Below are 87198 nucleotides of genomic sequence, written 5' to 3'. Positions count from 1 at the left end.
TTCACCATCAGGGCCCGGGCGGGCAACAGACCGCCCATATCACAGAGGCCGAATATATGCAGGCAACCGACCCCACCTGTCTTCCGGCGTCTTGCAAAACGGGGGAGTCCATATATGGATTCCGTGGCTATCCTTCAGCCCGCAGGAAACGCTCGATGCGATCCACGCCCTCGCGCAGGCGGCTGATGTCGGTGGTGTAGGCGAAACGCACATGCCTTTCCGGCGCGGCGTCGCCGAAGTCGATGCCGGGCGTCAGCGCCACGCCGGCCGCCTCCAGCAGGCGCTCGCAGAAGGCATAGCTGTCATTGGTGAGCGCGCTGCAGTCGGCATAGAGATAGAAGGCCCCTTCCGGCGCGCGGGCGATGCGGAAACCGAGCGCGCGGACTGCCGGCAGCAGGAAATCCCGGCGCTCGGCAAAGGCCTGGCGACGAGCCTCGAGGATCTCCCGGGTCGCCGGCTCGAAGGCCGCCAGTGCCGCCCACTGTGCCGGCGTGGGCGCGGCCAGGAACAGGTTCTGCGCCAGCACGTCCAGCGGTTCCATCCAGTCTGCGGGCGCCACCAGCCAGCCCAGCCGCCAGCCGGTCATGCCGAAGTACTTGGAAAAGCTGTTGAGCACAAAGAGGTCGTCGCCGGCGGCCAGCGCCGTGGGCGCCTGCACGCCATAGGTGAGACCCTGGTAGATCTCGTCGACGATGAGTCGGGCGTCGCGGCTGCGCGTCAGTGCGGCCAGCCCGGCCAGATCGTCGGCCGACAGGATGGCCCCGGTCGGATTGGCCGGAGAGGCCGCGAGCACCGCCCGCGCGCCCTCGCCCCAGTGGGCCTCGGCAAGACCCGGGGTGAGCTGGTAGCCGGTCTCGGGCTCGCCCGGCACCGCCACCGGTTCGCCGCCGAACAGGCGCACGAAGGTGCGGTTGCAGGGATAGCCGGGGTCGCTCATCAGCACCCGGTCGCCGGGGTCGACCAGCGCCGCCATCATGAGCTGCAGGGCACCGGATGCACCCGGTGTGACCAGGATGCGCGCGGGATCGACCGCTACGCCGTATTCATCCTGATAGTGGCCGGCAATGGCCTCGCGCAGCGCAGGCAGGCCGGCCGCCGGGGTGTAGTGGGTGCGGCCCGCGGCCAGCGCCGCGCGCCCCGCCTCGACAATGGGCGCGGCGGTGTCGAAGTCGGGCTCGCCGATCTCCATGTGCACGATGTCGCGGCCGGCCGCCTCCAACGCGCGCGCCCGGGCCAGCAGCCGCATGACATGGAACGGCCGGATGGCCGACAGCCGCGCGGCCGGCCGCTCGCGGTTCATGCGCCTGTCACCCTTGCATGCAGCGCGCGCAGCCAGGGCACGGTCACCATCTCCCCCTCGGGCACCTCCCCGGCCAGCACCCGGAACGACTGTCCGGGCTCGCCCAGCTGATCGAGCAGCGCCGCGGCACCGGTGAAATCCTGGCCCTCGGTATAGAAGCTCTCGGTGACCAGGGTGGGAATGCCGGCCGCCAGCGCGGCCTGCAGGCCGTTCTCGGAGTCCTCCAGCGCCAGGCAGGCGGCCGGATCGAGCTGCATGTGCTCCAGGGTGTAGTGATAGATGTCGGGCGCGGGCTTCTTGGCCGGCACCACGCCGCCGGCCGCGATCAGCTCGAACCAGTCCCGCGCCTCCGGCCCGAGGGTGGCATCCAGCAGCGAGGTGACATTCTCCAGCGTGGTGGTGGTCGCGATGGCGAGCCTCAGCCCGGCATCGCGGGCCTCGCGCAGCAGCCGTTCCACGCCCGGGCGCAGCGGCATCCGGCCGCTGCCGGCGCGCTCGGTGTAGACCTCGGTCTTCGCCGCATGCAACCCGGCGATGAAGGCGTCCAGGTCCTCGACCTGCGGCATCGCCGGCGCACTTTCGGCGATGAAATGGCGAATGCGCTCCTTGCCGCCGGTCACGGCCAGCAGCTCGCGATAGCGATTCTGGTCCCAGTGCCAGTCCAGGCCGGCACGGCGGAAGGCCTCGTTGAAGGCCTCGCGGTGGACTTCCTCGGTTTCGGCCAGCGTGCCGTCGACGTCGAATAGCAGCGCCTTGAGCTCGGTCATGGGGGGCTCCCTGTGTGAAATCGGCCCGCCAGCTTACCGGAGGCCGCGAACCGGTGCACGAAGCCGCGAAGCCAGAGGCCGCGAGTTCGGGCCGGTTCCGGGCTTGACTCGGCCATCCGCTGCATCGAAACTTAGCCGCTTGAATCGCCGCGCCCTGCCGCGCGGGCCACCTTCCCGCCGCCCTGCGCGGCGAGACCGGATCTGCAGGAGAGCTGGATGGCTGCCAAGAAGAAGGCTGTAGCAAAGAAGAAGGCCGCGAAGAAGACGGCCGCCAAGAAGGCGCCCGCCAAGAAGGCCGCGGCGAAGAAGAAGGTCACGGCGAAAAAGGCCGCAGTGAAGAAGGCACCGGCGAAAAAGGCAGCAGCGAAGAAGAAGGCCGTGGCCAAGAAGAAGGTCGCAGCGAAGAAGGCACCGGCAAGGAAGGCAGCAGCGAAGAAGACCGTGGCAGGAAAGAGGCCACCGGCGAAGAAGAAGGCCGCCCGCAAGCAGGCCCCCTCCACCCGCACGCCGCATGGCACCATCGTCGACGACATCGCCCCCTACGAGGAGAGCGCCGGCGAGGAGTACATGAACGAGGCGCAGCGCGCCCACTTCCGCGACATCCTGCTTGCCTGGAAGCGCGAGCTGATGGAAGAGGTCGACCGCACCGTGCATCACATGCAGGACGAGGCCGCCAATTTCCCGGATCCCAACGATCGTGCGACCCAGGAATCCGAGTTCAGCATGGAGCTGCGCACCCGCGACCGCGAGCGCAAGCTGATCAAGAAGATCGACGAGGCACTGGACAAGCTGGAGCACAACGAATACGGCTGGTGCGATTCCTGCGGTGTCGAGATCGGCATCCGCCGCCTGGAGGCACGGCCGACGGCGACCCTGTGCATCGACTGCAAGACGCTGGATGAGATTCGCGAGAAGCATCTCGGCAAGTGACTCGGCCACGGGCCGCGGGCATGACCGACCGCGGCCCTGACGCCACCCCACCCTACCGCGGGCGTTTCGCGCCCTCCCCGACCGGGCCCCTGCACTTCGGCTCGCTGGTGGCCGCCCTGGCGAGCTGCCTGGATGCGCGCGCCGCCGGCGGCGAATGGCTGCTGCGCATGGAAGACGTCGACCGCACGCGCGAGGTTCCGGGCGCGGCGGACGCCATCCTCCGTGCGCTGGATGCCTTCGGCTTCGAGTGGGATGGCCCGGTGATGTACCAGCAGCACCGCGCCCCGGCCTATCGGACCGCACTCGAGCGCCTGCTGGCCGCCGGTCACGCCTTCCCCTGTGCCTGCACCCGGCGGGAACTCGAGGCCCATGCCCGGCCCGGGCCGGAGGGGCGCATCTATCCCGGCACCTGCCGCGAGGGCCTGCCATCGGGACGCGAGGCGCGCGCCGTGCGCGTGCGGGTCGAGGATGCAGCCGTCCGCTTCCAGGACCGGCTGCTGGGCCCCCAGGTCCAGGATCTCGCCGCCGAGGTCGGCGATTTCGTCATTCGTCGTGGCGATGGCCTGTTCGCCTACCAGCTCGCGGTGGTGGTGGACGATGCCGAACAGGGCATCACCCACGTGGTGCGCGGCAGTGACCTGCTCGGTTCCACACCGCGGCAGATCCACCTGCAGCGACTGCTCGGCCTGCCGACACCGCGTTACCTGCACCTGCCGGTCGCGGTCGATACCCGCGGCGTGAAGCTCAGCAAGCAGACCGGCGCCCCGCCCGTGGACCCTAAACGGCCGCTGGCCGCTCTGTGCGCCGCACTGCGCTTCCTCGGCCATGCGCCACCGGCGGAAATCTGCAGCGGCCCGCTGGACGACTTCTGGCGATGGGCCATCGACCACTGGTCCGTCGACCGCCTGCCGCGTCGGAAATCGATCGAGGTTTCGGAGTCCCCGGCAGCCCGCTAGAATGGCCTGAATCGTCGCCCAGGGAGAAGCCGCACCATGTCCGAATCCAAGGTCTACCCGGTCCCCGAGTCCTTCGCGCGCAAGGCGTGGATCGACGCGGAGTCCTACGAAACCCTGTACCGGCGTTCGGTCGAGGATCCCGAAGGCTTCTGGGCCGAACAGGCCGAACGGTTCCTGAGCTGGTCGAAGCGCTGGGACCGGGTACTCGACTGGAACTACGAGGAACCGAAGATACGCTGGTTCGAGGGCGGCAAGCTCAATGTCGCCTACAACTGCCTCGACCGTCATCTGGAGACGCGCGGCGACCAGACGGCGTTGATCTGGGAAGGCGACGACCCCGCCACCGACAGCCGCATCAGCTACCGGGAACTGCACGAGGCCGTGTGCCGCCTGGGCAACGCCCTCAAGGCGCGCGGCGTGAACAAGGGCGACCGGGTCTGCATCTACATGCCCATGATCCCCGAGGCCTGCGTGGCCATGCTGGCCTGCGCACGCATCGGCGCCGTGCATTCGGTGGTGTTCGGCGGCTTCTCGCCGGAATCGCTCAAGGACCGCATCCTCGACTCCGACTGCCGCGTGGTCATCACCGCCGACGAGGGCGTGCGCGGCGGCAGGCCGGTTCCGCTCAAGGCCAACACCGATGCCGCGCTGAGCGAGTGCCCGGACGTGCATACCGTATTCGTGGTCCGGCACACCGGTGGCGACATCGCCTGGCACGAGGGGCGCGACGTCTGGTACGGCGAAGCCGTCGCAGCGGCCTCGACCGACTGCCCCTGCGAGGAGATGGACGCCGAGGACCCGCTGTTCATCCTCTATACCTCGGGCTCCACCGGCAAGCCCAAGGGCGTGCTGCACACCACCGGCGGCTACCTGCTGTACGCGGCCATCACCCACAAGTACGTGTTCGACTATCACGAGGGTGACATTTACTGGTGCACCGCCGACGTCGGCTGGATCACCGGCCATACCTACATCGTCTATGGACCTCTGGCCAACGGTGCCATCAGCCTGCTGTTCGAGGGTGTGCCCACCTGGCCGGATGCCTCGCGCTTCTGGCAGGTGGTGGACAAGCACAAGGTCAACATCTTCTACACCGCGCCCACCGCCATTCGCGCGCTGATGCGCGAGGGCGATGGACCCGTCAAAAAGACCTCGCGCGAAAGCCTGCGCCTGCTGGGCACCGTCGGCGAACCCATCAACCCCGAGGCCTGGGAGTGGTACTACCATGTGGTCGGCAACGGCCGCTGCCCCATCGTCGATACCTGGTGGCAGACCGAGACCGGCGGCCACCTGATCACCCCCCTGCCCGGCGCCACCCCGCTCAAGCCCGGTTCCGCCACCCGCCCCTTCTTCGGCGTGGTGCCGGCCATCGTCGACAACGAGGGCAACATTCTGGAGGGACCCTGCGAGGGCAACCTGGTCATCACCCGGCCCTGGCCAGGCCAGATGCGCACCGTTTACGGCGATCACAAGCGCTTCCGGGATACCTACTTCAGCACCTATCCCGGCATGTACTTTACCGGTGACGGCGCGCGCCGCGACGAGGACGGCTACTACTGGATCACCGGACGCGTCGACGACGTGCTCAACGTTTCCGGCCATCGCCTGGGCACGGCGGAAATCGAGAGCGCGCTGGTCCTGCATGACGCCGTGGCCGAGGCCGCCGTGGTCGGCTATCCGCACGACATCAAGGGCCAGGGCATCTATGCCTACGTAACGCTGGTCAAGGGCGTCGAACCCAGCGACGCCCTGAGGACAGAACTGGTGGAACTGGTGCGCAAGGAGATCGGTCCCATCGCCAAGCCCGATATCATCCAGTGGGCACCCGCCCTGCCCAAGACCCGCTCCGGCAAGATCATGCGCCGCATCCTGCGCAAGATCGCCGCCAACGAGCTGGACAACCTCGGCGACATCTCCACCCTGGCCGATCCGGGTGTCGTCGAGGAACTCAAGGCCAACCGTGCCCACCGCTGAGAACCGATGCAGGTGACATCGCTGCACCTGTTGCTGGTCGAGCCTTCCTCGACCCAGGCGCGCATCGTGGAAGGCTGGCTCAGGGATTTTGGCATCCGCCACCTGCAACGGGTTCAGAGTGGCGAGGCCGCCCTGGAAACCATGGCCGGACAGCCGCCGGACCTGGTGATCAGCGCCATGCACCTGCCGGGCATGACCGGATCCGATCTGGCCGTGCAGATGCGCGAGGACGACCGCTTTCGCGACACCGCCTTCATCCTGATCAGCAGCGAGACCGGCTTCCGCTATCTGGAGCCGTTGCGCCAGGCCGGCATCACTGCCATCCTGCCCAAGCCCTTCGACGAACCGCAGTTGCATACCTCGCTCACAGCCGCGCTGCATTTCCTGGAACCGCAGCCGCTGGACGAGGGCCGTTTCGTACCGGAGGAACTACAGGTATTGCTGGTCGACGATCTGGCCACCGCGCGGCGCTTCATGCGCCAGATCCTTGAGCGCATGGGCATCGAGCGCATCGACGAGGCCGGCAACGGCGTCGAGGCGCGTGATCTCATCGACTGCAACTTCTACGACCTCATCATCACCGACTACCACATGCCGGAGATGGACGGCGAGGCCCTGCTCAACTACATCCGCAACGACAGCCAGCAGCCCAGCGTGCCGGTACTGATGGTCACCTCGCGCGCCGAGGGCTCGCGCATCGCGGCACTCCAGCAGGCGGGCGTCTCGGCTGTTTTCGACAAGCCCTTCGATGTGGACTCCTTGCGCAGCATGATCGAGTCCGTACTGGCCTGAACGTCCCCCTGACGGTTTTCCGATAGCAGGTGCCCGTGGCGAACCACGGGCATCGGTTGCTCCTCTTTCTACCGCACCGGCATCCAGTCTGCGGCCCTGCCACTCCCATCTCCTTGTTTTTCAATGGTCGTTACCGGCCGTCGACGGCAAGCCCCGGCCTCGACTCAAGTAAGCGGGGCGAGAGCCGATACCCCAGTTAGATCCAGATGTCAAGTAATTGACGCACAACGGCGCACCGCTGGGGTCGCCAGGGAGGCACCGCGGCCCGCGCACCGGCTGTTGCCGGACACGGCAAACCACGGATTCCGGACGCGTGGCCGGACCACGCAATCGACAAAGGAAATATCGACATGAAGCGACTGACCCGTCTCCTGACCGCCCTCATCTCGGCCGGCAGCCTGTGCCTGCCGCTCGCCGCCAGCGCGGAAGCCGAGGACATCTACGCCGTGCAGTTCTCGGCCGACGGCCGGCACCTGGTCACGGGCGGCTCCGGCGGCCACAGCATGGAGTATGACGAAAACTACTCCGGCGGCATCAAGCTGTGGGACGTGGATACCGGAGAGCTGATCACCTCCTTCGGCCAGCAGGTCCATCTGTACACCATATTCGGTCAGGAATACGGCCGCATCGGCAAGCGCCGCTGGAACATCCACAGCTTTAAGGACATCGTGGTCAACGGCAACTACCCGGATGGCAAGATCCTGCTGCTGCCCAGCTCGCTGGGCCATATCAAGAGCCGGCGGGATGTGACCCTGCCCGAATTCTTCGGTGCTTCGGTGGACTTCTCGGGCAGCCGTATCGACCGCATCGAACTGGCCGCGAAACCGGACGACGAACGGCGCTGCGGCGAACATGCCTATGAATACATCGGCCCCATCGTCGCCTCGGACAATGGCCGTTACGCAGCGGTCGCGGTCAACACCTGCAAGACCCGGACCGACCGCCCGGTACCCATCGCCCAGTATGACTCGACCGTGCACGTGGTCGATCTCGATACGCTGAAGGTGGTGCACAGTCTGGAGAAGGTCGACTCCGGCATCTACGCCCTGGGCATTGCCAACAACGGCGAGCGCCTGGCGTTCGTGGGCCGTGATCATTTTGCGGTGATCGATGTCGACAGCGGCAAGCGCAGGGTCGTGGAAAACTATCCTGACGCCGTGTTCCAGGTACCGCGCCAGTTCAGCACGCTCTACTTCAACGAGGACGCCACCAAGCTGGTTTCCCTGCACTATATCCTCGACATCGACAGCGGCAAGGAACAGGCGCTGGAATGGAGCAAGGACTCCGTGGTCAGCAAGGGGCGCACCGCCAGCGTCAAGGTGGCACCCAATCTCGACTACTTCGTGCTGGTCAAGCCCAAGCGCTCCTTCATCGTATTCGGTGACGATGGTCTGCCCCGGTCCTACGGCAAGGCCGATCGCGTGGTCAAGGTGGACATACGCACCGGTGAGGAGCAGGAACTCAAGATCACCGATTCCCGCACCGAGGGCAAGAAGTGCGTCACCGACATCTCGCCGGACAGCCGTCGCATTGCGGTGGCCTGCGCGGGCGGTCTGCTCAAGGTGTTCGATGCCGGCTCCGGCAAGCTGGTGTGGGAACAGCAGGCCATCGGCTACCGCAAGGACACCCTGGACGAAGCGCTGATCCAGGTCCGCGCCCGGCCGCTGCCCTTCCTCTACAGCATGGCCGACTGAGGTCCTTTCTTTCGACTTCACTGCCGGGACGGGGGGTCGCCATGCGGCCCCCTGTCTCTTTCAGCCCGAAAAGACCACCAGCAGCCCCAGACCGTAGAGACCCGCCGGCCACCACCAGGAACGGGCCTGCGCACGCAGGGCATCGAGCACGAAATAGCCAACCAGGATACTGAGCATGTAGATGGGCACGACCTGAAGCGAAGTCAGGTGCCCCAGATCGCCGGGCAGATAGTAGGCATAGAATTCGCCGGCCAGCGCAATGAACAGCAGATTGCCGCCGACCTCGAAGATCAGGGGCGCATCGATGCCATTGATGACGGCCATCAGCGGACGCCCCCGGCGACGCAGGCTCTGTTCGGTCATGTACAGGTGCAGACCATAGGCCGGCCAGATCAGCGGACCCAGCATGGACACATCGCCTTCATGTCGGGGCAGCACGCGATAGGACCAGAGCGGGTGGCCGATCAACGACTCGTAGGCCGAATTGACGAGGACTTCGGCGACCACGGCAAGCAGGAACACGCTGGCCGCGGTCACCGCCGCCGGCAGGAGCCGCCAGGCCAGCGGCGTCCGCAAAAGGCCACGGTTGACCACCCAGGACAGGCCCACCATCGCCAGCGCACAGAGCACGCCGGCCGCAACCGGGGAAAGCGGACTCACCCGACCGTACTCCCTGGGTTCATTGCCACTGCCATCTTGCCCCATGATACGCGAAAGCCAATGGCCCGCTTTCCCGGCAGAGCTGTCACCTCTCCGGCCACATGCTCAGTCCTGCGCGTGGTGCAGAAAATCGAGAAATGCGCGCGCCGCCGGCGACGGGCGCTTGCCTGCGGGATGCCCAAGATGCCACTGCCAGGGCAGGGGAAACCCCTGCACATCCAGCTCGACCGGCCCGCCCTCGACCAGGGGATCCAGGGCATCCCGACAGAGCAGCGCCAGACCCAGTCCGCCCGCCACCGCCTGCTTGATGGCCTCGTTGCTGCCGATCTCCATCCTCAGCGGCGGCGACAGTCCCGCACCTGAAAAGATCTCATCGAACAGCATCCGGGTACCCGAGCCGGGTTCGCGCACCACGAAAGGCTCGGTGGCCAGGCGCGACAGCGGGATGTCCCGGGCCCCGGCGAGCGGGTGGTCGGGCGGTGCAATCAGCACTCCCTCGCTCCCCGCACAGCGCCGGAAACGGAACTCCTCCGAAACGGGTGGGCGCGCCATGATGTAAAGGTCGTCCTCGTTGGCCTGCATGCGCTCGAGAATACGGGCCCGATTGGTCACCTTCAGAGCCACCTCGATATCGGGGTAACGACGGCAGAAATCACCCAGCAGGTGGGGCACGAAATACTTGGCCGTGGTCACTACCGCCACGCGCAGATGTCCGGTGGCCAGACCGCGCAGCTCGGACACCTCCATGTCGAGCGCTTCCAGCGCCTCCAGTACGGTCGCCGCCGCCCGCCGCAAGGCCTCGCCGGCCTCGGTCAGGTACAGCCTGCGACCGACGCGCTCGACCAGAGGCATCCCGACCGCGGCCTCCAGCTTGCGAACCTGCATGGACACGGTGGGCTGGGTGATCATCAGCGCCTCGGCGGTCCGGGTATAGCTGCCGGTCCGCGCCAGCGCGGCGAAGATCTGCAACTGGCGCAGGCTGGTCGCGGCAAGCAAGCGCGATGCGCCCTGAGTCATAAATACCCATCTATGATTGATATCGATGAAAGTGACTTTAACTTATGGAAAATCCCGGCACAATGCGGGCAGGATATCGGCAGGAATGCGCGGCGCACCGCCGGACCAATAACACAACCCATTGACTTTCATAATTTATTCGGGGAACTGCCATGCCTCTGGTGCACATGAAGGACATGCTCGAGCACGCCCGGCGCGAAGGTTATGCCGTCGGGGCCTTCGACGTCGTCGGCCTGGAATTCCTGGAGGCCGTCATGGCGGGGGTCGAACAGGCCGGCGCCCCGGTGATCATCAGCCTCGCCGAGTCGCACTTCGAACATTACGATTTCGAACTGCTGATGGCCGCGGTGGAGGCGGCGGCGAAACGCAGTCCGGTGCCCGCCGCCATCCACCTCGACCACGGTGCATCCCTGGCATCCGCCATCCGGGCCATCAATCTCGGCGCCAATGGCGTGATGGTGGATGCCTCGAACCTGCCACTGGACGGGAACATCGAACGCACCCGGGCCATCGTCGACATGGCGCACGGCTGCGACGTGCCGGTGGAAGGCGAACTGGGCTATGTCGCCGGCGTCGAGGGCGAAGACGCGGAGAAGCACCCTGGGGAGGTCATCTACACTTCGGTCGAGGACGCCAGCGCCTATGTGGCGGCGACCGGTGTCGACTTCCTGGCCGTATCCATCGGCACCGTGCACGGCCGCTTGCGCACGAAGCCCCGGCTGGACTTCGACCGCCTGGCCGCCATCAACGAGGCGCTCGGCATCCCGCTGGTGATCCACGGCGGCACCGGCCTGGCGGACGACCAGTTCCGCCGCCTGATTGCGAACGGCGTGACAAAGATCAACTACTACACCGCGCTGGCCGACCGCGCTGCGGACGCCATCCGCGAACAGGCAGGGGCCGACCCGGGCGCCGGCTACACCCGCCTGCTCTCCGGCACCCGCGCGGCCATCCGCGACGAGGTCGTGCGCTGCTGCGAACTCTGGGGCAGTGCCGGCCGGGCAGCCGCGCTGCTGGACCATTGCCGTCCCTGGACGCCGGTCGAACACACCATCCTCTACAACGTCGAAGGTCTCGACGAGAACGGCGTGGAGGCGATGATGCGGGAGGGCCGGGCGGTCCTGTCGGGGATTCCGGGCGTGCGGCGGGTCTTCACCGGCGACGCAGTCACCGAAGATGCGCCCTACCGTCACTGCTGGCTGGTACAGTTCGCCAGCGCAGCCGTGATCGACAGCTATCGCGAGCATCCCGCTCACCAGCGCTTCGCCAACGAACGCTTCCGCCCCCATGCCGGGGACCGGGTCAGCATCGACTTCGCCGAGCGGGCACGGGACGAGCGATGCGAGGATGCCCCGAACGAGGGCGGACAGAGCGCCTCGGGAGCCGCGCCCGGATAAGCGCTACAGCATTCGCCTGAGGACATCGACCTCCGGGTTGCGGTCGAGGAAGCGGTGCTTGAGCGCGCCGGCCACGTGCAGGCCGACCAGTGCCAGCAAGGTCCAGGCCAGCACTTCGTGCACTTCCTCCATGAGTTCGTGCAGGTCATGGTTCTCGGCCACCAGCGGCGGGATCTCGAACAGGCCGTAGAAGGGCACCGGGCGCCCGTCACTCGCCGCGATCAGGTAACCGGCAACCGGCACTGCAAACAGACCGAGATAAAGCAGCCATTTCACCAGGCGAGCCAGCGCGCGTTCCCAGCCAGCCAGCGCCGCGGGCAAGGCAGGGCCCGGAGACACCGCCAGCCAGCCCAGTCGCAGAAGCGTCAGCATGACGATCAGCACCCCGGTGCTCATGTGCAGCATGAACAACTGGCTGCGCAGGGGATCCCCCTTCTCCAGCTCTTCCATGGTCACGCCGAGACCGATCATCGCGAACACCAGTGCCGCGGTCAGCCAGTGAATCGCGCGGACAGGCGCGCTGTAGCGTTGCGAATCATTGCCGTGCATGGGGTGTCACCACTGAGTCCATCCGGGGACATGATACCATGCAGCCGAAACTGCTACGGATATCAGGAGACCCGCCGCATGCAGATCTGGGTCGATGCCGATGCCTGCCCCGGCGTCATCAAGGAAATCCTGTTCCGGGCCGCGAAGCGGACCGCCATCTCCCTGACCCTGGTCGCCAACCATGCCATGCGCATACCGCCCGGCTGTGGCGCCCGCCTGCTGCAGGTGCCGTCAGGATTCGACGTGGCGGACAAGGAGATCGTGCGCCGGGTAGCCGAGGGTGATCTCGTGGTCACTGCCGATGTGCCACTGGCCGCGGAGGTCATCGCCCGCGGTTGCCGGGTACTGACCCCACGTGGCGAGCGGCTGACACCCGAGAACATCGGCGCACGGCTGGGCATGCGCGACTTCATGGACAGCCTGCGGTCCAGCGGCATCGACACAGGCGGCCCTTCAGCAATGAACAGCGCCAACCGTCAGGCCTTTGCCAATGAACTCGACCGCTGGCTGGCCGCCAGGCCCGCCAGGGAAGAACCTGCTGCCGGAGACGAATAACATGGCCACACGCCGCTTTCGACAGTCACCCCGGTTTTCTGATCTCGCCGCGCTGCTCGCCCTGTGCCTGGCGCTCGCCGGCTGCAGCGCGCTGACGCCACAATCGCCGCGCGACGGGCGCATCCACCATGTGGTGCTGCTGTGGCTGAAGACACCTGGCGACGAGCGCGCGCGTCGCGAGATCCTCGCCGCCAGCGAACAGCTCCGCCGCATTCCCGGGGTAATGACCATGACCTCCGGGGTCGTGGTCGCAAGCGACCGGCCGATCGTCGACGACAGCTTCGATGTCGGGCTGACCCTGACCTTCCGGGATCAACAGGCGCTCGAGCGCTACCTGGAACACCCGCTGCACAGACAACTGGTCAGGGAAGTGATCAGGCCGCGGGTGGCGCGCATCCGCGTTCATGACTATCGGGAGATCCCGCGCTGAACCGGGATCAGGGAGAGCGCCGGCCGCGCAACCGGCGCGTCTTCTGGACCAGGCGATAGATCGAACGCAGGTTGTTGAAGCTGAGCACCCGATGCAGCGGCACCCAGAGAATTTCGTGGGACTCGTCATTGCCCGGAATCGGGATGCCATCGTCCACCTCGACCAGGAAGCGCACGTCGAAGTGCAGATGACGCGGATCGTGCACGCTCTCGTGGACCACGTGCACGTCGACATCGAAGATCCTGTCATCGACCAGCCGGATGTGTTCCGGCGGCAGACCCGTTTCCTCGGAGGTCTCCTTGAGCACCACGTTCAGCACGTCCGGATCACCATCGGCATGGCCACCCGGCTGCAGCCACATGTCCAGCTTCCTGTGGTGCAGCATCAGCACCCGGTCCCGCGCCGGGTTCACCACCCACGCGGATGCCGTCACGTGCCCCGGCCACAGCTTGCGATCGAAGCAGTCCTCGTGCTCCAGCACAAAGCGACGGGTCCGCTCCACCATCGCCTGCTCCTCCAGGAACGGCGTGTGATACGCATCCAGGGCCTTGAGCAACTGCTGTCTGTGCATGACCCGCAGACCCCCGCTCAAACGCCAGAGAGGTTGTGCAGCGCCGACAGGGCTGCCGCGGCGGCGGCATCGATATCGGCCTCCTTGCCAGCCAGGGTCAGGCGGCCGAAGGCGCCCACGGCGCGGGCGTCGACCAGGGTGATGTTCGCCGCCTTCTCCGCTTCGTTGGCAGCGTATACCACGTAACCCGCCGGCTCGGTTTCCAGAATGAACATGCTCTGCCCGGAGAGGATCATGGAACCGCGACGATCCTGGCGGTTGATGAGCACGGCATGGTCAGGGGTTACGGAACGGATAATCTCGCGCCAGGCCACGCGACACTTCTGTCGCGAGTCCTCCGGCGCACCCAGCAACTGGAGAACGGTTCGCCCCGCCTCCTGAACGTCACTCTGGTCGCCATGGTGCAACACCATGGAACCGAAGGCGCGCTCCACCACCTGCTGCCCCAGGTGTACGCGCGTGGCCTTGAGTGCCACATCGGACAAGCGATGCACCGCCATGCCGGGGGCCACCTCGATCCACAGGCAGGCATCTCCGGGGACCGGCAGAAAGCCCTGCGACACCGTACCCAGATAGGCCGCAAGCTGCGGCTGCAAGGAATCGATGTAGACATAAGTGCGCAGGGTGATGCTCATGTGATCACCCTGTCTTCAGGTCCGCTGACTTGTCGTCCCTGCCCGTCACTGCGCCCCCGCCTTCTCGCGTTCCGAGATTTCGCTCTCGCAGGCGGCGAACTGCTCGGAAAGCTTGCTGATGGCCGAACGCTTGTCCACGAAGAAGGCCGACTCCCCCAGCTCCTCGTCAACATGCGCCTTGCGGAAGGCCTCGCGGACCTGGTGTTTCAGGCCGCTGAACATCAGCCTTACCCCGTTGTCACGCAGCCGTCGCGCGACCTCGCGTACCTTTTCGATACCCGAGGCGTCTATGTCATTGATGCCGCTGCCGATGACCAGGATGGCACGCGCGTCGGGAAACTCCGCATGTGCCTCGAGAATGATATCCTCGAAATAGGCGACATTGACGAAAGTCAGCACGCCGTCGAAGCGCACGGGGACGAAGCAGCGCGACAGCGGCTGCAAGCCATGGGTGCGTGCGCCGCCGAGCGTTCCGTCCGGTTTCATGGCCACGACCTCGGCACGCGGCCGCATGGTACGAATCAGATAATGAAGCACCGTGAGCAGCACGCCGACCAGAATGCCGTTGGCGATCGACGGCGCCATCGCCAGGGTGGCGCCGAAGGTCACCAGGCCGATCACGGCGCCGACGCGATCGACGCGCCAGGCATCGATCAGGGGTTCTACCCGGATCAACCCGAACACGGCCATCATGACGATCACCGCCAGCACCGACTGGGGCAGATGGTAGAGATAGCGGGTAAAGAACAGCAGCACCAGCACCACGGCAATAGCGCTGATGATGGCAAACATACCCGTCTTCGCCCCTGCCTTGGCCGCCACGGCGGAACGTGAAAAGGAACCGCTGACGGTGTAGGCCCCGAAGAAACTGCCGGCGATATTGGCCAGTCCCTGACCCACCAGTTCCTTGCTGGTATCGACACGCTCGCCACTCTTGAGGGCAATGGCCTTGGAGATGGAAGTCGCTTCCATGAAGCCGATCAGGGCCATCACGATGGCCGAGGGCAACAAGGCAAACAGATAGGCCCAGTCGAAGTGTGGCGGGGAGAAAGTCGGCAGGCCCTCGGGAATATTGCCCACCACGGCGCCGCCGGCAGACAGCACGACCCGGCCCTCGCCGTCGATGCCGCTGAACCGCCACCGACGACCGTCACCAATGCCGCCGGAGTCGTCAGCGAAAGGCACAAAGCGGACCGTCTCTCCCTGGCCCACCCGGGCAAGAGGCTGGCCGTGCAGTTCGATGATGCGCCGGTTGTTTTCCGTCTTCAGGGCCTCCATGCGCATGCGCAGCACTTCGGCGGCCGCCCGGACCTCGGCGGCATGCGCCCGCGCCTCGAGGGTATTCTCGGCGACCAGCCTGTCGGCCTCCTGCCGCTTGGCGGAGATGCTGGCAGACAGCTCGCGAATGCGCGTCTGGGCCTCGGCATAATCCTGAACATGAGTCCGAATGCCGGGATCGGCAATGGCATCGGCGGACACCTTTGCCTTTTGCTCGTAACCGACCAACGCACTGATCAGGGTGGACACCACAACTGCAACCAGGATGCCCGGGATACTGGGTCGGATGCGCCGCAGTGCGGCGATCAACACCCAGGTACCGACGGCAAACAGCAGGGTCGGCCAGTGCAGATCGGGGATCTGCACGATCACCCCCCAAAGATCGGACAGGTAGGAATCCGAGCGGGGGAAGGGCACATTCAGCACCTTATTCAACTGCGACAGGCCGATGATCAGGGCCGCGGCATTGGTAAAACCGACAATGACCGGACTGGAAAGCAGGTTGACGATCGCGCCGAGCCGAAACAGACCCAGCCCGAAACGCAGCACACCGACAAGGAAGGCCAGCATGATGGACAGGGCAATGAATTCCTCGCTGCCCGGGGTGGCCAGCGGCAGCACCGCTGCCGCGGACATCAGCGACAGCATGGCGACCGGGCCGGTATGCAACTGGCTGCAGGAGCCCCACAGAGCGGCCACGATGACCGGCACGAAGGAGGCGTAGAGACCGTAGACCACGGGCAACGCTGCAAGCTGAGCGTAGGCCATGCTCTGCGGAACCAGAATCAGGGCGACGGTCACGCCCGCGACCAGGTCCGCGCGCAGGGTTTCCATTCTCAGGGGAAACCAGCGCAGAAAGGGGAAAATGGTATGAAGAAACTGATTCATCGATCTAGACCGAACTCCGAATGGCGGCAGACAACGCAGCCGGCCCGCCTGCCCCTGGCGGCCCGGGTCTCGACGCGAGGATTCGGAAGGAGCGCCGATTCAGGACCACGCCCCGGCACAGCACACGTCCGCGCCGGGGGCGGGCAGCGCATTCAGTCGGGCCAGACCCGGCGGCCGGCCTGATAACCCTGGCTGGCCGGCGCAGACTTGCCGCCGCCGCTCTTTGCCGGGGCCTTGCGGGTACGCCGCTTGCTGGTGGAACCGGAAGCGGCGGACCTGGATGCCGACGACCCGGCCGCCTTGGCAGCCGCGGGCTTCGCGGCAGCCGTCTGTCTGGTCTTGCGAATCGAATCGATCAGCTTCTTCTGGGTATCGTCGGATGCGCTCATGATCCAATAACCTCTTCAATCAATGCGTTCATTTCGAGAACCGCCGGCTCGCCCCGCTTGCCCATCGCGTATACGGTCCTGCCTTCCAGCACACTGTTGCGGTAGATGGCGCGACGACGTATCGCCGTCTCCGTCACGTCCAGCTCCAGCTCTTCCACCGCCATGCGCGCAAACCGCGAGAGCACGGTCCGGCTCTCGAGCTGATTGATGACCAACGAGGCTCCGAGCCGGGGATTGACCGCCCTGGCGCCGGCGATGGTCTCGACGATGTGCACCGTGGCCCACAGATCCATCGGTGAAGGCTGAACCGGAACCAGGGCCAGATCCGCCACCTGGAGCGCCTCCAGCGTCTGCATCGCATTGACCGCCGGCGGACAATCGATCACCAGGAAGTCCTGGTCCGATGCCAGCTCCGGAACTGCGTCTCCCACGCGTGCCGATTCGGCCAGCACCGCCGGCGTGTTCTCGCGCTCGTCGATCAGGCTCCACTGAAAGGCCGACTGCTGGGGATCGGCGTCCAGCAACAGCACCGACCCGCGCTGTGCGAGACCGGCCGCGAGGTTGATCGCCAGGGTGGTCTTGCCGACGCCGCCCTTGCTCCCAACCACCGCGATCGTCGGCATGCCGGCCCTACTCCTTCGCCAGGCTCTGGCGCAAGGCGTCGAGTTTGTCCGCCAGCTCGCGACAGGCCTCGGTCAACCCTTCTTCGTAACCGTGGATGGTCACGTTGACATACTCGCGGCCGAAGCTCAGATCCGGATAGAGATCCATTGCCTCCGAGATCTCCGCAGCGCGATCGAGAAACTCCCGAAGTTCGGGATAACCTGCGAAGGTATAGCGCCGCTCCAGCCTCGGCGGACGTTCGTGTTCACGCCAGTCATCAAGCACGCCTTGCCCTCACCGATTCCTCTTCCGCGGATCTCAAACCGCTGCCCCGACCTCAAGCTCGGCCAGCCAGGTCTGGAGTTCGCGCGCATGCGCCTTCTCTTCGGCCAGCAGCCCCTCGAAGAACACCCGGCTGTCGGCGTCTCCGATCCTCGACGAATAGGCGACCGCATCCGAGTACAGATCGACCAGATCGTTCTCGAAGGCATGATCGAACTCGAGCAGTTCGCGGAGATTGCGTCCGACGCCGGCCGGACGCAGCATGGAAGCATTGGGGGCGGCACCCAGGGCGAGCATCCTGCCGATGACCCGCTCGACATGCCCCAGCTCCTCTGCCGCTTCGGTCTTGAATCGCCGCGCGGCATCGGCCAGCCCCCAGGTCTCGGCCAGGCGGGCCTGGGTACTGTAGTTCTGGACCGCCGACAGCTCGAGGCTGAGCGCGCGGCCAAGATAGCCGAGTATACGCGGATCCATACCGAATGCTGGCATGCCCTGCTCTCCGTTACTGCTCAATCGGCTGTTCGCTCAGACCGCTCAGGAGCGGGACTTGCCCGTCTGCTCCAGTACCGGCTCCACCTCGCGATGGGGACGCGCGATGATGTGGGCAGCCACCAGGCCGTCACCCACACGCTCGCAGGCATCGGCACCGGCGCGAACCGCAGCATTGACGGCACCCGTCTCGCCACGAACCATCACGGTGACATAGCCGCCACCAACGAACTCGCGACCGATCAGACGCACCTCGGCAGCCTTGGTCATGGCGTCTGCCGCCTCGATTGCCGGCACCAGACCACGGGTCTCGATCATGCCAAGCGCGATGCCATAGGTATCATTGGCCATCGTGTTTCTCCTGAATGTATGATGATTGAGTTTAACCGTACCGGATCAGGCTTCCGCCGAACCCGTGGGCAGGACCGGCTCCACCTCGCGGTGCGGACGCGCGATGATGTGGGCAGCCACCAGGCCGTCACCCACGCGCTCGCAGGCGTCGGCACCGGCGCGAACCGCAGCATTGACGGCACCCGTCTCGCCACGAACCATCACGGTGACATAGCCACCACCGACGAATTCGCGACCGATCAGGCGCACTTCCGCTGCCTTGGTCATGGCATCGGCCGCCTCGATTGCCGGCACCAACCCGCGGGTCTCGATCATGCCGAGTGCAATGCCGTAGGTATCGTTGGCCATCGTTCCTTACTCCTGTACTTGAGTTGAGTTGAAAAACCTTCGTTCAGTCAGTGTTCAGCCAGCGCTGCCGGTGGGCAGAACGGGCTCCACCTCACGGTGGGGACGTGCAATGATGTGGGCAGCCACCAGGCCGTCACCCACGCGTTCGCAGGCATCGGCGCCAGCGCGAACAGCAGCGTTGACCGCGCCCGTCTCGCCACGAACCATCACGGTGACATAGCCACCACCGACGAATTCGCGGCCGATCAGGCGTACTTCCGCTGCCTTGGTCATGGCGTCTGCCGCCTCGATCGCGGGCACCAGACCGCGCGTCTCGATCATTCCCAGTGCAATGCCGTAGTTTTCGTTGGCCATCTTTTCAGTCTCCTGCTAAGTCAAAAACGATTGAACTTTCGAAATCGTGATCCGGATCCGCTTCCCGAACCGTCTGCTGCTATGCCATACCCTCTTCCCAGTGATCGATGATTCCGCCGATGGTGAGATCGGTGAGAATCTCGAAATCTCCCGCCGCATACCGTGCGGCCGAGCCGCTGACCGTGAACACCCAGTTGCCTTCCCTCGCGCCCACCGTGTCCACGGCCACCACGCGCTTGCCGCGCCGGTCCTTCAGGATGCGCAGGCTGATCTGCTTCAGGCCGTCGATGCGACGGGTGCAGACCAGCGGCCCTTCGACCTGAAGTATGTCCATCAGGCCCCGCCTTCTTCCTCGGGCGGCCAGTGATCGATGATGCCGACGATGGTCAGATCGCTGGGGTACTCCTTGCTGCCGGCCGCCTCGCGCGCCGCCGAGCTGCCGACGCAGATCACCCAGTCACCCGGAATGCAGCCCACCGCGTCCACGGCGACGAGCTGCGAGCTTCCGTCCTGCACCACCTGCAAATGCTTGTGCTCCAGGCCGGGTATGCGGTTCGTCGCCACCAGCGGCCTGACAACCTGACAAATCTTCACTCACTACCCCCGCAAGCCCCAGTGGGCTCGTCGATGGAACGTTTCAGCACCTCGATCAGGCCACACCCACCACAATCACGCACCACCTGCATGGTGTGCAGCAGACCCTGGCGGGACAGATCTTCAAACCTGCGGTGCAACGCACCGGCAACCCGCCCGCAGTGCTCGATCGCGCGTTCCCGTGCGCCTGGCACCTGCCCGTGATAATCGAATCGCACCACGACAGGCACCGGCAGACCGCGCGAGACATTCAGCTTCCTGAAGATCTTGATGCCGACATCGACATCGGTTGCCGCTTCCTCCACCGTGCGCAGGTACGCAAAATAGGTCAGGTTGCGGAGCTGGATCTCCTCGAAACCGATGCCGGCGCCGATGAAGCGCTCGGCATGATCCACATCCGGATAGCTGCCACCCTCGTACCGACGCACATAGTCGATCTGCGACAGGTTGCCGATCAGCAGGCGCTCGATCAGCCGCGCCATGCCCTCGGCGACATCCGGACTCGTCTCGCGGATGGCCGCCGTGACCCGATCGCGGGCCGACTGCTGCGCAACACCTTGCGTTGCCTCGTACAGGGCCTCGACATCCACAAACCGGGCCACATCCATCCGTCCCGACCCGTCCGGCACGTGCACGCGAATGGCATCGTTGTCCGTGTTCACGCCAATCAGCAGCAGATCGATCGAGGCACCACAGCAGAAACTGTTCTCGATGGCCTGCTGGAAGGCATACAGCCGGTCGAGGCCCGCCGTCGCCGCCTTCAGGGCATCCGATCCATGCGCGGCGCAACCACCATGGTCGGGGTCGATCTCGCTGAAGTGGTAGGCCACCACCTTCAGGTAGCGGGTGGGCGCATCCGCGGTATTCGGTCGCCCCTCCCGGTAACGGAGCATCTCCGTTTCGACCCATTTCTGGATGCTGTCATCCACATCGAACATCGCGCCCGCGTAGGACTTGCGGCGCACGGCGCGATGCGGCAGCCGAAGCACGTAACGCACCAGGTGCGCAAGCCGGCCGTCGGCACAGGGCGAAATGTCCAGGATATGGAATCCGCACTCCTGCAGGAACTGCTCGAAGGCCGCTTCCTCGCGCGAATCGAAACCCAGCGGATCCGCGCGGAAGAAATCGTCGCAGAACCGGTGATAGGTCTCGAACACACAGGCCGCAAACAACCGCCGCATGTCCAGCGGTTCCACCCAGGTGTTCTCGAGCACGGCTTCCGGCAGCTCGAAACCCAACGCCTCGCGGGCCATGGCCTGCGCGCGAGGGACAAAGTCTTCCTCGTGCTGCAGCGCCGAGATGCGCTTGAGCACCGGCACGATGTTGTCGAATGACGCCTTCACCCGCTGCTCGTAGTCGCGCAGCCGCGCATTCTCCGTCTCGGCCACCAGCGGATGTCCGCTGCCATGGCGCACCGGTGCCGCCGGTGCGGCTGTACCGGGCGTGCCGGGCTGCTGCCCCGGCATCGCCCAGGACAGGGAGCGAGGTCGGTTGCGACGTGCGTGATGCATAAGCCGGACTCAGCGGGGGACAGGCCCTCAGCCGCGCGCGCCTCCCGAATAGGTAATGAGCGCACCCTTTTCGGTGTTGCCGCTGCCGCCGGTCACCTTGCTCACCGGCTCGGCGACCTCTTCGTTGCGCTTGGGTGGCAGCATGGCGCTGGTCGCACCCCGCTCGGGACGCCGGGTTGGATTGCGCCGCACCGCAGACATGCCTTCGGTGCCGGTCACACGGTCGCCACGGTCCCAGTCATCTCCGGTGATGCGCGGACCCGCATCCATCCCTTCGCCACTGACACGCGGCTTGACGCGACCGTCCACCATCGGTGCCGGCTCGGGCGTGGATGCCTGCGCGGGCGCGCCACGACCGAAACGGAATTCCTCGGTGCCGGTGACCTTGCCGGAGGCCTTGTCGAACGGGCCGGTGATCTGGCCCCGTTCGTACTGGGTCCCGGTCACGCCGTGTGGCTCGCGCGCGACGGCCGCGGCATGGCTCGGCGGTTCGACGCTGAACTGGCCCCAGGGTGCTTCGCCGAAGGTCTGGGGGAAGTCCGGGCTGCCCGGCTCGGCGGGCGCGGTCGGACAGGCCTGGGCAAACTGGTCGGCCCCCACATAGGGTGTTCCGGTCAGCGGCTCGCAGGCACCCTTTTCGGCACCGGTCATCTTGCCATTGATGCCGGGCTGGATACCGGTCATCACCGGGCCCGGCGTGGCACGGCGTGCGGGCGCGCGGGCCTCGGCAAGCTGCGCCTGCTCGGGCTCGCAGTAGTCACGGTACTGCTCGGCACCGGCATAGGGCGTACCCGTGATGGCCTTGCACAGGCCAGGCTCGTCACCGGTGATCTTCGGCGAGTGACTGGTCATGGTGCCGCTCACCGTCTTGCCCTTCAGCGTGCGCGACAGACCCACCTTGGCATCCTGCGGTTCCGGCTTGGTGCCACAGAACTGCTGGAACTGCTCGGCACCGATGTAGTCGTCGCCGGTAACATTGCGGCAGGCACCCGGCTCGTCGCCGGTGACGCGCTCGCTGCGACCTACCAGGGTTCCGGTGACCTGGCCGCCGCGGACCGTCTCGGTCACGCCCACCTTGGACGGGTAGGCGCCGTTGCCGGGCTCCATCACCTGGGTTCCGGTGAGTTCGCGGGCGGCACCGGGCTCGTCACCCGTCACCTTCGGAGAACGACCGACATTGTTGCCGGTGACCGGCTTGCCCTTGGCCGTGTGGGATACGGTGATCCGGGTCGGAGTCGGTTCCGCGCCGGTACCGCAGAAGCTCTGCAGTTGGTCGGCACTGAGGTAGTCGGTCCCGGTGACCTGCTTGCAGGTACCCGGCTCGTCGCCGGTGACCTTGGGACTGCGGCCGACCTCGGTACCGGTCACGAAACGCCCGTGACTGGTCGAGGTCACGCGCACCTTCGAGGGCGCGGCGGGCGGCTCGGCCTGGCAGAACTCGCGGAATATGTCGGCCCCCATGTATTCGGTACCGGTAATGGTCCGGCAGGTGCTGGGCTCGTCCCCGGTGGTCTTGACACTGCGACCGACGATCGTGCCGGTTACCTGCTGGCCATGCGAGGTCTCGGTGACACCCACCTTCCAGTAGGCATCGGCGGCACCCTTTTCGGCGCTGTCCGCCTTGCGTGGACGACGGCGGCCGGCGGGCTCTGAACGCTTCTTCTCGCCGGCGCTGCCACGCTGGCTGCGCTGCGCCCGCAGCGCCTGGGCCAGCTCGCGACCCGACATCTTGGGATTGGCCGCCCGCGCGGTCTGCGCCGGGGTCAGGCCGTTGGCGCTGACACCGGCCTTGCCACGCGCCGACAGCGCGCGGCGACGCGCCACGGAGGCTGCCCGACCCGGGCTGGCAGTCACCCGTACCTGCATCCGCGGCAACATGCCGCCTCCGGCAGGTGCCGCGGGTGCAACCACTTCAGTCTTCGGGGTCTGCGTATCGCTCACCGCGGGTGCCTCGCCCTTCTTGCAGCCGCAGCCACAGCCGCCCTCGCGGCGACCGCCGGCCTTGGCGGCGCCAGCGCCCTTGCGCAGGATCTCGCTGCGCTGGCGGTCGCTGCTCGGAACCCCGGCCTTGCCCCGTTCGGACATGGCGCGGCGACGCGCCCTGGAGGCGGCGCGCGCACCGGTACCGGTTGCGGTGGCGGGCCGTGCCGCCACGGTCGGTGCGGCCACCGGCTGGCTGCCGGTGGCGGAGGCGCGCGGCGCGGCGGTACGGCCGGCGGAAGCCGACTGGATGCCCGCCTTGCCCTGAGTCGACATGGCGCGACGCCGGGCGAGGGCTGCCTGCCGGGCGCTGCCCGCAGAGGTGTTTGCAGTCTGTGCCATCACAAACCCTTCATGTTTGAAGTGGGTTCAAATTCGGGTGGCCGCCCCCTTGCACGGGGGCGGCGATCAGTGCCTGCGGCTCAGCCGCGACCTTCGTAGACCACGAAGGCCAGGCCCTGACTCTGGGTGTAGTTGTCATAACCCAGCAGACGGATGTGGTGATCCGGATAGGCGCGGTGGCAGGCCTCGAGTTCGGCCACCACGTGAGCCAGATCCTGCTCGCCGAAGAACGGCAGCTTCCACATGGTCCAGTAGTGATTGAAGGCCTGGCTGGGATGCTCGTGCTCGATGGCCGGCGTCCAGCCCTGGGCCAGGATGTAGGCGATCTGCTTGTAGACCTCTTCCTGGGAGAACTTCGGCAGGAAGCCGAAGGTTTCCAGGGTGCGCTTGGTGACGTAATCGCCCATTTCCGAAACGTTCTGCATGATAGTGTCCTCTTGGATTCGATTCGATACGGTCTAGTTCGTGGCAGTCGGGCGATCAGCCGACGTCCAGCTTGTCCACGGTCTCGAATTCGAACTTGATCTCCTTCCAGGTCTCCATGGCCATGGCCAGCTCGGGGCTGTGCTGCGCCGCCTCGCGCAGGATGTCGCCACCCTCGCGCTCCAGCTCGCGGCCCTCGTTGCGGGCCTTGACGCAGGCTTCCAGCGCAACGCGGTTGGCCGCGGCACCGGCAGCGTTGCCCCAGGGATGACCCTGCGTGCCGCCACCGAACTGCAGCACGGAGTCGTCGCCGAAGATGGTGACCAGCGCCGGCATGTGCCAGACGTGGATGCCACCGGAGGCCACGGCGAACACGCCCGGCATGGAGCCCCAGTCCTGATCGAAGAACACACCACGGGAACGATCTTCCGGCACGAAGGACTCACGCAGCTGATCGACGAAGCCCAGGGTGGCGGCGCGGTCGCCCTCGAGCTTGCCGACGACGGTACCGGTGTGCAGGTGATCGCCACCGGACAGGCGCAGACACTTGGCCAGCACGCGGAAGTGGATGCCGTGCTTGGGATGACGGTCGATGACCGCGTGCATGGCGCGATGGATGTGCAGCATCATGCCGTTGTCGCGGCACCAGTTGGCCAGACCCGTGTTGGCGGTGAAACCGCCGGTCAGGAAGTCGTGCATGATGATGGGCATGCCCAGTTCCTTGGCGAACTCGGCGCGCTTGTACATCTCTTCCGGCGTGGACGCGGTGACGTTCAGGTAGTGACCCTTGCGCTCGCCGGTCTCGGCCTGGGCCTTCATCACGGCCTCGGCGACGAACTCGAAACGGTCACGCCAGCGCATGAAGGGCTGGGAGTTGACGTTCTCGTCGTCCTTGGTCAGGTCCAGGCCGCCGCGCAGACACTCATACACCGCACGGCCGTAGTTCTTGGCCGACAGGCCCAGCTTGGGCTTGATGGTGCAGCCCAGCATCGGACGACCGTACTTGTTGAAGCGGTCGCGCTCGACCTGGATGCCGGCCGGCGGGCCACCGCAGGTCTTGATGTAGGCGATCGGGAAGCGGATGTCTTCCAGACGCAGATGCTTGAGGGCCTTGAAGCCGAACACGTTGCCGACCAGCGAGGTCAGCACGTTCACCACCGAGCCTTCCTCGAACAGGTCGATGGGATAGGCAATGAAGGCATAGAAGGACTCGGAGTCACCCGGAACGTCCTCGATGCGGTAGGCACGGCCCTTGTAGTACTCCAGGTCGGTCAGCAGCTCGGACCACACGGTACTCCAGGTACCGGTCGAGGACTCGGCAGCCACGGCCGCGGCAACCTCTTCCCGGGGCACGCCGGGCTGACCGGTGCACTTGAAGCAGGCCAGCAGGTCCGTATCGAGCGGAACATAGTCCGGCGTCCAATACATTTCGCGGTACTCTTTAACGCCCGCCTGGTAGTTTTTTGCCATCGGCTCGCTCTCCTAAGTAGAAGGTTGTGACTTGGAATATCCGGGATGACCACGAATGCGCGTTCGCCGCATCTCTGGAAACTTTGCTGGCGGGGGATTGTGCGCCTGGACAGGATTTAATAAAAGTTAATGTTTTTTATTTTTATGATTAACGATAGTTAATTGTTTGCCCAAGGCTGTGGATAACTCCCTGCCTTTGCCTTGCGATTCAATCAGCTATCCCCACCCTCAGTCGCGGAACTTGACCAGCCGGGTGACCTGGATATCCGACACGAACACCACCCCGGAATGGCTGTTGAAGAAGGGCGAGAAGCCCTCGAGGATGGGTTCGACCAGTTCCTCGGGGACGGCAGCGATGATCATGATCAGCACATCGTCCTCGTTGAACATCAGGTGCCCGGCATGGAAGCCGTGACTGCCCTTCCCCGACAGATTGTTGATGATGGTGTAGCCCTTGACCCCGGCCCGATCGAGCAGGTCGGTCGCGAAGGCCCGATGTTCACCATCGATGATGATTTCCAGTTTCTTGATGGGGGTCAGATTCAGCTCTTTCATGATGATGCCGCCTCCACGGATTCGCCCGGCCGTCCGCTCTCGGGGCCGGGGCGTTGCAGCCAGTCGCCGCGGTCGAATTCCCATACCTTCCCGGCCTCCCGGTCGACCACCAGGAAGCGGATCCATTCGTTGTGTACCAGACGCTTGACCGAGGCCACCTCCTCCAGCGCAAGCCGGGCATGCGCCAGCGGGGCCTCGACCAGGGTGATCAGCCGCATGGGTTCATGGTAGGGCATGCCATCCCTGAGCACCGTCTGCGCCGGCAACCCGGTGCGCAGGTCGCTGAGATTGCCGGTCATGACCCCGAAGCAACCCGCGACATTGTGATAGACCTTGCTGCCGCTGCCGAAGCGCTCGTTGTCCACGGTCGAGAAATAGTGCTCCATGTTGATCCACTGCCCCACCACCAGCGGCCCGGTGAGAATGTTCTCCAGCAGCCGACGCCGGGGATCCAGTCGATAGTCGTAGGAATGCAGAAAGGCCCGGCCATGGAGCGGCAGCTCGCGAGTGATGGCCCGCCGACCGATGATGAAATAGGCATTCCCCGACAGCCCCCACTCCGGCCGCACCTGCGACCAGTCCAGGGCATTGCGCCGGGCGATGCGCCAGGCGCGGGCAGGATCATCGGCCCCGGACTCCCTGGCCAGCGTGGGCACGCGCTCGGCCGCACACAGGCGGGCGGCGGAGATGAGCCCGTTGCGCAGGCGCTCGATATAGATGAGATGCGCCGGCGGAATCAACTCCACGTCCTCCAGGCGGATCTCGTCGGTGGTGGTATCGTGCAGCGCCGGCATGAACCAGGTGTCGTCCGGTATGTCGATACCCTGCCGCCGCAGGCGCCGGCGCACCTGGGGGCTGTTGGCCATCTGCGCAAGCACGCGGGCGTTCACCAGTCCATGGTTACCGCCGCAGGCGCCACAATCGAGGGCCGATTCATAGGGGTTGTTCTCGGAGGTGCTGCCATGACCGACCAGCAGCACGAAACGGGAAAAGCCGCTGGTCAGGCCGATGGAACGCAACGCCGTCGCCACATAGCCGGCCTGCTCGTCGACGGTGAAACCGATCCGGCCCAGACGCTCCATCTGCACCCGCACGAAGGCCGGATTGATCAGATAAACCTCGCGCAGGCGTTCTACCAGATCGGCAACGCCATCGTCATCAAGCCCGAGAGTCGCCAGCGCCGCGCGGTCCACCTCGGCCTTGCCCATGGCCGCCTCGCGCAGGGTCCGCACCGTGTCATCGGTGATGTGCTCGGGCCGGAGTCCGAAATCCTGCTCGACGGCCTTCTCGATCACCGCCCGCTGCACGGCGCGCACGATGGAGTCCGCCCGTTCACGGCTCAGCTTGTCCACCAGCAGCCGCGTAATGCCCCGTTTCGGCGCCAGACGCTTGCGCCAGGGGCCATAGAGCGCCGGGAACAGGGTCTTGCCGATCATGTCGAAACCGAACAGCAGGCCGATCGCTTCCACGGTCACGAAGGGCGTGAGGATGGATTCCTTCAGTTCATGGACCACCTTGCCCAGGGCCGTGACGGCAGCCTCGTCGCGATACTCGAAACCGGGAATCTCCACGACCAGATTGCGCGGCGTGAGCAGAACCGGGCACAGGTGCGTCTCGCTGCCCTTGCCGATCTCGATGAAACTGAGCGGCACGCCGAAGAAACCGGCAATGCCGAAGGTCTGGTAGTCGCCCGCGGCTTCCAGTTGACGGCGAATGCGCTCGGAACGGGTGTCGATGCAGAACAGGGCCTGGGCGAAGGGCCGTTTCTCCCGACGTTCCCGGGCATCCGGGGTCACGCCAGCGACCAGCCGGTCGATGGCATGCGCCTCCATGGCGCGCAGCCAGCACTGACCTTCGTTGCGCTCCACCCGGTCCAGGGCCCGCAACAGACGGTCGAGTTCCGCTGCGGGCAAACGGGACAGCACCGCGGCGACACCCAGGCGCTCGCCCAGCGACGTCAGCCGGGTCCCCACGGTCCGTGCCTCCAGCTCGCGCTTGTGACCCATGTACTCGGCGAACAGGGCCTCGATCCCGGGACGCCGGCCAAGTAACAGGGTACGCTCGACCCGCCCCGCCAGGGCAGGCACCGCATGCCTCCCGTAAAGCTCTTCGCGCAGAAACAGGGCTTCGGGCTCCGCGCGCATCCAGGCCCGCAAGGCGGGGTAGTCGGCGGGCAGGCCGTGGCGCGACGCCTCGCGCAGAAGCGCCGCCGAGAACAGCAGGCGGACGGCGACATAGTCGACCAGATCGGCGGGATAACGCTGGGCCCAATGGTAATGCGCGGCGGACGAACGCCAGCGGATGAAACCCGCCCAGCCATGCAGGCGTGCGATCTCGCGACGCAGGTAATCCTGCCACAGCAGTTCGGGGATACCGAGCCGCGACATCACCTGGGCAATCACCTGCTCCGGGGCATCCGCTTCACCCATGACTTCCCGCAGGTGCAGGCCCTTGAGGAACAGGCGCCCGTTGCGCAGCGCCACCGCCCGCCAGGCACGAAAGAATCCCTGTTCCCGTTCGGGCATGCCCCAGACCGACTGACCCTCGTCGAAGAAATCGAGGCAGCTCTTGATCACCAACTCGTCCAGTTCGGCACCCAGTTCCGTGCCGAACAGGGCGTCGAGCACCTCGTACAGCGGCATCCCGCTCAGAAAGCGTGCCTCCAGTTCCTGCCGCAAGGCCTCGCGCCGCAGCGGCCGCGCGGGCAATGGCCTGCCCTGCAACAGGGCGGCCAGGTCCTCCGCGCCGATTACCCGGGTATCCCCCCAGCCGACCGGTTCCGGCTCATCGGTCAGATCCACCAGCGCCCAGTCGAGCACCGGCCTGCCGAGAATCTCGCCATCGTCCTCGACAAAGGCGGCAATCTCGCGACGCAGGTGGTCCCGGTCTATCCTGCCCTGTGCCAGGTAGCGCTGGTATTGCTCGCGAGCCAGATAACCCCGGGCATGGAACAGTGCGGTACCCTCGCGTACCGCCTCGGCAAAGTTGCGGTCTTCGAAGCCATGCAGGGGGTTGTGATGAATGAAGGCGCGCATGGGCCAGAAATAGGGAATCTGTTCCCCGGCGACATACACCAGGCTGCGAATCCTCAGCCGCTGTCCGAGTTCACTCGTCATCAGCCTGCCCCCGCGAGCTGCATGGCCTCACGCAATCCGATGACCGCCAGGCCGACAAAGACCGACGCCAGGGTCCACATCCCCGCACGTGACAGATCGGGTGTCCCCCTGCCGATGCCGTATTGCGGCCACTGTTCCGGCCCCAGAACCAGCCGTTGCAGCAGGCGCACCCCCGCCCAGCCCCAGAAATACCAGACCGTCACCAGAGCAACCGCCATCGAAAAGGGCAACAGCCCAAGCAGCTCGACCAAATGGAAGAACAGCGGGAAAGGCGGCGTCGCAATGGCTGCCAGAATGCCGAGCGCGACCAGACCGGACAGGCGTGGGTAACCGTGCACCAGCCCCCCCACCAGGCCCAGGTAGGCAGAACCGAACCGGGCCGCCATCAGACCGGAAAGCGTGCGCAGAACGACCAGGGGCGCCACCGCAACCAGGGCAAGCATATGGGCCTCCGGTGCCGGGATGCGCTCGACGGGCAAGAACCAGAACAGGGCCAGCAGGGACACGAACATGAAGCCGGTCCATTCCGAAACCTCATTGAGTACCAGGGCGCGAAAACCATATAGAAAGGCAGTCGCAAACGCCCACCACTGCAGCCACTGGGGCACGTCCGGTTGCAGCCAAAGCAGCAGGCCCACACCCGCCTGCGACCAGATCAACAGAAACAAGCCTGCGACCCAGGCGTTGCGGACATGCTGCATGAGCAGACTCGGCAGCATGCTGGCCGGAAACAAAGGGAGCAGAACGGCCAGTGGCACCAGTTCCCGCCAGCTCATGTCACAGCCACCTCAGGCGGCGATTGATGCGCTCCGCCACCTTGAGCATCCAGTGCGATACGAGACCGTAGATGTCCGGCACATAGAATTCCCTCGACACCAGGGCATAGAAACGTAGCCAGAGTGACGACAGCCGGGCCGACCGCACCCCGCCTCTCTGGTCCGCGTAGTAGGCCAGCAGCCAGCCCAGCACCACGATGACGGCGATCATGGCCAGTACCAGCTCGAACAGGAACAGGTCGATGTTTGCTGCGGCATAGAGCGCGGCGCGCATCTCCGGATCGGGATAAAGAAAGAGGTCGAACACATGGGCAACCAGCGTGTAGCCGATCACCACGATGGTGAACGAGAATATGATCAGGGCCAGCAGCCTGGGCAGGTTCGCGGTCTTCATCTTGTAGGTGGAAAACAGCAACTGGGCGCCGGTGACCCAGCCGAAGAACAGCAGCACGATGGCGCCCTGCTTTTGCAGGATCTCCTGGTCCACCATCCAGTGGGCCAGGCCGAGAATGAACGAAGGCACTGCCAGCGTCATCAGCGCCATCAACAGCCACGGCGGTCTCCTGGCCGCCAGCCTGCGTTCGACCACGAAGGTATAGAGCGGATCCTTGGGTACGCCGTCGCTGCGCCGCGCCTCGTTGATGATGCTGCCGGCACCGAGGAACAGCGTACCCTTGAAGATGCCATGTGCGATCAGGTGATAGATGGCCAGAGAGAAGGCTCCCACACCACATTCCATGATCATGAAGCCCATCTGCCCCATGGTCGAATAGCCCAGCGATTTCTTGATGTCGTTCTGTCCGAGCATGAGAATGGAACCGGCAATGGCCGTGACCAGGCCGATCAGGAACAGCCAGTGCAGCACCTCGGTGGTGTGGATGAACACCGGCGCGAAACGGTTGATGATGAAACCGCCGGCGTTGACGATGCCTGCATGCATCAGCGCCGAAACGGGTGTGGGTCCTTCCATCGTGTAGGGGAGCCAGGCATGCAGCACGAACTGGGCGGAGCGAGCGAAGGCGGAGATGGACACCAGCATCGCAACCACCTCGGCCAGCCGGTAGCCACCCAGGGTGGTACGCCCGGGATCGGCCTGCAGTGCATCGAAAATGGCGCCCAGATCAAAGGTTCCATAAGCCTGGAACAACAGCGCCGCTGCCAGGATCAGCGGCAGATCCCCGAGCCGGTAGGTGAGCAGGCTCCAGCCCGCGTAACGGCTCGCGGCACGACTGTTGACATTGTGTCCCAGCAGGAAGAACAGCAGGATGCCGATCAGGTTCCAGGACACCAGCAGGGTGAGCAGGTCACCGGCGAGTACCATGGCATACAGTGCGGTAACCAGAAGGTCGAGCAGGATGAAATAGCGCGGCAGGCCGGGTTCCTCGGCCATGTAACGCACCGAGTAGGCGTGGACGATCAGGCTGATGCCGGCGATCACCCAGGCCATCAGCGCGCCCAGTGGATCGAGCCGGAGAAAGGGCCAGTCCCCCGGCAGTGCCGCGACGACATCGGCGTCGCCCAGCACGCGTGCCGCCAGCAACAGCACGGACAGGCCGAATGCCAGAGCCGCGCCCCAGAGACTGATTCGCGCCACCCGCCGGCCCTGCGCAGGTCCGGCCAGCAGGCCGGCCAAGGCCGAGAGCAGCGGCGTCAGCGGCAGAAGAAGTAGCAGTTGCTGCACAGGTGTCCCCTCCAGGCACCCGCTGCCGCTGGCCGCAGATTCTGCGCATGCGGTCCACACCGGCCGGCGGCTGCATTGGCCACACCACCCCGTGGGCGCCTTGCATTCTGCGTCAGGCTATACTTAAATTTAAGTTAATTAAATTTATGGGATCATTTAATCCCACATTAATATTCAGACTACCCGATCCATGTCACTCCATCACGCTACCCTGCACCAGCTCAAGATCTTCAATACCCTCGCGCGCCACATGAGCGTGGCCCAGACCGCCCGCGCGATGCATCTCACGCCACCTGCCGTGTCCATCCAGGTTAAGCAGCTTGCCGAGGCCGTCGGTGAACCCTTGCTCGAGCAGGTGGGCAAGCAACTTTATCTGACCGAGACCGGCAAGGTGGTTGCCGCCGCCTGCCGGGACATCTTCGACCGCCTGGAACTGCTGTCCCAGGATCTCGCTGCCATGGAAGGCCTGCACAAGGGCAGCCTGCATCTGGCCGCGCTGACCACGGCCCAGTACTTCATACCGCGCCTGCTCGGCGAATTCTCGCGCGAATATCCGGGCCTGGACGTATCCCTGTTCGTGGGCAACCGCGAGGCCATCCTCGACCGGCTGAGTCGCAACGAAGACGATCTCTACATCCTGGGTCAGCCGCCGGACAGCACCCGCATCTTTGCCGAACCCTTCGCGGAGAATCCGCTGGTGGCCATAGCCTACCCCGATCACCCGCTGGTCGGGCGCAAGCGGATCCGGCCGAAACAGCTCGGCGGCGAATCCTTCATCGCGCGTGAGCAGGGTTCGGGCACGCGGCTGGCCTGCGAGAGCTTCTTCCTCGAACACGAGGTGCCGCTCAGCGTTCGCCTGGAACTGGGCAGTAACGAGGCCGTCAAGCAGACCGTGGCAGCGGGCCTTGGCATCTCCATCATTTCCAAGAGCGCGGTGCAGGCGGAGCTGGCCAGCGGCGAGATCGCCATGCTCGACGTCGTCGGCCTGCCCCTGCAGCGACAGTGGTATGTGGTGCGCCCCGAGAAAAAGATCCAGACCGCGGCGGCGAGGGCCTTCCAGGACTTTCTGGTCACCAGCGGGCTCGGTTAGGAGCACAACGAAAAAGGGAGCCCCAAGGCTCCCCTTTTTGTCGTCTCCGGCATGAGCCGACCGTCAGGACTGATCCACCGCCTTCATGCTCAGGCGGATGCGGCCCTGCTTGTCGACCTCCAGCACCTTCACCTTGACGATGTCGCCTTCCGACAGCTTGTCGCTGACGTTCTGCACCCGCTCGTCGGAAATCTGCGAGATGTGCACCAGCCCGTCCTTGCCGGGCAGGATGGTCACGAAGGCACCGAAGTCCATGAGCTTGGCAACCTTGCCCTCGTAGACCTTGCCCACCTCGACGTCCGCGGTCAGCTCCTCCACACGCTTGCGCGCGGCCTCGCCGGCGGCGGCATCCACGGAGGCGATCTTGACCATGCCGTCGTCGGAGATGTCGATGCTGGTACCCGTTTCCTCGGTAATCGAACGAATGGTCGCGCCACCCTTGCCGATCACGTCGCGGATGCGATCGGGATTGATCTTGAAGGTGATGTAACGCGGCGCATAGTCCGACATGGTCTGGCGCGGCGCGGAGATGACCTTGTTCATCTCGCCGAGGATATGCATGCGCGCCTCGTTGGCCTGGGCCAGCGCGGTCTGCATGATTTCCCTGGTGATGCCGTCGATCTTGATGTCCATCTGCAGCGCGGTCACGCCATCGCTGGTACCAGCCACCTTGAAGTCCATGTCGCCGAGGTGATCCTCGTCGCCCATGATGTCGGTGAGCACGGCGAACTTGTCGCCCTCCTTGATCAGGCCCATGGCCACACCGGCCACTGGCGCCTTCAGCGGCACACCGGCATCCATCATCGACAGCGAGCTGCCGCAGACCGAGGCCATGGAGCTGGAACCGTTGGATTCGGTGATCTCCGACACCACGCGAATGCTGTAGGGGAACTCTTCCTCGCTGGGCATGACCGCGGCGACACCGCGCTTGGCCAGGCGACCGTGGCCGATCTCGCGGCGCTTGGGACTGCCCACGCGGCCGGTCTCGCCCACGCAGAAGGGCGGGAAGTTGTAATGCAGCATGAAGTGCTCACGCCGCTCGCCCTGGATGGCATCGATGATCTGTGCGTCCCGTGCCGTACCCAAGGTGGTGATGACCAGTGCCTGCGTCTCGCCACGGGTGAACAACGCCGAACCGTGCACGCGCGGCAGCACGCCGGTACGAATATGGATAGGCCGCACCGTGCGGGTGTCGCGGCCGTCGATGCGCTTTTCGCCTGCCAGGATGCGGCCGCGGACGATGCGCTTTTCCAGCGACTCGATGGCGCTGCGGACGGCCTCCGGCTCAAACCGGGGATCGGCTTCCTCGGCGCTGAGTTTGTCCGTGATTTCGTCGCGAATGGCGTCCAGCCGCGCATAGCGGTCCTGCTTGTCCGCGATCTGGTAGGCCTCGGTGATGGCGGCCTCGCCGGCGGCGGCCACGGCATCGGCCAGCGCGGTGTCGGCCTCCGGCGCCTGCCAGTCCCAGGCCGGCTTGCCGGCCTCGGCCTTCAGCTCGTTGATGGCCTTGATGGCGGCCTGGAAGGCCTCGTGACCGAACATCACCGCGCCCAGCATCACATCCTCGGGCAGCTCCTTCGCCTCGGACTCCACCATCAGCACCGCGCTCTCGGTGCCCGCGACGACCAGATCGAGCTGGGAGGTCTCGAGCTGGGTCTTGGTGGGATTGAGAATGTAGTTGCCGTCGGCGTAGCCGACCCGGGCCGCACCGACGGGGCCGTTGAAGGGCATGCCGGAGATGGCCAGGGCCGCCGAGGCCCCCAGCAGCGCCGGGATGTCGGGATCGACCTCGGGATTGAGCGACTTGACGGTGGCGATGATCTGGACTTCGTTGGTGAAGCCCTTGGGAAACAGCGGACGGATGGGGCGATCGATCAGGCGGGAAACCAGGATCTCGTTTTCACTGGGTCGGCCCTCGCGGCGGAAGAAGCCGCCGGGGATCTTGCCGGCCGAGTAGGTGCGTTCCTGGTAATCGACCGTGAGCGGGAAGAAGTCGCGACCTTCCGCCGCCTTCTTCATGCCGACTGCCGTGACCAGGACGACGGTGTCGTCCATGTTGACCAGCACGGCGCCAGTGGCCTGGCGGGCGATTTCTCCGGTTTCCAGCGTGACCGTGTGGTCACCGAACTTGAAGGACTTCTTGATAGGCTCGAGCTTCACGGTGATTTCCTGTTCCTTGCCTGATGAGTGCGCGGCGGGACGCAGCGCCCGGTTGCCGCGTCGATCAGCGACGCAGGCCGAGGCGGGCGATGAGATCCTGGTAGCGCCTGGAATCCTTGCGCTTGAGGTAGTCCAGCAGCTTGCGGCGCTGGTTGACCAGACGCAGGAGACCGCGGCGGGAATGGAAATCCTGCTTGTGGGTCGCGAAGTGGTCGGTCAGGTGCTGGATGCGTGCGGTCAGCAGTGCGACCTGCACCTCGGGCGAACCGGTATCACCGGGCGCCAGCTGATAATTCTTGACGATCTCGCCTTTCTGTTCTGCAGTCAGAGACATCTTTCGGTTACTCCCAGAGGGGGCCAGTCGCAAGCCCCGGATTTCAAAGCGGCATATTGTAGCCGCCCACCCCCGGCGGAACAAGATTTTCCAGCGGGCCTCAGCGGGCGTTCATCAGGCGCTTGGGGGCCACCCGGCCGTCGTCGAGGATCTGGCCCATGCCCAGGAAGCGACCCTCGCCCTCGTACAGCCGCACCCAGCCGCTCGTGGGCGCGCGCGGCACCTGCACCGGCTGCCCCTGGCGGACGTAGAAGGCGGCGTCGCTGTTGAGCTGCACGTCCGGCCACTGGGTCAGGGCGCTCTCGATCGGCAGCAGCCGCTCGTCGAGCGCGGCGTGCCCGCCGGATTTCGCCAGCCGCCGTAATTCTTCCAGCGGAATCATGTGGCTGCCGTCGTAGGGACCGACGCCGGTTCGGCGCAGGGCGGCCACGTGGGCGCCACAGCCCAGGGCCTCGCCGATGTCCTCGGCCAGGGTGCGAATATAGGTGCCCTTGCTGCAGTGGACATCGATATCGAAGAACGGCGGCTCGAAGCCGGTCAGCTCCAGGCGATGGATGGTCACCTTGCGCGGCTCGCGCTCGACCTCCTTGCCCTCCCGCGCCAGCTTGTACAGGCGCTGGCCCTGATGCTTGACCGCCGAATACATGGGCGGAACCTGCTCGATCTCGCCGAGGAAGCCGCCCAGCACCTCGCGCAGCCGGGCCTCGTCCACGCCCTCGACCGGCCGCGTCTCCACCACCTCCCCCTCGGCGTCGCCAGTGGTGGTGCGCTCGCCCAGCCGACAGCGGACCCGGTAGTGCTTGTCCGCATCCAGCAGGAAACCGGATACCTTGGTGGCCTCGCCCAGACAGATGGGCAGCAGCCCGCTGGCCAGCGGGTCCAGGCTCCCGGTGTGGCCGGCCTTGCGCGCGTTGTACAGGTGCTTGACCACCTGCAGCGCCTCGTTCGATGTAATGCCCTCCGGCTTGTCCAACAGCAGGATGCCGTTGACACTCCGGCCCTTCTGGCGTCGACGTGCCATGTTCGCTGCTTACCTCGGAAACTGACGGGAAACTGGGATGGTCACCTTCACTCGGGACGGCGCTTGGCCGCATCCTCGGCCAGGGCGGCATCGATCAGGGCGTCCAGCCGGCTGCCTTCCTCGATGGATTCGTCGTAGAGGAAGCGCAGCTCGGGCACGGTGCGCAGCTTCATGCGCTGGCCCAGCGCCCGACGCAGAAACCCGGCCGCGCTGCGCAGGGCGGCGAGGCTCTCCTTGCGGGCGACCTGGTCGCCGAGCACGGTGACATAGACACGCGCATGCGCCAGATCGCGCGAAACCTCGACGTCGGACACCGTCACCATGCCCAGCCGCGGATCCTTGAGCTCGTCGCGGATCAGTTCCGACAGCTCGCGGCGCAACTGCTCGCCAACACGGCGGGTGCGGGGATAGTCTCTCGGCATGGGCCTGTCCGCGGCGGTGGGCGGGCCTCAGAGGGTCCGCGCCACCTCCTTGCGCTCGAAGACCTCGATCTGGTCGCCGGCCTTGACGTCGTTGTAATCCTTCACGCCGATGCCGCACTCGGTACCGGCGCGCACCTCGTTGACGTCGTCCTTGTGCCGGCGCAGGGACTCCAGCTCGCCCTCGAATATGACGACATTGTCGCGCAGCACGCGGATGGGCGCGTTGCGGCGCACCACGCCCTCCACCACCATGCAGCCGGCGATGGCGCCGAGCTTGGACGAGCGGAACACGTCGCGCACCTCGGCCAGGCCGATGATTTCCTCGCGAACCTCCGGCGACAACATGCCGGAGATCGCCTGCTTGACGTCGTCGATGACGTTGTAGATGACACTGTAGTAGCGCAGGTCCAGACCCTGTTCCTCTGCCAACCGCCGTGCCGCGGCATCGGCGCGCACGTTGAAGCCGATGACGATGGCTTTCGAGGCCAGAGCCAGGTTGACGTCGGATTCGGTGATGCCGCCGACACCGCCGGCCACGACCTTCACCCGCACCTCGTCGGTGGACAGCTTGGTCAGTGCGTCGCGCAGTGCCTCCAGGCTGCCCTGCACATCGGCCTTGACCACCAGATTCAGCTCGGCAACCTCGCCCTCGGTCATCTGCGAGAACATTTCCTCGAGCTTGGCCTGCTTCTGACGCGCCAGGCGGTGATCGCGGTACTTGCCCTGGCGGAACAGCGCAACCTCGCGCGCCTTGCGTTCGTCGTTGACCACCACCACCTCGTCGCCGGCGTTGGGTGTGCCCGACAGGCCGAGCACCAGCGCCGGCATGGCCGGCCCGGCTTCCTCGATGGGCTTGCCGTTCTCGTCGAACATGGCACGCACGCGACCGTATTCTCGACCGCTGAGGATGATGTCGCCCTTGTGGAGCACGCCGTTGCGCACCAGCACGGTCGCGACCGGTCCCCGGCCCTTGTCGAGGCTGGATTCGATGATCACGCCGGTCGCCGGGCAATCCTTGACGGCGGTGAGTTCCATCACCTCTGACTGGAGCAGAATGGCATCGAGCAGCTCGTCGACACCCTCGCCGGTCTTGGCGGAGACATGCACGAACTGGGTGTCACCGCCCCAGTCCTCGGGGATGACCTCGCGCTGCGCCAGCTCGTTCTTCACCCGGTCGGGATCGGCCTCGGGCTTGTCGATCTTGTTCACCGCCACCACCAGCGGCACCCCGGCGGCCTTGGCATGCTGAATGGCCTCCTCTGTCTGCGGCATCACGCCGTCGTCGGCGGCCACCACCAGCACCACGATATCGGTGACCTGGGCACCGCGCGCGCGCATCGCGGTGAAGGCCGCGTGGCCGGGCGTGTCGAGGAAGGTCACGGTGCCCTTGGGGGTATCGACGTGATAGGCGCCGATGTGCTGGGTGATGCCGCCGGCCTCGCCCGCCGCCACCTTGGCACGACGAATGTAGTCCAGCAGCGAGGTCTTGCCGTGATCGACATGGCCCATGATGGTGACCACCGGCGGACGCGGCACCTTCTCGCCCTCGACCTCGGTGACCACCAGATCCTCTTCCAGCTCGTTTTCCTTGAGCGGCTTGGCCTTGTGCCCCAGCTCCTCGACCACCAGCACGGCGGTCTCCTGGTCCAGCACCTCGTTGATGGTGGCCATGATGCCGAGCTTCATGAGTTCCTTGATCAGCTCGGCCGCCTTGATCGACATCTTCTGGGCCAGCTCGGAAACCTTGATGGTCTCGGGGATGGCCACCTCCCGCACCACCGGCGCCGTCGGCTTGGCAAAGCCATGGCGCTCCGTCGCCTGCAGCGACACGTCACGGGTACGGCCCTTCTTCTTGCGCCGCCGCCCGCTCTTGTCGGCGGCAACGTGCAGTTCCTCGCGGCCATAGCGACCCTTGCGGCCCTCGCCCTCGTCACGACGACCCTTGCCCGGCTTGCGCCCGGCCTGCTCGCGCTGGGCGGCGGCCTCCTGCTCGGCCTTGCGCTTGGCCTCTTCCTCGGCAGCGAGACGTGCCTTTTCCTCGGCCAGGCGCTTCTCCAGCTCCTGGCGACGCGCGGCCTCTTCCTCGGCGCGGCGGCGTGCTTCCTCTTCCTCGGCCGCCCTGGCCTCGGCCTCCTTCGCCTTACGCTTTTCCTCCAGCGCACGGCGGGCCTCTTCCTGCGCAGCCTCCTCCCGGGCGCGGCGCGCGGCCTCTTCCTCGGCACGCCTGGCCTCTTCCTCGAGCACCGCGCTGCGCTTGACGTAGGTGCGCTTCTTGCGCACCTCGACGGTCACCGTCTTGGTCGCCGTCTGCCGACCCTGGGATACGGACACCTTCAGCTCGCTGTGCATCTTGCGCTTGAGCGTGATCTTCTTCGGCTCGGCGACCGGTGCCGCCTGCTTGCCGTGGCTCCTGCGCAGGTAGGTCAGCAATTCCATCTTTTCGTCATCGGTGATGGTATCGTCGGCGCCGCCCACGGAAATGCCCGCATCGCCAAGCTGACTGATCAGCTTGTCGACCGGAATGCCCACCACCTCTGCGAATTGCTTAACCGTTACTTCCGCCATAATCTCTCTTCTCCCGAAGATTCCGCTCAGCTGCTCTGCTGTTCCTCGGCAAACCAGGGCGCCCGTGCCGCCATGATCAACTGCGCAGCACGCTCTTCGTCCATTCCTTCCACTTCCATGAGTTCATCGACCGCGAGTTCCGCCAGGTCTTCCTGGGTCACCACGCCGCGCGCGGCCAGCTTGTAGGCCAGATCCCGATCCATGCCTTCCAGCTCCAGCAGATCCTGGGCCGGCGCGACCTCGGCCAGCTGCTCCTCGCTCTGGATGGCGCGGGTCAGCAGCACGTCACGTGCCCGCCCGCGCAGCTCCTCGACAATGCCCTCGTCGAATTCCTCGACCTCCAGCAGCTCGGCGGCCGGCACGTAGGCCACTTCCTCAATGCTGGAGAAACCCTCCTGCACCAGGATGGCAGCCACCTCCTCGTCCACGTCGAGCTGTTCCATGAACATCTGCTGCAGCTCCTGCGCCTCGCGCTCGGCCTTCTCCTCCATTTCGGCCACGGTCATCACATTCAGTGTCCAGCCCGTCAACTGGCTGGCCAGGCGGATGTTCTGACCACCGCGGCCGATGGCCTGTGACAGTTGTTCCTCGGCCACCGCGATATCCATGCTGTGCGCATCCTCGTCGACCACGATAGAGACCACCTCGGCCGGCGACATGGCGTTGATCACGAACTGGGCCGGGTTGTCGTCATACAAAATGATGTCGATGCGCTCTCCGGCCAGCTCATTGGAGACAGCCTGTACCCGCGAACCGCGCATGCCGACGCAGGCACCGACCGGATCGATGCGCGGATCCAGCGAACGCACGGCGATCTTGGCGCGCATGCCCGGATCGCGGGCGGCGCCCAGGATCTCGATCAGGTCCTGCCCGACCTCCGGCACCTCGAGCTTGAACAGCTCGATCAGGAACTCGGGCGCGGTGCGGCTGACAAAGAGCTGCGGTCCGCGCGGCTCGGAACGCACTTCCTTGAGCCAGCCACGCAGGCGATCGCCGGGGCGCACGGACTCGCGCGGTATCATTTCCTCGCGCGGGATGAAGGCCTCGGCGTTGCCGCCCAGGTCCAGAAACACGTTGCCGCGATCGACGCGCTTGACGATGCCGGTGACCAGCTCGCCCTGGCGATCCTTGTAGGCCTCGACCACCTGTTCGCGCTCGGCCTCGCGCACCTTCTGCACGATGACCTGCTTGGCGGTCTGGGCCGCGATGCGACCGAATTCGACGGATTCGATCGGCTCCTCGATGTACTCACCGACCTGGATGCCCGGCTTGAGCTGCTGGGCACGCGTATAGAGCACCTGACGCTCGGGCGACTCGAAGTTCTCGTCCTCGTCGTCCACCACCAGCCAGCGGCGGAAGGTCTCGTAGTCGCCTGTCTCGCGGTCGATCTTCACTCGCGCGTCGATCTCGCCGCCATGGCGCTTGCGCGTCGCCGAGGCCAGTGCCGCCTCGATCGCCTCGAAGATCACTTCCTTGTCGACGCCCTTCTCGTTGGAAACGGCGTCCACCACCATCAGAATCTCTTTGTTCATCACTACCGCTCTCCGACTACCCGATCGCCAGTCGAAAGTTCACCCTTGTCGGGTCATTGAAATCGCTTACCACTCAGGCCGCAGTCGCGCCTGTTCCACCTGTTCCAGCGGCAGACGTATCTCGCCGCCATCGTCCAGCTCTATCACGACCGCATCATCGGCCAGACCGCGCAGCGTACCGCTGAACCTGCGCCGCCCCTCCACCGGGACCTGCATCCGAAGCTGCACGGCCTCACCCGAGAAACGCTCGAAATCCTCGCGCCGGAACAGCGGCCGGTCCAGCCCCGGCGAGGACACCTCCAGGGTGTACTGTCCCGGCACCGGATCCTCGACATCGAGAATGCCGCTCACCTGATGACTGACTGCCTGGCAGTCGTCCAGGGTCACGCCTTCCGGCCTGTCTATGTAGATGCGCAGCACGCTGTGCCTGCCGCTGGGGTGATACTCGACCCCCACCAGCTCGCATCCCAGGGCGTGAATCGCGGGTTCCAGCAACTCGCGCAGGTTGAAGGGTTCCTTGACCATCACGGCACTGCAAACAAAAAAAGGGCCCAAGGCCCACCCACGAAGTTCCGCCTGACGACCGCGGATAACAAAAAACCCCGCAGCCGGGGTTTCTCAACCTCACGCCCGCGGCCGCCCGTTAAAGACCAGCCTCTCCGCGAGACGCCGCAGATTATAGGCGCGCCGCCAAGGACTTGCAAGCTCGGTCCGGAAATCCCGGCGCCGGCCGCGTTCCCGGGCCCGAACCTCTGGATAAACACAACACATTGATTAATAATGTAGTTTTCCCAACCCCGCATCGGCCATGTCCCGCTACCGTCCCCCGCGCCCCGCCGCTTCACCCCACATCACCGCCGAGGGCGAGCGACGCCTGCGCGCGGAGCTGGACGGCCTCTGGCGGCGCCGTGCCGAAGTCACCCGGGCGCTGGCGGCGGCCGCAGCCGAGGGCGACCGCTCGGAAAACGCGGAATACATCTACCGCAAGAAGGAACTGGCGGGCATCGACCGTCGCATCCGCTACCTGCAGAAGCGCATTCCCGCGCTCGAGGTGGTCAGCGGCCCGCCTGCGGATACCGGTCGCGTCTACTTCGGCGCCTGGGTCCGGCTCGAGGACGAGGACGGGACGATCAACGAGCTGCGCATCGTGGGCGCCGACGAGATCGACCCGGCGCTTTCCTGGATCAGCATCGACGCACCGCTGGCCCGCGCCCTGCTGGGCAAGGGAGCGGATGATGCCTTCGAGGTGCGGACACCCGGCGGGTTGCGGCGGGGCTGGATTGTCGAGGTCCGCTACACGGAGCCCACCGACTGAACAGCCCCGTTCAGGGAACTTGCCGGTCGATGCGTATCTCGATCGGCCCGGGACTGCCCGGCCGGACGTTGCGCACCTCCCCCTCCGGATCACCCGGTTGCGCGGTCGCGTTGCCCGCTAGGGAAACACGGGCACCGACCCGGACCCGCTCGAAGGCGGACAGGCGAAGTCCGGGCGTCATCGCCAGACGGTCGTCCAGTACCAGCTCCAGGGGCAGATCGGCAACCGAACGCCGCACGACGACCAGCGGCATGGAAGGGCCGTCCTCGGCACGGGCATGCACGAAGAGCACGGCGTCGTCAGGCACCTGCGCGCGCAGGGCGGGGTCCATGGACACCCGGACATGGATCGCCCCCGCCGCAGTGGCAGCGCGAGGCTCGCCACCGGTGTTGCCCACCACGCCCGCCATGGCCCGCGCCCGGCGTCGCATCTCGCTCAGGATGCGCGTGGCCTCGGCATCTCCGGCGAGCCGCGGCATGAGACGGTCCAGCTTCGCCAGTGCGGCCGGGCCATCGCCCGTTTCGAGGTCCGCGCGCGCCGCGAGCCACAGTGCCATGACGTGATCGGGATCCGCCGCCAGCGCCCGCGCCAACAGGGTTCGGGTCTCGGCATCGAAGCGGCCGCCCCGCGCCAGCGCCAGCGCATCCACAAGACCGGCAAGCACGTCGGCATCGTCGCCCACCCGCTCCAGCAGCTTCCGGTAGGCCTCGACGGCCTCCGGGTAGCGGCCCAGCGCCTTGTAGCTGCGCGCCAGCATCAGCCAACCCCCGGGATCGTTCGGTGCCTGCTCGAGCCGCCGGGCCAGGCCCTCGACCAGCATCTGCATCGACGGCCCCGCCATGGGATCTCCGGCACCATGAGGCGATGCCTCTGCCGCGGGCTGCGGCGCCAGTGCGTCCGGCGCGCCCAACTGCAGGTACAGCCCCAGACTCGCCAGCGGCACCCCCAGCAGTATCAGAACGGCCCAGCCCCGCCGTGCCGCGCCATTCGCCTCGGCCGGGGCACCGGCCTGTTCGAGATCGGCCGCCAGCACGGCCTCGAGATCGCGGCGGGCCGACGCGTGCGCGGCCGCGTCCAGCCTTCCGGCAGCACGCTCGGCCTCCAGTTCCGCCAGCCGCTCGCGGGCAATCGTCACATTGATCGCGTCACGCGCCGGCGCGCCGGCACCTGCGCCTCGCCACAGCGGCCAGGCCAGCACCAGTCCGGTGACCAGGCCGAGCGCGATGGCAAGCCCCCAGAACAGCACCGTCATGAACCCTCCTCGCCATCCAGCAACCGGCGCGCCCGTTCCAGCGCCGCCGCGTCGACCCCCGCGGGAGGCCGCCGCAACACCCGCCACCACACCACCAGTGCCATCGCCAGCAGCAGCAGCGGCGCGCCCCACAACAGCCAGGTGCGCGCATTCAGGGGTGGGCGGTAGCGCACGAAATCCCCGTAACGCGCCACCAGATAACCGAGCACCTCCTCGTCGCTGCGGCCCTCCCGGATCAGGTGATGCACCTGCAAGCGCAGGTCGTGGGCCAGTTCGGCATCCGAATCGGCCAGGCTCTGGTTCTGGCAGACCAGACAGCGCAGTTCGGCGATCAGCGCCCGGTAACGCGCCTCCTCGCCGGGATCATCGAACACCAGCGGCTCCACGGCAGCCCGCGCCGGTGCGAGCAGGCACAGCAGGAACAGCAACATCGCGCACGACCGGATCATGGACCGCCTGCCTCCGTACGCAGCCGTTCCACCAGTGGCAGGATGTCTTCCCGAAGCGCCTGCCGGGTGAGGGGTCCGATGTGCTTGTGGCGCACCACCCCCCGTGCATCGATCACGAAGGTTTCGGGCACGCCGTACACGCCCCAGTCAATACCGGCCTGTCCACTGGTGTCCATGGCCACCACCCGGTAGGGATTGCCGCGCGCCTGCAGCCAGGCCTCCGCAGCCGTCGCATCGTCCTTGTAGGCCATGCCGACCAGCGACAGGTGCCCCTGCTCCGCCAGCGCCATCAGCACGGGATGTTCCACCTGGCAACCGGCGCACCAGGACGCCCAGACATTGAGCAGCCACACCTCGCCGAGAAAATCCGCCGGCCGCACCTTCGCCTCCGGCGCTTGCAAGGCAGGCAACTCGAAACCGGGCGCCGGCTTGCCGATGAGCGGCGAAGGCACTTCGGCGGGATCGAGACGGAGCCCGACCGCCAGCACCGCCACCAGCGCCAGAAAGATGCCGAGTGGCAGCGCCTGCTTCATCGAACGGCAGCCGCCCGCAACGGGGGCTGTGCCACGCCAGGCGTGCGCGCCGCCATGCGCCGGTAACGCGGATCCCCGGCTGCCAGCAGCCCGCCGAGCGCCATGAACAGGGCCCCGAACCAGATCCAGCGAATGAAGGGCTTGTGGTAGAGGCGCAGGCTCCAGGCACCGTCCGTGCCCAGGGCCTCGCCCAGGGCCACGAACAGGTCGCGGGTAACGCCGGCATCGATGGCCGCCTCGGTCATGGGGTTGGGCTGCATGGCGTAGATGCGCTTCTCGGGCAGCAGTTCGGCCACCTGCTGCTCGCCCCGATACACCCGCACCCGGCCGCGTTGCGCGGCATAGTTCGGCCCCTGCACCGGCTCGACACCCAGGAACACGAAGCGGTAATCACCCAGACGCCAGGACTCGCCGGGCGCGAGCCGGACATCCTTCTCTGTGCTGTAGGCCGACACCAGGCTGACGCCGATCGCGAACACCGCCACCCCGGCATGGGCCAGCAGCATGCCCAGAAATCCCCACGTCGGCGACCCACGGCCACGCAGGCGATCGCGCAGCGCAAGAGCCTGGGTCGACAGCACCCAGAGCGCCACCGCCACGCCCAGCGCCGCACCCACCGAGAAAAAGGGCGCGAACAGGCCGACCAGCAGGAAGCCCCCGATCAGGCTCAGGACCGCCGGCGCCAGCAGCAGCCTTCCCAGCCGGGCCCAGGCATCCGCCTTCCAGCGCACCAGCGTGCCCAGGCCCAGTACCACTGCCAGCAGCAATGCAAGCGGCACGAACAGGGTATTGAACCAGGGTGGTCCGACCGACAACTTGCCCATGCCCAGGGCATCGATGATCAGCGGGTAGAGGGTACCCAGCAGAATGCTTGCGGTCAGCACCAGCAGCAGCACATTGTTCAGCAGCAGCAGGGTTTCCCGCGACAGCGGCCGGAAGTCGCCGACCGATCGCAGCTGCGCCGCACGCAGGCTGTAAAGCGACAGGGAACCACCCACCACCACCGCCAGGAAGACCAGGATGAGCAGGCCGCGCGCGGGATCGGTGGCAAAGGCATGCACCGAGGTCAACACACCCGAGCGCACCAGGAAGGTGCCGAGCAGGCTCAGCGAGAAGGCGAGGATGGCCAGCAGCAGGGTCCAGGCCCGGAACAGACCACGCTTTTCCATGGCCGCAAGCGAATGCATCAGCGCCGTGCCCGCCAGCCAGGGCATGAAGGAGGCGTTCTCCACCGGATCCCAGAACCACCAGCCGCCCCAGCCCAGCTCGTAGTAGGCCCACCAGCTGCCCAGTGCGATGCCGCCGGTGAGGAAGGCCCAGGCCACGGCCGTCCAGGGCCGCGCCCAGCGCGCCCAGGCCGAATCGAGTCGCCCGCTCAGCAGCGCCGCCACGGCAAAGGCAAAGGCGACCGAAAATCCGACATAGCCCATGTAGAGCAGCGGCGGATGAATGGCCAGCCCCGGATCCTGCAGCAGCGGATTGAGGTCACGCCCCTCCAGCGGTACGGGGAACAGCCTCAGGAAGGGGTTCGAGGTGAAGAGCATGAAGGCAATGAAACCCACGGAAACCGCGCCCATGACCGCCAGCACGCGGGCCTTCAAGTCCAGCGGCATGCTGCGACTGAAGCGATCCACCGCGCCCGTCCACAGTGCCAGCATCAGCCCCCACAGCAGCAGCGAGCCCTCGTGCGCACCCCATACACCCGAGACGCGATACATCAGCGGTAGCTGCGTATTCGCGTTCGCGGCAACGTAGGCCACCGAAAAGTCCGTGACCACGAAGGCATGGACCAGGGCGGTGAAGGCCAGCAGCATGCACGCCAGCTGAACGCGGGCCGCGCGGGCGGCCACCATCATCATGGGCACCGAGCCCCGCCAGGTACCGAGCAGGGGCACTGTCGCCTGGGCCAGCGCGGCGACGAAGGCAAGGATCAGGGCGAGATGGCCGAGCTCGGGGATCATGGTCGGGGCACCTCCGGTGGCACCGGATGGAGGCTTTCTGCCACCTCTGGCGGCATGTAGTTCTCGTCGTGCCTGGCCAGCACTTCATCGGCTACCACTCGTCCGCCCGCCAGCCGCCCACGGGCAATGATGCCCTGCCCCTCCCGGAACAGGTCCGGCAGAATACCCGTATATTCGACGGGCACACGGGCCTGGTTGTCGGTGACCACGAAGCGGACCGTCAGACTGTCGCGCTCACGCTGAATGCTGCCGGGCACCACCAGCCCGCCGACCCGGATCACCGCATTCGCCGGCACCTTCCCCGCCGCCACTTCGGTGGGTGAGTAGAAGAACATCAGGTTGCTCTGGAACGCCTTCAGCGCCAGCGCCACGGCGACCCCCACGCCTGTCACCACGGCCAGCGCCAGCAGCAGACGGTTACGTCGTGCCGGCGTCATCGCGTTTCCCCTCCGCCAGTGCCAAGGCCACGAGCCAGGGTCCGGCGCAGCCGCCGATGGCGGATGACGATCAGCGCCAGATGGACCGCCATGAGCCCCAGCGACAGCCCGTAGGCACTCCACACATATCGGGCATAGCCGCCCATTTCAAGAAGGCTCTCCATGTTCATCAGGCCTTCACCACCTCGCGCAGCCAACCCGCACGTCTCTCCCGCGTCAGCAGTTCCACCCGCAGACGCAACAACAGCGCCATCAGGTAATAGAGCTTGAAGGCCACCGCCATCACCAGCAGCGGCACCAACATGTCGACGTGGATGGCGGGGGCATCGAAGCGCGTCACCGTCGGACCCTGGTGCAGGGTGTTCCACCATTCCACCGAATAATGGATGATCGGAATGTTCACCACCCCCACCAGCGCAAGAATGGCCACGGCCCGCCCCGCGACCCGCCGGTCCTCGATCGCCTGGTTCAGCGCCATCACGCCGAGATACAGAAACAGCAGAATCAGCTCCGAGGTCAGGCGCGCGTCCCAGACCCACCAGGCACCCCACATGGGCTTGCCCCAGATGGCACCGGTGACCAGCGCGATGAAGGTGAACAGCGCGCCGGTGGGCGCGCTGCATATAACCACCATCTCCGCCAGCTTGATACGCCAGACCAGGCCGATCAGCCCGCTCGCCGCCATGACCACATACACGAACAGCGACATCCAGGCGGCCGGCACATGGACATACATGATGCGGAAGCTGTCGCCCTGCTGGTAATCGGGCGGCGCCATGACCAGCCCGCCATACAGCCCCCATGCAAACAGGGCCAGGGTCAGGGCAGCCAGCCAGGGCAACAGCCTGCCAGCAAGCCGGTAGAAGTACGGCGGAGAGGCCATTCGATGCAGGAAGCGCCACATGTCAGTTCACCCCCAGCCTCAGGGCGCCGGCGATCGGCCAGGGCGCCAGCACCAGCCCCGCACTCAACAGGGCTCCCAGCAGCAGCAGCGGCCCCTCGGCCGACAGACCGTTCAGACTCGCCTGCACCGCCTGGGTTCCGAAGATCAGCACGGGCACATGCAGGGGCAGCACCAGCAGCGCCACCAGCACACCGCCACGGCGCAGGCCGACGGTGAGCGCCGCCCCGATGGCCCCAGTCAGGCTCAACACCGGCGTACCGAGCAACAGCGCCAGCATCAGCACGCCGGTGGCATTCGCCGGCAGCTGCATCAGCAGCGCGAGCAGCGGCGAGGTCAGCAGCAGCGGCAAGCCACTGGCCAGCCAGTGGGCCAGCACCTTGGCGAGCACCAGCAGCGCGAGCGGTTGCGGCGCAAGCAGGAGCTGATCCAGCGCCCCGTCTTGCAGATCGGCGCGAAACAGGCCGTCCAGCGACAACAGCATGGCCAGCAATGCAGCCACCCAGATGACCCCGGCGCCCAGTTCCCGCAACTGCTCCGGCTGGCCACCGGTGCCGAGCGCGAACAGGGTCACCACCAGCACGAAGAAGAACACCGGGTTCAGCAGTTCGCTGCCCCGTCGCCACTGCACCAGCAGGTCGCGGCGCAGCAGCGTGACGAACACGGACCCGAGCGGGGCCTGGTTCATGCCGTCCCTCCCAGTTCCAGCCAGTGCAGACCCGGCAGCGCGAGGTCGTGATGCGCGGTCAATACCAGGGTTCCGCCCCGCTCCAGGTGTTGCGCCAGACAGCCGCTCAGCCAGGCCACGCCCTCACGGTCGAGGCTGGTAAAGGGCTCGTCGAGCACCCAGAGCGCAGCCGGTCGCAGCAGCAGTCGTGCCAGTGCCAGTCGCCGGCGCTGCCCCGCGGACAGCCGGCGCGCCGGCACTTCGCGGCAGGCGGCGAGCCCGGCAGCAGCCAGCGCGGCATCCACCGCAGCCACGGAAGGCGGCGCAAGACCGGAAGGCAGGCGCAGGTTTTCCGCGGCGGTGAGCTCGCCCTTCACGCCGTCGCGATGACCGACATGAACCAGGCTGCCGCGATGCCGGGCCGGGTGGCCGATGGCGTGACCCTGCCAGCGAACCTCCCCGGCCTCCGGTGGCAGCAGACCGCACAGAATTCGCAGCAGCGAGGTCTTGCCGCAGCCGTTGCGGCCACGGATCGCCAGTGCCTCGCCGGGCCGCACGGCCAGGTTCAGCCCCTCGAACAGGACGCGTTCATTGCGAATGCAGCACAGGTCGCGAGCCTCCAGGACGGCGGCAGCGGGGGTCGACAAGATGGCGGGCCTCTCCGGATTGCTACTGGAGCCCCATCCTACAGAATTTGTCCGTGAGGTGTTTGATCCGCGTCATGCCAGACAGGATGTCTTGGCCCATCCATCCCCAACAGGCGTGGCGTGGGGGCAGCTTGCAGGGCGGGCGCTGCGGCCTTGCTGGCCCGAGGGCCCTTCCTCGCGGAACCGCGGGAGCCACTTGTAGACGGTACGGGCGCTGACACCCATGGCCTGAGCGAACTCGGCAGGTCGAAGTCCCTCTTCCAGCACGCGTTTCACCAGCAGGGCTCGATCGTAGCCGGGTTAATATTGAGACTTGCATAAAAGTTACGGGTCATCCTGTCGCCCGGATGAAGGTCCGAAGGGCCGGAATCCGGGAAAGCGCGGCCTGTTCCCGGATTTCGCTTCGCTCCATCCGGCTGCGAAAACCTCAAGGCGTTTATGTAATCCTCAATAACCCGCGCGCAGCGGCCGCAGCAGGGCATGAATGCCGAGCACGCCCACCAGTCCGATGCCGAAGGCCATGAGCACAAACGGGTAGAGCATGCGCGAGGCCACCCGCCACAACTGGCGATAGGCATAGCCAGGACGGCTCTTGACGTAGACCACCGCGGCCAGGTTCCAGCCATCCATGACATGCGCGCCGGCCGCCGGCGGGTCCAGCGGCACGAGGCGTTGCAGCCAGTCCGGCACGCCTTCCGGCGCCATGCCCGCCTCGCGCTCGATAAGCACGTCGCCGTCGATGGATACCACCCGGATCGCGCTGTAGTAGCCACGATCGAAAATGGTGTCGATCATGGCATTCATGGTCGCAAAATCGCGCCCGGCCATGTGTGGCGTCAGCGACAGCCCCAGCAAGGTCGCTGTATCCCGGGCCTGCGCCTCGAGCTGTTCGACCAGGAAGGCGCGGGTGCTGTAGACATTGATCGCCAGCGTGCCGAAGAACATCAGCACACTCATCAGCGCCACGATCAGAGCCAGTTGTCGGTAAAGCGTCATGTCGTCATCTCCGGCGCGACCTCTCCGCTGCCGCCTGTTCTCGCTGCCGGCGCGTTGAAGTAACGGTTCTGCGCCCCGCTTCCGCCCTCGCCTCGCCGGATGCATCCTGAACACGACATATTGGGTTTCCGGGTTACTATCCGACCCTATCGGCAGACGGAACGGGATATTCAGCGGAAATTTCGGACTCGGTGGTCGGGTTCGGAAACGGGCCAGCTACCGGGAAGCGGCTCGATACCCGGCTGACAGCCGTCGCCATCGGTGGCAAGATGGCGCGGCCATGCACAGCGATCATGCCCATCATCACCAGGAAGCCGCTGAACGCCCGCTGTTGCAGGCGCTGCTGCTGACCGGCAGCTTCATGATCATCGAATTCGTCGGTGGCCTCTGGTCCGGATCGCTGGCACTGATCGCCGACGCCGGGCACATGCTCACCGACACCGCTGCACTGGCCCTGGCCTGGGCCGGCGCCCGTCTCGCCCGCCGTCCCGCCGATCACCTGCGTTCCTACGGCTATCACCGCGTGCAGGTGCTTGCCGCCCTCGTGAACGGGCTCGGATTTCTGCTGCTGGTGGTCTGGATCGGGATCGAGGCCTGGCGGCGCCTGCAGCAGCCGGTGGAAATTCTCGGCGGCCCCATGCTGGCAGTTGCCGTCATCGGCCTGCTGGTCAACCTGGTTGCTCTCCGCCTGCTGCATGGCGGCCACGAACACGACCTCAACCGCCGGGCCGCCGTGCTGCATGTGCTTGGCGACCTGCTCGGTTCGGTTGCCGCCATCGCGGCCGCCGGTGTCATCCTGCTTACCGGATGGACGCCGATCGACCCCCTGCTGTCGGTGTTCGTGACCCTGCTGATCGCCGCCAATGCCGTGCGTGTCGTGCGCCAGTCCGCCCACATCCTGCTGGAAGGCACGCCGCCGGACATTGACATCGACCTCATCCGCGAAACACTCGTAGAGGCTCTGCCCAGCGTGACCGGGATCCACCACGTGCACGTCTGGTCACTCAGCCCCACCCGCCAGCTCATGACCCTGCACGTCACCGTCTCCGATCTAGGTGACTACGAACGGACCCTGACCGGCATCCACCGCACCCTGGCCGAGCACTTCGGCATCGAGCACGCCACCGTCCAGATCGAAACCGGCACCTGTGCCGCGCCGCACGCCGCGCCCCCGAGCACGACAAAGCCCCCGCCCGGCTGAACCGGACGAGGGCTTGCGGAGACGCAACCGGCTCAGGCGACGGTTCCAAACGAGGGATCGGTGGCGTCGTGAGGCTCGGGCACACCGGCAATGTAACTGCCCTGGTGCACGGGCCCGTTGGGGAACAGGCGGTACAGGTACTTCAGCCCGCCCTCGGCCGCCCACTTCTCCGCCAGGATGGGGTGCAGGTCACGGGCATGCTCGACCTGACCCTTTTCGTGGAAACGCTCGCGCAGGAACTTCACCACCTCCCAGTGGGCGTCGGTGAGTTCGTTGATGCCCACCTCGCTGGCGCGGGCGGCCGCGATGTCACGGTCCCAGGGTTCCACCATGTCGGCATGAGGATGAATGCCGAGCACCTTTTCCTCGACTTCGTGGATTTTTTCGAGATCGTCGTTCGACATCTTCTGATACTCCTTTCTGCTGGGTGCTGCTCGTGACTGACCAGTACTTTCTCGCCTCCCATAATGGGGGCCGGCTCGCCCCGTTCCAAGCCCCGCCCGGCATCCGTCAGGAGGCGCAGTCGTAGCCGAACTCGGCCAGTCCCTCCTGCAGGTGGTCGGCAAGATAGGGGTGGGCGATCAGGTACTCGGCCGTGTGCTCGGTCCAGTTGTCCTCTGCCTCGGCCAGCGCGGCTTCCCACTCGTCGGCGCTGAAATCCCCGCGGCCGACCCACATGAGTGCGACCACGGCCTGCTGCTGGTCCGGCTCGAGGTCGTCGACGGCCGCCTTGAACTCCTGCAGGGTGCTGTCGTCGACGTGATCGGCCAACACCTGCAGGCCCCAGTCGTCCGTGGGGTTGTCGGGCACCTCGGGCAGGACTACGGCCTCCTTGCTGTGGAAGACGCGGGCCCGCTCGATCAGGAAACAGACGATTTCGGGGTTGATGTCCAGCATGCTGGCGCCTCCTGACCGATATTGTGGTCCATTGTGGTCCGGCCGTCACGATTGTCCATGACCTGGGTCATGGCCGGGATCGCGCGAGGACAGGACGGCAGACAAAAAGAAAGCCGCCACCGCCATCCAATGGCAGGGCGGCGAAGGACGCCGCAGTGGCAGGAGGTGGTGCCGCCACCGCGGCGCCGGGCTGGCTCTGGTGTAATGCCCTGGCTACTCCACCACGATGAACTGGGTCATCATGGCATGGTCCTCGTGCTCGAGGATGTGGCAGTGCATCATGTAGGCGGTGGTAATGTCGTTGGGATCGCCCACATAGTCGTCGAAGCGGCCGATGACCCGCACGGTCGCCATCGGCGGCACCTGGAAGGTATCCTTCCAGCCGGCGTCATGGGCCGCCGGCGGGCGGCCGTTGATGTCGAGAATCTGCCACATGATGTCGTGGATGTGGACCGGATGCATCATGCCGGTGCGATTGACCAGCTCCCAGATCTCGGTGGTACCGAGTCGCGGATAGGCGTCCACGCGATGCTCGTCGTAGGGCAGCCCGTTGATCACCCAGGGCATGGGTCCACCCGCCATGCCGAACACCCAGCGCCGGGTCTGAACGGCGGCGGCGGGATCCAGGCGCTCGATGGGTCGCAACACCTCGGGAATGACGCTGCCGTCGTCGGCGGCCGTCGCCACATCGAAGCGCATGATCTGGGCCGTGCTTCCCGAACCGGCGGTGTTCTGGAGCACGATCTGGCTGCCCACGGGGGCGTTGCTGAAATCGATGATCACGTCGAGACGCTCGGCCGGTGCAATGCTCAGACTGCTGCGCACCACCGGGGCCGGCAACAGGCCACCGTCGGAGCCGATCTGCACGAAGCTCGCGCCGTTGCTGAGCACCAGATTGTAGGAACGGGCGTTCGAGCCATTGAGGATGCGCACCCGGTACTTGCGGGTGGACACCTCGAAATAGGGATAGGGCACGCCATTGACCAGGATGGTGTCGCCCAGCTCGCCCATGATGTTGTCGCTGTAGACCAGGGAGCCGTCACTGGCGAATGTGCGGTCCTGGATGACGATGGCGATTTCCTGGTCACCGGCGGGCAGGCCCAGCGACCGCTCGTAGTCATCGGAAATCAGATAGAAGCCGGCGAGTCCCGCATAGACCTGGTCACCGGTGAAGTCCATGGTATGGTCGTGATACCAGAGCGTGGCCGGCAACTGCTTGTTTGAATAGACGTATTCTCGGGTATCACCGGGATTGACATAGTCCACCGGATGACCGTCGTCACCCGCGCGCATGTGGCCGCCGTGCAGGTGCGTGGTGGTGCGGACGTTGCTGTTGTTGGTGTGGCGCATCGCCACCTCCCGGTCGGCGTCCACCACCATGGTGGGTCCCGGGGTCATGCCGTTGTAGCCCAGAATCGCCGTCTGGGTACCGGGCACGATCTCGACGGTGGCATTTTCCTGGGTGAGCGCGTAGGTATCCCGCGTGGCCGTCGATTCGACCGGCTGCAGGACCGGTGGAATGTAGAGGGGCTGCTCGAACACGGGCACATCCAGGCCACCACCGGCGCCGCCGCCCCCCATGCGGCCGCCGCCTCCCATGCCGGTCAGGCCCGTCCTGGGCAGAATGATGGCCGGGGCCGCAACGCCCACCGATTTCAGAAAGTCTCTGCGTGTCGTCATGTTTTTCTCCCCCATGGTGGTTTTCTGTCCCTCTGTGCCGCGGGCAGTCGCTCGCTTCCCCGACGCAGCAGAGGGATGCTGTGAAGATTGCCTGGCACCGCCCCCTGCCGTAATCTCGTTACAGGGACGCCGCCCAGGCCACAACATCTGCCTGCGCATGCGATGCAGGCCGCTTCAGGCTAGTCCCGACCCCGATGCCCGTCAGTAACCAGGATATGTAACAAAACACACATAAGCGGGCCGGCGTTTCGCCGTACCATGGGGGGTGCAAGACTCAGGGGAGGGAGGCATCGTGCAAGACAGCCGCCAACCGATCGATCAGTTGTGGGCCTGTTACCCCGAGCTGGGGCAGATTCCGGAGCAGGACGTCCGGGAGATCTTTGCGTCATCACGAACAGTGGACATGCCGGCCGGTGTCCAGCTCCTCCGGGAATCCGAGCCCTGCCGTCAGATCATGTGGTTGCTGGGGGGCAGGGTGCGGGTCTTCAAGCATTCCCCCGAAGGCCGCGAGATCACCCTGTACCGGGTCGAGCCCGGCGATCTGTGCGTGCTCAGTCTCCACTGCCTGTTCACGGGCGAGGGGTTTCCGGCGGAGGCACGCAGCGAAAGTCCTGTTGCCGGCCTGGTACTGAGCCAGCAGGCCATCGACCGGGCCCTCGACGAATGCCGCGGCTTCCGCCGCTACATCCTGGCCCTGCTTTCGCGCCGGATGAGCGAGATGGTCGATCTGGTGGCCGAGGTCAGCTTCAACCGGCTGGAACTGCGCCTGGCCTGTCTGCTGGGGCAGTTTTTCGAACGCTCGGCGGGCGCGCCGCTCAAGGTCACCCACATCCAGCTCGCCCGGGAAATCGGTACCACCCGCGAGATGGTGAGCCGCATCCTCAAGAATCTCGAACACAAGGGCTGCATCCGGCTCCGCCGCGGCGAGATCCACCTGCTGTCCGAAGAGGCACTCGACTGGTTCAGCCGGTCCGCCTGAGGCGGCGCCGCCCACGCCCCGCCGTTTCCCGGCCGAAATACCTGCGTCTTGTGGATATCCGCACCGGATTTGCCTATGCTAGCGCGAGATACCGCGGCTGGAGAGATCCGTGCAGGACCGTTGTTCGGCAGCGCCCGCGGCGCAGCACCCGGTTACCTTCAACAAGCGTTTCCTGGGCAACATCCTGCTGGCGTGGGTGGTCCCGCCCGTTTTTGGCCTCTCCTTCCTGCTCTTCATCCACCTGTTCACCCCGGCCCAGATTGTCCGCATCCTGACCACGCCGCTGGAGCCGGCCTTCATCGTCGCCAGCCTGGTCTTCGCGCTGGCCTATTTCGCCGCCTACATCCGGCCCGTCCGCGACTACCTGGCGGCGCCCGACCCGGCGCGCGGCCGGCAAGCGCTGGAGTGCATGCGCCGCTTTCCCGTGCATTTCTGGGGGGTATTCCTGTCCTACCTGCTGCTGGCCCCGGCCTCGGTCATGCTGGCCGCCATCTGGTATGCCGACTTCGCGCCCCAACCGGTGGACTGGTTCCGCATTCATCTCGTGGCCCTGATCGTCTCCATCATCGTGGGCCTGCCCATCTTCTTCCGGGTGCTGGACCTGTTCGGCCAGGCGCTCGGCGGGCTGCGCCTGGAACGGCCGCACGTCACCCTCAAGGCCAAGGTGTTCCTGATCGGCGCCCTGGTGCCCCTGCTGATCGATACCACCCTGGTACAGTACTACTGGACCCGCACCGGCTTCTTCAGCGGCGAGACCTTCGCGATGTGGGTGCTGCTGGAGCTGATCGCCATCGCCGGCAGCCTGTTGTTCGTGCAGAGCTTCGGCCAGTCGCTCGCTCCCCTGCAGGCGGTGATCGAGTCGGGCGCGCATCTGCATCCCGACACCCGCATCCCGGATGCCCGTTCCACCGACGAACTGGGCGTGCTGGCCCAGGATTTTCGCGTGCTGTTGGAGGAACGACGCGAGCTGGAGGAGACCCTGCAACGCGAGAAGGAACTGGCCCAGGTCACCCTGGCTTCCATAGGCGACGGCGTCATCACCACCGACATCCAGGGCCGTATCCGCTTTCTCAACCCCGTCGCCGAATATCTGACGGGCTGGAAACTGGAGCAGGCGCGCAACCAGCCCTTGACCCGGGTGTTCCGGATCGTCAACGAACTCACCCACCGCCCGGCCGCCGATCCCGTTGCCCGCTGTCTGCGCGAAGGTCGCGTCGTCGGGCTGGCCAATCACACCGTCCTGATCCGCAACGACGGCCGCGAATTCGCCATCGAGGACTCGGCCGCCCCCATCCGTGACCCCAGCGGCGAGGTGGTGGGCGTGGTGCTGGTGTTCCATGACGTCACCAAGGCCCGCGAAATGGCCAACCGCCTGAGCTGGCAGGCCAGTCACGACGCCCTTACCGGCCTGTTCAACCGCATGGCCTTCGAGGAACGCCTGCGGCAGCTCGTGCGCTACCCCGAACACCCCACCGGAGACGACCGCCACACCCTGCTCTACATCGACCTCGACCAGTTCAAGGTGGTCAACGACATCGCCGGCCATGTCGCCGGCGACGAGATGCTGCGCCAGATCAGCGGCCTCATGCTTCAGCAGGTCCGGGACACCGACATGCTGGCCCGGCTGGGCGGCGACGAGTTCGGCGTCATCCTCACCCACTGCGACCTGGACCATGCCAAGCGGGTCGCGGACAACGTCCACCAGTGTCTCGACGAGTTCAAGTTCGGGTGGGACGGCCGGGTGTTCCGGGTCGGGGCCAGCATCGGGCTGCTCGAATTCCGCCCCGGCGAGATCTCGCTCACCGATCTGATGAGCGCCGCCGACCTGGCCTGCTATTCGGCCAAGCATGCCGGCCGGCGCCGCACCCATGTCTACCATGTCGACGACGTGCACATGCAGCGCCATCGCCACGACATGGACTGGGCGGCACGCATCAACGACGCCGTCGAATCCGACCAGTTGCTGCTCTACGGCCAGCGCATCCGGCGTCTTGGCGAGGACGAGGACGTGAACGCCCCCCTGTCCTTCGAGGTCCTGGTGCGGCTGCGCGGCGACAGCGATGACGGCGAGCCGATTGCCGCCGGCGTCTTCCTGCCTGCCGCCGAGCGCTTCGATCTGATCAACATCGTCGATCGCTGGATCATCGCAAGAACCTTCTCGATCATCGCCGACTGCATCGCAGCCCACGGCAGCGGGCGGATCGGCCACTGCGCCATCAATCTCTCCGGCGCCACCCTCGGCGACGAGAGCCTGCTGCCCTTCATCAAGTCCCAGCTCAGCCTGCACGACCTGCCCGGAGAGATCTTCTGTTTCGAGATCACGGAAACCGCCGCCATCTCCAACTTCCAGGCCGCTCTGCGTTTCATCCACGATTTGCGCGCCATGGGCTGCCGCTTCGCCCTCGACGACTTCGGCTCCGGCCTGTCTTCCTTCTCCTATCTGAGAAACCTGCCGGTGGACTACCTCAAGATCGACGGCACCTTCGTGCGCGGCATCGCCACTGATCCGGTGAACCGGAGCCTGGTCGGCAACATCAACGACATTGGGCACCTCCTTGGCAAAAAGACCATCGCCGAATATGCCGAGGACGCCGGCACCCTGGACGTCCTGAACGAGCTGGGCGTGGACTTCGCCCAGGGCTTCGGCATCCACCGGCCCGAACCCCTGGACCAGCTGCTCACCTGCGCCAACCGTCCGCGATGAAACCGGAACCCGATGCCGCGCCCGCCTGCCCGCCGTTTTTCTGCAACAGCGTGGGCCGGGCGCAGGGTCACAATATGGCACAAAAAAACGCCCGCAAAATGCAAGGCGTTCTTTTTAAAGGGGGAATTTGGTAGCGGGGGCAGGATTTGAACCTGCGACCTTCGGGTTATGAGCCCGACGAGCTGCCAGACTGCTCCACCCCGCATCAGAAGAGTGGCAGATTCTAATGATCCGGCGGCGCGATTTCAAGCCCTGCCACGAATTCTGGATTGTTTTCGGAAGTTCCTGAAAATCCGGCCCCGTTTCGACGGCCGCGCGGCCTCAGCGCCGGCGCCGGGCGGCCCGGTCGAGATGCCCCTTGAGGTCGTAGCGGTATATGAACCCCGGCAGCGCGAACACCAGGAACAGGCTCAGGGTGACGGCATAGAACTCCCAGTCCTGATCGTGAATTTCGCCGAAGGTCTTCTGTTCGAGCCCCAGCGCGATCCCCCCCACCAGAAAGTAGAGCAGAAACCATTCGAGCAGGCGCAGCCAGGGCCCCTTCTCCCCGCCCGGGGGCTGGAAAACAAAGAAAAGGCGTTCGGAGAGCCAGGGCAGATTGGCCGCCACGAAGGCGATCAGCACCAGCAGCAGTGCCGCAGTCGAGAGATCCATGTAGGGATTCTACCAGACTCAGGTACCCGGAATGGCGGCCATGCAGACCGCCATGAGGGTGCCGGGGAACAGGCCCAGCCAGAGCACGGCAAGGCCGTTGACGCTGATGACGAAGCGCGGCTCCGCGGCCACCGCCAGGGGACCGGCCTCGGCCGGATCATCGAAGTACATCAGCTTGACCAGTCGCAGGTAATAGAAGGCACCGATGATCGAGAAGACCACGGCGACCAGGGCCAGCCAGACCATGTCGACGTTGATGACCGCCTGCAGCACCGCCAGCTTGGCATAGAAGCCGACCGTGGGTGGCACCCCGGCCATGGAGAACATGAGCACCAGCATCATGAACGCCAGCCAGGGGCTGCGCTGGTTCAGCCCGCGGTAGTCGTCCAGCGCCTCGGCCTCGAAGCCGGCGCGGCTGAGCAGCACCACCATGCCGAAGCCGCCGGCGGCCATCAGTGCGTAGGTCACGGCGTAAAAGAGGGCCGACCCGTAGCCATCCGGCGTGCCGGCCAGCAGGCCCAGCATCAGGAAACCGACATGGGAGATGGTCGAATAGGCCAGCATGCGCTTGATGTTGGTCTGGGCGATGGCCACGACATTGCCGATGAACAGCGACAGCACGGCGAGTATGGCCAGCATGCCGCCCCAGTCGGCCTGCATGGGCCCGTTGGCCTCGGCCAGCAGCCGCATGGCCATGGCGAAGGCGGCAATCTTGGGCGCGCTGCCGATGTAGAGGGTGACGCTGCTCGGCGCGCCCTGATACACGTCCGGAACCCACATGTGGAAGGGCACGGCGCCCAGCTTGAAGGCGACGCCGATGACGATGAACACCAGTCCGAAGGCCAGCGCCACCCGCGCCCCGGTGTCGGTCGCCTCGCGGATGCCCTGCGCCACGCCCTCCAGATCGATGGACCCGGTGACGCCATAGAGAATGGACATGCCATAGAGCAGCAGACCGGAGGCCATGGCGCCGAGCACGAAATACTTCATTGCGGCCTCCGAGGCCGCGGCGGAATCCCGCTGAAAGGCGACCAGCGCATACAGCGACAGCGCCAGCAGCTCAAGGCCGAGATAGAGGGTGAGCAGGCTGTGGGCGGAGATCAACACCATCATGCCCAGCACGCCGAACAGGCCCAACACATAGTATTCGCCCTTGAACAGCGCCCGGTCCTTCAGATAGCTGCGACTGTAGGCGAACACGCCGAGGGTAACGATGAAGATGGCCGACTTGGACAGCGCGGCCAGCGGATCGGCGACGAAGGTGCCGAACATGGCCAGGGTCCGCGTCTCATAGGCCTCGGTCATGCCCACGATGGCCAGCGCACCGACCAGGGTGAGCTGGCTCAGCCAATAGCTGACGATACGGACCCGGTCGCTGAGAAAGAGATCCAGCACCAGAATGAAACAGGCCGCGGACAGCACGAAAATCTCGGCAGCCAGCGGGGCGAATTCGGGCATCACGAAGGCAGTCATCGGCGCACCTAGCCCGAAAGTTGCACGAAGCTGTCGGATGGATGTGCGTCTGGCGTGTTCGAGCGTGCCGCTCTGGAGCGAGAAGCGTAGCCATCGCTACGGTTCGAGCGAAGAGCGGTGCGATCGGGCGCGCCAGGCGTGCAGACGCCGGCAGAGCGGTGCGGAAACAAACCGCTACCCGCAAATTTACGAGAAATATTCCTTATAACCATCGGTTTACCTCAACCTTTCAGCGGCTTCGTGCAATTTTCGGGCTAGAGTTTCGATACCAGCACGTGGGCCAGCAGGTTCTCCAGCGATGCACGCATTACGTCGATCAGCGGCGCCGGCCAGAGTCCAAAGAAGAGAACCGCGGCCGCCAGTGTGGCCAGAATGAGGAATTCACGGCGGTTGATGTCGGTGAGCGCCGCCACCTGTTCGTTCGCGACCGCACCGAACACCACCCGCTTGACCAGCCACAGGCTGTAGGCCGCGCCGAGGATGAGCGTGGTGCCGGCCAGCGCGGCAAACCAGAAGTTGGCCTTGAAGCTGGCCAGTATGACCATGAACTCGCCGACGAAGCCGGAGGTGCCGGGCAGGCCGGAGTTGGCCATGGCGAAGAGCACCATGAAGGCGCCGAAGATCGGCATGGTGTTCACCACGCCGCCATAGTCCTTGATCATTCGGGTATGCATGCGGTCATAGAGCACGCCCACGCAGAGGAACAGGGCACCCGAGATGAAGCCGTGCGAGATCATCTGCACCATGCCGCCCTCCAGCCCCAGCACCGCGCCCTGGGTGCTCCCGGTCTGCTCCACGATAGTGAACACGATGAAGAACCCCAGGGTCACGAAACCCATGTGCGCGATCGAGGAATAGGCGATCAGCTTCTTCATGTCCTGCTGCACGATGGCAACGAAGCCGATGTAGACCACGGCGATCAGTGACAACGCGATGACCAGCCAGTCCAGGCTCATGCTGGCATCCGGCGTGATCGGCAGGCTGAAGCGCAGAAAGCCGTAGCCACCGATCTTGAGCATGATGGCCGCCAGGATGACCGAGCCACCCGTGGGCGCTTCCACGTGCGCGTCCGGCAGCCAGGTATGCACCGGCCACATGGGCACCTTGACGGCGAAGGCCAGCAGGAAGGCGAGGAAGATCAGAATCTGCTCGGTCATGCCCAGCTTCAGGGCATGGAAGTCCAGGATGCCGAAGCTGCCCGACTGGTAGTACATGTAGATCAGCGCCACCAGCATGAACACCGAACCGAAGAAGGTGTAGAGGAAGAACTTGATGGTGGCATAGACCCGGCGCGGCCCGCCCCAGATGCCGATGATCAGGAACATCGGGATCAGCATCCCTTCCCAGAATACATAGAAGAGCACCGCATCCAGAGCCGAGAAGACGCCAATCATCAGGCCTTCCATGATCAGGAAGGCGGCCATGTACTGGGCGGTACGCGTCCTGATGACCTCCCAGCCGGCGATCACCACCAGCACGGTGGTAAAGGTGGTCAGCAGGATGAGCGGCATGGAGATACCGTCCACGCCGAGGTGGTAGTTGGCGTTGAAGGCGCTGATCCAGGGGCTGAACTCCTGGAACTGCATGTCCGCCGTGCTCGGGTCGAACCAGGTGTACAGCGGGATGCTGAGCAGGAAGGTCAGCACCGAGAACAGCAGCGCCATACTGCGCGCGCCCCAGGGCTCGCGGTCGCCGACGGCCAGGGTCACGATGCCACCGACAATCGGCAGCCAGATGAGCAGTGTCAGAAGGGGCAGTTCAAGCTGCATGCGAAAAAACCTGTCTCCAGTTCAGTGCCGTCAACGCAGAAAGACCGCCCAGCTGAGCAGGGCCAGCAGGCCGAGGATCATGGTAAATGCGTAGTGATACAGATAACCGGTCTGCACCCGGCGGATGATGCCTGCGGCCCAGCCCACCATGCGCGCGCTGCCATTGACGATGAATCCGTCTATGAAGAGACGGTCGCCGAGGTTCCACAATGCATGACCGAGCCCACGCGCACCGCCCGCGAACAGCCGCTGGTAGAGCTCGTCGACGTAATACTTGTTGACCAGCATGCGATAGATCGGGCCGGCCGCCCTCGCAGCCCTGTCGGCCAGCGCCGGGTTCTTCATGTAGACATACCAGGCCACCACCACACCCGACAGGGCCAGGTAGAAGACCGGGCTGGACACGGCATGCAGCGCAAAGGCTACCGGCCCATGGTAGATCTCGCCCAGCGCAGCCAGGGTATCGTGCTCGGGCAGCACCCGGATGGCACCGGCGAAATAGTCCCCGAACAATACCGGCCCCATGACATAGCCGGCCGCGATCGACGGAATGGCCAGCAGCACCAGCGGCAGGGTGACCACCCACGGACTCTCGCGCAGATGCTCGCGGGTATGGGCGTCCATGCGCGGCTCGCCGTGGAAGACGAGGAAATACATGCGGAAGCTGTACAGGGCAGTCACGAACACCCCGGCCAGCACCGCGGCGTAGGCGAACCCGGATCCGGCGAGCTGTGACTGCTGCACCGCCATGATGATGCTGTCCTTGGAATAGTAGCCTGCAAAGAAGGGGGTGCCGATCAGGGCCAGGGAGCCGATCAGCGAGGTGATCCAGGTGACCGGCATGTAGCGCCGCAGCCCGCCCATGTGACGCATGTCCTGATCGTGGTGCATGGCAATGATGACCGAGCCGGCACCCAGGAACAGCAGCGCCTTGAAGAAGGCATGGGTCATGAGATGGAAAATGCCGGCGGCGTAGGCGGAGGCACCGAGCGCCACTGTCATGTAGCCGAGCTGGGACAGCGTCGAGTAGGCGATGACACGCTTGATGTCGTGCTGCACCAGGCCCAGGAAGCCCATGAACAGCGCGGTGATGGCACCGATGACCATGACCAGGCTCAGCGCCACCTCCGACAGCTCGTAGAGCGGGGACATGCGCGCCACCATGAAGATGCCGGCGGTGACCATGGTGGCGGCATGGATCAGGGCCGATATGGGCGTCGGGCCTTCCATGGAATCGGGCAGCCACACGTGCAGGGGCACCTGGGCGGACTTGCCCATGGCACCGACGAACAGCAGGATGCAGATCACCGTGAGCACCGACCAGGCATGGCCGTCGAAGATCTCCATGGTCAGCCCGGTCGCCCCGGGCGCGGCCGCGAACACGTCCCAGTAGTCGAGGCTGCCGAAGTACATCAGCACCGCGCCGATACCCAGCAGGAAACCGAAGTCGCCTACCCGGTTGACCAGAAAGGCCTTGAGGTTGGCGAAGATGGCGGTCGGCCGGGTCGACCAGAAACCGATCAGCAGGTAGGACACCAGGCCCACGGCCTCCCAGCCGAAGAACAGCTGGAGGAAGTTGTTCGACATCACCAGCATCAGCATGGAGAAGGTGAACAGGGCGATGTAGCTGAAGAATCGCTGATAGCTGTTGCGTCCGGCCAGGCTGTCCTTCGGCCAGTTGTGCTCGTCGTCGGCCATGTAGCCGATGGTGTAGATGTGCACCATCAGCGAGACGAAGGTCACCACCCCCATCATCAGCACCGTGAGCCGGTCGATCAGGAAGCCGACCTCGAAACGGATGCCATCGGCGACCATCCAGGTATAGACGGTCTCGTTGTAGGCCGGCGCGCCATCCAGCACATGATGCTTGAAGGCATACAGGGACAGGGCGAAGGCAATGGCCACGCCGGTGATGGTGACCGTATGCGCACCGCGGCGACCGATGGTGCCGCCGAACAGGCCGGCAATGATCGAGCCGATCAGGGGCGCTAGGGGAATGGCGAGATAGAGCTGTTCCATGGCGCTACCCCTTCATGCTGTCCAGGTTGCCGACATTGATGGTCCTGCGGTTGCGGAACAGCACCACCAGGATCGCCAGCCCGATGGCCGCCTCGGCCGCCGCCACCGTGAGGATGAAAAACACGAACACCTGTCCGGCCGTGTCGCCCAGGAAGTGGGAGAAGGCGATGAAGTTCATGTTCACGGCCAGCAGCATGAGTTCGATGGCCATCAGCAGAATGATCAGGTTCTTCCGGTTGAGGAAGATGCCCGCAATGCTGAACCCGAACAGTATGGCCCCCAGGATGAGGTAATCCGAAAGTGTGATCACGAGCCCCCCTGCTCCCCCTGTTCACCCGGCTTCTGTGGCGCCATCCTGACCAGCCGCACCCGGTCTTCCCTGCGTACCCGGACCTGCTGGGCCGGATTCTGGTACCGGGTCTCCGGCCGGCGTCGCAGCGTCAGCGCAATGGCCGCGACGATGGCCACCAGCAGTATGACCGAGGCGATCTCGAACGGATATACATAATCGGTATAGAGCACGCTGCCCAGCTCGCGGGTGTTGCTGTAGTCCGCGGGCTTCGGTACCGGTGCGGGCATTTCATCGAAATACCTGGCACCGACCACGACCACCAGCTCGACCAGCATCAGGATGGCAATCGGCAGGGCCACCGGCAGGTAGCGGGCAAAACCCTCCCGCAGCGGTGCCACGTTGATGTCCAGCATCATGACCACGAACAGGAACAGCACCATCACCGCACCCACGTATACCAGTACCAGGGTGATGGCCAGAAACTCCGCTTCCAGCAACAGCCACAGCGCAGCGCTGCTGAAGAAGGCCAGTACCAGGTGCAGCACGGCATGCACCGGATTGCGCACGGTGATCACGCGGAAGGCCGCGTACACCGTAATGGCCGCAAAGAAATAGAAGATCAGCTTCTCGAAACTCATGTACTCCGCCACCTTCAGCGATAGGGTGCGTCCGCCGCGCGATCGGCGGCGATCTGGTCTTCGTACTTGTCACCGATGGCCAGCAGCTTTTCCTTGGTCATGATCTGCTGTCCCCTTTCCTCGAAGTGGTATTCGTACACCCGGGTCTCGACGATCGAGTCCACCGGGCAGGACTCCTCGCAAAAGCCGCAGAAGATGCACTTGAACAGGTCGATGTCATAGCGCGTGGTACGGCGGGTACCGTCCTCGCGCGGCGCCGCCTCGATGGTGATGGCCAGCGCCGGACAGACCGCCTCGCACAGCTTGCAGGCGATGCACCGCTCCTCGCCGTTGGGATAGCGGCGCAGCGCGTGCAGACCGCGGAAACGCGGAGACTGCGGTGTCTTTTCCTCCGGGTACTGCACCGTGATCTTGCGGGCGAACAGGTAACGCCCGGTCAGCCGCAGGCCCTGGATCAGTTCCCAGAGCAGCAGACTCTTGAAATAGTGCTTCAGGGCTTTCATTTCATTCGCTCCCGGAGTGCTCTGCGCATCCTCAGTCGAACCAGGGCCCTACCTTGGCCATGATGGCCACACCTTCCACCAGCAGCCAGATGATGGTGATGGGTATGAACACCTTCCAGCCCAGGCGCATGATCTGGTCGTAGCGGTAACGGGGAAAGGTCGCCCGGAACCACAGAAAGAAGAACAGGAAGAAGGCAGTCTTGGCCAGGAACCAGATGATGCTGGGCTCGCCGATAACCGGCAGCGGCTCGAAGGGCGACAGCCAGCCACCGGCGAACATGAGTGCAGTCAGGGCCGCAATCAGGATCATGTTGGCGTACTCGGCCAGGAAGAAGACCGCGAAGGTCATGCCCGAGTACTCGACATGGAAACCGGCGACGATCTCCGACTCGCCCTCGGCGACATCGAAGGGGGCGCGGTTGGTCTCGGCGACGCCGGAAATGAAATAGACCAGGAACAGCGGCAGCAGCGGCAGCCAGAACCAGTGCAAGACGCTGCCCTGCTGGGCCAGGACGATGTCATTGAGATTGAGACTACCCCCGGCCATCAGCACGCCCACCAGCGCGAAGCCCATGGCGATCTCGTAGGCCACGATCTGCGCGGCGGAACGCATCGCGCCCAGGAAGGCGTATTTCGAGTTCGAGGCCCAGCCGGCGATGATGACGCCGTAGACGCCCAGCGAGGTGAGTGCCAGGATGTAGAGCAGGCTGGCGTCGATGTCGGCCAGGATCATGCCGTTGTCGAAGGGAATCACCGCCCAGGCTGCGAGTGCCGGCCCAATGGCCAGCATCGGCGCAATGACGAACAGGTAGGGATTGGAGTTGCGCGGGACCACGATCTCCTTGGTCAGCAGCTTGACCGCGTCCGCGATGGGCTGCAGCCAGCCGCGCGGCCCCACCCGGTTAGGCCCGATGCGCACCTGGATATAGCCGATGATCTTGCGCTCGGCGAAGGTCAGGTAGGCGACCGCCAGCATCAGCGGCGCCACGATGGCCACGATCTTGACCAGGATCCAGAGGACATCGATCAGGGTTTCCACGCCACCTCCCCGACAGGTCGGCCCTCGACGCGCGACACGCGAACGGTTCTCACACCCATTTCAGTTCCACCCTCCCGTAGGCGGCGCCCAGATCGCCGGACCCCGCGGCACCCGAGGGAATCCAGGCCGAGCCGTCGGGCACGCGGTCATCGATGACCAGCTCCAGCAGGGCCTCGGCCTCGCCCTGGCGCACCCGCACGCGCCCGGCCTCGGCCAGTCCGAGCCGTGCCGCCTCCGCGGTATTGATCCGCACCCGCGCGGGTCCACCGTCGACATGCTGTTGCAGCGCCGTTGCGCGCCGCACCTGGGCATCGATCGCGTAGGGTGCGGGATCGCCGATGCGCTCCAGCCCTTCCCCATCGGCTTCTGTTGCAGATGCCGGCACCGAATCGGCGACGAAGCCGCCCGGCTGCAGCGAGAGATCGGCCACCTCGCCGCGCAGCTCGTCGCGCACGTCCTCGGAAGACACATAATCGAAACCCTGCAGCCCGAGCAGGTTGCCCAGCACCCGCAGCATCCGCCAGCCGGGGCGCGCGTCGCCACACGGCGGCACGCTGCCGGCAAAGCTCTGCCAGCGGCCCTCGACATTGACCAGGGTGCCCGACGTCTCGGCCAGCGGCGTGATCGGCAACAGGATGTCTGCGGTCTCCCGCAGTACCTCGGAATCCCAGGCGGTGCAGGCCACCACCAGTTCGGCGGTATCCAGCGCCTTGCGCACCGCACGGGCATCGGCGAAGTCGCCGTCGGGCTCGCAGCCGAACAACAGGTAGGCACGTCGTGGCGAATCGAGCATGGCCGCCGCATTGAGCCCCTTGCGGCCGGCCGGCGCACCACCTGCGGCGCGGTGCGGCACCGCGCCCGCAATCCAGGCACCGGCGGCATTGGCGCCATCCGTGAGCTGGCCCAGCGCGGCGCACGTAGTGCGGGCGATGAAGGCACCCAGCGCGTGCAGGTCCGCGGCCCGCGGATGCATCTGCGCACCAATGCCGAACAGCAGCTGGGGCCGTTCGGCACCGGTCAGCCGCTCGGCAATGGCGCGGGCCTCCGCGCCCACGGCATCCGGACCCGCGAGCGTGGCCAGCCCTTGCGGCAGTTCGACGCCCTTGAGTTCCGCGACGGCACGCGCCACGGCGGCCAGCGCCGGTACCATGCGCGAGGGCGGCACATGGATCGCCGCCGCCAGATCGAAGGTGAAGCCATAGTCGACCGGGTTGATGGCCATGATGGCCGCGCCCTCCAGCGCCGCCTTGCGCAGGCGATGGCCGATGATGGGCTGGTCCTTGCGCACGTTGCTGCCCACCAGCAGCACCGCATCCCGGGTCTCCAGATCGGCGATGGCGGTCCCGCCCAGGGACGGGAACAGGGGCGCGCGGTCGTCGTCCCGGAAGTCGGACTGGCGCAGCCGATGGTCGATGTTCGGGCAGCCGAGTCCCTCGGCGATGCGCGCCAGCAGACTCATCTCTTCCAGGGTCGCGGAGGGCGACACCAGGATGCCGAGTTCGTCCGCGGACACATCGACGAGCTTGCGCAGACGCTCTGCAGCCGCCGCCAGCGCATCCTCCCACTCGACTTCCCGCCAGCCCGAGTCGTCGCGCAGCATGGGCCTTTCGAGCCGGTCGCCGGAATTGATGCCCTCGTAACTGTAGCGGTCGCGATCGGACAGCCAGACCTCGTTGATGGCCTCGTTCTCCTGCGGCACGGCGCGCATCACCTCGCCCCGACGGGAATGCAGATAGAGGTTGGAACCGACGCAGTCGTGCGGCGAGACCACGGCATTCTGCACCAGCTCCCAGGCGCGGGCGCGGAAGCGGAAGGGCTTGGAGGTCAGGGCGCCGACCGGGCAGACGTCGATCACGTTGCCCGAGAGCTCCGAACCGATGGCATGCTCGACATAGGTGCCGATCTCGGTGTGCTCGCCGCGGCCAAGGCCGCCCAGCTCCTTGTAGCCGGCAATGTTCTCCAGGAAGCGAATGCAGCGCGTGCAATGAATGCAGCGCGTCATGTCGGTGGCGATCAGCGGACCGATGTTCTTGTCGGCCACCACCCGCTTGTCCTCGCTGAAGCGGGAGACATCGCGGCCGTAGCACAGGGCCACGTCCTGCAGCTCGCACTCTCCGCCCTGGTCGCAGATGGGACAGTCCAGCGGGTGATTGATGAGCAGGAATTCCATCACCGACTTCTGGGCATCCCGCGCATAGTCGGAGTCGGTCCACACCTTCATGCCGTCGGCCACCGGCGTCGCGCAGGCCGGCAGCGGCTTGGGCGCCTTCTCGACCTCCACCAGGCACATGCGGCAGTTGGCGGCAACGGGCAGCTTGGGGTGGTAGCAGAAACGCGGCACGGTGATGCCGTTGGCATCGGTGATCTCGATGACCATCTGGCCCTTGCGCGCCTGATAGGGCCTGCCGTTGATCTCGATGGTGACCAGATCCTCGGCCGGAATCTCGGGCTTGGCACTCATGCGGCTTCTCCCGATCCGGTCCGGTCATCGACCATGGAACGCTTGTGCTCGATGAGATATTCGAACTCGTGGCGGAAGTGCTTGAGGAAACTCTGTACCGGCCAGGCGGCGGCGTCACCGAAGGCACAGATGGTGCGACCTTCGATGTTGCCGGCCGCGCTCTCCAGCAGCTCCAGGTCTTCCGGACGTCCCTTGCCTTCGGCGATGCGCTTGATGACCCGGTACATCCAGCCGGTGCCTTCGCGGCAGGGAGTGCACTGGCCGCAGGATTCGGCGTAATAGAAACGGGAGATGCGCATCAGCGCACGCACCATGCAGGTGGAATCATCCATGACGATCATGCCGCCGGAGCCCAGCGCCGAGCCGGCCTGCGACAGCGAGTCGTAGTCCATGGTGCATTCCATGATCACATCGGCCGGCATCACCGGCATCGACGAACCACCGGGAATGACGGCCTTGAGCTTGCGCCCCTCGCGCACGCCACCGGCCATCTCCAGCAGCTCCGGGAAGGGCGTACCCAGGGGAATCTCATAGTTTCCGGGGCGGTTGACGTGACCGGAAACCGAGAAGATCTTTTCGCCGCCGTTGTTGGGCTTGCCCAGGTTCAGGAACCATTCGCCGCCGTTACGCATGATGGCGGGCACCGAGGCCAGGCTTTCGGTGTTGTTGATGGTGGTGGGCTTGCCGTACAGGCCGAAATTGGCCGGGAACGGTGGCTTGAAGCGTGGCTGACCCTTCTTGCCTTCCAGCGAATTCAGCAGCGCGGTTTCCTCGCCACAGATGTAGGCGCCGGCACCGAGATGCGCATACAGATCGAAGTCGACCCCGGACCCCAGGATATCCCTGCCCAGATAACCGGCCTCGTAGGCCTCCTTCAGGGCATGTTCGAAGCGCTCGAAGGGCTCGTGGTGGAACTCGCCCCGCAGATAATTGTAGCCGACGGTGGCACCGATGGCGTATCCGGCAATCGCCATGCCCTCGATGAGCGCATGCGGGTTGAAGCGCAGAATGTCGCGGTCCTTGCAGGTGCCCGGCTCCGACTCGTCGGAGTTGCAGACAATGTACTTTTGCACCGGCGCCGAGCGTGGCATGAAGCTCCACTTGACGCCGGTCGGAAAGCCCGCGCCCCCCCGGCCGCGCAGCCCCGACTTCTTCACCTCCTCGATGACGTCATCGGGAGAGATTTTCTCTTCCAGAATGCGCCGCCAGGCCTGGTAGCCCCCCACCTTGAGGTAGGTCTCGAGCGACCAGGGTTCGTCGTATTCCAGTGTCGTGAAGCAGACCTGATTGACCATGATTCAAACCAGTTCATCCAGAATCCGGTCCACCTTCTCGATGGTCAGATTCTCGTGATAGTGACCGTTCACGGCCATCATGGGGCCACCGGCGCAGGCCGCAAGGCACTCCTCTTCCAGCTTGAGATAGATGCGACCGTCCGGCGTGCTCTCGCCCAGGCGAATGCCCAGTTTCTTCTCCACATGTTCGACGATGCGATCGGCACCGCACAACATGCAGGAAATGTTGGTGCAGATGGCGACCGTGTTGCGGCCCACCGGCCGGGTCTCGATCATCGAGTAGAAGGTCGCCACCTCGTAGACGGACACCGGCGGCATGTCCAGGTATTCGGCCACCGCGTCCATGTACTCGGTGGAGACATAGCCCTGCTCGTGCTGAACCGCATGCAACGCCGGCAACACGGCCGACTGCTTCTGGTCGGGCGGATACTTGCTCAGCCAGCGGTCGATCTCCCGGCGCACCGCCTCGCTCAGTTCCACGGTCTTTCTGGCCTCTGCCGTCATCTGTCAATCTCGCCAAACACGATGTCCTGGGTGCCGATCACGGCCACCACGTCCGCCAGCATGTGCCCGCGCACCATCTCGTCGAGCCCCTGCAGGTGGGCAAAGCCCGGCGCGCGCACCTTGACGCGGAAGGGCTTGTTGGCACCGTCCGACACCAGATAGACGCCAAATTCGCCCTTGGGATGCTCCACCGCGGCATAGGCCTCGCCCTCGGGCACGCAGAAACCCTCGGTGAACAGCTTGAAGTGGTGAATCAGCGCCTCCATTTCCGCCTTCATTTCCTCGCGCGGCGGTGGCGCGATCTTGTGATCGTCGATCATCACCGGGCCGGGATTGTGGCGCAGCCACTGGATGCACTGGCGGATGATGCGGTTGGACTGGCGCATCTCCTCCATGCGCACCAGATAGCGATCGTAGCAGTCGCCATTGGTGCCGACCGGAATGTCGAAATCCATCTGGTCGTAGACCTCGTAGGGCTGCATCTTGCGCAGGTCCCAGGCCACGCCGGATCCGCGCAGCATGGGACCGGTGAAACCCATCTGTTTTGCGCGCTCGGGCGACACCACGCCGATGCCGACCGTACGCTGCTTCCAGATGCGGTTGTCGGTGAGCAGGGTTTCGTACTCGTCGACACGGCCGGGGAAGCGCTCGGTGAAGGCCTCGATGAAATCGAGCATGCTGCCCTCGCGCGTCTCGTTCAGGCGACGCACGTCGGCCTCGTCATGCCACTTGGACGGCTGATAGCGCGGCATGGCATCGGGAAGGTCGCGATAGACCCCACCCGGGCGGTAATAGGTCGCATGCAGGCGGGCGCCCGACACCGCCTCGTAGCAGTCCATCAGGTCCTCGCGCTCGCGGAAGGCATAGAGGAACATGGTCATGGCGCCGACGTCGAGCGCATGGGCCCCGATCCACAGCAGATGATTGAGGATGCGGGTGATCTCGTCGAACATCACCCGGATGTACTGTGCACGCAGGGGCGGCTCGATGCCCAGCAGCTTCTCGATGGCCAGCACGTAGCCGTGCTCGTTGCACATCATCGAGACGTAGTCCAGCCGGTCCATGTAGCCGATGGACTGGTTGTAGGGCTTGCTCTCGGCCAGCTTCTCGGTGGCGCGGTGTAACAGGCCGATGTGCGGGTCGGCGCGCTGGATCACCTCGCCATCCATCTCCAGCACCAGGCGCAACACGCCATGCGCCGCCGGATGCTGCGGACCGAAGTTGAGGGTGAAGTTTCTGATCTCGGACATGGTTACCCGGCCCAGGCCAGAGGCAAGCCGCAAGATGCAGGATGCGAATGCGCAGTCACAGGTGATGCAATTCGCAACCTGCCTCTTGTCCCTTGTCTCTTGTATCTCTGCAATCTCATCCGGCCTCCTCGACATCACCCGGATCCGCCGCTTCCTTCCGCCGCCGCGCCTCCCTGCGAATCACCTTGGGCACCAGCACCCTCGGCTCGATGCTCACCGGTTCGTAGACCACGCGCTGGCGCTCGGGGTCGTAGCGCACTTCGACATTGCCGGACAGCGGGAAGTCCTTGCGGAAGGGATGACCGATGAAGCCATAGTCGGTGAGAATGCGCCGCAGGTCCGGGTGCCCCTCGAACACGATTCCGTACAGGTCGAAGGCCTCGCGCTCGTACCAGTTGGCACTGTTCCAGATACCGACCACGGAGGGAATCACCGGCAGTTCGTCGTCCATGGCATGGCAGCGGATACGCAGCCGCTGGTTGAGCTGCACGGATAACAGATGGTAGATGGCCGCAAAGCGGCGCGCCTCGACGCCGGTTTCCACCGACAGGTCGTCGCGCCGGGCACGCATGCGTCCGGCGGTCTTCGGATCGACACCACGACTGAAACCGTGCTGCGAGGCGCCGGTATCCCACTCGGCATCGCCATAGCCCCAGTAGTCCATGCCGCAGAGGTCGATCAGGGTATCGAAACGGAACGGCCGCTCGTCGCGCAGCGCGGTGCAGACCTCGAGCAGATGCTCGGGGTCCAGGATCAGGGTCAGCTCGCCGAGATCCAGCTTGGTCGACACCAGTTGGTCGGCGAAGCGTTCCTCGATCGCGGACTTCAGCTGTTCAACGCTCGTCGGCATGAGAAACCGATCCCCTCATGATCGCTGTTTCACACAGGCCTGCACCTGCATCCGTTCACCGCGCGATGGTATTGGTGCGGCGGATCTTGTTCTGGAGCTGGATAATTCCGTACAGCAGGGCCTCCGCCGTCGGCGGACAGCCGGGCACGTAGATGTCCACGGGCACGATGCGGTCGCAGCCGCGCACCACCGAATAGGAGTAATGGTAGTAACCACCCCCGTTGGCACAGGAGCCCATGGAAATCACCCAGCGTGGCTCGGCCATCTGGTCGTAGACCTTGCGCAGGGCCGGGGCCATCTTGTTGCACAGGGTACCGGCCACGATCATCACATCGGACTGGCGCGGACTGGGCCGGAACACCACGCCGAAGCGGTCGAGATCGTAGCGCGAGGCACCGGCCTGCATCATTTCCACCGCGCAGCAGGCCAGACCGAAGGTCATGGGCCACAGCGAACCGGTGCGCGCCCAGTTGATCAGCTTGTCGGCGGTGGTGGTGACGAAGCCTTCCTCGAGGATGCCTTCGATGCCCATGTCAGCACGCGCCTCCGACGGTCGATGCGGGGATCACTCCCACTCCAGCGCCCCCTTCTTCCATTCATAGATGAAGCCAATTACCAGAATGCCGAGGAACACCACCATGGCGAGAAAACCGAACATGCCGATTTCCTCTAGCACCACCGCCCATGGAAACAGGAAGGCAATCTCGAGATCGAAGATGATGAAGAGGATGGCCACCAGGTAGTAGCGGACATCGAACTTCATGCGGGAGTCTTCGAAGGCCTCGAAACCGCATTCATAGGGAGAGAGCTTTTCGGGGTCGGGCCGGTGGGGACCGATCAGGAAACCGGCGGCGATGGCCACCAGGCCGATCGCAGCGCCGATGACGATGAAGATGAGGATCGGCAGATAGTTTTCGAGCATGTAACCCGCTTCCGACACCGAGGACGGCGCGTTGCTTCGTCGACTCACACCTTAAATATAAAGCTGGCCGAACGCGCTCAGTTGATGCCGCAGTCTAGGCCAGTTCCGGAAAAGCTGTCAAGCCGGAAAAACGCCTGATTTGATTTTCAAAACAGGCGCTTATCACGCAAGATTCCATTTGTGGCGGCATAAGGAAAACCGGGGGAGAGAAGCGCGGCGAAAACGCCCGCACACGGCCCGTTTCCAGCCTGGCGCGGCGTGCATCGGGCACCCAATCACGAAAAAAGGGGCTGCTGATGCAGCCCCTTGCAGTTGGTGCCGAAGGCCGGACTCGAACCGGCACGGCTTTCGCCACTACCCCCTCAAGATAGCGTGTCTACCAATTCCACCACTTCGGCAAATGATTCGGGACCGGTTTACTGCGGAAGATCCGCCGGGGCCGCAGGCACGTCGGGCGCCGGCACATCGGGCAGGTCGGCGGGTGCCGTCTCTGCCGGCGCCGCCGGCGCCACCTGCTCGGCGATGCTGGCCGGCGCCTCGCGATCCCCCATCACCCAGCTACTGGACAACAACAGGCTGTTGACGAAAAACAGCGCCGCGAGCACGGCCGTGCTGCGACTGAGAAAGTTCGCCGAACCCTGGGCGCCGAACACGGTGGCCGAGGCCCCGGAACCGAAGGCCGCACCGGCGTCCGCGCCCTTGCCGTGCTGCAACAGCACCAGCACGATCAGCGCGATCGAGAGCAGAACCTGAACCACCAGCAGAGCAGTAAACATGCAACGAAACCTGTAGCGAAACTCAGACGGCGTCGGGCGCCCGGCAGATGGCCAGGAACTCGTCAGCCTGCAACGAAGCGCCGCCAATCAGACCACCGTCGATGTCGGGCATGCGGAACAGCTCCTCGGCGTTGGCCGCCTTGACGCTGCCGCCATAGAGGATGCGCACCTTCTCGGCCACGCCCGCGTCCAGCGCCGCCAGCTTCTGGCGGATGAAGGCGTGTACCTCCTGCGCCTGCTCGGGGCTGGCGGTCTTGCCGGTGCCGATGGCCCAGACCGGCTCGTAGGCGATCACGGCCTCGCCGATGGCGGCGACGCCTTCCAGATCGATGACGGCGTCGAGCTGACGCCCGACCACGGCCTCGGTGATGCCCTGCTCGCGCTCCTCCAGCAGCTCGCCGACGCACAGGATGGGCGTCAGGCCGAAGCGGCGGGCGGCGGCAAACTTGCGCGCGGTGAAGGCGTCGCTTTCGCCGTAGATGCTGCGCCGCTCGGAGTGGCCGACGATGGCATAGCTGGCGCCGACGTCGCGCAGCATCGCCCCGGAGACCTCGCCGGTATAGGCGCCGGACTCCTGGTCACTGACGTCCTGGCCACCGACCGCGACGTGGGTGCCGGCCAGCATGTCCACCACCATCGGGATGTACACATAGGGCGGACAGACCGCAATCTCCGCCTTGGCCACCTCGCCGAGGCCGGCCTTGATGCCGTCCACCAGCATCTGGATGGTCTCGCGCGTGCCGTTCATCTTCCAGTTGCCGGCCACCAGCGGCTGTCGCATGCCTTTCTCCCGGGAAATCTCAGTGAAAACGGGCCGCTAGCTTAGCGGCCCGGGGTGGAAAAATCAAACGGCGAAGGCCTTCCTCCCGGACCCTACCGGGCTTGTGCGCGGGCCTCCCCGTCCGCCCCGAACAGCTCGGCGACCACGGCCGCCAGTGTCTCGGCCTCGCGCCGCACCTCGGCCTCGTCCTCGCCCTCGACCATGACCCGGATCACGGGCTCGGTGCCCGAGGGCCGCAGCAGCACCCGGCCACGCTCGGCCAGCCGCGCCTCGCTGGCGGCCACCGCCTCGGCCAGCGGCTCGGAGCCCTCCAGGCTGGGTCGGCCGGAGACGGCAACGTTGATCATGTGCTGCGGGTACTTGCGCATGCCCGAGCGCAGCTCGGCCAAGCTGCGCCCGGACAGCACCATCTCGCACAGCACCTGCAGGGCGGAGACGATGCCGTCGCCGGTGGTGGTGCGGTCCAGGCAGATGATGTGCCCCGAGGATTCGCCGCCGATGACACAGCCCTCGGCCTGCAGCATTTCCATCACGTAGCGGTCGCCCACCCGGGCCCGGTGCAGGGGCACGTCCAGCGCGCGCAGCGCGTGTTCCAGCCCCAGGTTGCTCATCAGGGTGCCGACCACGCCCCCGCGCAGGTCGCCGCTCGCCAGCCGGCTGCGGGCGATGATGTAGAGCAGCTCGTCGCCGTCCACCACCGCGCCGGTGTGATCGACCATGATCACCCGGTCGCCGTCGCCATCGAAGGCAATGCCGACATCCGCACCCTGTGCGACCACGGCCTCGGCCAGCCCTGCCGGGCGGGTGGAGCCGCAATCCCGGTTGATGTTGAGGCCGTCCGGCGACACCCCCAGGGCGATCACCTCCGCGCCAAGCTCGTCGAACACCGCCGGGGCGACCTGGTAGGTGGCGCCGTTCGCACAGTCCACCACCAGCTTCAGGCCGCGCAGGCTGGTGCGCAGGGGCACGGTGGACTTGCAGAACTCGATGTAGCGGCCGCCGGCATCGACCACCCGTTCGGCCTTGCCGAGCCGCGCCGAGTCGACCGTTTCCATGGGCCGGTCCAGCTCGGCCTCGATGGCCAGCTCGATCTCGTCGGGCAGCTTGGTGCCTTCGGCGGAGAAGAACTTGACGCCGTTGTCATAGTAAGGGTTATGCGAGGCGCTGATGACGATGCCCGCGCAGCAGTGCAGGGTGCGGGTGAGATAGGCGATGGCCGGCGTGGGCATGGGCCCGAGCAGCCTGATCTCCATGCCGGCGGCGGACAGGCCGGCCTCCAGCGCGGACTCGAACATGTAGCCCGAGATGCGGGTGTCCTTGCCGATCACCACGCTGTCGCAACCGTCGTTGCCGAGCACGCGGCCGACCGCCCAGCCCAGCTTGAGCATGAATTCGGCGGTGATGGGCGGCTCGCCCACGCGCCCCCGGATGCCGTCGGTACCGAAATAGCGTCTTGCCATGATCCCCCCTGTGCGGCGCTCAGTCCGCTTCCATCATCGCCGCGACCAGCGCCAGCGCCGCCACCGTCTCCCCGACATCGTGCACCCGGATCACCCGGGCCCCGGCACGCGCCGCCAGTACCGCCGCCGCCAGACTCGGCGCCAGCCGCTGCTCGACCGGCAGCCCGGTCAACTGGCCGAGCATGGACTTGCGGGACAGCCCGACCAGGACCGGATACCCGGTCGCGATCAGTACATCCAGATGCCTGAGCAGGGAGAGATTATGCGCCAGCGCCTTGCCGAAGCCAAAACCGGGATCGAGCAGGATCCCTTCCCGCGGCATGCCCGCGGCCTCGCAGGCCGCGGCCCGCCCGAGCAGGAAATCGCGCACCTCGGCCACGACATCTTTATAGGCGGGCGCGGCCTGCATGGTCCGCGGCTCGCCCTGCATGTGCATGAGGCAGACCGGTACCCCCAGTTCGACCGCAGTCTCCACCGCGCCCGGCTCGCGCAGGGCACGCACGTCATTGATCAGTCCCGCGCCGGCCGCCACCGCGGCCCGCATCACCGCCGGCTTGCTGGTGTCTATGGATATGGGCACGGGGCAGTGCGGGCCCAGGGCCTCGATCACCGGCACCACGCGACCGATTTCGACCTCGGCCGACACCGGCTCGGCCCCGGGCCGGGTGGACTCGCCACCGATGTCGATGAAGTCGGCACCTGCCTCGACCATGGCCAGTGCATGCTCGAGCGCCGCCGTGGCGCCAATGAAGCGCCCCCCGTCGGAGAAGGAATCCGGGGTGACATTGAGTATCCCCATGACCCGGGGGCGGGACAGATCGACCGGCTTGCCGGCGCAGTCGAGCGCGCTGCTCATGGATCCGCGACCTCAGCCCGGAACGGCCGGCATGCAGGCCGCCCGCCGGGAAAGGGTGTCAGTGCTGGCCGGCCGGGCCGCCGATCGGACCCTCGGCAGGCTTGTCCTTGCCGCCACCGGCGTCACCGGTCGCCGCGGCCCCGCTGGACGGCGGCGCATTGTCGCTCCAGTCGCGCGGCGGACGCACCTCGCGCCGGGCCATCAGATCGTCGATCTGGTCGGCATCGATGGTTTCGTACTTCATCAGGGCATCGGCCATGGCGTGCAGGATGTCGATGTTCTCCCTGAGCAGCTTCTCGGCGCGACGATAGTTGCGGTCGATGATGTCGCGTACCGCCTCGTCGATGGCGTGCGCCGTCTCGTCGGAGATGTTCTTGTGCTGCGTCACCGAGTGTCCCAGGAACACCTCGCCCTCCTCCTCGCCATAGGCCAGCGGTCCGAGTTCCGACAGGCCCCAGCGCGTGACCATGTTGCGGGCCAGCTCGGTGGCGCGCTGGATGTCGTTGGAGGCACCCGTGGTGACGCGGTCCGCGCCGAAGATCAGCTCCTCGGCAATACGTCCTCCAAACAGGCTGGAGATCTGGCTTTCCAGCCGTCGCTTGGAATAGCTGTGACGATCCTCCTCGGGCAGGAACAGGGTCACACCCAGCGCACGACCGCGCGGGATGATCGACACCTTGTGCACCGGATCGTGCTCCGGCACCAGGCGGCCGACGATGGCATGACCCGCCTCGTGATAGGCGGTCAGGCGCTTCTCGTCCTCGCTCATCACCATGGACTTGCGCTCGGCGCCCATCATGATCTTGTCCTTGGCCTTCTCGAAGTCCTCCATGTCCACCACGCGCTTGTTGGCACGGGCGGCGAACAGGGCGGCCTCGTTCACCAGGTTGGCAAGATCGGCACCGGAAAATCCGGGCGTGGCGCGGGCCAGGATGGACGGATCGACGTCATTGCCCAGCGGCACCTTGCGCATGTGCACACGCAGGATCTGCTCGCGGCCGCGCACGTCCGGCAACGGCACCACCACCTGGCGGTCGAAACGCCCGGGCCGCAGCAGCGCCGGATCCAGCACGTCCGGCCGGTTGGTGGCGGCAATGACGATCACGCCCTCGTTGCCCTCGAAGCCGTCCATCTCCACCAGCAGCTGGTTCAGGGTCTGCTCGCGTTCGTCGTGACCGCCACCCAGACCGGCACCGCGATGGCGGCCGACGGCGTCGATCTCGTCGATGAAGATGATGCAGGGCGCATGCTTCTTGGCCTGCTCGAACATGTCGCGCACGCGCGAGGCGCCGACGCCGACGAACATCTCGACGAAGTCGGAACCGGAGATGGTGAAGAAGGGCACCTTGGCCTCGCCGGCAATGGCCTTGGCGAGCAGGGTCTTGCCGGTACCGGGCGGGCCCACCATCAGCACGCCGCGGGGTATCTTGCCGCCCAGCTTCTGGAACTTGCCGGGGTCGCGCAGAAACTCGACCAGCTCGGCGACCTCCTCCTTGGCCTCCTCGACGCCGGCAACATCGGCAAAGGTGACCTTGACCTGGTCCTCGCCCAGCATGCGGGCGCGGCTCTTGCCGAAGGACATGGCCCCGCGACCCCCCGCCCCGCCCTGCATCTGGCGCATGAAGAATATCCACACGCCGATCAGCAACAGCATCGGGAACCAGGAGATGAAGATCTGGGTGAGCAGACTCTGCTCGTCACGCGGCTTGGCGATGACCTTGACGTTATTGGCCAGCAGGTCGTCGATCAGGCGCGGATCGTCCGGGGCATAGGTCTGGAAACGCTCGCCACTGGTGAGCTGACCGCTGATGTGCCGCTCCTGGATCACCACCTGGGACACCTGGCCGGACTTCACCTGGGCGATGAAATCGGAGTACCCGATGGTATTGGCGCGCGGGGCCGGCGGGCCGAAGTTGTTGAAGACCGACATCAACACGATGGCGATCACGACCCACAGGATCAGATTCTTGGCCATGTCGTTCAAAACCGATACCTCTCGTCGACTGCGGTTGTTCCCGGCGCCTGTCAAATCCCTGCCCCGAAGGCAGGTCATGGGAAAAACGGGATGATTTTGACCTTACTATAGTTTCCGACCGGTCGCCAGCACATAGACCTCACGCGAACGGGACCGCGACGCGCCCGGCTTGCGCGCCACCACCCTCTCATACTGACCACGCAACGCCCGCATCAGTTCATCGAAACCCGCGCCCTGGAAGACCTTGGCGAGGAAGGTCCCGCCCTCCCTCAGCGTCTCGTTCGCGAAATCCGCCGCCAGCTCCACAAGATACATGGCACGGGGCTGATCGACCGCTTCCATGCCCGAGAGATTGGGCGCCATGTCGGACATCACCAGATCCACCGGCCGATCCCCGACCCGCACCCGGAAGGCCTCCAGCACCTCGTCCTCGCGGAAGTCGCCCTGGAGGAAATCCACCCCTTCGAGGGGATCCATGGGCAGGATATCCAGGGCGATGACCCGGCCCCGGCCACGCAGGGCTCGCGCCGCGTACTGCGACCAGCCGCCCGGCGCCGCGCCCAGGTCCACGACCGTCATGCCCGGACGGAACAGCCGGTACTTGCGGTCCAGCTCCTCCAGCTTGAACACCGCCCGCGAGCGCCAGCCCTCGCGCCGGGCCCGCTGCACATGGGGATCGTCGAAGTGCTCCTTCAGCCAGCGTCGGCTGCTCTTGCTGCGTTTCATGGGAAGGGCTGGGTGGAAGGTCGAATGATTCAAATAGGGGCGGAATCGCGGGACTTCAAGTATACCCGACAGCCGCATAAATCCGGGCCTGCTGTGTCGGGAAACGGCCCGGACAAAGAGCTGAAAGCGGTCTCGTAGCCCCCTGGACCCGACCGGAGGCAAGAGGCGGCAAGACCAGGAACCTGTAGGATGATGTGATGGTATACTCCCCGCCCTCGCCCACGGACACCACGGCCATGCAACTGACCGAGAAGCAGAAACGCCACCTGCGCACGCTGGGCCACCGGCTCCGGCCCGTGGTCCGCATCGGCGGCAAGGGACTGAGCGAAAACGTGCTGGAGGAAATCGCCGTCCAGCTCGACCATCACGAGCTGATCAAGATCAGCGTCAGCGTGGGCGACCGCGCGCTTCGCGATCGGCTGGTCGAACAGATCTGCAGCGATACCCGCGCCACCCTCATCCAGCGCATCGGCAACATGGCGCTGGTGTTCCGCCGCAACCCCCGCAAGCCGCGCATACCGCTCAAACTGAAATAGGAACTCAGGCCGGCGGACGCCGCACATCCACCGCCACCAGCGCCAGGCCGACCAGGCTGTTGACCAGATAGAGGAAGGCGGAAACGCCATGCAGGCGGGCGAAGCGGGCCGCGGCCGCGCTGCCCTCCGCCAGCCCCTGGGCGCGGAGATCAGCCATCATCGGCGACAGCCAGTACTGGTTGGCAAGGATCAGCACCAGCATCAGCACCAGGCCGAATGCGCGCCAGTCGATACCGGGGCGTGCGCGCAACCGGTTGAGCAGCAGCAGAACGATGCCGATAGCCAGGCCGATGTGGTTCATCCAGGTGAACAGGATGCCGGCCAGGGTACCCGCCAGCGCGCGATCGCCGAGGCTGGCGAACAGGACGGGAGCGACCAGGTAGCCGACCGCCCAGAGACCGCCGACCCAGAGCGCGAGCAGGATGCGTTCCAGCGCGTGCAGCATGCCGCCCGCGCTACTCGTAGCGGACCTCGACGATCTCGTAGCGCTTCTCGCCGCCCGGCGCCTGCACCACGGCGATGTCGCCTTCCTGCTTGCCGATCAGGGCTCGGGCGATGGGCGAGCTCACGGAAATCAGGCCCTGCTTGATGTCGGCCTCGTCCTCACCCACGATCCGGTAGGTGATCTCCTTGCCGGTCTCCTCGTCGGCGAGATCGACGGTGGCGCCGAAAATGACCTTGCCGGTGTTCTCCATCTGGGTGACGTCGATGATCTGGGCATGGCTGAGCTTACCCTCGATTTCCTTGATGCGCCCCTCGATGAAACTCTGCTGCTCCCGGGCGGCGTGGTACTCGGCGTTCTCCTTGAGATCGCCGTGCTCGCGCGCCTCGGCGATGGCCTGGATCACGCGCGGACGTTCCACGCTCTTGAGCCGCTGCAATTCCTCGCGCAGCTTCTCGGCACCCTGCTTGGTAAGAGGAACCTTGCTCATGCTGTCAGCTCCTTGTGCAGATCCTGCAGGCGAAACACCTCGTCCACGTCCAGGCTGTCCAGCGCCCGGCACACGGCCTCGCCATGGGAAACGGTGGTGCTCACATGCACCTTGTGCTGCAGGGCCGTGCGCCGGATGGTGTAGGAGTCGGCGATCGCCTGCTTGCCCTCGGTCGTATTCACAATATAGCGGATCTGGTCGTTCTTGATCATGTCCACGATGTGCGGCCGGCCCTCGATGACCTTGTTCACCACCTCGCAGGCGATGCCGGCCGCCTGGATGGCGCGCGCCGTACCGCGGGTGGCAACGATCTCGAAGCCGCGCTCGGCGAAGCGCCGCGCCAGCGCCACCGCCTTGGCCTTGTCGGCATCGCGCACGCTGATGAAGATCTTGCCGTTGCGCGGCAATTCGACGCCTGCCGCCTGCTGGGCCCGGGCAAAGGCCGCGCCGAAGGTGCGGCCCACGCCCATCACCTCGCCCGTGGACTTCATCTCGGGTCCTAGAATGGGATCGACACCCGGAAACTTGATGAAGGGGAACACCGCCTCCTTGACCGAGAAATAGCCCGGCACCCGTTCCTCCGTCGCGCCCTGCTCGGCCAGGCTGCGGCCCACCATGCAGCGCGCCGCGATCTTGGCCAGCGGCCGGCCGGTCGCCTTGGAGACGAAGGGCACCGTGCGCGAGGCACGCGGGTTCACCTCCAGTACGTAGATGTCGTCGCCCTTGATGGCGAACTGGGTGTTCATCAGCCCGACCACATTGAGCGCGCGCGCCATGGCCGCCACCTGCTCGCGCATGCGGTCCTGTACCCCTGCGCTCAGGGTGTAGGGCGGCAGCGAACAGGCCGAGTCGCCCGAATGCACGCCGGCTTCCTCGATGTGCTCCATGATGCCGCCGATGAGCACATCACGGCCGTCGCAGACCGCATCCACGTCCACTTCCACCGCATCGTCGAGGAAACGATCCAGCAGCACGGGCGAATCGTTCGACACCTGCACCGCCTCGCGCATGTAGCGTTCCAGATCGTCCTCGTTGTACACGATTTCCATGGCACGGCCGCCCAGCACGTAGGAGGGCCTGACCACCAGCGGATAACCGATCTCGGCTGCCAGCGCCAGTGCCTCGGCCGGCGTGCGCGCGGTACGGTTGGGCGGCTGGCGCAACTCCAGGTCATCGATGAGCTTCTGGAAACGCTCGCGATCCTCGGCCAGGTCGATGGAATCCGGGCTGGTGCCGATGATGGGCGCGCCGGCTGCCTCCAGGTCACGCGCCAGTTTCAGCGGCGTCTGGCCGCCGTACTGCACGATCACGCCCCGCGGTTTCTCGCGGTCGATGATCTCGAGCACATCCTCGAGCGTCAGCGGCTCGAAATACAGCCGGTCCGAGGTGTCATAGTCGGTGGAGACGGTCTCCGGATTGCAGTTGACCATGATGGTCTCGTAACCATCCTCGCGCATGGCCAGCGCCGCATGCACGCAGCAGTAGTCGAACTCGATGCCCTGGCCGATGCGGTTCGGCCCGCCGCCCAGCACCATGATCTTCTGGGCATCGCTCGGCTCGGCCTCGCATGCCTCCTCGTAGGTGGAATACATGTAGGCCGTGGAGGTCGCGAACTCGGCGGCACAGGTGTCCACGCGCTTGAACACAGGCCGCACACCCAGCACATGCCGCAGCTTGCGCAGGGCGCCCTCGCTGCTGCCGACCAGCTTCGCCAGCCGCCGGTCGGAGAAGCCCTTGCGCTTGAGCAGGCGCATGAAATCCTCGTCCAGGGCGTCGATCCCCTGCTCGCGCACCGTCGCCTCGAGACGCACGATCTCCTCGATCTGCACCAGGAACCAGGGATCGATGCGCGTGAACTCCTGCACTTCCTCCAGACTCATGCCATAGCGGAAGGCATCGGCGACGTACAGTGCCCGCTCCGGACCCGGCGTGCGCAGCTCGCGACGCAGACGCTCCTTGGTGTCCTCGGCGCTCATGTCCAGGCGCTCGTCGAAGCCGTCGACGCCCGTCTCCAGGCCGCGCAGGGCCTTCTGCATGGACTCCTGGAAGGTGCGGCCGATGGCCATCACCTCGCCCACCGACTTCATCTGGGTGGTCAGCACCGGCTCGGCCTGCGGAAACTTCTCGAAGGTGAAGCGCGGGATCTTGGTGACCACGTAGTCGATGGCCGGCTCGAAGGAGGCCGGCGTGGCCCCGCCGGTGATCTCGTTCTGCAGCTCGTCCAGGGTGTAGCCGACGGCCAGCTTGGCCGCGACCTTGGCAATCGGGAAGCCGGTGGCCTTGGAGGCCAGCGCCGAGGAGCGGGACACGCGCGGATTCATCTCGATGATGATCATGCGCCCGTTCTCGGGATTGATCGCGAACTGCACGTTGGAGCCGCCGGTATCCACGCCGATCTCGCGCAGCACCGCCAGCGAGGCATCGCGCATGATCTGGTATTCCTTGTCGGTCAGCGTCTGCGCCGGCGCGACGGTGATGGAATCCCCGGTGTGCACGCCCATGGGATCGAAGTTCTCGATGGAGCAGATGATGATGCAGTTGTCCTTGCGGTCGCGCACCACCTCCATCTCGTATTCCTTCCAGCCCAGCGCCGATTCCTCGATCAGCAGCTCGTTGGTGGGCGAAAGGTCGAGGCCGCGCTCGCAGATTTCGACGAATTCTTCCTTGTTGTAGGCAATGCCGCCGCCGGAACCGCCGAGAGTGAAGGAAGGACGGATGATGGTCGGGAAGCCGATCGAGGCCTGTACCTGTAACGCCTCTTCCATGCTGTGGGCCACCGCCGAGCGCGGCATGTCGAGGCCGATCTTCTGCATGGCCTGACGGAAGCGGTCGCGATCCTCGGCCTTGTCGATGGCGTCGCGGCTGGCGCCGATCATCTCCACGCCGAATCGCTCCAGCACGCCCTCGCGGGCCAGATCCAGCGCGCAGTTGAGCGCCGTCTGGCCACCCATGGTCGGCAGCAGGGCGTCCGGCCGCTCGCGCTCGATGATGCGCGCCACCGTCTGCCAGTCCACCGGCTCGATATAGGTCGCATCCGCCATGTCCGGGTCGGTCATGATGGTGGCCGGGTTGGAATTCACCAGGATGACGCGGTAACCCTCCTCGCGCAGCGCCTTGCAGGCCTGGGCACCGGAATAGTCGAACTCGCAGGCCTGGCCGATGATGATCGGCCCCGCGCCGAGGATGAGGATGCTCTCTATGTCAGTCCGTTTGGGCATGGGTTTGTCTTAGAAAATCCAACGCAAAGGCGCAAAGAACGCAGAGGAAAATTCTGTAAACCGGTTTCATGATGACTTTGCGTCTTTGCGTTAGTCTTTTTCCATCAATTCGATGAACCGGTCGAACAGCGCCGCTGAATCGTGATGGGCACGTCGCTGCGCTCCCTTGCCCATCCTGCGCCTCACGCCTCGCGCCTCACTCGCATGAGGTCGATGAAGCGATCGAACAGCGGTGCCACGTCGTGCGGGCCGGGGCTGGCTTCCGGGTGCCCCTGGAAACCGAAGGCCGGGATGTCGGTGCGTTCCACGCCCTGCAGCGAGCCGTCGAACAGGGAACGATGGGTGGCGCGCAGCTTGTCGGGCAGGCTGCCCTCGTCCACCGCGAAACCGTGGTTCTGGCTGGTGATCATCACCGCGCCGCTGTCGAGATCCTGTACCGGATGGTTGGCGCCATGGTGACCGAATTTCATCTTCAGGGTGCGCGCGCCGCTGGCCAGCGACAGCAGCTGGTGACCGAGACAGATGCCGAACAGGGGCACGCGCCGGTCGGCCAGCTCGCGGATGGCGGCAATGGCATAGTCGCAGGGCTCGGGATCGCCGGGGCCGTTGGACAGGAACACCCCATCCGGCTTCAGCTCCATGGCCACGCTGGCCGGCGTCTGCGCCGGGACCACGGTGACATGGCAGCCCCGGTCGACCAGCATGCGCAGGATGTTGCGCTTGACCCCGAAGTCATAGGCCACCACATGCAGCGGCAACTTCTCGTCGATGGGATGCGGCGCCTCGGGCAGACCGCCCTCCAGCGTCCAGGTGCCCTGGGCCCACTCATAGGGCTGATGGGTGGTGACTTCCTTCGCCAGGTCCATGCCCTTGAGGCCGGGGAAGGCCCGGGCGGCTGCCAGTGCCGCCGGCTCGTCCACGCCCTCGCCGGCAACGATGCAGCCGTTCTGGGCGCCCTTCTCGCGCAGGATGCGGGTCAGGCGTCGGGTGTCGATGCCGGCAATGGCCACCACCCGGTTGCGGACCAGATAGTCCTCCAGCGAACACTCTGCGCGCCAGTTGCTGTGGATCAACGGCAGGTCGCGGATCACCAGCCCGGCGGCATGGACGTGCGAGGACTCCTCGTCGATCTCGTTGCAGCCAACGTTGCCGATATGGGGACAGGTCAGGGTGACGATCTGGCGCGCATAGGAGGGATCGGTGAGGATTTCCTGATAGCCGGTCATGGCGGTGTTGAACACCACCTCGCCGACCGTCTCTCCCTCCATGCCGATCGACTCGCCACGAAAGACGCTGCCATCGGCAAGGACCAGCAGGGCAGGTTTCCTCAACGGGACCTCCAGCTCGCATACAGAAAGCGGGAGGACCCCGCTTCAGGCCATCCCGCTGTTTCCAAAAGCCATTTTCCGAGGGTGTCGCCCAGAACGGACGACCACGCGCTGAGGCGGTATTGTACGCCAAGCCCGCCGCGGGTGTCTACGGCGCCGGGAGTTCCTTCAGGCCCAGCACGTCCTGCATGTCGTACAAGCCTGCCGGGCGACCGGCCAGCCACAGCGCCGCGCGCACCGCGCCGGTGGCGAAGGTCATGCGGCTGGAGGCCCTGTGGGTGATCTCCACCCGCTCGCCGATGCCGGCGAACATGACCGTGTGCTCGCCGACGATGTCGCCGGCTCGGATGGTCTCGAAGCCGATGGTCCTGCGGTCGCGTTCGCCGGTGTGGCCCTGGCGGCCATAGACGGCGCAGCTTTCGAGGTCCCGGCCCAGGGCCTCGGCCACCACCTCGCCCATGCGCAGGGCGGTGCCGGAGGGCGCATCGACCTTGTGCCGGTGGTGGGCCTCGATGATCTCGATGTCCACCTCGTCGCCCAGTACCCGGGCGGCCATGTCCAGCAGCTTCAGGCACAGGTTGACGCCGACGCTCATGTTGGGCGCGAACACGATCGGCACCCGCTGCGCTGCCTCGGCAATGGCCGTCTTGCCGGCCTCGTCGAGACCGGTGGTGCCGATGACCAGCGCCTTGCCTCGCTCGGCGCACACGGCAACGTGGTGCAGCGTCGGCCCGGGGCGGGTGAAGTCGATGAGCACGTCGAAGGCATCCGCCGCCGCCGCGACATCGGCGGACAGCGGCACGCCCAGCGCGGGCTGACCGGCGAGCACCCCGGCATCGGTGCCCAGCAGCTCGTGACCCGGGGCCTCGAAGGCCGCCGTCACCTCGGCGTCCCCGCTCTGGCCCACGGCCTCGATCAGGGCCCGGCCCATGCGCCCGGCGGCGCCGGCAATGGCTATGCGTGTCGTCATCGGTGGCAGTTCCCGCAGTCGAAATCAGGCAGGCGGGAAGCCTAACCGAATTCCCGCGAGGGTGCGACTCAGGCCCTGTTCCGGGCCGCGATGGCTGTCCGCATGCGCCGGGCCGCCGCCACCATGTTGCGCAGTGCCGGCTCGACCTCGGCCCAGCCGCGGGTCTTGAGGCCGCAGTCGGGATTCACCCACAGCTGCTCCGCCGGAATACGCTCCGCCGCCCGCTGCAGCAGCGCCACCATCGATTCCACGGTCGGCACATTCGGCGAGTGGATGTCGTAGACGCCGGGGCCGATGTCGTTCGGGTACTCGAAGTCGACGAAGGCATCCAGCAGCTCCATCTGCGAACGCGAGGTTTCGATAGTGATGACATCGGCATCCATGCCGGCGATGGCCGCAAGGATGTCGTTGAACTCCGAGTAGCACATGTGGGTATGGATCTGGGTCTCGTCGCGGACCCCCGAGGCGGTCAGACGGAAGGCGGCCACCGCCCAGTCCAGATAGGCGGCCTGTTCCGCGCGACGCAGCGGCAGACCCTCGCGCAAGGCCGCTTCGTCGATCTGGATGATGC

The 87198-nt window shown here is 65.7% G+C and carries 86 protein-coding genes, 2 tRNA genes and 1 pseudogene (1 of these 89 only partly in view); 14 read left to right on the top strand and 75 right to left on the bottom strand.

The window, feature by feature from the left end; all coding sequences use genetic code 11:
* Positions 1-127: 127 nt before the first annotated feature.
* Positions 128-1300, bottom strand: coding sequence for a pyridoxal phosphate-dependent aminotransferase (locus MVF76_RS06160; RefSeq protein ID WP_297527919.1), 1173 nt, complete (start codon positions 1298-1300; stop codon positions 128-130).
* Complete coding sequence (locus tag MVF76_RS06155) at positions 1297-2067, bottom strand: HAD family hydrolase (protein ID WP_297527918.1); 771 nt, start codon at positions 2065-2067, stop codon at positions 1297-1299. The genes MVF76_RS06160 and MVF76_RS06155 overlap by 4 nt, the downstream gene beginning before the upstream one ends.
* A gap of 333 nt (positions 2068-2400) precedes the next feature.
* Here MVF76_RS06155 and dksA point away from each other — a divergent pair, with 333 nt between their 5' ends.
* The 5 genes from dksA to MVF76_RS06130 all read left to right on the top strand — a co-directional run bounded on the left by dksA (position 2401) and on the right by MVF76_RS06130 (position 8413).
* Positions 2401-2997: an RNA polymerase-binding protein DksA gene (gene dksA / locus MVF76_RS06150; RefSeq protein ID WP_317622942.1), complete on the top strand. Its 597-nt coding sequence runs from the start codon at positions 2401-2403 to the stop codon at positions 2995-2997.
* A 20-nt stretch (positions 2998-3017) separates the two neighbouring features.
* On the top strand, positions 3018-3953 hold the full coding sequence (gene gluQRS, locus MVF76_RS06145; protein ID WP_297527917.1) for a tRNA glutamyl-Q(34) synthetase GluQRS: 936 nt from the start codon (positions 3018-3020) through the stop codon (positions 3951-3953).
* A 36-nt stretch (positions 3954-3989) separates the two neighbouring features.
* Positions 3990-5927 carry an acetate--CoA ligase gene (gene acs, locus MVF76_RS06140; RefSeq protein ID WP_297527916.1) on the top strand — a complete coding sequence of 646 codons (1938 nt, stop codon included), beginning with the start codon at positions 3990-3992 and terminating at the stop codon, positions 5925-5927.
* Positions 5928-5933: 6 nt separating this feature from the next.
* Positions 5934-6719, top strand: a complete 786-nt coding sequence (locus MVF76_RS06135) for a response regulator (RefSeq protein WP_297527915.1) — start codon at positions 5934-5936, stop codon at positions 6717-6719.
* Between the two features lie 350 nt (positions 6720-7069).
* Entirely contained in the window at positions 7070-8413 is a 1344-nt protein-coding gene (locus MVF76_RS06130) for a WD40 repeat domain-containing protein (RefSeq protein ID WP_297527914.1), read from the top strand.
* Positions 8414-8473: 60 nt separating this feature from the next.
* On the opposite strand, the gene MVF76_RS06125 is transcribed toward MVF76_RS06130, so the two are convergent.
* On the bottom strand, positions 8474-9073 hold the full coding sequence (locus MVF76_RS06125) for a hypothetical protein (RefSeq protein WP_297527913.1): 600 nt from the start codon (positions 9071-9073) through the stop codon (positions 8474-8476).
* A 105-nt stretch (positions 9074-9178) separates the two neighbouring features.
* A complete protein-coding gene (locus MVF76_RS06120) occupies positions 9179-10090 on the bottom strand; it encodes a LysR family transcriptional regulator (RefSeq protein ID WP_297527912.1) in 912 nt (303 codons plus the stop codon).
* A 152-nt stretch (positions 10091-10242) separates the two neighbouring features.
* Here MVF76_RS06120 and MVF76_RS06115 point away from each other — a divergent pair, with 152 nt between their 5' ends.
* Complete coding sequence (locus tag MVF76_RS06115; protein WP_297527911.1) at positions 10243-11487, top strand: ketose-bisphosphate aldolase; 1245 nt, start codon at positions 10243-10245, stop codon at positions 11485-11487.
* 3 nt (positions 11488-11490) lie between these two features.
* Here MVF76_RS06115 and MVF76_RS06110 read toward each other — a convergent pair whose 3' ends face one another.
* Positions 11491-12036: a cytochrome b gene (locus MVF76_RS06110; RefSeq protein WP_297527910.1), complete on the bottom strand. Its 546-nt coding sequence runs from the start codon at positions 12034-12036 to the stop codon at positions 11491-11493.
* Positions 12037-12114: 78 nt separating this feature from the next.
* Here MVF76_RS06110 and MVF76_RS06105 point away from each other — a divergent pair, with 78 nt between their 5' ends.
* Together MVF76_RS06105 and MVF76_RS06100 are read left to right on the top strand one after the other, a co-directional pair.
* Positions 12115-12591, top strand: coding sequence for a YaiI/YqxD family protein (locus MVF76_RS06105; RefSeq protein WP_297527909.1), 477 nt, complete (start codon positions 12115-12117; stop codon positions 12589-12591).
* A gap of 1 nt (position 12592) precedes the next feature.
* Positions 12593-13021, top strand: coding sequence for a Dabb family protein (locus MVF76_RS06100; RefSeq protein WP_297527908.1), 429 nt, complete (start codon positions 12593-12595; stop codon positions 13019-13021).
* A gap of 7 nt (positions 13022-13028) precedes the next feature.
* Here the strand turns inward: MVF76_RS06100 and MVF76_RS06095 are convergent, their stop codons facing one another.
* The 20 genes from MVF76_RS06095 to MVF76_RS06000 form a co-directional block, all read right to left on the bottom strand.
* Complete coding sequence (locus MVF76_RS06095) at positions 13029-13592, bottom strand: NUDIX hydrolase (protein ID WP_297527907.1); 564 nt, start codon at positions 13590-13592, stop codon at positions 13029-13031.
* Between the two features lie 17 nt (positions 13593-13609).
* Entirely contained in the window at positions 13610-14227 is a 618-nt protein-coding gene (locus MVF76_RS06090; protein WP_297527906.1) for a BMC domain-containing protein, read from the bottom strand.
* A 45-nt stretch (positions 14228-14272) separates the two neighbouring features.
* Positions 14273-16393, bottom strand: a complete 2121-nt coding sequence (locus MVF76_RS06085; protein WP_297527905.1) for a SulP family inorganic anion transporter — start codon at positions 16391-16393, stop codon at positions 14273-14275.
* A 152-nt stretch (positions 16394-16545) separates the two neighbouring features.
* Entirely contained in the window at positions 16546-16782 is a 237-nt protein-coding gene (locus tag MVF76_RS06080) for a hypothetical protein (protein ID WP_297527904.1), read from the bottom strand.
* The gene (gene parA / locus MVF76_RS06075) at positions 16779-17405 is read right to left on the bottom strand and encodes a ParA family partition ATPase (RefSeq protein WP_297527903.1); all 627 of its coding nucleotides are present in this window, start codon (positions 17403-17405) and stop codon (positions 16779-16781) included. The genes MVF76_RS06080 and parA overlap by 4 nt, the downstream gene beginning before the upstream one ends.
* Positions 17406-17412: 7 nt before the next feature.
* Complete coding sequence (locus MVF76_RS06070) at positions 17413-17670, bottom strand: 4a-hydroxytetrahydrobiopterin dehydratase (RefSeq protein ID WP_297527902.1); 258 nt, start codon at positions 17668-17670, stop codon at positions 17413-17415.
* Between the two features lie 33 nt (positions 17671-17703).
* Positions 17704-18156, bottom strand: a complete 453-nt coding sequence (locus MVF76_RS06065) for a ferritin-like domain-containing protein (RefSeq protein ID WP_297527901.1) — start codon at positions 18154-18156, stop codon at positions 17704-17706.
* A gap of 45 nt (positions 18157-18201) precedes the next feature.
* A complete protein-coding gene (locus MVF76_RS06060) occupies positions 18202-18507 on the bottom strand; it encodes a BMC domain-containing protein (RefSeq protein ID WP_297527900.1) in 306 nt (101 codons plus the stop codon).
* A gap of 45 nt (positions 18508-18552) precedes the next feature.
* Positions 18553-18855, bottom strand: a complete 303-nt coding sequence (locus tag MVF76_RS06055) for a BMC domain-containing protein (protein ID WP_297527899.1) — start codon at positions 18853-18855, stop codon at positions 18553-18555.
* A gap of 54 nt (positions 18856-18909) precedes the next feature.
* Positions 18910-19209 (bottom strand): BMC domain-containing protein, encoded by a 300-nt coding sequence (locus MVF76_RS06050; RefSeq protein ID WP_297527898.1) that lies wholly within the window; start codon positions 19207-19209, stop codon positions 18910-18912.
* A 79-nt stretch (positions 19210-19288) separates the two neighbouring features.
* Positions 19289-19543 (bottom strand): carboxysome peptide B, encoded by a 255-nt coding sequence (locus tag MVF76_RS06045; RefSeq protein ID WP_297527897.1) that lies wholly within the window; start codon positions 19541-19543, stop codon positions 19289-19291.
* Positions 19543-19803: a carboxysome peptide A gene (locus MVF76_RS06040; protein WP_297527896.1), complete on the bottom strand. Its 261-nt coding sequence runs from the start codon at positions 19801-19803 to the stop codon at positions 19543-19545. Before MVF76_RS06040 ends, MVF76_RS06045 begins: the two co-directional genes overlap by 1 nt.
* Positions 19800-21269, bottom strand: a complete 1470-nt coding sequence (locus MVF76_RS06035) for a carboxysome shell carbonic anhydrase (RefSeq protein ID WP_297527895.1) — start codon at positions 21267-21269, stop codon at positions 19800-19802. Before MVF76_RS06035 ends, MVF76_RS06040 begins: the two co-directional genes overlap by 4 nt.
* 72 nt (positions 21270-21341) lie before the next feature.
* On the bottom strand, positions 21342-23636 hold the full coding sequence (locus MVF76_RS06030; RefSeq protein ID WP_297527894.1) for a CsoS2 family carboxysome shell protein: 2295 nt from the start codon (positions 23634-23636) through the stop codon (positions 21342-21344).
* 80 nt (positions 23637-23716) lie between these two features.
* Entirely contained in the window at positions 23717-24061 is a 345-nt protein-coding gene (locus tag MVF76_RS06025; protein WP_297527893.1) for a ribulose bisphosphate carboxylase small subunit, read from the bottom strand.
* Positions 24062-24116: 55 nt separating this feature from the next.
* On the bottom strand, positions 24117-25529 hold the full coding sequence (locus MVF76_RS06020; RefSeq protein WP_297527892.1) for a form I ribulose bisphosphate carboxylase large subunit: 1413 nt from the start codon (positions 25527-25529) through the stop codon (positions 24117-24119).
* Positions 25530-25757: 228 nt separating this feature from the next.
* Positions 25758-26084 carry a P-II family nitrogen regulator gene (locus tag MVF76_RS06015; protein WP_297527891.1) on the bottom strand — a complete coding sequence of 109 codons (327 nt, stop codon included), beginning with the start codon at positions 26082-26084 and terminating at the stop codon, positions 25758-25760.
* Positions 26081-29200 (bottom strand): DUF2309 domain-containing protein, encoded by a 3120-nt coding sequence (locus tag MVF76_RS06010; protein ID WP_297527890.1) that lies wholly within the window; start codon positions 29198-29200, stop codon positions 26081-26083. Before MVF76_RS06010 ends, MVF76_RS06015 begins: the two co-directional genes overlap by 4 nt.
* Positions 29200-29901: a hypothetical protein gene (locus tag MVF76_RS06005; RefSeq protein ID WP_297527889.1), complete on the bottom strand. Its 702-nt coding sequence runs from the start codon at positions 29899-29901 to the stop codon at positions 29200-29202. Before MVF76_RS06005 ends, MVF76_RS06010 begins: the two co-directional genes overlap by 1 nt.
* A gap of 76 nt (positions 29902-29977) precedes the next feature.
* Positions 29978-31657, bottom strand: a complete 1680-nt coding sequence (locus MVF76_RS06000) for a proton-conducting transporter transmembrane domain-containing protein (protein ID WP_297527888.1) — start codon at positions 31655-31657, stop codon at positions 29978-29980.
* Positions 31658-31847: 190 nt separating this feature from the next.
* Here MVF76_RS06000 and MVF76_RS05995 point away from each other — a divergent pair, with 190 nt between their 5' ends.
* Positions 31848-32747, top strand: a complete 900-nt coding sequence (locus MVF76_RS05995; RefSeq protein ID WP_297527887.1) for a LysR family transcriptional regulator — start codon at positions 31848-31850, stop codon at positions 32745-32747.
* 63 nt (positions 32748-32810) lie between these two features.
* Here the strand turns inward: MVF76_RS05995 and pnp are convergent, their stop codons facing one another.
* The 7 genes from pnp to rimP all read right to left on the bottom strand — a co-directional run bounded on the left by pnp (position 32811) and on the right by rimP (position 41306).
* Positions 32811-34907 carry a polyribonucleotide nucleotidyltransferase gene (pnp, locus tag MVF76_RS05990; protein ID WP_297527886.1) on the bottom strand — a complete coding sequence of 699 codons (2097 nt, stop codon included), beginning with the start codon at positions 34905-34907 and terminating at the stop codon, positions 32811-32813.
* 64 nt (positions 34908-34971) lie between these two features.
* Positions 34972-35241 (bottom strand): 30S ribosomal protein S15, encoded by a 270-nt coding sequence (gene rpsO, locus MVF76_RS05985; RefSeq protein WP_297527885.1) that lies wholly within the window; start codon positions 35239-35241, stop codon positions 34972-34974.
* A 100-nt stretch (positions 35242-35341) separates the two neighbouring features.
* Positions 35342-36262 carry a tRNA pseudouridine(55) synthase TruB gene (gene truB / locus MVF76_RS05980; protein ID WP_297527884.1) on the bottom strand — a complete coding sequence of 307 codons (921 nt, stop codon included), beginning with the start codon at positions 36260-36262 and terminating at the stop codon, positions 35342-35344.
* 47 nt (positions 36263-36309) lie between these two features.
* Entirely contained in the window at positions 36310-36684 is a 375-nt protein-coding gene (gene rbfA / locus MVF76_RS05975) for a 30S ribosome-binding factor RbfA (protein WP_297527883.1), read from the bottom strand.
* 27 nt (positions 36685-36711) lie between these two features.
* The gene (infB, locus tag MVF76_RS05970; RefSeq protein WP_297527882.1) at positions 36712-39249 is read right to left on the bottom strand and encodes a translation initiation factor IF-2; all 2538 of its coding nucleotides are present in this window, start codon (positions 39247-39249) and stop codon (positions 36712-36714) included.
* 26 nt (positions 39250-39275) lie between these two features.
* Positions 39276-40781 (bottom strand): transcription termination factor NusA, encoded by a 1506-nt coding sequence (nusA, locus tag MVF76_RS05965; RefSeq protein WP_297527881.1) that lies wholly within the window; start codon positions 40779-40781, stop codon positions 39276-39278.
* A 66-nt stretch (positions 40782-40847) separates the two neighbouring features.
* Positions 40848-41306 carry a ribosome maturation factor RimP gene (gene rimP, locus MVF76_RS05960; protein WP_297527880.1) on the bottom strand — a complete coding sequence of 153 codons (459 nt, stop codon included), beginning with the start codon at positions 41304-41306 and terminating at the stop codon, positions 40848-40850.
* 283 nt (positions 41307-41589) lie between these two features.
* Here rimP and greB point away from each other — a divergent pair, with 283 nt between their 5' ends.
* Positions 41590-42096 (top strand): transcription elongation factor GreB, encoded by a 507-nt coding sequence (greB, locus tag MVF76_RS05955; RefSeq protein ID WP_297527879.1) that lies wholly within the window; start codon positions 41590-41592, stop codon positions 42094-42096.
* Between the two features lie 10 nt (positions 42097-42106).
* Here the strand turns inward: greB and ccmI are convergent, their stop codons facing one another.
* The 11 genes and pseudogenes from ccmI to MVF76_RS05900 form a co-directional block, all read right to left on the bottom strand.
* Positions 42107-43348: a c-type cytochrome biogenesis protein CcmI gene (ccmI, locus tag MVF76_RS05950; RefSeq protein WP_297527878.1), complete on the bottom strand. Its 1242-nt coding sequence runs from the start codon at positions 43346-43348 to the stop codon at positions 42107-42109.
* On the bottom strand, positions 43345-43797 hold the full coding sequence (locus MVF76_RS05945; protein WP_297527877.1) for a cytochrome c-type biogenesis protein: 453 nt from the start codon (positions 43795-43797) through the stop codon (positions 43345-43347). Before MVF76_RS05945 ends, ccmI begins: the two co-directional genes overlap by 4 nt.
* On the bottom strand, positions 43794-44330 hold the full coding sequence (locus MVF76_RS05940; protein WP_297527876.1) for a DsbE family thiol:disulfide interchange protein: 537 nt from the start codon (positions 44328-44330) through the stop codon (positions 43794-43796). The genes MVF76_RS05945 and MVF76_RS05940 overlap by 4 nt, the downstream gene beginning before the upstream one ends.
* Positions 44327-46291 carry a heme lyase CcmF/NrfE family subunit gene (locus tag MVF76_RS05935; protein WP_297527875.1) on the bottom strand — a complete coding sequence of 655 codons (1965 nt, stop codon included), beginning with the start codon at positions 46289-46291 and terminating at the stop codon, positions 44327-44329. The genes MVF76_RS05940 and MVF76_RS05935 overlap by 4 nt, the downstream gene beginning before the upstream one ends.
* Positions 46288-46728: a cytochrome c maturation protein CcmE gene (gene ccmE / locus MVF76_RS05930; RefSeq protein ID WP_297527874.1), complete on the bottom strand. Its 441-nt coding sequence runs from the start codon at positions 46726-46728 to the stop codon at positions 46288-46290. Before ccmE ends, MVF76_RS05935 begins: the two co-directional genes overlap by 4 nt.
* Positions 46725-46898 carry a heme exporter protein CcmD gene (ccmD, locus tag MVF76_RS05925; protein ID WP_297527873.1) on the bottom strand — a complete coding sequence of 58 codons (174 nt, stop codon included), beginning with the start codon at positions 46896-46898 and terminating at the stop codon, positions 46725-46727. Before ccmD ends, ccmE begins: the two co-directional genes overlap by 4 nt.
* Positions 46898-47632 (bottom strand): heme ABC transporter permease, encoded by a 735-nt coding sequence (locus MVF76_RS05920; RefSeq protein WP_297527872.1) that lies wholly within the window; start codon positions 47630-47632, stop codon positions 46898-46900. Before MVF76_RS05920 ends, ccmD begins: the two co-directional genes overlap by 1 nt.
* A gap of 1 nt (position 47633) precedes the next feature.
* Positions 47634-48317, bottom strand: coding sequence for a heme exporter protein CcmB (gene ccmB / locus MVF76_RS05915; protein WP_297527871.1), 684 nt, complete (start codon positions 48315-48317; stop codon positions 47634-47636).
* Positions 48314-48943: a cytochrome c biogenesis heme-transporting ATPase CcmA gene (gene ccmA, locus MVF76_RS05910; RefSeq protein ID WP_297527870.1), complete on the bottom strand. Its 630-nt coding sequence runs from the start codon at positions 48941-48943 to the stop codon at positions 48314-48316. Before ccmA ends, ccmB begins: the two co-directional genes overlap by 4 nt.
* Positions 48944-49054: 111 nt before the next feature.
* Positions 49055-49225, bottom strand: a pseudogene (locus tag MVF76_RS05905) (leucine zipper domain-containing protein); the annotation flags it as partial.
* 165 nt (positions 49226-49390) lie between these two features.
* Complete coding sequence (locus MVF76_RS05900; RefSeq protein WP_297527869.1) at positions 49391-49939, bottom strand: LapD/MoxY N-terminal periplasmic domain-containing protein; 549 nt, start codon at positions 49937-49939, stop codon at positions 49391-49393.
* Between the two features lie 280 nt (positions 49940-50219).
* Between MVF76_RS05900 and MVF76_RS05895 the strand changes: the two genes are divergently transcribed.
* Positions 50220-51140 carry a cation diffusion facilitator family transporter gene (locus MVF76_RS05895; RefSeq protein ID WP_297527868.1) on the top strand — a complete coding sequence of 307 codons (921 nt, stop codon included), beginning with the start codon at positions 50220-50222 and terminating at the stop codon, positions 51138-51140.
* A gap of 32 nt (positions 51141-51172) precedes the next feature.
* On the opposite strand, the gene MVF76_RS05890 is transcribed toward MVF76_RS05895, so the two are convergent.
* The 3 genes from MVF76_RS05890 to MVF76_RS05880 form a co-directional block, all read right to left on the bottom strand.
* A complete protein-coding gene (locus MVF76_RS05890) occupies positions 51173-51544 on the bottom strand; it encodes a TusE/DsrC/DsvC family sulfur relay protein (protein ID WP_297527867.1) in 372 nt (123 codons plus the stop codon).
* Between the two features lie 106 nt (positions 51545-51650).
* Positions 51651-52037: a DUF3775 domain-containing protein gene (locus MVF76_RS05885; RefSeq protein ID WP_297527866.1), complete on the bottom strand. Its 387-nt coding sequence runs from the start codon at positions 52035-52037 to the stop codon at positions 51651-51653.
* Between the two features lie 213 nt (positions 52038-52250).
* On the bottom strand, positions 52251-53717 hold the full coding sequence (locus tag MVF76_RS05880) for a multicopper oxidase family protein (RefSeq protein ID WP_297527865.1): 1467 nt from the start codon (positions 53715-53717) through the stop codon (positions 52251-52253).
* 292 nt (positions 53718-54009) lie between these two features.
* Between MVF76_RS05880 and MVF76_RS05875 the strand changes: the two genes are divergently transcribed.
* Both MVF76_RS05875 and MVF76_RS05870 read left to right on the top strand, forming a co-directional pair.
* Positions 54010-54696: a Crp/Fnr family transcriptional regulator gene (locus MVF76_RS05875; protein WP_297527864.1), complete on the top strand. Its 687-nt coding sequence runs from the start codon at positions 54010-54012 to the stop codon at positions 54694-54696.
* Between the two features lie 109 nt (positions 54697-54805).
* Positions 54806-57400 carry an EAL domain-containing protein gene (locus MVF76_RS05870; RefSeq protein ID WP_297527863.1) on the top strand — a complete coding sequence of 865 codons (2595 nt, stop codon included), beginning with the start codon at positions 54806-54808 and terminating at the stop codon, positions 57398-57400.
* A 128-nt stretch (positions 57401-57528) separates the two neighbouring features.
* On the opposite strand, the gene MVF76_RS05865 is transcribed toward MVF76_RS05870, so the two are convergent.
* The 23 genes from MVF76_RS05865 to rlmE form a co-directional block, all read right to left on the bottom strand.
* Positions 57529-57605, bottom strand: a tRNA-Met gene (locus MVF76_RS05865).
* A 116-nt stretch (positions 57606-57721) separates the two neighbouring features.
* Positions 57722-58054, bottom strand: a complete 333-nt coding sequence (locus MVF76_RS05860; RefSeq protein WP_297527862.1) for a DUF2818 family protein — start codon at positions 58052-58054, stop codon at positions 57722-57724.
* Positions 58055-58072: 18 nt separating this feature from the next.
* Positions 58073-59527, bottom strand: a complete 1455-nt coding sequence (nuoN, locus tag MVF76_RS05855; protein ID WP_297527861.1) for an NADH-quinone oxidoreductase subunit NuoN — start codon at positions 59525-59527, stop codon at positions 58073-58075.
* A gap of 254 nt (positions 59528-59781) precedes the next feature.
* Positions 59782-61296: an NADH-quinone oxidoreductase subunit M gene (locus tag MVF76_RS05850; RefSeq protein WP_297527860.1), complete on the bottom strand. Its 1515-nt coding sequence runs from the start codon at positions 61294-61296 to the stop codon at positions 59782-59784.
* A 30-nt stretch (positions 61297-61326) separates the two neighbouring features.
* Positions 61327-63315, bottom strand: a complete 1989-nt coding sequence (gene nuoL / locus MVF76_RS05845) for an NADH-quinone oxidoreductase subunit L (RefSeq protein WP_297527859.1) — start codon at positions 63313-63315, stop codon at positions 61327-61329.
* Positions 63316-63319: 4 nt separating this feature from the next.
* Entirely contained in the window at positions 63320-63625 is a 306-nt protein-coding gene (gene nuoK, locus MVF76_RS05840; protein WP_297527858.1) for an NADH-quinone oxidoreductase subunit NuoK, read from the bottom strand.
* Entirely contained in the window at positions 63622-64245 is a 624-nt protein-coding gene (locus MVF76_RS05835; RefSeq protein ID WP_297527857.1) for an NADH-quinone oxidoreductase subunit J, read from the bottom strand. The genes nuoK and MVF76_RS05835 overlap by 4 nt, the downstream gene beginning before the upstream one ends.
* 14 nt (positions 64246-64259) lie before the next feature.
* Positions 64260-64748 (bottom strand): NADH-quinone oxidoreductase subunit NuoI, encoded by a 489-nt coding sequence (gene nuoI, locus MVF76_RS05830; RefSeq protein ID WP_297527856.1) that lies wholly within the window; start codon positions 64746-64748, stop codon positions 64260-64262.
* A gap of 31 nt (positions 64749-64779) precedes the next feature.
* Positions 64780-65724 carry an NADH-quinone oxidoreductase subunit NuoH gene (gene nuoH / locus MVF76_RS05825; RefSeq protein ID WP_411293547.1) on the bottom strand — a complete coding sequence of 315 codons (945 nt, stop codon included), beginning with the start codon at positions 65722-65724 and terminating at the stop codon, positions 64780-64782.
* Between the two features lie 112 nt (positions 65725-65836).
* The gene (nuoG, locus tag MVF76_RS05820) at positions 65837-68248 is read right to left on the bottom strand and encodes an NADH-quinone oxidoreductase subunit NuoG (protein ID WP_297527854.1); all 2412 of its coding nucleotides are present in this window, start codon (positions 68246-68248) and stop codon (positions 65837-65839) included.
* Complete coding sequence (nuoF, locus tag MVF76_RS05815) at positions 68245-69543, bottom strand: NADH-quinone oxidoreductase subunit NuoF (protein WP_297527853.1); 1299 nt, start codon at positions 69541-69543, stop codon at positions 68245-68247. The genes nuoG and nuoF overlap by 4 nt, the downstream gene beginning before the upstream one ends.
* A gap of 3 nt (positions 69544-69546) precedes the next feature.
* Entirely contained in the window at positions 69547-70047 is a 501-nt protein-coding gene (locus tag MVF76_RS05810) for an NADH-quinone oxidoreductase subunit NuoE family protein (RefSeq protein ID WP_297527852.1), read from the bottom strand.
* Positions 70044-71297, bottom strand: a complete 1254-nt coding sequence (locus tag MVF76_RS05805) for an NADH-quinone oxidoreductase subunit D (protein WP_297527851.1) — start codon at positions 71295-71297, stop codon at positions 70044-70046. The genes MVF76_RS05810 and MVF76_RS05805 overlap by 4 nt, the downstream gene beginning before the upstream one ends.
* 115 nt (positions 71298-71412) lie before the next feature.
* The gene (locus MVF76_RS05800; protein WP_297527850.1) at positions 71413-72147 is read right to left on the bottom strand and encodes an NADH-quinone oxidoreductase subunit C; all 735 of its coding nucleotides are present in this window, start codon (positions 72145-72147) and stop codon (positions 71413-71415) included.
* 55 nt (positions 72148-72202) lie between these two features.
* Positions 72203-72679 (bottom strand): NuoB/complex I 20 kDa subunit family protein, encoded by a 477-nt coding sequence (locus MVF76_RS05795; RefSeq protein WP_297527849.1) that lies wholly within the window; start codon positions 72677-72679, stop codon positions 72203-72205.
* 33 nt (positions 72680-72712) lie between these two features.
* Positions 72713-73069: an NADH-quinone oxidoreductase subunit A gene (locus MVF76_RS05790; protein WP_297527848.1), complete on the bottom strand. Its 357-nt coding sequence runs from the start codon at positions 73067-73069 to the stop codon at positions 72713-72715.
* A 313-nt stretch (positions 73070-73382) separates the two neighbouring features.
* Positions 73383-73467 (bottom strand) — tRNA-Leu (locus MVF76_RS05785).
* A gap of 18 nt (positions 73468-73485) precedes the next feature.
* Positions 73486-73845 (bottom strand): preprotein translocase subunit SecG, encoded by a 360-nt coding sequence (secG, locus tag MVF76_RS05780; protein ID WP_297527847.1) that lies wholly within the window; start codon positions 73843-73845, stop codon positions 73486-73488.
* Positions 73846-73867: 22 nt separating this feature from the next.
* Positions 73868-74626 carry a triose-phosphate isomerase gene (tpiA, locus tag MVF76_RS05775; RefSeq protein WP_297527846.1) on the bottom strand — a complete coding sequence of 253 codons (759 nt, stop codon included), beginning with the start codon at positions 74624-74626 and terminating at the stop codon, positions 73868-73870.
* Between the two features lie 92 nt (positions 74627-74718).
* Positions 74719-76086 carry a phosphoglucosamine mutase gene (gene glmM / locus MVF76_RS05770; RefSeq protein WP_297527845.1) on the bottom strand — a complete coding sequence of 456 codons (1368 nt, stop codon included), beginning with the start codon at positions 76084-76086 and terminating at the stop codon, positions 74719-74721.
* Between the two features lie 19 nt (positions 76087-76105).
* Positions 76106-76942: a dihydropteroate synthase gene (folP, locus tag MVF76_RS05765; protein ID WP_297527844.1), complete on the bottom strand. Its 837-nt coding sequence runs from the start codon at positions 76940-76942 to the stop codon at positions 76106-76108.
* A 58-nt stretch (positions 76943-77000) separates the two neighbouring features.
* The gene (gene ftsH / locus MVF76_RS05760; protein ID WP_297527843.1) at positions 77001-78917 is read right to left on the bottom strand and encodes an ATP-dependent zinc metalloprotease FtsH; all 1917 of its coding nucleotides are present in this window, start codon (positions 78915-78917) and stop codon (positions 77001-77003) included.
* Between the two features lie 105 nt (positions 78918-79022).
* A complete protein-coding gene (gene rlmE / locus MVF76_RS05755; protein WP_297527842.1) occupies positions 79023-79643 on the bottom strand; it encodes a 23S rRNA (uridine(2552)-2'-O)-methyltransferase RlmE in 621 nt (206 codons plus the stop codon).
* A 197-nt stretch (positions 79644-79840) separates the two neighbouring features.
* Between rlmE and yhbY the strand changes: the two genes are divergently transcribed.
* Positions 79841-80179, top strand: coding sequence for a ribosome assembly RNA-binding protein YhbY (gene yhbY, locus MVF76_RS05750; protein ID WP_411293546.1), 339 nt, complete (start codon positions 79841-79843; stop codon positions 80177-80179).
* A gap of 4 nt (positions 80180-80183) precedes the next feature.
* On the opposite strand, the gene MVF76_RS05745 is transcribed toward yhbY, so the two are convergent.
* The 6 genes from MVF76_RS05745 to metE form a co-directional block, all read right to left on the bottom strand.
* The gene (locus MVF76_RS05745) at positions 80184-80624 is read right to left on the bottom strand and encodes a DUF4149 domain-containing protein (protein ID WP_297527841.1); all 441 of its coding nucleotides are present in this window, start codon (positions 80622-80624) and stop codon (positions 80184-80186) included.
* Positions 80625-80634: 10 nt separating this feature from the next.
* Positions 80635-81111, bottom strand: a complete 477-nt coding sequence (gene greA, locus MVF76_RS05740; protein WP_297527840.1) for a transcription elongation factor GreA — start codon at positions 81109-81111, stop codon at positions 80635-80637.
* Positions 81108-84329, bottom strand: a complete 3222-nt coding sequence (gene carB, locus MVF76_RS05735) for a carbamoyl-phosphate synthase large subunit (protein ID WP_297527839.1) — start codon at positions 84327-84329, stop codon at positions 81108-81110. Before carB ends, greA begins: the two co-directional genes overlap by 4 nt.
* A gap of 182 nt (positions 84330-84511) precedes the next feature.
* Positions 84512-85660 (bottom strand): glutamine-hydrolyzing carbamoyl-phosphate synthase small subunit, encoded by a 1149-nt coding sequence (gene carA, locus MVF76_RS05730; protein WP_297527838.1) that lies wholly within the window; start codon positions 85658-85660, stop codon positions 84512-84514.
* Between the two features lie 145 nt (positions 85661-85805).
* Entirely contained in the window at positions 85806-86627 is an 822-nt protein-coding gene (dapB, locus tag MVF76_RS05725) for a 4-hydroxy-tetrahydrodipicolinate reductase (RefSeq protein ID WP_297527837.1), read from the bottom strand.
* A 68-nt stretch (positions 86628-86695) separates the two neighbouring features.
* Positions 86696-87198: the end of a 5-methyltetrahydropteroyltriglutamate--homocysteine S-methyltransferase gene (gene metE, locus MVF76_RS05720; protein ID WP_297527836.1), read on the bottom strand. 1792 nt of this gene lie beyond the right edge of the window; the window shows 503 of its 2295 coding nt (coding positions 1793-2295); its start codon lies off the right edge, out of view — the gene reads right to left on this strand; the stop codon is at positions 86696-86698.

Source organism: Thiohalobacter sp. (genome assembly GCF_027000115.1).
GTDB lineage: Bacteria > Pseudomonadota > Gammaproteobacteria > Thiohalobacterales > Thiohalobacteraceae > JALTON01.
The sequence above is the reverse complement of the archived record's forward strand: the minus strand, read 5'-3'. Positions and strand labels throughout refer to the sequence as shown.

Excerpts from the sequence above, each read along its gene's own strand:
- infB (WP_297527882.1), bottom strand. The coding sequence starts at position 39,249 with ATGGCGGAAGTAACGGTTAAGCAATTCGCAGAGGTGGTGGGCATTCCG.
- carB (WP_297527839.1), bottom strand. The coding sequence starts at position 84,329 with ATGCCCAAACGGACTGACATAGAGAGCATCCTCATCCTCGGCGCGGGG.
- nuoG (WP_297527854.1), bottom strand. The coding sequence starts at position 68,248 with ATGAGTGCCAAGCCCGAGATTCCGGCCGAGGATCTGGTCACCATCGAG.
- MVF76_RS05810 (WP_297527852.1), bottom strand. The coding sequence starts at position 70,047 with ATGACGGCAGAGGCCAGAAAGACCGTGGAACTGAGCGAGGCGGTGCGC.
- rimP (WP_297527880.1), bottom strand. The coding sequence starts at position 41,306 with ATGGTCAAGGAACCCTTCAACCTGCGCGAGTTGCTGGAACCCGCGATT.
- MVF76_RS06095 (WP_297527907.1), bottom strand. The coding sequence starts at position 13,592 with ATGCACAGACAGCAGTTGCTCAAGGCCCTGGATGCGTATCACACGCCG.
- MVF76_RS05900 (WP_297527869.1), bottom strand. The coding sequence starts at position 49,939 with ATGACGCTTTACCGACAACTGGCTCTGATCGTGGCGCTGATGAGTGTG.
- MVF76_RS05885 (WP_297527866.1), bottom strand. The coding sequence starts at position 52,037 with ATGCTGGACATCAACCCCGAAATCGTCTGTTTCCTGATCGAGCGGGCC.
- MVF76_RS06085 (WP_297527905.1), bottom strand. The coding sequence starts at position 16,393 with ATGAATCAGTTTCTTCATACCATTTTCCCCTTTCTGCGCTGGTTTCCC.
- MVF76_RS05745 (WP_297527841.1), bottom strand. The coding sequence starts at position 80,624 with ATGCTGCACGCGCTGGAACGCATCCTGCTCGCGCTCTGGGTCGGCGGT.
- MVF76_RS06055 (WP_297527899.1), bottom strand. The coding sequence starts at position 18,855 with ATGGCCAACGATACCTACGGCATTGCACTCGGCATGATCGAGACCCGC.
- MVF76_RS06060 (WP_297527900.1), bottom strand. The coding sequence starts at position 18,507 with ATGGCCAATGATACCTATGGCATCGCGCTTGGCATGATCGAGACCCGT.
- nuoH (WP_411293547.1), bottom strand. The coding sequence starts at position 65,724 with ATGCTGGCGGTCGCCTACCTGACCTTCGCCGAGCGCAAGATCATCGGC.
- nuoF (WP_297527853.1), bottom strand. The coding sequence starts at position 69,543 with ATGGTCAATCAGGTCTGCTTCACGACACTGGAATACGACGAACCCTGG.
- rbfA (WP_297527883.1), bottom strand. The coding sequence starts at position 36,684 with ATGCCGAGAGACTATCCCCGCACCCGCCGTGTTGGCGAGCAGTTGCGC.
- greB (WP_297527879.1), top strand. The coding sequence starts at position 41,590 with ATGTCCCGCTACCGTCCCCCGCGCCCCGCCGCTTCACCCCACATCACC.
- MVF76_RS05835 (WP_297527857.1), bottom strand. The coding sequence starts at position 64,245 with ATGAGTTTCGAGAAGCTGATCTTCTATTTCTTTGCGGCCATTACGGTG.
- MVF76_RS05795 (WP_297527849.1), bottom strand. The coding sequence starts at position 72,679 with ATGGGCATCGAAGGCATCCTCGAGGAAGGCTTCGTCACCACCACCGCC.
- MVF76_RS06080 (WP_297527904.1), bottom strand. The coding sequence starts at position 16,782 with ATGAGCGCATCCGACGATACCCAGAAGAAGCTGATCGATTCGATTCGC.
- MVF76_RS06135 (WP_297527915.1), top strand. The coding sequence starts at position 5,934 with ATGCAGGTGACATCGCTGCACCTGTTGCTGGTCGAGCCTTCCTCGACC.
- glmM (WP_297527845.1), bottom strand. The coding sequence starts at position 76,086 with ATGGCAAGACGCTATTTCGGTACCGACGGCATCCGGGGGCGCGTGGGC.
- MVF76_RS05850 (WP_297527860.1), bottom strand. The coding sequence starts at position 61,296 with ATGCAGCTTGAACTGCCCCTTCTGACACTGCTCATCTGGCTGCCGATT.
- ccmI (WP_297527878.1), bottom strand. The coding sequence starts at position 43,348 with ATGACGGTGCTGTTCTGGGGGCTTGCCATCGCGCTCGGCCTGGTCACC.
- parA (WP_297527903.1), bottom strand. The coding sequence starts at position 17,405 with ATGCCGACGATCGCGGTGGTTGGGAGCAAGGGCGGCGTCGGCAAGACC.
- MVF76_RS05880 (WP_297527865.1), bottom strand. The coding sequence starts at position 53,717 with ATGACGACACGCAGAGACTTTCTGAAATCGGTGGGCGTTGCGGCCCCG.
- MVF76_RS06100 (WP_297527908.1), top strand. The coding sequence starts at position 12,593 with ATGGCCACACGCCGCTTTCGACAGTCACCCCGGTTTTCTGATCTCGCC.
- rpsO (WP_297527885.1), bottom strand. The coding sequence starts at position 35,241 with ATGTCTCTGACTGCAGAACAGAAAGGCGAGATCGTCAAGAATTATCAG.
- tpiA (WP_297527846.1), bottom strand. The coding sequence starts at position 74,626 with ATGCGACAGCCGCTGGTGGCCGGCAACTGGAAGATGAACGGCACGCGC.
- nuoL (WP_297527859.1), bottom strand. The coding sequence starts at position 63,315 with ATGGAACAGCTCTATCTCGCCATTCCCCTAGCGCCCCTGATCGGCTCG.
- MVF76_RS05935 (WP_297527875.1), bottom strand. The coding sequence starts at position 46,291 with ATGATCCCCGAGCTCGGCCATCTCGCCCTGATCCTTGCCTTCGTCGCC.
- truB (WP_297527884.1), bottom strand. The coding sequence starts at position 36,262 with ATGGCACGTCGACGCCAGAAGGGCCGGAGTGTCAACGGCATCCTGCTG.
- MVF76_RS06050 (WP_297527898.1), bottom strand. The coding sequence starts at position 19,209 with ATGGCCAACGAAAACTACGGCATTGCACTGGGAATGATCGAGACGCGC.
- MVF76_RS06065 (WP_297527901.1), bottom strand. The coding sequence starts at position 18,156 with ATGCCAGCATTCGGTATGGATCCGCGTATACTCGGCTATCTTGGCCGC.
- ftsH (WP_297527843.1), bottom strand. The coding sequence starts at position 78,917 with ATGGCCAAGAATCTGATCCTGTGGGTCGTGATCGCCATCGTGTTGATG.
- MVF76_RS06030 (WP_297527894.1), bottom strand. The coding sequence starts at position 23,636 with ATGGCACAGACTGCAAACACCTCTGCGGGCAGCGCCCGGCAGGCAGCC.
- ccmE (WP_297527874.1), bottom strand. The coding sequence starts at position 46,728 with ATGACGCCGGCACGACGTAACCGTCTGCTGCTGGCGCTGGCCGTGGTG.
- MVF76_RS06105 (WP_297527909.1), top strand. The coding sequence starts at position 12,115 with ATGCAGATCTGGGTCGATGCCGATGCCTGCCCCGGCGTCATCAAGGAA.
- MVF76_RS05860 (WP_297527862.1), bottom strand. The coding sequence starts at position 58,054 with ATGGATCTCTCGACTGCGGCACTGCTGCTGGTGCTGATCGCCTTCGTG.
- MVF76_RS06115 (WP_297527911.1), top strand. The coding sequence starts at position 10,243 with ATGCCTCTGGTGCACATGAAGGACATGCTCGAGCACGCCCGGCGCGAA.
- ccmD (WP_297527873.1), bottom strand. The coding sequence starts at position 46,898 with ATGAACATGGAGAGCCTTCTTGAAATGGGCGGCTATGCCCGATATGTG.
- MVF76_RS06005 (WP_297527889.1), bottom strand. The coding sequence starts at position 29,901 with ATGCAGCATGTCCGCAACGCCTGGGTCGCAGGCTTGTTTCTGTTGATC.
- dapB (WP_297527837.1), bottom strand. The coding sequence starts at position 86,627 with ATGACGACACGCATAGCCATTGCCGGCGCCGCCGGGCGCATGGGCCGG.
- MVF76_RS05895 (WP_297527868.1), top strand. The coding sequence starts at position 50,220 with ATGCACAGCGATCATGCCCATCATCACCAGGAAGCCGCTGAACGCCCG.
- MVF76_RS06020 (WP_297527892.1), bottom strand. The coding sequence starts at position 25,529 with ATGGCAAAAAACTACCAGGCGGGCGTTAAAGAGTACCGCGAAATGTAT.
- MVF76_RS06120 (WP_297527912.1), bottom strand. The coding sequence starts at position 10,090 with ATGACTCAGGGCGCATCGCGCTTGCTTGCCGCGACCAGCCTGCGCCAG.
- nusA (WP_297527881.1), bottom strand. The coding sequence starts at position 40,781 with ATGAACAAAGAGATTCTGATGGTGGTGGACGCCGTTTCCAACGAGAAG.
- MVF76_RS06010 (WP_297527890.1), bottom strand. The coding sequence starts at position 29,200 with ATGACGAGTGAACTCGGACAGCGGCTGAGGATTCGCAGCCTGGTGTAT.
- MVF76_RS06035 (WP_297527895.1), bottom strand. The coding sequence starts at position 21,269 with ATGCCGGGGCAGCAGCCCGGCACGCCCGGTACAGCCGCACCGGCGGCA.
- yhbY (WP_411293546.1), top strand. The coding sequence starts at position 79,841 with ATGGTATACTCCCCGCCCTCGCCCACGGACACCACGGCCATGCAACTG.
- MVF76_RS06025 (WP_297527893.1), bottom strand. The coding sequence starts at position 24,061 with ATGCAGAACGTTTCGGAAATGGGCGATTACGTCACCAAGCGCACCCTG.
- MVF76_RS05800 (WP_297527850.1), bottom strand. The coding sequence starts at position 72,147 with ATGCCGACGAGCGTTGAACAGCTGAAGTCCGCGATCGAGGAACGCTTC.
- MVF76_RS05995 (WP_297527887.1), top strand. The coding sequence starts at position 31,848 with ATGTCACTCCATCACGCTACCCTGCACCAGCTCAAGATCTTCAATACC.
- MVF76_RS06090 (WP_297527906.1), bottom strand. The coding sequence starts at position 14,227 with ATGAGCATCACCCTGCGCACTTATGTCTACATCGATTCCTTGCAGCCG.
- MVF76_RS06155 (WP_297527918.1), bottom strand. The coding sequence starts at position 2,067 with ATGACCGAGCTCAAGGCGCTGCTATTCGACGTCGACGGCACGCTGGCC.
- MVF76_RS05940 (WP_297527876.1), bottom strand. The coding sequence starts at position 44,330 with ATGAAGCAGGCGCTGCCACTCGGCATCTTTCTGGCGCTGGTGGCGGTG.
- rlmE (WP_297527842.1), bottom strand. The coding sequence starts at position 79,643 with ATGAAACGCAGCAAGAGCAGCCGACGCTGGCTGAAGGAGCACTTCGAC.
- nuoN (WP_297527861.1), bottom strand. The coding sequence starts at position 59,527 with ATGACTGCCTTCGTGATGCCCGAATTCGCCCCGCTGGCTGCCGAGATT.
- ccmB (WP_297527871.1), bottom strand. The coding sequence starts at position 48,317 with ATGAACCAGGCCCCGCTCGGGTCCGTGTTCGTCACGCTGCTGCGCCGC.
- folP (WP_297527844.1), bottom strand. The coding sequence starts at position 76,942 with ATGAGCAGCGCGCTCGACTGCGCCGGCAAGCCGGTCGATCTGTCCCGC.
- MVF76_RS06160 (WP_297527919.1), bottom strand. The coding sequence starts at position 1,300 with ATGAACCGCGAGCGGCCGGCCGCGCGGCTGTCGGCCATCCGGCCGTTC.
- secG (WP_297527847.1), bottom strand. The coding sequence starts at position 73,845 with ATGTTTACTGCTCTGCTGGTGGTTCAGGTTCTGCTCTCGATCGCGCTG.
- MVF76_RS06015 (WP_297527891.1), bottom strand. The coding sequence starts at position 26,084 with ATGAAAGAGCTGAATCTGACCCCCATCAAGAAACTGGAAATCATCATC.
- acs (WP_297527916.1), top strand. The coding sequence starts at position 3,990 with ATGTCCGAATCCAAGGTCTACCCGGTCCCCGAGTCCTTCGCGCGCAAG.
- gluQRS (WP_297527917.1), top strand. The coding sequence starts at position 3,018 with ATGACCGACCGCGGCCCTGACGCCACCCCACCCTACCGCGGGCGTTTC.
- nuoI (WP_297527856.1), bottom strand. The coding sequence starts at position 64,748 with ATGAAAGCCCTGAAGCACTATTTCAAGAGTCTGCTGCTCTGGGAACTG.
- MVF76_RS05805 (WP_297527851.1), bottom strand. The coding sequence starts at position 71,297 with ATGTCCGAGATCAGAAACTTCACCCTCAACTTCGGTCCGCAGCATCCG.
- MVF76_RS06045 (WP_297527897.1), bottom strand. The coding sequence starts at position 19,543 with ATGGACATACTTCAGGTCGAAGGGCCGCTGGTCTGCACCCGTCGCATC.
- MVF76_RS05945 (WP_297527877.1), bottom strand. The coding sequence starts at position 43,797 with ATGATCCGGTCGTGCGCGATGTTGCTGTTCCTGCTGTGCCTGCTCGCA.
- greA (WP_297527840.1), bottom strand. The coding sequence starts at position 81,111 with ATGAGCAAGGTTCCTCTTACCAAGCAGGGTGCCGAGAAGCTGCGCGAG.
- MVF76_RS05890 (WP_297527867.1), bottom strand. The coding sequence starts at position 51,544 with ATGTCGAACGACGATCTCGAAAAAATCCACGAAGTCGAGGAAAAGGTG.
- MVF76_RS06130 (WP_297527914.1), top strand. The coding sequence starts at position 7,070 with ATGAAGCGACTGACCCGTCTCCTGACCGCCCTCATCTCGGCCGGCAGC.
- MVF76_RS06110 (WP_297527910.1), bottom strand. The coding sequence starts at position 12,036 with ATGCACGGCAATGATTCGCAACGCTACAGCGCGCCTGTCCGCGCGATT.
- MVF76_RS05790 (WP_297527848.1), bottom strand. The coding sequence starts at position 73,069 with ATGCTCGAAAACTATCTGCCGATCCTCATCTTCATCGTCATCGGCGCT.
- MVF76_RS05920 (WP_297527872.1), bottom strand. The coding sequence starts at position 47,632 with ATGTGGCGCTTCCTGCATCGAATGGCCTCTCCGCCGTACTTCTACCGG.